At 34.1% G+C, this 115343-nt stretch carries 94 protein-coding genes and 2 tRNA genes (1 of these 96 running past the window's edge); 45 read left to right on the forward strand and 51 right to left on the reverse strand.

Translation table 11 applies throughout. The annotated features are described in order from the left end of the window. The 6 genes from ACFFGL_RS12605 to ACFFGL_RS12630 form a co-directional block, all read right to left on the reverse strand. The coding region (locus tag ACFFGL_RS12605) for a hypothetical protein (protein WP_378928555.1) at positions 1–2099 on the reverse strand (2099 nt) is incomplete at its 3' end. Between the two features lie 170 nt (positions 2100–2269). Further along, the gene (locus ACFFGL_RS12610) at positions 2270–4174 is read right to left on the reverse strand and encodes an OmpA family protein (protein ID WP_309730081.1); all 1905 of its coding nucleotides are present in this window, start codon (positions 4172–4174) and stop codon (positions 2270–2272) included. A gap of 18 nt (positions 4175–4192) precedes the next feature. Next, entirely contained in the window at positions 4193–5098 is a 906-nt protein-coding gene (locus ACFFGL_RS12615; RefSeq protein ID WP_309730079.1) for a PorP/SprF family type IX secretion system membrane protein, read from the reverse strand. Positions 5099–5201: 103 nt separating this feature from the next. Then, on the reverse strand, positions 5202–7961 hold the full coding sequence (locus tag ACFFGL_RS12620) for a T9SS type B sorting domain-containing protein (RefSeq protein WP_309730075.1): 2760 nt from the start codon (positions 7959–7961) through the stop codon (positions 5202–5204). Between the two features lie 68 nt (positions 7962–8029). Continuing rightward, positions 8030–12256 carry an Ig-like domain-containing protein gene (locus ACFFGL_RS12625; protein ID WP_309730072.1) on the reverse strand — a complete coding sequence of 1409 codons (4227 nt, stop codon included), beginning with the start codon at positions 12254–12256 and terminating at the stop codon, positions 8030–8032. A 67-nt stretch (positions 12257–12323) separates the two neighbouring features. Then, positions 12324–17528 carry an Ig-like domain-containing protein gene (locus tag ACFFGL_RS12630; protein WP_309730069.1) on the reverse strand — a complete coding sequence of 1735 codons (5205 nt, stop codon included), beginning with the start codon at positions 17526–17528 and terminating at the stop codon, positions 12324–12326. A gap of 391 nt (positions 17529–17919) precedes the next feature. Here ACFFGL_RS12630 and metK point away from each other — a divergent pair, with 391 nt between their 5' ends. The 3 genes from metK to ACFFGL_RS12645 all read left to right on the forward strand — a co-directional run bounded on the left by metK (position 17920) and on the right by ACFFGL_RS12645 (position 21902). Then, complete coding sequence (gene metK / locus ACFFGL_RS12635; protein WP_309730066.1) at positions 17920–19176, forward strand: methionine adenosyltransferase; 1257 nt, start codon at positions 17920–17922, stop codon at positions 19174–19176. A 130-nt stretch (positions 19177–19306) separates the two neighbouring features. Next, positions 19307–19948 carry a MarC family protein gene (locus ACFFGL_RS12640; protein WP_309730064.1) on the forward strand — a complete coding sequence of 214 codons (642 nt, stop codon included), beginning with the start codon at positions 19307–19309 and terminating at the stop codon, positions 19946–19948. Positions 19949–20054: 106 nt separating this feature from the next. Next, complete coding sequence (locus ACFFGL_RS12645) at positions 20055–21902, forward strand: hypothetical protein (RefSeq protein WP_309730061.1); 1848 nt, start codon at positions 20055–20057, stop codon at positions 21900–21902. Between the two features lie 44 nt (positions 21903–21946). Here the strand turns inward: ACFFGL_RS12645 and ACFFGL_RS12650 are convergent, their stop codons facing one another. Further along, positions 21947–24073, reverse strand: a complete 2127-nt coding sequence (locus ACFFGL_RS12650) for a Tex family protein (RefSeq protein ID WP_309730095.1) — start codon at positions 24071–24073, stop codon at positions 21947–21949. A 93-nt stretch (positions 24074–24166) separates the two neighbouring features. Between ACFFGL_RS12650 and ACFFGL_RS12655 the strand changes: the two genes are divergently transcribed. The 10 genes from ACFFGL_RS12655 to ACFFGL_RS12700 all read left to right on the forward strand — a co-directional run bounded on the left by ACFFGL_RS12655 (position 24167) and on the right by ACFFGL_RS12700 (position 33224). After that, on the forward strand, positions 24167–25741 hold the full coding sequence (locus tag ACFFGL_RS12655; RefSeq protein WP_309730059.1) for an NAD(P)/FAD-dependent oxidoreductase: 1575 nt from the start codon (positions 24167–24169) through the stop codon (positions 25739–25741). A 148-nt stretch (positions 25742–25889) separates the two neighbouring features. Next, on the forward strand, positions 25890–27254 hold the full coding sequence (locus tag ACFFGL_RS12660) for an acyl-CoA dehydrogenase family protein (protein WP_309730057.1): 1365 nt from the start codon (positions 25890–25892) through the stop codon (positions 27252–27254). Between the two features lie 6 nt (positions 27255–27260). After that, positions 27261–28196 carry a 2-hydroxyacid dehydrogenase gene (locus ACFFGL_RS12665; RefSeq protein ID WP_309730054.1) on the forward strand — a complete coding sequence of 312 codons (936 nt, stop codon included), beginning with the start codon at positions 27261–27263 and terminating at the stop codon, positions 28194–28196. Between the two features lie 56 nt (positions 28197–28252). Next, positions 28253–30013, forward strand: a complete 1761-nt coding sequence (locus tag ACFFGL_RS12670; protein ID WP_309730052.1) for an SLC13 family permease — start codon at positions 28253–28255, stop codon at positions 30011–30013. Positions 30014–30015: 2 nt separating this feature from the next. Further along, positions 30016–30324: a DUF202 domain-containing protein gene (locus ACFFGL_RS12675; RefSeq protein WP_309730050.1), complete on the forward strand. Its 309-nt coding sequence runs from the start codon at positions 30016–30018 to the stop codon at positions 30322–30324. 10 nt (positions 30325–30334) lie between these two features. Next, positions 30335–30661: a DUF6122 family protein gene (locus ACFFGL_RS12680; protein ID WP_309730049.1), complete on the forward strand. Its 327-nt coding sequence runs from the start codon at positions 30335–30337 to the stop codon at positions 30659–30661. A gap of 20 nt (positions 30662–30681) precedes the next feature. Next, the gene (locus tag ACFFGL_RS12685) at positions 30682–31473 is read left to right on the forward strand and encodes a hypothetical protein (RefSeq protein WP_309730046.1); all 792 of its coding nucleotides are present in this window, start codon (positions 30682–30684) and stop codon (positions 31471–31473) included. Between the two features lie 5 nt (positions 31474–31478). Next, entirely contained in the window at positions 31479–32093 is a 615-nt protein-coding gene (locus ACFFGL_RS12690; RefSeq protein ID WP_309730044.1) for a deoxynucleoside kinase, read from the forward strand. A gap of 10 nt (positions 32094–32103) precedes the next feature. Continuing rightward, complete coding sequence (locus tag ACFFGL_RS12695; RefSeq protein WP_309730041.1) at positions 32104–32784, forward strand: sterol desaturase family protein; 681 nt, start codon at positions 32104–32106, stop codon at positions 32782–32784. Between the two features lie 50 nt (positions 32785–32834). Then, entirely contained in the window at positions 32835–33224 is a 390-nt protein-coding gene (locus tag ACFFGL_RS12700) for a hypothetical protein (RefSeq protein ID WP_309730039.1), read from the forward strand. A gap of 46 nt (positions 33225–33270) precedes the next feature. On the opposite strand, the gene ACFFGL_RS12705 is transcribed toward ACFFGL_RS12700, so the two are convergent. From ACFFGL_RS12705 to ACFFGL_RS12720, 4 genes are all read right to left on the reverse strand, one after another. Beyond that, on the reverse strand, positions 33271–35532 hold the full coding sequence (locus ACFFGL_RS12705; RefSeq protein WP_309730036.1) for a sodium-translocating pyrophosphatase: 2262 nt from the start codon (positions 35530–35532) through the stop codon (positions 33271–33273). A gap of 114 nt (positions 35533–35646) precedes the next feature. Continuing rightward, positions 35647–36156 carry an inorganic diphosphatase gene (locus ACFFGL_RS12710; protein ID WP_309730034.1) on the reverse strand — a complete coding sequence of 170 codons (510 nt, stop codon included), beginning with the start codon at positions 36154–36156 and terminating at the stop codon, positions 35647–35649. An 81-nt stretch (positions 36157–36237) separates the two neighbouring features. Further along, positions 36238–38730 (reverse strand): DUF5686 and carboxypeptidase-like regulatory domain-containing protein, encoded by a 2493-nt coding sequence (locus tag ACFFGL_RS12715; RefSeq protein ID WP_309730030.1) that lies wholly within the window; start codon positions 38728–38730, stop codon positions 36238–36240. 64 nt (positions 38731–38794) lie between these two features. Continuing rightward, on the reverse strand, positions 38795–39772 hold the full coding sequence (locus ACFFGL_RS12720) for a pyruvate dehydrogenase complex E1 component subunit beta (RefSeq protein WP_309730027.1): 978 nt from the start codon (positions 39770–39772) through the stop codon (positions 38795–38797). 167 nt (positions 39773–39939) lie between these two features. On the opposite strand from ACFFGL_RS12720, the gene ACFFGL_RS12725 reads away from it, so the two are divergent. From ACFFGL_RS12725 to ACFFGL_RS12740, 4 genes are all read left to right on the forward strand, one after another. Continuing rightward, a complete protein-coding gene (locus ACFFGL_RS12725) occupies positions 39940–40686 on the forward strand; it encodes an electron transfer flavoprotein subunit beta/FixA family protein (protein ID WP_309730026.1) in 747 nt (248 codons plus the stop codon). Between the two features lie 49 nt (positions 40687–40735). Continuing rightward, on the forward strand, positions 40736–41704 hold the full coding sequence (locus ACFFGL_RS12730) for an electron transfer flavoprotein subunit alpha/FixB family protein (RefSeq protein WP_309730023.1): 969 nt from the start codon (positions 40736–40738) through the stop codon (positions 41702–41704). A 110-nt stretch (positions 41705–41814) separates the two neighbouring features. Continuing rightward, complete coding sequence (locus ACFFGL_RS12735; RefSeq protein WP_309730020.1) at positions 41815–42447, forward strand: bifunctional nuclease family protein; 633 nt, start codon at positions 41815–41817, stop codon at positions 42445–42447. Next, complete coding sequence (locus ACFFGL_RS12740; protein ID WP_309730018.1) at positions 42425–44134, forward strand: NupC/NupG family nucleoside CNT transporter; 1710 nt, start codon at positions 42425–42427, stop codon at positions 44132–44134. The genes ACFFGL_RS12735 and ACFFGL_RS12740 overlap by 23 nt, the downstream gene beginning before the upstream one ends. On the opposite strand, the gene ACFFGL_RS12745 is transcribed toward ACFFGL_RS12740, so the two are convergent. The 3 genes from ACFFGL_RS12745 to ACFFGL_RS12755 form a co-directional block, all read right to left on the reverse strand. Then, complete coding sequence (locus ACFFGL_RS12745; RefSeq protein WP_309730015.1) at positions 44131–44649, reverse strand: YceI family protein; 519 nt, start codon at positions 44647–44649, stop codon at positions 44131–44133. The genes ACFFGL_RS12740 and ACFFGL_RS12745 overlap by 4 nt on opposite strands. A gap of 77 nt (positions 44650–44726) precedes the next feature. After that, the gene (locus ACFFGL_RS12750; RefSeq protein WP_309730012.1) at positions 44727–46013 is read right to left on the reverse strand and encodes a hypothetical protein; all 1287 of its coding nucleotides are present in this window, start codon (positions 46011–46013) and stop codon (positions 44727–44729) included. Between the two features lie 24 nt (positions 46014–46037). Beyond that, a complete protein-coding gene (locus tag ACFFGL_RS12755; RefSeq protein ID WP_309730009.1) occupies positions 46038–46586 on the reverse strand; it encodes a YceI family protein in 549 nt (182 codons plus the stop codon). A gap of 258 nt (positions 46587–46844) precedes the next feature. Between ACFFGL_RS12755 and ACFFGL_RS12760 the strand changes: the two genes are divergently transcribed. From ACFFGL_RS12760 to egtD, 4 genes are all read left to right on the forward strand, one after another. Beyond that, the gene (locus ACFFGL_RS12760) at positions 46845–47669 is read left to right on the forward strand and encodes a thymidylate synthase (protein ID WP_309730006.1); all 825 of its coding nucleotides are present in this window, start codon (positions 46845–46847) and stop codon (positions 47667–47669) included. A 12-nt stretch (positions 47670–47681) separates the two neighbouring features. Further along, positions 47682–48086, forward strand: coding sequence for an energy transducer TonB (locus ACFFGL_RS12765; RefSeq protein ID WP_309730003.1), 405 nt, complete (start codon positions 47682–47684; stop codon positions 48084–48086). Between the two features lie 95 nt (positions 48087–48181). After that, positions 48182–49348: an ergothioneine biosynthesis protein EgtB gene (egtB, locus tag ACFFGL_RS12770; protein ID WP_309730000.1), complete on the forward strand. Its 1167-nt coding sequence runs from the start codon at positions 48182–48184 to the stop codon at positions 49346–49348. Positions 49349–49361: 13 nt separating this feature from the next. Further along, positions 49362–50327: an L-histidine N(alpha)-methyltransferase gene (gene egtD / locus ACFFGL_RS12775; protein WP_309729997.1), complete on the forward strand. Its 966-nt coding sequence runs from the start codon at positions 49362–49364 to the stop codon at positions 50325–50327. Positions 50328–50330: 3 nt separating this feature from the next. Here egtD and ACFFGL_RS12780 read toward each other — a convergent pair whose 3' ends face one another. Next, positions 50331–51410, reverse strand: coding sequence for an aminotransferase class V-fold PLP-dependent enzyme (locus ACFFGL_RS12780; RefSeq protein WP_309729994.1), 1080 nt, complete (start codon positions 51408–51410; stop codon positions 50331–50333). 62 nt (positions 51411–51472) lie between these two features. Between ACFFGL_RS12780 and ACFFGL_RS12785 the strand changes: the two genes are divergently transcribed. The 6 genes from ACFFGL_RS12785 (at position 51473) to ACFFGL_RS12810 (ending at position 57186) form a co-directional block, all read left to right on the forward strand. Further along, positions 51473–51910 carry a 2TM domain-containing protein gene (locus ACFFGL_RS12785; protein WP_309729991.1) on the forward strand — a complete coding sequence of 146 codons (438 nt, stop codon included), beginning with the start codon at positions 51473–51475 and terminating at the stop codon, positions 51908–51910. A 6-nt stretch (positions 51911–51916) separates the two neighbouring features. Continuing rightward, positions 51917–52402 carry a dihydrofolate reductase gene (locus ACFFGL_RS12790; RefSeq protein WP_309729988.1) on the forward strand — a complete coding sequence of 162 codons (486 nt, stop codon included), beginning with the start codon at positions 51917–51919 and terminating at the stop codon, positions 52400–52402. Between the two features lie 26 nt (positions 52403–52428). Then, on the forward strand, positions 52429–53256 hold the full coding sequence (locus ACFFGL_RS12795) for a fructosamine kinase family protein (RefSeq protein ID WP_378928593.1): 828 nt from the start codon (positions 52429–52431) through the stop codon (positions 53254–53256). Between the two features lie 87 nt (positions 53257–53343). Beyond that, a complete protein-coding gene (locus tag ACFFGL_RS12800) occupies positions 53344–53844 on the forward strand; it encodes a pyridoxamine 5'-phosphate oxidase family protein (protein ID WP_309729985.1) in 501 nt (166 codons plus the stop codon). Positions 53845–53932: 88 nt separating this feature from the next. Beyond that, positions 53933–54814: an ACP S-malonyltransferase gene (gene fabD / locus ACFFGL_RS12805; protein WP_309729983.1), complete on the forward strand. Its 882-nt coding sequence runs from the start codon at positions 53933–53935 to the stop codon at positions 54812–54814. Positions 54815–54825: 11 nt separating this feature from the next. Continuing rightward, the gene (locus ACFFGL_RS12810) at positions 54826–57186 is read left to right on the forward strand and encodes a hypothetical protein (RefSeq protein ID WP_309729980.1); all 2361 of its coding nucleotides are present in this window, start codon (positions 54826–54828) and stop codon (positions 57184–57186) included. 20 nt (positions 57187–57206) lie between these two features. Here ACFFGL_RS12810 and ACFFGL_RS12815 read toward each other — a convergent pair whose 3' ends face one another. Beyond that, complete coding sequence (locus ACFFGL_RS12815) at positions 57207–58334, reverse strand: DegT/DnrJ/EryC1/StrS family aminotransferase (RefSeq protein WP_309729977.1); 1128 nt, start codon at positions 58332–58334, stop codon at positions 57207–57209. Between the two features lie 94 nt (positions 58335–58428). Between ACFFGL_RS12815 and ACFFGL_RS12820 the strand changes: the two genes are divergently transcribed. The 4 genes from ACFFGL_RS12820 to ACFFGL_RS12835 all read left to right on the forward strand — a co-directional run bounded on the left by ACFFGL_RS12820 (position 58429) and on the right by ACFFGL_RS12835 (position 60693). Next, positions 58429–59667: a 3-deoxy-D-manno-octulosonic acid transferase gene (locus tag ACFFGL_RS12820; protein WP_309729976.1), complete on the forward strand. Its 1239-nt coding sequence runs from the start codon at positions 58429–58431 to the stop codon at positions 59665–59667. Positions 59668–59774: 107 nt separating this feature from the next. Then, the gene (locus tag ACFFGL_RS12825) at positions 59775–60002 is read left to right on the forward strand and encodes a hypothetical protein (protein ID WP_309729973.1); all 228 of its coding nucleotides are present in this window, start codon (positions 59775–59777) and stop codon (positions 60000–60002) included. A 33-nt stretch (positions 60003–60035) separates the two neighbouring features. Further along, complete coding sequence (locus ACFFGL_RS12830; RefSeq protein ID WP_309729972.1) at positions 60036–60287, forward strand: hypothetical protein; 252 nt, start codon at positions 60036–60038, stop codon at positions 60285–60287. Positions 60288–60411: 124 nt separating this feature from the next. Beyond that, positions 60412–60693: a hypothetical protein gene (locus ACFFGL_RS12835; RefSeq protein ID WP_309729970.1), complete on the forward strand. Its 282-nt coding sequence runs from the start codon at positions 60412–60414 to the stop codon at positions 60691–60693. Positions 60694–60728: 35 nt separating this feature from the next. On the opposite strand, the gene ACFFGL_RS12840 is transcribed toward ACFFGL_RS12835, so the two are convergent. Further along, positions 60729–61166 (reverse strand): exosortase F system-associated membrane protein, encoded by a 438-nt coding sequence (locus tag ACFFGL_RS12840; protein ID WP_309729967.1) that lies wholly within the window; start codon positions 61164–61166, stop codon positions 60729–60731. Next, complete coding sequence (gene xrtF, locus ACFFGL_RS12845; protein ID WP_309729965.1) at positions 61159–61707, reverse strand: exosortase family protein XrtF; 549 nt, start codon at positions 61705–61707, stop codon at positions 61159–61161. The genes ACFFGL_RS12840 and xrtF overlap by 8 nt, the downstream gene beginning before the upstream one ends. Positions 61708–61787: 80 nt before the next feature. Here xrtF and ACFFGL_RS12850 point away from each other — a divergent pair, with 80 nt between their 5' ends. Next, positions 61788–62246 (forward strand): GAF domain-containing protein, encoded by a 459-nt coding sequence (locus tag ACFFGL_RS12850; protein WP_309729962.1) that lies wholly within the window; start codon positions 61788–61790, stop codon positions 62244–62246. On the opposite strand, the gene hemW is transcribed toward ACFFGL_RS12850, so the two are convergent. Beyond that, positions 62243–63367 carry a radical SAM family heme chaperone HemW gene (gene hemW / locus ACFFGL_RS12855; protein WP_309729958.1) on the reverse strand — a complete coding sequence of 375 codons (1125 nt, stop codon included), beginning with the start codon at positions 63365–63367 and terminating at the stop codon, positions 62243–62245. The two genes, ACFFGL_RS12850 and hemW, sit on opposite strands and share 4 nt — an antisense overlap. After that, the gene (locus tag ACFFGL_RS12860; protein WP_309729956.1) at positions 63367–64617 is read right to left on the reverse strand and encodes a glycosyltransferase; all 1251 of its coding nucleotides are present in this window, start codon (positions 64615–64617) and stop codon (positions 63367–63369) included. The genes hemW and ACFFGL_RS12860 overlap by 1 nt, the downstream gene beginning before the upstream one ends. A 78-nt stretch (positions 64618–64695) precedes the next feature. Here ACFFGL_RS12860 and ACFFGL_RS12865 point away from each other — a divergent pair, with 78 nt between their 5' ends. Together ACFFGL_RS12865 and ACFFGL_RS12870 are read left to right on the forward strand one after the other, a co-directional pair. Beyond that, positions 64696–65256: a sigma-70 family RNA polymerase sigma factor gene (locus ACFFGL_RS12865; protein ID WP_309729953.1), complete on the forward strand. Its 561-nt coding sequence runs from the start codon at positions 64696–64698 to the stop codon at positions 65254–65256. Positions 65257–65260: 4 nt separating this feature from the next. After that, entirely contained in the window at positions 65261–65533 is a 273-nt protein-coding gene (locus tag ACFFGL_RS12870; protein ID WP_309729951.1) for a hypothetical protein, read from the forward strand. On the opposite strand, the gene ACFFGL_RS12875 is transcribed toward ACFFGL_RS12870, so the two are convergent. Continuing rightward, a complete protein-coding gene (locus ACFFGL_RS12875; protein ID WP_309729948.1) occupies positions 65518–66342 on the reverse strand; it encodes a UbiA prenyltransferase family protein in 825 nt (274 codons plus the stop codon). The genes ACFFGL_RS12870 and ACFFGL_RS12875 overlap by 16 nt on opposite strands. A gap of 136 nt (positions 66343–66478) precedes the next feature. On the opposite strand from ACFFGL_RS12875, the gene gcvP reads away from it, so the two are divergent. The 4 genes from gcvP to ACFFGL_RS12895 all read left to right on the forward strand — a co-directional run bounded on the left by gcvP (position 66479) and on the right by ACFFGL_RS12895 (position 71970). Beyond that, positions 66479–69328 carry an aminomethyl-transferring glycine dehydrogenase gene (gcvP, locus tag ACFFGL_RS12880; protein WP_309729945.1) on the forward strand — a complete coding sequence of 950 codons (2850 nt, stop codon included), beginning with the start codon at positions 66479–66481 and terminating at the stop codon, positions 69326–69328. A gap of 202 nt (positions 69329–69530) precedes the next feature. Further along, positions 69531–70592, forward strand: coding sequence for a 3-oxoacyl-ACP synthase III family protein (locus ACFFGL_RS12885; protein WP_309729943.1), 1062 nt, complete (start codon positions 69531–69533; stop codon positions 70590–70592). 2 nt (positions 70593–70594) lie between these two features. Further along, on the forward strand, positions 70595–71119 hold the full coding sequence (locus ACFFGL_RS12890; RefSeq protein WP_309729940.1) for a methyltransferase domain-containing protein: 525 nt from the start codon (positions 70595–70597) through the stop codon (positions 71117–71119). Positions 71120–71121: 2 nt separating this feature from the next. Beyond that, complete coding sequence (locus tag ACFFGL_RS12895; RefSeq protein WP_309729937.1) at positions 71122–71970, forward strand: glycosyltransferase; 849 nt, start codon at positions 71122–71124, stop codon at positions 71968–71970. Here the strand turns inward: ACFFGL_RS12895 and pafA are convergent. Beyond that, entirely contained in the window at positions 71967–73652 is a 1686-nt protein-coding gene (pafA, locus tag ACFFGL_RS12900) for an alkaline phosphatase PafA (protein ID WP_309729934.1), read from the reverse strand. The two genes, ACFFGL_RS12895 and pafA, sit on opposite strands and share 4 nt — an antisense overlap. Before the next feature lie 118 nt (positions 73653–73770). Here pafA and ACFFGL_RS12905 point away from each other — a divergent pair, with 118 nt between their 5' ends. Then, positions 73771–74508 (forward strand): MlaE family ABC transporter permease, encoded by a 738-nt coding sequence (locus ACFFGL_RS12905; RefSeq protein ID WP_309729932.1) that lies wholly within the window; start codon positions 73771–73773, stop codon positions 74506–74508. Further along, positions 74508–75272, forward strand: a complete 765-nt coding sequence (locus ACFFGL_RS12910; RefSeq protein WP_309729930.1) for an ABC transporter ATP-binding protein — start codon at positions 74508–74510, stop codon at positions 75270–75272. Before ACFFGL_RS12905 ends, ACFFGL_RS12910 begins: the two co-directional genes overlap by 1 nt. Before the next feature lies 1 nt (position 75273). On the opposite strand, the gene ACFFGL_RS12915 is transcribed toward ACFFGL_RS12910, so the two are convergent. From ACFFGL_RS12915 to porU, 10 genes are all read right to left on the reverse strand, one after another. Continuing rightward, a complete protein-coding gene (locus ACFFGL_RS12915; protein WP_309729928.1) occupies positions 75274–76704 on the reverse strand; it encodes a DUF389 domain-containing protein in 1431 nt (476 codons plus the stop codon). A gap of 2 nt (positions 76705–76706) precedes the next feature. Then, positions 76707–77786, reverse strand: coding sequence for a mannose-1-phosphate guanylyltransferase (locus tag ACFFGL_RS12920; RefSeq protein ID WP_309730088.1), 1080 nt, complete (start codon positions 77784–77786; stop codon positions 76707–76709). Positions 77787–77798: 12 nt separating this feature from the next. Continuing rightward, positions 77799–78395 carry a SprT-like domain-containing protein gene (locus ACFFGL_RS12925; protein WP_309729925.1) on the reverse strand — a complete coding sequence of 199 codons (597 nt, stop codon included), beginning with the start codon at positions 78393–78395 and terminating at the stop codon, positions 77799–77801. 3 nt (positions 78396–78398) lie between these two features. Further along, positions 78399–79082, reverse strand: a complete 684-nt coding sequence (locus ACFFGL_RS12930; RefSeq protein ID WP_309729923.1) for an SDR family NAD(P)-dependent oxidoreductase — start codon at positions 79080–79082, stop codon at positions 78399–78401. Between the two features lie 3 nt (positions 79083–79085). Then, entirely contained in the window at positions 79086–80033 is a 948-nt protein-coding gene (locus ACFFGL_RS12935; RefSeq protein ID WP_309729920.1) for a M20/M25/M40 family metallo-hydrolase, read from the reverse strand. Between the two features lie 81 nt (positions 80034–80114). Further along, entirely contained in the window at positions 80115–81833 is a 1719-nt protein-coding gene (locus tag ACFFGL_RS12940; protein ID WP_309729917.1) for a pyruvate dehydrogenase complex dihydrolipoamide acetyltransferase, read from the reverse strand. Positions 81834–81839: 6 nt separating this feature from the next. Continuing rightward, on the reverse strand, positions 81840–82838 hold the full coding sequence (gene pdhA / locus ACFFGL_RS12945) for a pyruvate dehydrogenase (acetyl-transferring) E1 component subunit alpha (RefSeq protein ID WP_309729914.1): 999 nt from the start codon (positions 82836–82838) through the stop codon (positions 81840–81842). A 97-nt stretch (positions 82839–82935) separates the two neighbouring features. Next, on the reverse strand, positions 82936–83418 hold the full coding sequence (locus tag ACFFGL_RS12950; protein ID WP_309729911.1) for a cytidine deaminase: 483 nt from the start codon (positions 83416–83418) through the stop codon (positions 82936–82938). Between the two features lie 86 nt (positions 83419–83504). Continuing rightward, positions 83505–84668 (reverse strand): type IX secretion system outer membrane channel protein PorV, encoded by a 1164-nt coding sequence (porV, locus tag ACFFGL_RS12955; RefSeq protein ID WP_309729908.1) that lies wholly within the window; start codon positions 84666–84668, stop codon positions 83505–83507. 41 nt (positions 84669–84709) lie between these two features. Continuing rightward, positions 84710–88540 (reverse strand): type IX secretion system sortase PorU, encoded by a 3831-nt coding sequence (gene porU / locus ACFFGL_RS12960; RefSeq protein WP_309729906.1) that lies wholly within the window; start codon positions 88538–88540, stop codon positions 84710–84712. 209 nt (positions 88541–88749) lie between these two features. On the opposite strand from porU, the gene gldJ reads away from it, so the two are divergent. Together gldJ and ACFFGL_RS12970 are read left to right on the forward strand one after the other, a co-directional pair. Further along, a complete protein-coding gene (gene gldJ / locus ACFFGL_RS12965) occupies positions 88750–90417 on the forward strand; it encodes a gliding motility lipoprotein GldJ (protein ID WP_309729903.1) in 1668 nt (555 codons plus the stop codon). Positions 90418–90487: 70 nt separating this feature from the next. Beyond that, complete coding sequence (locus ACFFGL_RS12970) at positions 90488–91768, forward strand: UDP-N-acetylmuramoyl-tripeptide--D-alanyl-D-alanine ligase (protein ID WP_309729901.1); 1281 nt, start codon at positions 90488–90490, stop codon at positions 91766–91768. Between the two features lie 2 nt (positions 91769–91770). Here ACFFGL_RS12970 and ACFFGL_RS12975 read toward each other — a convergent pair. From ACFFGL_RS12975 to ACFFGL_RS13015, 9 genes are all read right to left on the reverse strand, one after another. Next, a tRNA-Val gene (locus ACFFGL_RS12975) sits at positions 91771–91845 on the reverse strand. Positions 91846–91900: 55 nt separating this feature from the next. Beyond that, positions 91901–91975 (reverse strand) — tRNA-Val (locus tag ACFFGL_RS12980). Positions 91976–92043: 68 nt separating this feature from the next. Next, positions 92044–93264 (reverse strand): bifunctional folylpolyglutamate synthase/dihydrofolate synthase, encoded by a 1221-nt coding sequence (locus ACFFGL_RS12985; RefSeq protein ID WP_309729898.1) that lies wholly within the window; start codon positions 93262–93264, stop codon positions 92044–92046. Between the two features lie 7 nt (positions 93265–93271). Further along, positions 93272–94138 (reverse strand): energy transducer TonB, encoded by an 867-nt coding sequence (locus ACFFGL_RS12990; RefSeq protein WP_309729895.1) that lies wholly within the window; start codon positions 94136–94138, stop codon positions 93272–93274. Between the two features lie 12 nt (positions 94139–94150). Continuing rightward, complete coding sequence (locus tag ACFFGL_RS12995) at positions 94151–94543, reverse strand: ExbD/TolR family protein (protein WP_309729892.1); 393 nt, start codon at positions 94541–94543, stop codon at positions 94151–94153. A 1-nt stretch (position 94544) separates the two neighbouring features. Next, a complete protein-coding gene (locus ACFFGL_RS13000) occupies positions 94545–95246 on the reverse strand; it encodes a MotA/TolQ/ExbB proton channel family protein (protein ID WP_309729890.1) in 702 nt (233 codons plus the stop codon). A gap of 83 nt (positions 95247–95329) precedes the next feature. Next, positions 95330–96799, reverse strand: coding sequence for a sodium/proton antiporter NhaB (nhaB, locus tag ACFFGL_RS13005; RefSeq protein ID WP_309729888.1), 1470 nt, complete (start codon positions 96797–96799; stop codon positions 95330–95332). A gap of 39 nt (positions 96800–96838) precedes the next feature. Then, on the reverse strand, positions 96839–98065 hold the full coding sequence (locus tag ACFFGL_RS13010) for a Glu/Leu/Phe/Val dehydrogenase dimerization domain-containing protein (RefSeq protein ID WP_309729887.1): 1227 nt from the start codon (positions 98063–98065) through the stop codon (positions 96839–96841). An 88-nt stretch (positions 98066–98153) separates the two neighbouring features. After that, on the reverse strand, positions 98154–99287 hold the full coding sequence (locus ACFFGL_RS13015; RefSeq protein ID WP_309729884.1) for an anhydro-N-acetylmuramic acid kinase: 1134 nt from the start codon (positions 99285–99287) through the stop codon (positions 98154–98156). A gap of 29 nt (positions 99288–99316) precedes the next feature. Between ACFFGL_RS13015 and ACFFGL_RS13020 the strand changes: the two genes are divergently transcribed. Further along, entirely contained in the window at positions 99317–100459 is a 1143-nt protein-coding gene (locus ACFFGL_RS13020) for an acyl-CoA dehydrogenase (RefSeq protein ID WP_309729882.1), read from the forward strand. A 62-nt stretch (positions 100460–100521) separates the two neighbouring features. Here ACFFGL_RS13020 and ACFFGL_RS13025 read toward each other — a convergent pair whose 3' ends face one another. The 8 genes from ACFFGL_RS13025 to ACFFGL_RS13060 form a co-directional block, all read right to left on the reverse strand. Then, on the reverse strand, positions 100522–100728 hold the full coding sequence (locus ACFFGL_RS13025; RefSeq protein WP_378928583.1) for a PID-CTERM protein-sorting domain-containing protein: 207 nt from the start codon (positions 100726–100728) through the stop codon (positions 100522–100524). A gap of 9 nt (positions 100729–100737) precedes the next feature. Beyond that, a complete protein-coding gene (locus tag ACFFGL_RS13030) occupies positions 100738–103959 on the reverse strand; it encodes a T9SS type A sorting domain-containing protein (protein ID WP_309729878.1) in 3222 nt (1073 codons plus the stop codon). A 235-nt stretch (positions 103960–104194) separates the two neighbouring features. After that, a complete protein-coding gene (locus tag ACFFGL_RS13035; RefSeq protein WP_309729877.1) occupies positions 104195–104395 on the reverse strand; it encodes a hypothetical protein in 201 nt (66 codons plus the stop codon). Between the two features lie 7 nt (positions 104396–104402). Further along, positions 104403–107432 carry a T9SS type A sorting domain-containing protein gene (locus ACFFGL_RS13040; RefSeq protein WP_309729875.1) on the reverse strand — a complete coding sequence of 1010 codons (3030 nt, stop codon included), beginning with the start codon at positions 107430–107432 and terminating at the stop codon, positions 104403–104405. 297 nt (positions 107433–107729) lie between these two features. Continuing rightward, positions 107730–109112: a T9SS type B sorting domain-containing protein gene (locus tag ACFFGL_RS13045; protein ID WP_309729872.1), complete on the reverse strand. Its 1383-nt coding sequence runs from the start codon at positions 109110–109112 to the stop codon at positions 107730–107732. 53 nt (positions 109113–109165) lie between these two features. After that, the gene (locus ACFFGL_RS13050) at positions 109166–110224 is read right to left on the reverse strand and encodes a hypothetical protein (protein WP_309729869.1); all 1059 of its coding nucleotides are present in this window, start codon (positions 110222–110224) and stop codon (positions 109166–109168) included. A gap of 22 nt (positions 110225–110246) precedes the next feature. Continuing rightward, positions 110247–111143: a hypothetical protein gene (locus ACFFGL_RS13055; RefSeq protein ID WP_309729867.1), complete on the reverse strand. Its 897-nt coding sequence runs from the start codon at positions 111141–111143 to the stop codon at positions 110247–110249. Between the two features lie 520 nt (positions 111144–111663). Beyond that, a complete protein-coding gene (locus ACFFGL_RS13060; protein WP_309729864.1) occupies positions 111664–112533 on the reverse strand; it encodes an acyl-CoA dehydrogenase family protein in 870 nt (289 codons plus the stop codon). A 632-nt stretch (positions 112534–113165) separates the two neighbouring features. Between ACFFGL_RS13060 and ACFFGL_RS13065 the strand changes: the two genes are divergently transcribed. Continuing rightward, entirely contained in the window at positions 113166–113348 is a 183-nt protein-coding gene (locus ACFFGL_RS13065; protein ID WP_309729861.1) for a hypothetical protein, read from the forward strand. A gap of 35 nt (positions 113349–113383) precedes the next feature. Beyond that, positions 113384–114328 (forward strand): S8/S53 family peptidase, encoded by a 945-nt coding sequence (locus ACFFGL_RS13070; protein ID WP_309729860.1) that lies wholly within the window; start codon positions 113384–113386, stop codon positions 114326–114328. Between the two features lie 82 nt (positions 114329–114410). On the opposite strand, the gene ACFFGL_RS13075 is transcribed toward ACFFGL_RS13070, so the two are convergent. Next, the gene (locus ACFFGL_RS13075) at positions 114411–114875 is read right to left on the reverse strand and encodes an RNA methyltransferase (protein ID WP_309729857.1); all 465 of its coding nucleotides are present in this window, start codon (positions 114873–114875) and stop codon (positions 114411–114413) included. Further along, positions 114865–115343, reverse strand: partial view of a GreA/GreB family elongation factor gene (locus ACFFGL_RS13080; protein WP_309729854.1) — the 3' portion only. It continues 22 nt past the right edge of the window; only the last 479 of its 501 coding nucleotides appear in the window; the start codon falls outside the window, past its right edge — the gene reads right to left on this strand; the stop codon is at positions 114865–114867. Before ACFFGL_RS13080 ends, ACFFGL_RS13075 begins: the two co-directional genes overlap by 11 nt.

Here is a 115343-nt window from a genome sequence, read left to right on the forward strand (position 1 = left end):
TAAGAAATAGGATTTGGATTACCTCCTGCATTACATTCCGGTGGAAATGGTGTTGGACAACCCGCAACAGGGCAGAATTTAAAACCGTTACTTTGAGCTTGAACATAATAGTTATAAGGAGTTCCACAGTTCATCGTGAATTCTAATTCCCCCTCAATGGTAAATTCTCCATAAGGATTAGAAATATCACTTTGGTTGATCGTGATACAAAACTCTCCAGGACTAGGCTGGGTAAAGGTACTGGCAGAATAAACAACCGTACCATTGGAAACCACGTCAATCGTAATATCCGTTACCGGAGCATCGCCTCCGTTTGGGTTTCCGGTTGGGGCGCTATACGTTCCGCAAATCTCTATTGGGAAAGTCACATTGTTTGCTGCCAAAGCTGGCGCACAATTAGGATCTACAGGCTCACTAAATAAAGAGCACGTCTCATAATCCCCACTTGGTTGGTCGATCGGGTTTACCGCCATATAACCAAAAGCGGAATCTGAACAGACATTAGGACCGTCATCGCCAATATATAAATTATCAAAATAACCCACGCCCCAGTGACCTCCTTGGTCACAATCCGTAACCGTAATTTCTACTTTTGAGGCCTGACCTTGCAACTCAATAGTATTTAATTTAACGCAAGACCAATCGGAAACTAAGGTCGTATTATAACCGGTGGTTCCTGGAACTTGAGTAAAAATACAGTCTTCAGGATCTGACACTATACACCGTGACTGAACTAAAGCTCCAGTTTCATCAAATAATTTAATTGTTAAAGAAGGCTGAGAAGCAAAATCATGATTAGGGGGGTTATTAAACATTAATAAAAAATCAAAAGTCAAGACCTCTCCTGCAATAAATTCTTTTACTAATGTAGTACCTGTCCAATCACTAACTTGACCACTTGGACCTCCTGGGTTTGCAATGTCGTACTGGTTAAGCCTTATAGCATTATCACTACAACCAAAAGGACTAGTTCTAGAACGAATTGTATTATAGGGAGAACTTGCAAGTTCTGATATAAATCCTTGACCCGTCAATGAGACATCAGAATATTGATCGTCATTTACTCCTATACTTGTATATAAATTCCCCGGTGTAGTGTAATCAAAACTAATATTACAAGAGGTAACAGAGTTATAGTCTTCACTATGAAATTCATAATCATCAACACCTTCAATACCTGGATTTTCAACACAAGCACATTCATTTTCAGTCATTGTAACCGGAAGAAGTGCACTTTCACATCCATTTATTTCTTGGGAGATATAGTAAACATCCCCATCGGCTAGCGTTACACTACTAGGATTATTTATCGGCATTGTTCCTGCCGCATCACTATACCACTGTGGATTACTACCACATATAACAATATCTCCTAAATCATCACCAGGGTTAGAAAAACCTGCGGCTTGCCACGTGGCTTGTGTACAAAAATCTTGTGTAAGTTCCACTTCAGGGCTTGGTGTAGCGTATTCAATATCCACAGGAAACACTTGGGAACAACCGGCAATTCCTAAATCTACATAATAAGTTTGCCCTCCTTGAATCTGAGTGGTTCCGGGTATTGAAGTTGTACCTGTATCATCACTATACCAATTTAAGTTTCCTGAGCTATTATAGTTTAACAAAGGAATGTCATTTAACGCTGTTACATCTCCTCTACAGAAATCATCATAGGTAAATCCTCCAGTAACTATTGTTAACTGGCCATTGGAAGTTATACAACCCGCAGACCCAGGAATTGTATAGTTATAAGTATACGTATCATGTATATTTGCACCCGAGGTAGGATGCGGATTAGAAGGGTTACTATGTGAATTGCCATTGAAGTAAACATTACCAGTAGGATTATTCCCATTGTTAGGAAGTGGAAAGTTCTGATTGGCACTTACATATAAAAATATATTGGGAGACCACTTTACAAAAGTTATAGGGCTCCCGCTAGAATTTTCAAAGATAATTTCAAAATCCGTAGTTGGGTCAATTATATATACATTATTAGTAGGGTCCGAACACAGGGTTGGACCAGTACTTACAGTACACTGTCCGCGAACTACATTTGACACCACTGCTAGCATCAATAATAGGATAATTCTTTTCATAGTAATATTATTTATTAAAAAGTATATTCTCTATTGGTAAAACAAGAAAGTAAGCTAAATCCCCCTCTCTATTAAAAGATTCTGTAAAAATAAATTTAATATCCTAACTTCCAAAAAAAAGGTATAAGTTTAAAACTTATACCTTTAACTTTTTTAAAAAAATATAGCTTTTATCTATTCACAATTTTAAATACAGATCGTCTATTCTCTTGAAACTCCTCTTCGCTGCAATTATCACAATCAACTTTAGGTTTTGATTCTCCGAAAGCTTCCCACGTAAGGCGAGATTTATCGATTCCCTGAGACACGATATAATCTACAGTGCTTTTAGCACGACGTTCTGATAATTGTTGGTTATAAGAAGCTGAACCACGCTTATCGGTATGGGCTTCAACTTTGATTTCCATCTCAGGATGTTTCTTCATAACTCCAACAACTTTATCTAATTCTAATGCTGCTTGAGGGCGGATAGTAGCTTTATCGAAATCGAACTTTATAGGGTTTAAGACTATTTCATCTTCAACTATAATAGGTTCTATTGGCATTAATTCAATAACAATTTCAACCTTATCTTTTTGACCAGCTTCAATCATTTTAGAATTACTTTCATAATCTTCTGCATTGGCTTGAAGGGTATAAGCTTTTTCTGCCAGTAGTTGTTTAAAGCTAGTGTTCCCTTGAGAATCAGTCATTTTTTTACCTAACTGTGTTTGTTGATCATCATAGTTGATCACTTCAGCATTTGAAATTGGGGCCCCAGTTTCAGCATCGATAACTTTAACTATAATATCTATCATTTCAATTGGTACCAATTGTTCCACTCTATAAATATTATCATTCGCTACATTCTCTTCTACTCCGCCTCTATTTGAACTTACATAGCCCATTTTAGTTTGCGGATTGAATGTAAAAGCAAAATCATCGCCTGTACTACTTACCGGTTGACCAATGTTTTTTACTTCTGCGAAAGAACTCCCGTTTTGTTTAGCATAAAAAACATCTAAACCTCCTATTCCTAATTGACCATCACTTGAGAAATAAAGCGTCCCTTCTTCATCTATATAAGGAAAACTCTCTCTTCCTTCAGTGTTAATTTGTGGACCTAAATTTTGGGGCTCTCCAAAAGTACCATCATCATTAATAGAAACCTTGTAAATATCTGATTGACCAAAACCTCCTGGCATATCGCTAGAAAAATATAAAGTCTTCCCATCTTTACTTAATGCTGGGTGAGCTGTAGAATATTCTGAATCATTAAAGCTTACCGATTGGAGGTCGTCCCATTTATCTTCTACCAATGATGCTCTGTAAATCTTTAATTGGTTAACTCCATTGGAAGCCTTCTCATAGTCTCCATCTAAATAATCATTCCTGCTGAAATACATGGTTTGACCATCAGGGCTGATACATACCGTACCTTCATTAAATTTTGTATTCACTTCTCCTTTGATCAATTCAGGATCTCCATACTCTTCTCCATTGATTTCTGAAACATACACATCTAGAGTAGGTTGCCCATTCCAGCCATAATTTCTTCTCGATTTATTTCTAGCGGAAACAAAATAAAGTTTATTATCTTTCTCATAGCCACCAAAATCAATCATACTCGAATTGATTTCTAAAGCTTCAACAGCAAATCTTTCTTTACTGTTCAAGAGGTCATTCATATAATTTTTATTTCTCTTAAAAGCTTTAGCGCGTTGATCTTGAGGTGATACTTGAACAAAATTTTGCATTGCCTCATTTGATTTATCGTATTTTTTATTTGCTTTTAACATTTGAGCATAACGATAATAAGCTTCCCCTTCAACCTCTTCAGCCATATCGATATATAAGGCATAATACATTTCGGCTTCTTTGGTATTATAAAGGTTATAATAAGAATCTGCCAATCTGTGATATACATAAGGAGTGGCATCGCCATCTTCTACGATATCTTTATAGTCATCGACAGCCTCAATAAACTCAAGTCTATCAAAATGTTTATCGGCTTTCTTTGTATCATCGTTTTGTGCTGAGCTTACAAAACTAACAGCAGTAAATAAAAGTGCGACTAAGTAATATTTTTTTTTCATAATGTGTTTCTCTTTGATTTAGAAATAACGTGGTGAACGGTAAGTTTTCTTGGTAAAGAATACATCAAACAGCACAAATGCTTCATACGATGGCTCTTCTATATCAGTTAGGGTGTGGTCATATGCAAATCCAATTTGCATCCAATCGGTAGCTCTTACACTTACCAGACCGCTTACTGCATCTTCTAAACGGTAAGAAGCTCCAATTTCAAAACGCTCATAGAATAAAAAGTTAGCATTTACATCGAACGATAATGGAGATTCAAAAGAAGCTTTCACTAAGGTTGAAGGTTTAAATTTCAAATTTTCACTCACTTGAAACACATAACCCGCAGTTGCAAAATAATGCTGTTCTTCTGTACCAAATTCACGACCATCTATATCTAGGTGTTTTGAGTTTAAGAAATTAGGAACCGAAACTCCTATGTAATAGTTATCTGTGTAGTACAAAAATCCTGCTCCAATATTAAGGTAAGTATTGTTAACATTTGAATCAAAGGCTACATCGTTTTGTTGTTGTAAATCTAATCCTATAAGACCTACATCGTGAAAGGTTGCCCCGGCCTTTAAACCAAAGGCTAAACGGTGCTCTCCTCCTAAATTTAAGGTATAAGAAAAATCACCATACACATTTGTTTCTTTAACCGGTCCAGCCTCATCGGATATTGCTGATAATCCTAAACCGGTTTTATCACCTACGGGTGAATGTGCCGAGAAAGTAAAGGTACGTGGAGCGCCTTCAAATCCAGACCATTGGTCCCGATAGAGAAGACCAACTTCCAAATGTTCTTTTGATCCCGCATAAGCCGGATTTACCACATTCATATTGTACATATACTGCGTGTATTGTGGATCTTGTTGTGCAGAGCTTGAAAAGGAAATTAACAAGAATAAAAATCCTAGCGTAAAATAAATTTTTTTCATTTGTTAGCTTTTTAATTTTGGTTAAAAGGTAAGTTTTAATCATAAAAATCCGCACTATGAAAATGAAAAAATTTAAAATTTCATAGTGCGGTTTAATTATAATTTAATTCACCTCTCTATTAACATAAATCCAACCTTTTATGTTGTTTTCAAATACTGGATCATTTTGGTCTAATTGGATTACATAATAATATGTTCCCGTTGGTAAGTCATTACCATCTTGATCTTGACCACACCAAGAATTTACATAATCAGTTTCTTCATATATGATTCTTCCATAACGATTGAATAAAGTTAATTTAGCAATTCCTGATCGATCATTTAAGAATGTTAAATCTAAACAATCATTAAAACCGTCTAAATTACCAGGTGAAATTCCCTGCGTTATTACACAGTTTTCATTTGCGTAATTAGAAACATTAATTTCATCTACACCAATACAGTCTGGAGTGCCAATTTCATTAACTTCAACCGTATAATCACCAGGTTGATTTACCTCGATAATTTGTGTAGATTTATTGATTGGAGTTCCGTCTTTTTTCCAGTTAAATTCTAAATCAGATGTATCGTCATAGTTTTGAATAGTAGCGGACAAAGTAACATCTTGCCCTTTACAAATGATTAGGTCTTCCCCAACTTCAACCTCAGGTTGCTTATTTAATATTACTGTTACTGCAGTAGTTTGTATACAATTTTTATACATAACATCGACAAAATAATTACCTTCTTGAGTAACTTCAATCTCTTTTGTAGTTTGTCCTGTACTCCATAGATAAGTAACTTCAGACATATCCATAGGTTTCTTACTATTATCAATAACTTCAACCTCTAAATCCGCTCTTGCATTCGTTCCACAAATTTCAACAATATTATCATCACTAACTTTTGCTTGATAATCCACCGCGAGTACTTCAACAGTTTTTGTAACAGAGCAATTTTGCTCTTCAACCGTCACCTCATATATACCAGGCTGTGTAGCTTCATAATAACTTCCTGAAAAAGCTAATATTTGATTATTCCTTTTCCAGGTATATGTAACGTCTGTTAGTTCATTCACATTATCTGGAGTGGCCACAATAGGCACATTAAATGTATTAGAATTACAAGAAGCTAACTCTGAAGGAATATTAACATCTGGATCTTTATATACATTTACATCAATCTGAATAATATAATAACAGCTAGTAGCGGTTCCTTGTGGCGTCCAATCTAATCTAGCGTAAACTATCTGATTAAATGGAGTACTATTATTATATATATCTGGATCACTTATTACATTTTGCTCTAAAACAGCATCATCTTCGGTTTCATAATAAGTAACATCTACATCGGCTGGAGTCCATTGCGTACCTCTAATTTGAGCAGCAGTTTGTGTTAAATCAAAAGTACCAATTCCTGTACCAGTATCATCACAAGTTGACAATGGAGCTACACAACCTGCCGTAGGACAAATATCTACGTTGGCTCTATCTGAAATCACAATTCCATAAGGCACACCACAGTCTAAAGTAAAATTAACTTCGGTAGAAATTTCTAATGGTCCGTATGCATCTTGAATATTAATATCGCTTTCATTAATGGTAAAGCAGAATTGATCACCATTAATTGTTGGGTTACCTACTGTACCAACTAAATTTCCATTTTTAGTGATATCTAAGGTTAAATCTTGTATAGAAGCAGGATTACTATTACTTACCGGCTCTTTTACAGATCCACAAACTTCAATAGGGAAAGGTACAGCAGCATCAATATCTGCGCCACAGCTTTGGGCATTACCTTGCACATCTACAACACAATCTAATGAACTCTCACTCGCCTCTACACTTTCCATGGCTAAGTATCCAAAACCAGGATCTTGACAAGAAGCATCCGCATTGTCTCCAACAAACATATTATCTACATATAAATAACCTTGGTGTACTTGTAAATCGCAATCTGAAGTTGTAATTACCATTCTTGCTTTTTCTCCTATAACATCTAAAGTATTAATTTTAATACAAGACCATTCAGAATAAAGAAATGCTCCAGAAGTCTCTATTAAAATACAATCTGAAGGTTGAGAAATCACGCAACGTTGTGCAAACAGATCTCCATTTTGATCATATAGAGCAATATTAACATATGGTTGGCTTTCTGGATCATGATCAGGATCATTAAGAACAAATGCATAATCAAAAGAAATAACTTCACCTGCAACAAATTCTTTCTCCATATGAGAAGTATCTAAACCAGAAGTAGGATCATTAATTCTTAAAGCATATTGTGAGTTAGGAGTATTCGGGTTAACTCGATTAATAGGTGCATTAGGATCCGGACCAGGAGTAACTAAAGTTGCAACGCTATTATTTGCCGTGGCATCTACCGCACTCATTGCAACAGATGTTAAACCAGCAGTAGACCCGTTACAGGTTTTATGGCCATCATCTACATCTTGGTTATAGAACGTGTAGTCATCACCAGAAGGTTGCCCGTCTATCGTTTCAAAATCAGGGTTTTTCAAACAACCACATTCCCTATCTGTCACGTTAATAGTGAGTGGTGCACTCTCAACTCCTGAAACTGTTTGAGTAACTTCATAAGTTTCTCCATCTACTAGTGTATAAGAACTAGGGTTTGAAATAACATTTCCACTAGAATCATAAAATGTTAAATTTTCACCTTGAATATATAATTCTTCAAAGGTATCACCAGGTTTGGTGAATCCCCCGTTCATCCAACTTGTAGCTGAACAAAAATATTGATCTGCATTACCCGTGGGAGCAGGAGGAGTTTGTGCCTGTAGCAACAAACTATTCATCATAAAAAATAAGCCTAAGAACCCAATTTTTTTGATATTGTTTTTACAAAGTAATTTTTTTGTCATAATAATAAATTTATTTTATATAAAAATAGTTCTTTCTTGGGTTAAAACCCAAGAAAGAACTTAACAATCTACTCTTTTACAATTCGCACAACTGTTTTTTGACTTTCCAATTGAACTGATGCAAAGTAAACACCAGAAGCTAATCCAGTTAAGGATATAGTAGCTCTATTTGATCCAATATTCTCATTCATTACTTTCTGCCCTGACAAATTATAAACATCAATTGACTTTATAACATTAGTGTTTTCAAAATGAACTTTGTCTTTCGTAGGGTTTGGATAGTATGATAAAGAAATATTTTCATGTAAATCAGCACTAAGTTGTCGAGTATCAAACCCTAAGGTTGACTCTTCACTTTCAACTGGAATGTTTGGATCACATAACGAATATATTTTTGCAGTTAAATCTGCATTAACAGGAAGATTATTTACAACCTTAAAGTTAGTTCCTTGAGGAACGGTTGATGAATGTACAATATTATTATTGTCATTATCATTTGTCACCTGCAAGATATAATCTTGAACACTCCCAACAACTGTTGGCTCGTCCCATTCAATTACTACACTTGCTGAAGTACCATCTGAAGATGGTTCTTTATTTATCAATTCCAGATTTGTCGGTTGTGGACAATCTAGTTCAACTTCGATTTCAAGATAATCACTTTCACAATCATTTATTGTTTGAGTAACATAATAGGTTGTACCCTGTTCTAACAAGTAATTTACCGTCACTGGCACATACTCTCCTGCTTGATTTTGAATATAAAAATTCAAATCAGTTCCGGTTACATCTAAGTCTCCAGTAGTATCACCTGTAGTATATGTTTGAGTAGTAGAACTAGTGGTTGGTAAATCTGTAAAACTTACCGTGATATCTATATCAGTAGTAACATCTGGACAAGTTGTAAAGTCTAACGTTGCCGTATATGTGTATTGTCCATCATTTGATTGTGTAAAATACACTTGATTTGTAGGTGAACCATCATAAGGAATTGTAGCCTGATCATCAAAATATAAATCGTTTGTAGGAGACCAAGAAACAAAACCGTCTGCAAAGTCACGTTTAAACACGACATTATCGATTGCTAACCACCAACCCCAAGAGCCATTAAAATTAAAAGCGATCATAACACCAGATTTACCAGCATATTCGTCTAAATCTACCGTACGTGATTGGAAATTCTCAGGATCAAATTCTCCTGGAATATTATTATCTACAACCTCCCAAGTAGCTCCCTGATCTTCCGAAACAAGAACGTCAAAATAAGTAACATTATTTGTACTATACGATGAAGTTGTATAATCCTTGAATAGGTAGTCAAACGAAAGTTCTGCACTAGCTACACCGACTAAGTTGAAAGATGGCGATATTAAAGAATTATCTAAAACTCCTCCGGAGCCCAATTTATCAGCTATACTAATATAATAGTCCGAATCATCTGGACTACTTATATTTTCTAAAGCATAACCATTTGGCGAAAATGGCGAATTAACAATTTGCCAACCAGTCGCAGCAGCATTTCCTATTGGACTTGTACTATTATTTTGAGTGGTCCAACCGTTTGATCCATTATTAAAATCGTAAATCTCAGACCCAGCTGTTAATCGTACAATTTCATCAGAGCAAACTTGGGCAGAAGTAGGAATCACTCCTAAATCTTCTACTCCATTTGCAGTAATATCAATGGTAGCACTTGTACTACAAGTAGTATTAGGATTGTACGCTTCTACTGTAAAAGTTGTATTTCCTAAAATAGTTGGTGTAATTGTAGCACCAGTATCAGTATTACTTCCGCTAGAATCGTTCCAGGTCCAAGTATATTGATAATCTGGATCAGTACTAGTTGCTGTTAAATCTGTTGTTCCATTAACACAAACAATTCTGTCTGTTGCACTTACGCTAATAGGTTCAATATCATAAACTGTTGCAACTACTTCTTCTCTTGGAGAAGTTTCACACAATACAGTTGAACCTTTAATATCCCAATTATAGAAATAATAATAACTACTATTGGTAGCTCCCGTTGAAGTTGCTCCGCTTGTTATACTAGCTGAAGGTCCTAAAGGATAAGGGAAAGTAGCATTAGCACTAGGCGTATACAGCAGCGACGGCCCTGATGATTTATAAATATAATAATCATCATTACCAGGAAGCTCTCTATTAATTGTTAAAGTAGTTAAAGTAGGATCAGCAGTTGTTCCTGCATTTACAGACCTTGAAATAGTTTCGCTATAGGTCCCAGATTGATTTTTAATTTCAATAATAATGTTTCCACTGCCAGCAGAATACACGTCTACAGTATTAATAATAATGGTTTCTTCTGCATTAATATAAAGTCCATTATTTGCGTTTGAAGTAGAACCAGTAACTGGACCAGGATTAGCCTGCCCAGTAATAGTACCGAGACCCAAGAAAACTTCTGTAGCCCAATAAGAAGTAGTTTGAGATAGATCTGGAGTTGTAAACGTATCTCCTACTCCAACAATCTCTCCTCCAGAAGCAGAATCAAACCAATAAACTTCCGAACTATCATCATATTGACTAGGATTTTTAGTTATTGAAAGTGTAAGTTGCCCATTTTCACAAACACTATCTCCTTGAGCTCCGCTAACCCCTCCTAAATCAGTATCACAACTAATCTCGTTAAATGTAACTGTTAAGTAATCACTTTCACAGTTTCCAACATTTTGAGTTACGTGATATACATCTTGATCAGTTATGATCTCAGAGGTCGGATCTACAATAGGGTTATTAAAGTCAGGCATTCCATTATTATCGGGATACCATTGTAGGAATATTGATGGACCAGAATGAGGATCAGTCACAATACCATTGCTAAATCCTGTGAAATCTTCTAAAGTTTGACCGGCCACAAAAGGTATTGTAGAACTTCCTAATGGCGGACCATAAGTCGAACAATCAAAGCCGTTTATATCTAACTGATAATTTGTATTGATAGGATTACCTGATGAATCTGTAGTAGCTATAACTATGTATATAGTTTCACCTGCATCCACAAAAACACTATTTAAAGATAAGTCTGCACCATTTTGAGTTTCTGCACCATCTGTACAAACATTCTCAATATCACTACAATCATCATATACAAAAACTCCAGTATTCACGCCCGTTGCCAGGTTTGTAAGATCTATAGATAAAATATCATCTGTTGGAGAGGTGTACTCGTAAACCACTTCAAAACCATCTAATAATGGAGAAGTAGAATTACAATTACTCCCAGGAGTGTCACTATAATCATCAGAACCAAACCTATTCATCTGATCCAAGTCAGTATAAGGCAAAGTTTGCACATCTTTTGCTACACTACAATATGAACCAATTGCAATTGTTTGAAATTGCAATGCATCTGAATCACTTTGCCAAGCACTTTTATCATTAGGACCACAAACTGCTCTAACATAAATCGTGTATTGTTGACCATCATCAAGACCTGTAAGTGTGTAGTTAACTTCACCTGTATTTGGATCTGGAGTTCCAGTTACAGTAATTAAACCAGTACCGCCACCTGGTGAACCTCCAAAAGGATAACAAAAAGGGTTTCGGTTTGGATCACTAGGCCCATTACCAGGATTACCTGAAGAGGTACAAGCTATAATTTCCCATTCAGTAGCATTTGGGTTATTCAAATCTATCCAAGTAATATCTGCTTCGTCAAAAGAGATGCTTGATTCATCAACAGTAATTTTAACAGGTTGAATACATCCTACTTGTTCAATTGCCGCGAAATTATCAACGAAAACCAATAAATCCCCACTTAAATTTGTGGCTGTAAATCGCCAAGTAAATGTATCTGTAGAAGTTAAATTTGATGACGGAATTGTAAATGAATTAGTTGAGCAATCACTTGTAGGTAAATCGTTTTGATCTATTGTATCATAATTAACCCAAGTAGTTCCTCCGTCTAACGAATATTCTAATTCAATATTGACTACATTTCCCGATATTAAATTTCCATTTGAAGCATCAACCACTTTGTACTGAAAAGAAATGTCTAAATCATTCCCGCCTTGTACATTTTGTGTTGGCGAGGTTACAAATGTATTATTTCCACCATTTAAGGGAGCGCTAATAGATTGACTACCAACACAAGCATCTGTCTGCGTAAAAGTAAACTCAGGGATACTGGTCGTCCAATCATTTAATGTACCTACTGACGTAGATTCATCACCGCTCTCAAAATCTTCGTAAATCAACACCTGTGCATTGAGGCTATTCAAAGCAAAACAGCAAATAACAAACGCAAACAGGCTTTTGAAAGTAATTTTTTTATTCATTATATATTAAGTTTAATTAGATGTAAAATAATGAGCAATAGGAAAAGCTCCTATTGCTCATTATAATTTATTCTTTGATAATTTTTACTATCGTAGAATTTTCTTCTACAGTTATTTTAGCAAAATAAGTTCCCGAAGCCAATCTAGACATATCTATTTTAGTTTTCGAGTTATTAGGCTTACTCTCTAAAACTTTCTGCCCTTGTAAATTAAATATTACAACACCATCGATTGGCTTATTATTAGCAATATTTAAGTTTACTTCCACAGGGTTAGGATAGTATTCTAATCCATTAAATAAAGGATTATTAACATCAAGAACTCTATGAACAGTAATAGGAAGTTTTTCACTTTCACACATACCCGGTGGGGTCTGTGTTACATAGTAAGTCTCCTGATCTTTTAAAATAACTTGCGAAGGATCATTTACTTCATTAAATATGAGCCCATCAGTACTGGTATACCATCTTAAATTATACCCTTGAACTACTAAATCAAAAATAGAGTCACCTTGACCAAAAGATTGATTGGTAGCACCGGTAGGCATATCAGCTGTTTCTTTAACACTTACAGTAATAGCTAATCGAGTTTCGCTCTCACAAGCATCTACTGTTTGAGAAACATAATATGTAGCACCATCCTCAATTTCTTGATTAAGAGCTAAAGGAGTAGCTATAGTTTCAGATTCATACCAAGTAATATCACTACCTGTTACTTGTATGTCACCCAACGTAGCTCCTGAACAGAAATCTTGATTTACCGCAGTAGTAGAAGGAGGCGCGGTTGGCTGATCGTTTACAGTAACTACCACTTCTTCTCTATCACTTTCACAGAGTACAGTAGCGCCTATAACGGTTACTTTATAATCATGTACCTCTCCAAATGAACTATTAGAAGTGCAAGCATCTATAGGTAAAGAAGAATAATTATCAAAAACACGCATAACTGTTGTATTACCAATAGCACTTTGGGGAATAGATATTGAACCGATAGTAGGGTTTGCACCACTAGGTGACTGATAGAGCAATTCTGTCGTATCGTCAAAACTTCCATCTTTATTAAAATCAATCCAAATCTTCACTCGCTGACTACTGAAATTATGAGTTATATTAAAATTATAAGTTTGACCAGATATCAGAGTAGCCGTCAAATTAGAATCTCCAGTATAATCTGCATAACCACCAGAAGTACAACCTGTCCCTATATGTGATATTAAATCATTACCTGAGGAATTCTGAAGAATAAAATCATCAATATCATCCCCTACACCACAATCACTCCCAAAACCACTTGGAGAGCAATAACTTGGCAAAGGCCCCGAATCTCCACTACTTTCACTTAAAAATACTTCTGCAACCCAAAAACTAGTCGTACTTGATACGGATGGAGAGAAGTTTTCACCTACACTAATAGGGTTTGGAGCTGTCTGAGAACTAAACCAATAAATTTCGCTTCCAGATCCAGACGATGTAGCACTTAAATCTACTTGTCCTCCAGGAGCACAAATTATTTGATCTTCCGACCCACTTACTGAAAGCTGAGTACAATCAAATTCTACTGCTGTTACAGCTACAGCATCTGTTTCACAACCTAGAATTGTCTGAGTTACATAATACGTGGTACCATCGACTAATGTTTCGGTGGTAGGGTCTGTAATCTCATTTGTTAAGGCAGCGTCGCTATACCAGGTATATTCCGTTGCATGCACATTTGTATTTACGCTTATATCAGATAAAACGCCTCCGGCAACAAAATCATAGGATGATACAACATCTACTAATGGAGCATTAGCACAATCGAACCCAAAAATATCTAAGGTATAATTTGTTGCGCCATTATCAGAAGAAATTACAATATAAATAGTTTCTCCTGCTGTCATATAATAGTCCGATATATTAATATTGAAAGGTGTATCTTCATTAGTTCCGCCTTCAATACAACTAGTACCAATATCTCCACAACTTGAATAAATAAACATCCCTGTATTTGGGTTTGTTATATTGCTTAATTCAATCTGAAGAATATCGTCATTTGTAGGATCTGCTGTATATTCATAAATTACTTCATTACCATCAAGATAACCCTCACCAGGACAATCTGAACCTGGATCACCTTGGAAATTATTTCCGTAAAGCGAAGTAGAGTCATTAGTATTATAGTCTAAGTCTGTATAATCTACTAAAACATCTCCACTTTGATTAACTGTTGCTACAACTTCCGTACGCGGAGTTGATTCACAAGTATACTCCCCTTCTATTACATTCCAATTATAAAAATAATAATAATAGTAATCATATGTAGTGAATGTACTAAAAGAAGCTGTTAACTCCCCTACATTACCAAGTTGGTAAGGATAATTCACATAACTATTTCCAAAATCATACTCATATTTTAAATCAGGGTTATCAGCTGCTGCTAATCTGTAAGTTCCTGCACTTGGTATTTCAAAGTTTAGATTTAAAGTAACCGGTATAGGAGAACTGTCGCTACCACCACTTGGCATTGTGAAATCTGCAGTATTGATAACGGCCCCAGAATCATTTAAAAGTTCAACAGTCAGATTACCACCAGCATCACTTGTAGAAAAAACCTCTACACTTGAAAGTACAAATTTCTTGTCTGCAGTAAACTCTATACCATAATTGTTACTTGAACTTCCAAAACCATAAGTCCAGTCATTTAAGCCATTAGCTTGACTCAAATTATAATTCTGATAAAAAACCTCTGTTACCCAATAAGATGTAGTATTTGTTAGAACAGGTGTATCAAAAGTATTACCCACACCTACTAAATTACCGTCCGTGGCCGCATCATACCAGTATATATCACTCCCTGTACCACTCGCTGTTGCCGTTAAGGTCATCTCTCCTTTACAAGAAACACTATCGCCTGTCGAATTTGTAATCGCTAATGAAGTACAATCAATCTCGCTAACTGTAATAGCCACAGGAGCACTCTCACAACCTTCATAAGACTGTGTTACGTAATAAGTAACACCATCAACCAAAGGATCAGTCGTATTAACAACTGTAGTAGCAGCAGCATCAGAATAGTAATTCAATGTAGCTCCAGGTCGATTAGTATCAACAACTAAATCTCCAATTTCGTCTCCCGTTACAAAATCTTGTGGCGAATCTGCATCCGGAGCCGCTAAGTTGGAACATGAAAATGGAATAATATCTAAGGTGTAATCATAGGTTGGTATTAACCAACTAGAAACCACAATATAATATTCTTCACCTGCAGTCATTTGGAAATCTCTAATACCAAAATCATCATCACTTGGTCCAGCTACAGCTCCTGCCAAACAAGTCACCCCCACATCTGCACAACTTCCATATACAAAAACAGCAGCATAAAAGTCATTTAAATTTGACATTAATATATCTACCACCTCTGTATCTGTAGCGGTATATTGATATACTACATTATTACCATTTAAGTAATTTTCTGTAGTACCACAACTTGTACCCGGTGCTCCAGAGAATGGGTCTCCATAATTTGCTGTATCATCACTTGTATTATAAGGCAATGTACTTATTGCCACATCACCTGTTGTAGAAACGGTAGCTTGGACCTCAACTCTTGAAGACTCACATAAAACTCCTCCACCTACTGCACCTTGAGTAGCTGTTACTTCTGCAGCAGTTAAAGCTCTATTGTACCATCTAAATTCATCCATCAAACCATCTAAACCTGTACTAGAAGAGTACCCTCCAACTTTAAAACCAGTCCCTGTAACATTCGGAGTAGAAGGTATTGTTTGCTGATCAGTTTGAACCCCGTCAACATAAGCGGTGTACGTTCCTGCTGAAGCATCATAAACAACGTGCATCATATGCGGATTAGAATCAGCACCACCTGTCATCTCTAAATCAACAAGACCACCATCTCTAATTAACCAGTTGTCAGTACCAGCAACTCCATTTGTAAAGCAACGGAAACTACTTGCATCAATATCACCAAATATATAAGACAAAGCTGTATTGCTATCTGGCACACCACTAGTCCAAAACGCAATAGTGAAGTCTCCATCAATCGTTGTATTCCAACCAGTATCAACATAGTTTGACGCAGAAGACCCCGCTGAACCTTGTAAAGCAGTACCAGAAAGACCAGCACCCCCTACATTTAATCCAATTAAAGTTGCAGGATTAGAACCTACTGGGTTTAAAGCGTGATTAGTAATTGTACTACCATTATCAAATTTATAATGAATTAACTCAGGAGTATTACCTCCACCTGATCCACCTTGAAGGACTTCAGAAGCCCAGTAAGATGTAGTAGAAGTCAACTCAGGAGTAGTAAATGTACTTCCTATCCCTACTAAATTTCCACCAGAAGGAGCGTCGTACCAATAAACTTCATCACCATTACCCGAAGGCGTGACCTCTAATGTAGCACTACCCTTACAAACAATATCTCCATCTACAGGGTTTGTAACACCTAAATTAGCAAAAGAACAATCAATCGTAGTTTCAAAAGAAATAGGACCAACCCAACCACTAGTACCGGTAACACCGCAATCTGCTTGAATATACAACTCATAATCAGTATCCGGAGTTAAATTATTAATGGTAGCAGGGTTTGTAGTCACATTTACCGTCGTTCCAGTTCCTTGCGCAAAGCCTGGCGCACCATATTCTATAGTCCAAGAAGAAGGCGGCATAGGATTTACATCTGTCCAACTCACTTCAACTGTGGTTGAGGTCTCACTACCCACTTGAACATTTTGAACATCAGAACAAGCTGGAGCTGACTGATAATTCACAGTAATTGTCCAAGTACCATTATCAACCTTATTATAAAAAGTATTACAACCATCATTAGGAGCAGTATCACCAAAAGTTCTCCAAGCTCTCATTTCAAAAATAAGATCAGCTCCTGCTAAATAATACCCATTAGCGATATTTAAATTTCTGTTATAAGAAATAGTACCAGAACCAAAACCTGAGCCTGCAGCTACAGAAGATTCTAACACACCATCATTTTGAAAATAAATTTGAGACATCTGATCGGATGTCCAACCATCATTTTGAGCAGTCATATCATATTGCACATCAATACTGGTAACTTCCCAAACCGAACCTCCAGTCGAAGGCAACGTAACAGTTAAAGGCGTAACCGGACCATTGCAAGATGAATCATACATGTCGAATGCAGTCGGGATATCCCCAGAATTATATGTCTGTGATACTGTCTGAGCGTTAGAAACACCCATCCAGCAACAAACTGCAATTAAAAATAGATAAACAGAGTAATTTTTCATCATACCATATTTAAGTTTTAGAATAGTTTAATAATATGTTCATTAATCTTCAAATGTAACTTTTTTATAGAAACTTAACAAATATTTTAATTTATAATTTAATAACATAAAACAATATTCCTTATCAAATTGTAATTATTATAACATCTTCATCAAAAAATTATTTTATAAATAAGAATTGAATTTAAATCGATATTTCACGTTTTATATTAATATTAATTCTAATATTAAAAACTCGTTAAAACAAAATTTAATACAATAGATTTTTCATAAGTTTGTGATCAAATTAATTCAGGGAAAGATTTGACTGATTGCAACCCTTAAAAATGCTAAAGCAGAAATTATTCTACTTTACTTAGCTCAATCAGCTTAGCTTTTTCTTAAAAATTTAAAAATGCCATACTTATTTACTTCAGAGAGTGTTTCAGAAGGACACCCCGATAAAATTGCAGATCAAATTAGTGATACCTTATTAGATAATTTTTTAGCTTTTGATAAAGAGTCTAAAGTAGCTTGTGAAACTTTAGTAACTACCGGTCAAGTTGTACTGGCGGGAGAAGTCAGATCTAACACATATTTAGATGTTCAACAAATTGCGCGTGATGTGATTAATGATATTGGCTACACTAAAGGAATTTACCAATTTAGCGGTGATTCTTGTGGGGTGATTTCATTAATTCACGAACAATCACCCGATATTAATCAAGGAGTTGATCGAAAAGAAAAGAAAGAGCAAGGAGCAGGAGACCAAGGAATGATGTTTGGCTATGCAACAAAGGAAACCGAAAATTACATGCCGCTTGCTTTAGATATTTCTCACCGCATGTTAATTGAACTTGCAAAACTGCGCCGAAAAGGAAAAGAAATTAATTATCTCCGTCCAGATTCTAAAAGCCAAGTAACTATTGAATATAGCGATGATAACACGCCGCAACGAATTGTAGCAATTGTACTTTCTACGCAGCATGACGATTTCGATAAGGATGATGAAAAAATGCTGAAAAAAATTAAAGAGGATATTATTTCAATTCTTATCCCACTGGTAAAAAAGCAATTACCTAAATATGTCCAAGAATTATTTAATGATGATATTATCTATCATATTAATCCTACCGGAAAATTTGTAATCGGAGGTCCTCATGGCGACGCCGGTTTAACCGGAAGAAAAATTATTGTAGATACTTACGGCGGAAAAGGTGCTCACGGCGGTGGAGCTTTCTCAGGAAAAGACCCAAGTAAAGTTGACCGCTCTGCAGCTTACGCTTCTAGACATATTGCAAAAAATTTAGTTGCGGCCGGTGTAGCCGACGAGATTTTAGTTCAAGTTTCTTATGCTATTGGTGTTGCTGAACCAACTTCGATTGCTGTTGACACCTATAATTCTTCTAATGTAGAAATGAGTAATGGAGAAATTGCCGAGAAAGTAAAAGAAATTTTTGATATGCGACCTGCTGCAATTGAAGAGCGTTTAAAATTAAGAAATCCTATTTATCGAGAAACTGCTGCCTACGGACATATGGGAAAAACCCCGCGAACGGTAACTAAAATATTCGAGAGTCCTTATTCAGGAAAAATCACCAAAGAAGTTGAATTATTCACTTGGGAAAAATTGGATTACGTAGATAAAATTAAAGAAGCCTTTAATTTATAATAATCTTAAAAATTATATCTAAAATCCTTAACTTAATTGTTAAGGATTTTTTTGCTTAAAATTTAGTGATTTTTCCTTTTTTCCTTCCCGAAAAAATTCCGTAATTGCGCCGCTTTAAAATTAAGCTGCTATGAACGAATTACTTGGATTTGGGCTACTTGCATTCACCTCTTTCTTCACATTGATAAATCCGTTAGGAACAATGCCCATTTTTATGACAATGACCAAAGATCTAAATACTAATGATCGTACGCATACCGCAAAAAAAGCAAGTATTGTCGCGTGTATAACGATTATTGCATTTGCGTTTTCAGGTCAGCTGTTATTTAATTTTTTTGGCATTTCAGTAGACAGTTTTCGTGTAGTTGGTGGTGTTATTTTCTTTCTTATGGGAATGGATATGCTTCAGGCAAGATTAGCAAGTATAAAAGTACAAGAAGATAAAGTTCGCACGTATATAAATGACATTTCCATAACGCCGTTAGCCATTCCTATGATTTGCGGTCCGGGAGCATTAACCAATGCAATTGTATTAATGCAAGATGCAGAAAGTGTAGAAAAAAAAGCAGTTTTAATTGGTACTATTTTTATAGTAATGTTTCTCACTTATATAATTCTTTACAGTTCTTCAAGAATTATAAAATTATTAGGTGAAACTGGTAATAACGTAATGATGCGCTTAATGGGACTAATTGTAATGGTAATTGCCGTTGAATTCTTTTTTAGTGGATTAAAACCTATTTTACAAGATATTTTTCCCGTAGTAACATAACGGATAAAAAGTTAAAAGGTAGGGTTTTTTTAAAGTTAATTGTTATAATATTGAGAATCTATTTATATTCTCGCACTAACATTCCAATAACTTAAAAAACTCTATTATGAAATCAATTACAAAACTATCGTTGTTTCTAATTTTTAGCCTTTTTCTCTTTTCTTGTGAAAGTGACCCATTTGAAGATCAAATTAATGAACAGCAAAATGAACCCGAAAATCCAACGAATCCAGCAGATAAGGAATTTGAAAAAAACTTTGGAATTGAAGTCAATAGAGATTTTTTAGGTAAAATTATCAACAAAAATAAAAATCCGCTTTCGGGAGTAGAAATAAAAATTGGCGACAAAACTACCCAAACAAATGCTGAAGGTATTTTTATAATTAAAAACGCTACTGTTTTTGAAGAATTCGCTTACATAAAAGCTTCAAAAATTGGATTTATAAAAGGTTCACGAAGTATAATTCCAACTTCTGGAACAAACAAGGTTGAAATTATGTTACTTGAAGAAAATGTAATTCAAACTATTTCTTCTGGTAATGAAGCAACTATAAGCTTACCAAATAACGCTTCAGTAAAACTACCTGGAGATTATATTGATGAAAATAAAAACGCTTATACTGGAGATGTCCAAGTAATTATGCATCATTTAGACCCAAGCAATGATAATATGAACTTGCAAATGCCTGGCATGCTTTATGCTGCAGATGAAAATAATGAAGAGCAAATCCTCGAATCTTACGGAATGTTAGCTATTGAATTACGAGGTGACGAAGGGCAAGATTTAAATTTAGCTGAAGGAACAACGGCAGAAATTACTATCCCACTTGCTTCAGAATTATTGCAAAGCGCACCAAATTCTATCCCGCTGTGGTATTTCGATGAAACAACCGGCTATTGGAAAGAAGAAGGACAAGCCACTTTACAAGGAAACAGTTATGTTGGTGAAGTAGCTCACTTTTCATTTTGGAATTGTGATGTAAACTTCCCTTCTGTTAATATCTGTATTAACTTAGTCGATAATAATGGAAATCCTATTGCTAATGCATCTGTAAACTTAACGCATAATAATTCATCATATCCTTACCCTACAAGTTCAGGGGCTACCGACGCAAATGGAAATGTATGTGGGTTAATTCCCTCAAACGAAACTTTAACGTTAGAGGTATATAAATATGATATGTGCATTACTAAAGCTTTGTATATCGGAACAATAGGTCCATACAATAGTGATTCTAATGAAACAGTTGTTATTAATACAAGTAATAACCCATCAATCATAAATCAAACGATTAGCGGTACGATAAAAGATTGTAATGGGAATCTCGTCACCAATGGATTCGTAAAACTGAATTATAGGAATCATAGTTATTATGACTTAGTTAATAATGGGTCTTATCAAATTAATATGCTTAGTTGTTCAGTAAATCAAAATTTCTCTATTGAAGGTTTTGATTATACTTCCTCACAAATCACAGGAGAAATTAATTATACATTTACTCCCCCTCTTACAAGTTTGGGAACACTTACAACTTGCAACTCAAATCAAGAATTTATTCAATATGACATTGATAGTGGAGCAGAATCATTTTTCGCCCTTACTGATATAGATGCTACTTTCGATACTTTCAATCAAGCTTTCAATGGTCCTTTTATAGGTATGTCAGCTTGCCATTCTCAAAATTGCTTCTATTTAATAGGGGTTCTTAATTCAACTCAATATACCGGAACTTATGATAATTATGACTTGAATACGCCAGGCGATACTGGATTTAGTTTTACTCAGGAATGGGCTTACAAAGTAGATCTTTCAAGTACAAATATTACTTTTAACCTAAGTAAACTTGGGAACGTTGGCGACTATATAGATATAAATTTCTCAGGAACTTACAATGATCCACAAGGAAACCCACACACCATCACTGGCGTAATTCACGTCCTAAGAGATCAATAAAATTTAATTGAATTCAGAAAAAATCCTCGCCTTTTGCGAGGATTTTATTTTTTATACAACTTTAACTGAATACGTTTACGCGGAATATCTACCGACAAAACCTCTACTATAATTTGCTGTTGAAGATGAATATGTGCATTTACATCACTTACAAATTCATCGGCTAAATTAGAAACATGAATCAATCCACTTTCTTTAATTCCGATATCTACAAAACAACCGAAATTGGTAATGTTATTTACAATGCCAGGTAATAATTGACCTTCATGTAAATCTTCAATCGTTCTAATATTTTGGTTGAAGGTGAAAACTTTCGTTTCTTCACGAATATCGAGACCGGGTTTTTCCAATTCCGTAATAATATCTTTTAAAGTGGGGAAGCCAATTATTGAAGTACAGTATTTTTGAAGGTCTATTTTTTGAAGCAAGATTTTATTACCGATTAATTCCGATATTGTTTTCTTTTCATCCCTTGCAATCTTTTCAACAACCAAATATTGCTCGGGATGAACTGCCGAATCGTCTAAGGGATTTTCAGCATTTTTTATCCGTAAAAAACCCGCACTTTGCTGAAATGCTTTTCCCCCTAACCGAGTAACTTTTTTAATTTCATTTCTATTTTTAAAAGCTCCGTTTTTTTTACGATAATCTAAAATATTTTCAGCCAGCTTCTCTCCTATTCCAGAAACATAACTCAATAACGATTTACTCGCTGTGTTTATATTTACACCAACCGCATTTACACAACTTTCTACAACACGATCTAATTCATTTTTCAATTTTGTTTGATCTACATCGTGCTGATATTGACCGACTCCGATTGATTTTGCATCAATTTTCACCAATTCTGCCAACGGATCTTGCAAACGCCGACCAATTGAAACCGAACCACGAACTGTTGCATCATAATTCGGAAATTCTTCTCGCGCTATCGACGAAGCCGAATAAATAGAAGCACCGGCTTCACTCACTACAAAAACCTGTAAATCATTTTTAAAACGAATTCTTCTAATTAATTTTTCTGTTTCCCGTGATGCCGTTCCATTTCCAATAGCAATAGCATCAATTTTATAAGCTTCAGTGAGTGTACTTATTTTTTTAATCGCTCCTTTTTGATCGTTCTTTGGCGCATGCGGATAAATAGTTTCGTTATGAAGCAATTCGCCCTTTTCATTTAAACAAACTATTTTACAACCTGTTCTAAAACCAGGATCAATTGCTAATACACGTTTTTCTCCTAATGGTGAACCCAGCAACAATTGCTTCAAATTTTTAGCAAAAACCGAAATCGCAGCATCATCGGCTTTTTCTTTTGCATTTTGCAAAGCTTCTTTACTTAAGGAAGGTAACAATAGACGCTTATATGAATCTTTTATCGCAAGCTGAATTTCTTCCGAAGTTTCACTATTATTTTTTATAATTTTTTGGGCAATTTTTTCCAGAATTCGCTCCTCATCTAATAAAATTTTAACTTTAATAAAACCTTCATTTTCGGCACGCTGAATCGCTAAAAAACGATGCGAAGGTATTTTCGATAAACTTTCTTCCCATTTAAAATAATCTTGAAATTTTTGTGCTTTTTCTTCTCTTTTTTTTGTTTTAACCACCTTGGTTTTCAATACAGCGAATCGTTCAAGCTGAAAACGAATATAATTTCGAATATCAATACGTTCGGCAATCCATTCCGCGATAATATGGCGCGCCCCTTCTAAGGCTTCTTCCATAGAATTTATGCTTTTTGAAATATAACGTTTCGCTACGGAATTTAATTCAACTGCATTTTGTGCCATGATAATTTTCGCAAGCGGTTCTAAACCTTGCTCTCGCGCTGAATCGGCTTTTGTTTTACGCTTTTTCTTAAAGGGCAAATACAAATCTTCCAAAACCGTTAATTCCTGAGTATTCTGAATACTTTTAGCTAAATCTTCAGTGAGAACTTCTTGTTCTTTTAAGCTTTTTAAAATGCTTTCTTTCCGCTTTTCTAAGGCTTCAAAATTGGTTTTCGCTTTAATAATTTGTTCAAGTTGTACTTCATCTAAATTTCCGGTACGTTCTTTTCGATAACGCGCCATAAAAGGAATGGTACAATCTTCAGAAATTAATTGAAGGGTGTTTTGAATAGATTTTTGGGCCAAGCCAGTTTGGGCCTGTATAAAAGAAATATTTTGCATTCCGCTAAGATAAAAATTATGAGGTTTAGGTTTCTGCGTAAGCTTAATAATTTTTAATTGAGAATAAATCATTTCAATTATCTTTGCTCCATTATGAGCCAGCTAATACAAATTTCTATTTTACCCGAGCAAAAAGAAGATCACGCTTTTATTTTAAAATGCGGACTGCAAAAAGCGAAGTTGAAATCTTCAGAAATTAAGGATTGGCGTATTAGAAAACGCTCTATTGATGCCCGCCAAAAACAAATAAAACTCAACCTACAATTAGAGTTTTGGCTGCAAGGAGAAAATAAGAAAGAAATTCCGCCATTTATTCCAAAAAATGTTCATTCAGCAGAAAAAATCGCGATTATTGGTGCTGGTCCCGCAGGCTTGTATGCCGCATTAAGAGCTATTGAAGCCGGACTAAAACCCGTTATTTTTGAACGCGGAAAAGATGTGCGTTCTCGCCGTAGAGATTTGGCAAAAATAAATAAAGAACACGTTGTAAATCCAGAATCTAATTATTGTTTTGGTGAAGGTGGCGCGGGTACGTATAGCGATGGCAAACTATACACCCGTTCAAAAAAACGCGGAAATGTGCTAAAAGCAATTGAATGGTTTGTTCATTTTGGTGCAGATCCAGATATTTTAGTAGATGCGCATCCACATATTGGAACTAATAAACTTCCGAAAATTATCACCTCCATGCGTGAAGCTATCATTGAATTTGGTGGCGAGGTTCATTTTAATAGTAAACTTACAGATTTAAAGCTAGAAAATCAACAAATAAAATCGATTAAAATCAACGATAAAGATTGGTTCAATTTTACCGATGTGGTTTTGGCTACAGGACATTCTGCTCGTGATATATTTTATCTTTTACATCATAAAAAAATTAAGATTGAAGCAAAACCTTTTGCCTTAGGAGTAAGAGTTGAACATCAGCAAGAATTAATAAATTCTATTCAATATCACGGTGATGATAATAACCCTTATTTACCACCTGCTTCTTACAGTTTGGTAGAACAAGTGGAAGGTTTGGGTGTGTATTCGTTTTGCATGTGTCCTGGCGGAATTATTGCGCCGTGCGCTACCAATCAAGAAGAAGTGGTTACAAACGGCTGGAGTCCCAGCAAACGAAATAATCCTTATGCTAACTCGGGTATTGTGGTGAGCATTTCCCCAGAAGATTTACCTAATTACAAAAAGGATAATCCTTTTGTTTGTTTAGAATTTCAACAAGAGGTGGAACAAGCTTGTTGGGAAGCTGCAGGAAAAACCCAACAAGTCCCCGCTCAACGAATGATAGATTTTGTAGAAGGAAAAGTATCTAAAGATTTTCCGAAAACTTCTTATCAACCGGGAATTGTTTCGGTAGATCTCAATCAAATTTTACCCGAATTAATTTCACGTCGTTTGGAAAAAGCTTTTGTGGCTTTTGGTAAAAAAATGAAAGGCTATTATACTAATGAAGCTGTACTTCACGCCCCAGAAAGTAGAACTTCATCGCCTATTCTCATTCCTAGAAATACAGAAACTTTAGAACATATCGAAATTAAAGGTTTATATCCGTGCGGAGAAGGCGCAGGGTATGCCGGCGGAATTATTTCAGCGGCAATAGACGGAATTAATTGTGTAGATAAAATTGTAGAAAAAATAGCTTCGTCTTCACAAAATCCTTCTTAATTTCCCTAAAATACTCCTAAGATTTTCTTCATTCACTAAAAACAAGCAACAAAGAATTTATATCTCCACACCTCATTTCTTCGGAATTATTTAACACTTCACTGCTGTTTTAATTTTTACTTTTAAATTGAATTTTAAAACCTAGCGCATGTCTTTATTCGGAAAAATAAAAAACACCATCGATTTACTAAAAGGAGTCGATTTAGATCAATTGGCAAAAATCAATGAAAAAATTGACCTTAAAAAGACGATGGATACGTTAGGGAAATTAGACGATCGTCAGTTAAAAGGAATGATGAAAATGCTGAATCACCAAGGCAAAAAAGGCCAGCATAAATTACCACCAATCGATGGCGATTTCTATAACTTAGATTTAAAATTAACTGAAGAACAGCGCGAACTCCAAATGAAAGTGCGCAATTTTATGGAAGATGAAGTTCGTCCGCTGGTAAACGATTGTTGGAACAAAGCAAAATTCCCTTTCGAAATTATTCCGAAATTCGCTGAACTCAATATAACCGGCGTTCCTTATGAAGGCTACGGTTGCCCAAATCTTCCGTTTTTAATGGAAGGAATTATAGCCCAAGAAATTGCTCGCGTAGATGTTTCAATTTCAACATTTTTTGGCGTTCATAGCGGTTTGGCAATGGGTTCTATTTACCTCTGCGGAAGCGAGGAACAAAAGCAGGAATGGCTTCCGAAGATGCAAAAATTAGAAAAAATCGGAGCTTTTGGTTTAACCGAACCCAATGTGGGTTCTGCCGTTTCTCAAGGAATGGAAACCACTTGTAAATTCGACGGCGAAAATTGGATTCTTAACGGACAGAAAAAATGGATTGGAAACGCCACTTTTGCTGATGTGATCGTCATTTGGGCAAAAGATGAAGATAGTGGTCACGTAAAAGGTTTTTTAGTTCGGAAAGAAAATCCGGGCTTTAAAGCTGAAAAAATGGAAGATAAAATGGCGTTGCGAATCGTGCAAAATGCGATTATCACCTTAACCGATTGCAAAGTTCCGGAAAGTGATCGTTTGCAAAACGCAAATTCATTTAAAGATACCGCAAAAGTTTTAAAAATGACGCGTGCTGGCGTTGCTTGGCAAGCGGTTGGTTGCGCAAGAGGAGCTTACGAAAGTGCTTTAAAATATACCAAAAAAAGAGAACAATTTGGCAAACCAATTGCTTCCTATCAATTAGTACAAAATCATTTAGTTGAAATGGTTTCTAACTTAACCGCGATGCAAACCATGGTTTTTAGACTTTCAGAAATGCAAGATAACGGCATTTTAACCGATGAACATGCTTCATTAGCAAAAGTTTTTTGTAGTATGCGAACTCGTGATATCGTAAGTAGAGCGCGAGAAGTTATGGGTGGTAACGGAATTTTACTGGAACATGACGTAGCGCGTTTTGTAGCCGATGCGGAAGCGATTTACAGTTACGAAGGAACAAAAGAAATAAATTCACTCATCGTAGGAAGAGCAATTACAGGCTACAGCGCCTTTGTAAGTTAAAAGATAATGCAGAAAAAAATAGTAATTATAAGTCCGGGGCGAGATTGTACGCCTTGGATTAACGCTTTAAAAAAAGAAGAACCTAACTTAACCGTAGAAGTTTATCCTGAAGACACCAATCGAGCGGAAACTGATTTTATTCTTACGTGGAATCCACCGAAGAATGTTTTTGAAAACTATCCGAATGTAAAAGTAATTGCATCCATGGGAGCTGGAATTCGGCATATTTTAAAAGAAAACAAAACTCCAGAACAGGCTGAAATTACTAAAATGGACGATCCTTTGTTGAAAGAAGATATGAGCTATTTTGTATTGACAATAGCTTTAAATTTTCTGCGGAATATTCCACTTTATTTTCAGCAACAAAATGATGAAATTTGGGAAAGAAAAGCTTACAAAAGACCCGAAGATATTAGTGTAGGAATTATGGGTTTTGGCAATATTGGCATAAAAGTAGGCGAATTATTAGTAAAAAATAAGTTTAAGGTTCGCGGTTGGTCAAAATCAAAAAAATCACATCAGCATATTGAGACATTTGCCGGCGATAAAGAGTTAAATGAATTTTTAAAAGAAAGCAATATTTTGGTTTGTTTACTTCCGTTAACCAATGAAACCGAAGAAATTCTTTCCAAAAAAATATTTCAGCAATTACCTAAAGGAGCTTATTTAATAAACGTAGGTCGCGGACCGCATTTAGTTGAGGAAGATTTAAAAAATGCGTTGGAAAGAGAGCAACTTTCAGGCGCGGCGCTGGATGTTTTTCAAGAAGAACCTTTACCAAAAGAGCATTGGTTTTGGAATCATAAAAAAATTCAGCTTACGCCTCATACGGCAAGTGTAACAGATCCTGAATCGATTAGCAGCCAAGTGATTGAAAACTTAAATCGATTAAAAAAAGGAAAAAAATTATTGCATACCGTTTCTTTAGAAAAAGGGTATTAAGTTTCACATAAAAGTTTATTTTTACTTGCAAAGCCATTAAAAGGCTCTATTAAAAAATGTATTTATACATCACTTTTGCTGTTATAGCGGTTGGAATTTTCTTATTCGTAAAAGATTATTTTACGATCGATACTACTTCCATTTTAATTATGTCGCTGTTTATTGTTTCTGGCGTTTTAAATCCTGAGGAAGGTTTTGCCGGCTTTAATCATCCAGCAACCATTACGTTGGGTTGTATGTTTGTGATTAGCGCTGCGATTTTTAAAACGGGATTAATCGACGGTTTAAGTAGCAAAATTATTAGGATTGCGAAAATAAATTACGTTTTTGCGCTCATGGTTTTTTGTTTTACCGCTGCACTTTTTTCAGCATTTATAAACGATACGGCGGTGGTCGCGATATTAATTCCGATGGCTTTGGTGGTTTGTCGAGAAACCGATATTCCGCCTTCACGCTTACTTATTCCTATTTCATTTTCGGCTTTATTTGGCGGAACCTGTACGTTAATTGGAACTTCTACAAATATTTTGGTAAGTAGTTACGCTAAAAAAATTGGAGCGGAAGCTTTTGGAATGTTCGAATTTTCGCTAGCCGCACTTTGTATTTCGGTAATCGGGTTGACTTATATTTTTATTGTTGCTCCTATTTTACTTCCGAAGCGACACGGAAAAGAACATTTTCTGAAAAAGGAAGCGGAAGATTATATGGCGGAAATTGAAATTTTACCTGACAACCCAGATATTGATAAACCGCTTACAAAAAGTAAGTTAATACAAGATTTTCAAGCTCAAATTTTAACCATTAAACGTAGACATTGGCGTGTTTATGAAATTAATGAAGAAACCGTTTTACGTGAAAATGATGTAATTAAAATCTTGATCGATCCGCGGAAACTTGCAAAATTAAAAGAACTAAAAACCTATTCTTTTACCGGGGCTGAGGCTTCTTTAGACGATCATAACGAGAAAAAAGTTTATGAGGTAATGATTCCGTACGGATCGTATTTAGCGGGAAGATCATTAAAGCAAATCAATTTTAGAAACACGTATTACTCATCGGTTTTAGCGATTCGACATCGAAAAGAAACCATTACTAAAAACGTGTCGAATGTATCTTTAAAAGAGGGCGATATGTTACTTTTATTCGCTTCAGAAAAAAGTTTACAAATGCTTACGTCAGAAAAACTGATTGTAACGTTATCTGAATATCAAGAGCGAAAATTAAATTTAAAGAAAGCAATTCCAGCTTTACTTATTTTAGTTGGTGTAATTCTTTCGGCCGCTTTAAATTTAACTTCTATTTTAATAAGCGCCTTGGTTGGAGCTTTGCTAATTGTAACCACTACCATTTTAAAACCAAAAGAAGCTTACGAAGCGATTGAATGGAAAGTGATTTTTATGGTTGCCGGCGTTTTATCGATGGGAAAAGCCCTTGAAAAAACCGGCGGTTCTGAGTTAATTTCAGACTTCATTTTTAATAGTATTGGCGGTTTAGACCCGAGAATAACTTTAAGTTTATTATTTTTATTTACCTTTTTATCGACAAATGTTTTATCGAGTAAAGCGGCAGCAGTTTTAATGACGCCAATTGTAATTAGCTTAGCTGAAGTTATGCAAGTTGACCCGAAACCGTTTTTAATTGCGGTAATGTTTGCCTGTTCGTTAACTTTTATGACACCGGTAAGTTACCCTACAAATACGATGGTTTATGCGCCGGGAAATTATAAATTTAATGATTATTTGAAGATTGGAACGCCATTGAATTTTATTGTTTGGATAGCTGCTTCGTTTATAATTCCAATATTTTTTCCGTTTTAATTATGAAAAAAGTAAAACTTCACAATCCGTTTAAACCGCAAGTAATTAACGAAAAAAAATTACGAGAACATCTCGCTCTAGAGCGTACAAAATTAGCGAACGAACGTACGCTTTTAGCTTATATTCGTGCTTCGCTTTATCTTCTTGTGGGAGGAATTGCGCTTTTGCAAATTAAAGAATACCCGCGTTTGCATTGGATTGGTTATTCTTCATTAGTAATTTGTGTTTTGTTTATGATTATTGGAATTTGGCGTTATATTTTACTGGAGCGAAAATTAAAAAACCTACTTTTACCCGATGAAAAAGAGTAGTTTTTTTTAAATGCTTCAACCCTTTGTTCATTACGGCTTTCATTTTTTTGCGATTGCAATTATTGCGTATTTTTATGATAAAAAGAACTGGAAAAAATATTGGTTAATTCTACTAGCGACAATGCTCATAGATGTAGATCATCTTTGGGCAACTCTTATTTTTGAACTTAACCGTTGCAGTATTAATTTTCATTTTCTTCATACCTATTACGCTTGGCTTATCTACGTATTCGGTGCAATTTTTATTCGGCATCGTATTGTAAAACTTATTTTTATCGGGTTGAGTTTTCATTTGCTTACGGATGCGCTTGATTGCCTTTGGAATAATTATGGCTAATAATTTTGTATCTTTCAATTATGAAAATATTATTTTTTACAATTTTTTGTTGGCTATTTATTAGTGAAACTCACGCGCAAGAAGTTGCTACTTCTCTAGTTGAAAAAATTCCATTTAATAAAGAACAATTTGTTGGAGTAGATAAATTCAACAATCAATATTCCATAAACAAGAATATTTTTTTTAAGCTTGATAAACAAACAAACAAGAACTATCAATTTTCTGATATTCAGCTTGGTAAAATATTTTCAGTAGATATTATTAATCCGTTGAAAATCACACTTTTTTACCGCGATATGAATACCGTGGTAATTTTGGATAATCGCTTAAATGAAATTAGAAGAATTAATTTTAATACCATTTCAGAATTTAGAAATGTAGGTTTTGCCACTACAGCAAACGACCGAAGTTTGTGGATTTTTAACCTAGATTTACAACAACTGGAATTATTCGATTATAATAGAAACGTAGTCTTATCTCATACGCAACCAATTTCGAATCAGATTTTGGGGCAACGGAGTAATTTCAATTTTTGTTGGTTATTAAATGAAAAAAAACTTCAATTTTATAATTCTTACGGAAGTTTAATTTCAGAATATAAAAATGATGGTATTCAAGCATTTATAGAAGACAATGGTTCAGTTATCATACTGAAAAATAACAAATTAAGCATTTTACCAAAAAATTCAACAGAATTTAAACCGCTTTCAATTTCTGAAAATGCCGTTAAAGATTTTTATTTGAATAATGAAAACCTGTACCTTTACAGCGGTGAATTTATTTATCATTACCAACTCACTCTGCCAAAATAAAACTTATGCATGTAGCCATCGCCGGAAATATTGGAGCCGGAAAAACAACGTTGACTAAATTACTGGCCAAACATTATAATTGGGAACCACAGTATGAAGATGTACTTGAAAATCCCTATTTAGAAGATTTTTACAATCAGATGGAGCGATGGTCTTTCAACCTGCAAATTTATTTTTTAAATAGCAGATTTCGGCAAATTTTAGAGATTAGAGAAAGCGGAAAATCGATAATTCAGGATAGAACAATTTATGAAGATGCTTATATTTTCGCTCCTAATTTACACGCGATGGGTTTAATGACAAATCGTGATTTTGAGAATTATAAGTCACTTTTCGATTTGATGGAAAGCGTTACCAAAGGACCTGATTTATTAATTTATTTACGAAGCAGTATTCCTAATTTGGTTTCTCAAATTCAAAAACGTGGCAGAGACTATGAAAATTCGATATCTATCGATTATTTAAGTCGCTTAAATGAGCGTTACGAAGCTTGGGTTCACGATTATAAAAAAGGCAACTTGTTGGTAATTGATGTAGATAACATTAATTTTGTCGAAGAAAAAGAAGATTTAGGAAATATCATTAATAAAATTGACGCCGAATTACACGGCTTATTTTAAGATAAAAGCTATGGAATCAACAAAACTGAAACGTCCAAAACATAAAGGATCTCCAAAATTATTTAACAACCCTATTCTTGAAAAATTAACGCACACGCATATTTCTTTACCGCTAATTATTTTTTCGGTAATTTCTGCAGCGCTTATTTACTACGGGATTATCGAAAAAGGATTTGAAGCTCCTGCAATGGTACTTTTATTTTTTGCCGGCTTATTTTTTTTTACGTTTATTGAATACGTAATGCACCGCTATTTGTATCATATTCCGGCGACTTCAGAACGCAAAAAGAAAATTTCTTACACAATGCACGGCGTTCATCACGATTACCCGAAAGATAAATCTAGATTGGCAATGCCACCACTTTTAAGCCTAATAATCGCTACCGTTTTATTCATTATTTATCGTGTATTTCTAGGCGATTATGTATTTGGATTTCTCGCAGGATTTTTAATTGGTTATGCAGCATATTTAGCAGTTCACTATTCTGTTCATGCTTTTAAAGTGCCTAATAATTTCATGAAGATTTTATGGCATCACCACAGCATTCACCATTACCGAGAACCCGACAGAGCATTTGGAGTTTCTTCGCCACTATGGGATCAAATTTTTAGAACCATGCCAAGAAAAGACCCAATGAAAGCTCGAAAAAAACAAGAAACAAATGTTTATATAGATCCTGAAAAAGCTTAATTTATTCTTCGGAAAAACATTAATAACTCTATACAGTTAAAGAAAATTTCATGCGTTTAACAAACAGTTATCTAATTCTTATTTTTTCATTTTTTCTGATATTTACAAGCTGTAATTCTTCAGATAAAAAATTACCAGAACCTACATTTGTTCATTCTCAAGAAGAATTTCAGAAAGAGATAAAAGCAGATAGTATGGCAACTTGGGTAAAAATGAAGAGTTTAGATGAAACTTCTGAAGAAGAAAATATTCGCACTTTAGGAATTGAACTTTATTTTTCTGAAAGTCAAGAAAATTTTGATTTTCAAATGGAATATTTTAAAAATCACGTTCACGATGAAATAAAAAATTTGGATGAATATGATTTTTTAGAGGTAAATTACTACAACAATGGAGAATTAACGGTTAAAGAAACAGAACAACTGTCAGTATTATTATAAAAAACCTCGTATTTCTACGAGGTTTTTTTGATATTCAAAAAAAAATTTATTTCTTATTAATATCTGAAAAACTAAGCTTCTTATTCTTTTCATCTACAGATTGCATTTTTAGTTCTTTTTCAACTTTTTTAATACCTATTTCATTTACCTTATCTTCATTGTGATTTCCAATAATCGGAGCAATTACCAATCCCACCAAACAAGTCAATTTAATTAGAATATTCATAGAAGGTCCAGAAGTATCTTTAAAAGGATCTCCTACAGTATCGCCGGTTACAGCAGCTTTATGTGCCTCACTTCCTTTATAAGTCATTTTTCCATCAATTTCTACACCGGCTTCGAACGATTTTTTCGCATTATCCCAAGCGCCACCCGCATTATTTTGAAAAATCGCCCACATTACACCAGAAACACAAACACCCGCCATATAACCTCCTAAAGGTTCTGCACCAAAAATTAAACCTACGATTATTGGAGAAATAATCGTGATTAATCCAGGCAAAATCATTTCACGTAAAGCAGCTTTTGTAGAAATATCTACACATTTTGCATATTCCGGTGTTGCGGTTCCTTCCATAATTCCGGGAATTTCTTTAAACTGTCGTCGAACTTCTTTTACCATTTCCATCGCAGCTTTCCCCACCGATTCCATCGCTAACGCGGAAAATATAACCGGAATCATTCCTCCTACAAATAAAGCAGCTAGTACATCAGCTTTAAAAATATTAATCCCATCAATTCCTGTAAAAGTTACATACGCTGCAAATAAAGCTAAAGCGGTTAAAGCGGCAGAAGCAATCGCAAAACCTTTCCCAACTGCTGCGGTCGTATTTCCTACGGAATCTAAAATATCGGTCCGTTCTCTTACTTCTTCGGGCATTTCGCTCATTTCTGCTACGCCACCCGCATTATCGGCAATTGGACCAAAAGCATCGATAGCTAATTGCATTGCCGTAGTTGCCATCATTGCTGATGCTGCTAACGCTACGCCATAAAATCCTGCTAATTCATACGAACCATAAATAGCTGCTGCAAATAATAAAACCGATAAAAAAGTAGATTTCATCCCAACAGCTAAACCCGCTATAATATTGGTTGCCGCTCCGGTTGAACTATTCTTTACAATATTAAGAACTGGTTTTTTTCCTAAACTTGTATAATGTGCGGTTACTACAGAAATTAACGCGCCAACTGCTAAGCCAATTACGGCTGCCCAAAACACATTTATGGAAGGAATTATTTTTGTTCCTTCACCAAAAAAGTTCATTTTAATATTTTCAGGAAGCATCCAGTCAATTAAAAACCAAGTAACTACTAACGTTAATAGAATTGCTACCCAATTTCCACGATCTAGTGCAGCTTGCACTTTGCTTTCTTTTGCTGAGTTATTAGAGATACTCACTAAGAAAGTTCCTAATATAGAAGCTAAAATTCCAACTCCTGCAATTACTAGCGGAAGTAAAATAGGTCCCATATTATTGAAATTATCTACAAATGGCGATTCTAACGACATATCTCGAATTACATAGTTACCAAGTACCATTGCCGCTAAAACGGTTGCTACATAGCTTCCAAATAAGTCAGCACCCATTCCGGCAACGTCTCCTACATTATCACCTACATTATCTGCAATGGTCGCTGGATTTCGTGGATCGTCCTCTGGAATTCCGGCTTCTACTTTCCCTACCAAATCTGCACCAACATCGGCAGCTTTCGTATAAATTCCACCACCTACTCTAGCGAATAAAGCAATTGATTCAGCACCAAGCGAAAACCCGGCTAAAGTTTCTAAAACTACCGTCATATCACTATAAAAAGTAGTGGAACCTGAAATAAATTGATTGATAAAAAAGAGAGATAATAAGCTTAATCCTAAAACTGCTAAACCTGCAACTCCTAGTCCCATAACGGTTCCGCCACTAAAAGAAACTTTTAAAGCTTTTGGTAAACTTGTTCTTGCCGCTTCTGCCGTTCTCGCGTTCGATTCCGTAGCAATTCGCATCCCGATATTTCCTGCTAAGGCTGAAAAAATTGCTCCAATAATAAATGCTGGAATAATCATCCAACTGGTGGTTTCTACGGCCAGTGAAATTCCGTATAAAGCAATAGATGCTAAAATTACAAATACTACAAGTAAACGATATTCAGCATTTAAAAAAGCTAAGGCTCCTTCTTTTATACTTTTTGAAATGGATTGCATTCGAGCGTTACCGGAAGGTTGCTTTTTCACCCAATTTGCTTTAATGATCATAAAGATAATTCCTACAACTGCTAAGATGATAGGAAGAAAAATAATATTTGATTCCATGTGCTAAGATGATTAATGTTTTGTTAAATCTAACGCATAAAAATCAAAATTCCATAAAAAAAGCAACACTTTTTAAAGGTGTTGCTTGTATATTAACAAATAAGTTAATAATAACTATTCGATACTTACTTCTTCTTTAGGGACATCACTATCTTTAAATCGCTTTACGCATTGATTTACGATATCTTTTGCTTCTGAAGCATCTCCCCAACCGCCAACATCTACTTTTTTCTCTTCAAGATCTTTATAAACTTGAAAGAAATGTTCGATTTCTTTAATTAAATGCGGGTTTAAACCTTTTAAATCGTCTACTTTATTAGCAATTGGATCGCTTACCGGTACACAAATTATTTTCTCATCTGGACCTTTCTCATCTGCCATATGAAAAACTCCAATAGGTTTTACCTCAATTACACATCCCGGAAAAGTAGGTTCCGTAACTAATACTAAAACATCTAACGGATCTCCGTCTAATGCTAAAGTTTCCGGTACAAATCCGTAATCTGCAGGATACATCATCGATGAAAAAATCATACGATCGTAACGTATTTTCTTCAGTTTAAAATCATACTCATATTTGTTCCGGCTTCCTTTCGGGATTTCAATTAAAACATCAAATGTCATTTCTCTAAATTACGTTAGTATTTAATTCTAAAAATTCAAGGGTGCAAATTTAAGAAATGTAAAGGGTTAAACCCTACTTTTTTAGAAATAAAATCCGAAAGCTCCGGTAACTCCAAATGATCGTGCATCTGGATTATCAAAATAATTTCCGCGGAAATGAAAATCGATTCTGAAAACTTTAAAAATATTACCAACACCAACGCTCCAAGACCAATATGGCTCGCGGCTTGGCGCCATTAAAACAGGATTAGAAGTTGAAGCATTTAACAACTGACTTTCTTCTGAAATATCACCAACTACACCACGAATTGCCACTATTTCACGTAAGTTTAAGTCTCTCAATCCTGGAATTCGAGAGAAAAATCTTCCATTAAAATTGTGTTCCAGATGCAAACTTGTGTAAGAATCGGTTACAAATTCGTAGAAATTAAGCAATGGAAAAGTTCCGAAAATAGAAAATAACGTTTGATTTCCCGGTACAACATTTAATAAACCTAATGGAACGGCTCCAAATGTTTTCCCGGCCTCAAAAGTGGAAGTAAGTACACCTAAACCGCCAACTTGCCAAGGTTGTCTATAGAAAAACTGAATTCGTTCATATTCAAAATCGCTATTAATAACATCTTTTAAGCCTACGGAATAGTTTAAAAATAATTGTGCAAAATCGCCATCATTTATGACAATTCTATCAACGCCATAACCGGTAGTTTTTCTTCCGGGCGAAAAACTAAGAATTGTAGATATTTCAGTTTGCTTTATTTGTGAAGCTGTTTTTGTACGTGCTTCATTGGTATAATAGGCTAAACTAAATTGATTAGAAGCCGCTTCTAAAGTTCGATAAGAACCGCCGACTCGTATATTAAAATTTTTAAAAGGTTCAAGTTCTAGGGCAAAAGTTGATAAATTTATGTTGGTTAAACTGGTATTTGAACCTACGGTAACCAAAGCTGAAGACGCCAAGGATCTTCCTAAAACATCATTTGTATTTGTTAAACTCGCACCTAATTGTTCTACATCTCTACGGTTTCCGCCGGTTATAATTAACCTGCTTTTACGGTCTAAAAGCCATTTTCCGGCAATTCCGTATTTAAATTTATTGTCTTTAAATCCGTAAGCGGTATAGCCTTCAATTCGCCACGGATCATTTCGAGTAAAATACGTTCTTCCCCCCGCGCGAAAACGAATTCCTTCGACATCGTTATAACCAAAGGTTGAGAAAATCGGACCAAAATCGAACCCGTCAAATTCTACATAACCGGAAGCTAAAATAGTTCCAATATTATATAAACGTTTAAACGCAGGAACTGTTTTTAACGTGTCGAGCATGTCGTAAACTTGCCGCTCGTCTTCATTTAATTTTTCAATTCTATTTTGCTCCCAAAATTCTTCATCACGGTTATAAACCTGTTCTTGATAAGGATTTCCTTTTGTATTAAAAAATGCTTTTCCTTTCTTGATATCGAAATTATAATCATCGTATAAAGTTGTTCTTTTTCCGTAAACTCCGCGAGATTCTTCTTTTTTATTCAGCGCAAAATCTGACATAAAATGGTCTCTTGTAATAAGGAAAATAGAATCGTTTAATACTTTATATTCTTGTTCAATATAAATTTCTTTTACCCAGTTAATGTTAGCACTTTTGGTGACTTGCATATTAATTTTCTTGATCGCCCAAGTGGTATCATTCACCCAAAAATCTCCTTTAAAAGTGAGTTCATTTTTTCTTCTGGGGTAATACACAATTTTATAGCACCATTTATTATCTACGTAAGCAGTATCTGCTAAGACGTAATTGTAAACGTTTATTCCAGTAGTTGATAGTGGACTTACAAAGCTTTTATCGAAAAATTTCAGGTAATTATCGTAAATATTATATTCGGCGTATAAATCTTTTACAAAAGCGATTAACGTCTGATTATTACTGAAACCTGAATTTTTGTTTCCGAGGAGAATTTCTTTTTCTTCATTTAAATTATTATCTCCATACACTCTTGAAATTGCTTCATTTATGAAAATAGGTAGATACGTTTTTCCAGTAACTTCGTTAGTGTCGGTTTGTTCGAAAATAAATTCCATTCCGTTGAAAACCCGACTATTTATGAGTGCACTATCAATAGTATTGAGATCGAATTCTTGTTTTTCGTATTTTTTATATTGATACTGAGCGAATTTTTTAACGCCGTTATCGCGTCGATTTTCCCAGATTTTCTTCAGAATATCTATCGCCGGGTTATTTTTTTTGGAAGTTTTACCTTGGTAAATTACAACCTCGTCTAATGCGCTCGCTTCTTCTTCTAAAGTAATTTTTAAATCGTAATTAACATCACTTTTTAGTGGAATAGTTTTGCTTTTAAACCCTACAAAAGAAATGCTTAACGAATCATAAGAATTGGAAGATTGTAAATAAAAACTACCGTCGTCATTGGTAATAGTACCTTCTGAAGAATTTTTAAAAAGTACGTTTGCAAACGGAACAGGATCGCCTTTTTCGTCTATAACTAGTCCGCCTGCTTTAGTTTGAGCAAAAACAGCGTAACTGCAAAATAAGAAGCAATAGAGTAAAAGGTTTTTCATAGTAATTTTTAGCAAAAAAAACTTCATCAGTTAAGATGAAGTTTTCAAATATAAGTGTATACTTTTAGATATACATCACTTTTTTTACTGCTTTTATAACATCTTCACTATTTGGCAACCATTCCTTCAATAATACAGGAGAATATGGCGCTGGTGTATCGGCAGTATTAATTTTTATAATTGGCGCATCTAGATAATCAAACGCCTGCTCTTGCACTTGATAAGTGATTTCTGTAGAAATATTACCAAAAGGCCAAGCTTCTTCTAAGATTACCAAACGATTTGTTTTTTTAACCGATTCAATAATAGTTTCGTGATCCATCGGACGAATTGTACGTAAATCGATAATTTCACAAGAAATATCATCTTCAGCTAACTTTTCCGCAGCCTTATAAGCTTCTTTAATAATTTTACCGAAAGAGACAATTGTTACATCTTCACCTTCTCTCTTAATATCTGCTTTCCCGATAGGAATTGTATATTCTTCTTCTGGAACTTCACCTTTATCGCCATACATTTGTTCACTTTCCATAAAAATAACAGGATCGTCATCGCGAATAGCAGATTTCAGCAAACCTTTTGCATCATAAGGATTTGAAGGCACAATTACTTTTAAACCAGGACAGTTCGCATACCAATTTTCAAAAGCTTGCGAGTGCGTTGCTCCAAGTTGACCTGCAGAAGCTGTTGGACCTCTAAAAACAATTGGACAATTAAATTGACCACCAGACATTTGTCTTATTTTGGCTGCATTATTTATAATTTGATCTATGGCAACTAATGAGAAATTAAACGTCATAAATTCTACAATAGGTCTCGTTCCTGTCATTGTAGAACCTATTCCTATTCCGCTAAATCCTGCTTCAGAAATCGGGGTGTCAATCACACGATTTGGTCCAAATTCATCTAACATTCCTTTTGATGCTTTGTAAGCACCATTATATTCAGCTACTTCTTCTCCCATTAAATACACAGCTTCATCACTGCGCATTTCCTCACTCATCGCTTCGCAAACTGCTTCTCTAAATTGAATTGTCTTCATGGTAATATTTTGAGCTCTAAGTTTTTTACAAAGCACAAAAGTAAGCAAACAACAATCGAAATACTAAATGTTTTCCACAAAAAAAATATTATGCTTGCATAGTATTTTTTTTATAATTTCCTTATATTCGCAGCACAGAGTATTTTAACTAACGAAAAAGAAATAAAATGAAAATATTAGTTTGTATAAGCCACGTGCCCGATACAACTTCAAAAATTAATTTTACTGAAGGAGATAGTCAATTCGACAAGAACGGGGTACAATTTGTAATAAATCCAAACGATGAGTTTGGTCTTACCCGCGCAATGTGGTTTAAAGAAAAGCAAGGTGCTTCTGTAGATGTTGTAACCGTTGGTGAAGCAGATGTAGAACCTACGCTTAGAAAAGCGCTAGCAATTGGCGCAGACAACGCAATTCGTGTGAACACACCGGCAACCGATGGTTTTCAAGTAGCGAAAGAATTAGCAAAAGTTGTTGAAGATGGAAAATACGATTTAATTATCGCCGGAAGAGAATCTATCGATTATAATGGCGGGATGGTACCTGGAATGTTAGCGAAATTGATAAAGGCAAACTTTATTAACACGTGCGTAGGATTAGAAATTGAGGGCGACAAAGCAACTGCAACTCGTGAAATAGATGGCGGTAAAGAAACATTAAGCGCAAATCTTCCCTTAGTAATTGGAGGACAAAAAGGATTGGTAGAAGAAAGTGATCTAAAAATTCCTAATATGCGTGGAATAATGATGGCTAGAAAAAAACCATTAAATGTGGTAGATCCTGTTAACGCTGAAGCAAAAACAGAAGCAGTAAAATTTGCTAAACCAGATCCAAAAGGTGAGGTGAAATTAGTAGATGCCGATAATTTAGATGAGTTAATCGATTTGCTTCATAACGACGCAAAAGCGATTTAAAAAAGGTTTAGTAGTTATTATTTTAAACCATTAATCAAAAAAAGGAAATATGTCAGTTTTAGTATATACAGAATCAGAAAACGGAAAATTTAAAAAAGCTGCTTTTGAAGCCGCTTCTTACGCAAAAGGAATTGCCGACAAATTAGGAAGCTCGGTAACCGCAGTAAGTATAAATGCAGAAAATACAGCTGAATTAGGAAAATACGGCGTATCAAAAGTATTAGAAGTGAGCAACGATAAACTTAGCAAATTTAATGCAGATGCGTATGCCGATGTAATTACCCAAGCTGCAAAAAATGAAGACGCTAAAGTAGTTATACTTAGTCAAACAGCGAACGATAAATATTTAGCACCATTATTAGCTGTAAATTTAGAAGCGGGTTATGCTCCAAATGTAGTAGCATTACCAGAAAGTACAGAGCCATTTCAAGTAAAAAGAAATGCGTTTACCAATAAAGCTTTCAACCTTACAACGATTTCTAGCGATGTGAAAATTGTAGGACTTGCTAAAAATGCTTTCGGAGTAAAAGAAAATGAAGGTGAAGCTAGCGTAGAATCTTTTGAACCTAGTTTAGATGAAAGTGATTTTTCAGTAAATGTAGAATCAGTAGATAAAGCAACTAATAAAATAACCATTGCCGATGCTGAAATTGTAGTTTCTGGCGGTCGCGGACTAAAAGGTCCAGAAAACTGGGGAATGATTGAAGAACTCGCTGAAGTTTTAGGTGCTGCAACGGCGTGCTCTAAACCTGTAAGTGATATGGGTTGGAGACCACATAGCGAACACGTTGGCCAAACTGGAAAACCGGTAGCGGCAAATCTTTACATCGCAGTAGGAATTTCAGGAGCTATTCAGCATTTAGCAGGTATTAACGCTTCAAAAAACAAAGTTGTAATTAATAACGATCCTGAAGCACCATTCTTTAAAGCTGCAGATTACGGTGTTGTGGGAGACGCTTTTGAAGTTGTTCCTAAACTCATTGAAAAATTAAAAGAATTTAAGGCGAATAACGCATAATTTTTATAAATTGTGCCCCTGAAAAAAATTTTTAAAAGGGCGGTCTAAATATGAAAAGATCTTCAATTTAGACTGCTTTTTTATTTAATTTATTTTGATTAATTTGTAGTATGAGTTTAGTGCGTCTTACCATAAAAGGAATATCTTATAGCCAAACACAAAATGGCGCTTATGCCCTATTATTAAGTGAAGTTGACGGAAAACGCCAACTTCCCATTGTAATTGGCGCTTTTGAAGCACAATCTATAGCTATCGCTTTAGAAAAAGACATTCGCCCACCGCGACCACTAACCCACGATTTATTCAAAAATTTTTCAGATCGGTTTGCAATAAATGTCAAACAAGTGATTATTCACAAACTTGTAGATGGTGTATTTTATTCCAGCTTAATTTGCGAACGTGATAAAATTGAAGAAATTATTGACGCGAGAACTAGTGACGCAATTGCTTTAGCATTACGTTTTAACGCTCCTATTTTCACCTATAAAAATATTTTAGATAAAGCCGGCGTTCATTTAAAAACTTCACCTTCAAAAGAAGAAGAAAAAGAAGCGCAGAAAACGGAGCTTATCATTCAAGATGCACTTAAAAGCGATCAAAAAGATAATCCAACCGATACAAGCGAAAGCCCTCTTAAAAAGAAATCGCTTTCAGAATTGAAAAAAGCTTTAGAAGAAGCGGTTAAAAAAGAAGATTATGAAGAAGCGGCTAAAATAAGAGATGAAATTTCTAAACGTGAATAGTTACAAACGCTACTTAATTTTCGCCTTCCTTTTTCTACTCGGATTTTCAAATTCTTTTGGACAATCTATAGAAAATGAATGGCAATTTACCATTGCTATAGACACTTTACAAAGAGATTCGACTTCGCTTAAAACTCCCGAAAAACTAACATTAAAAGAAGGTCGCTTCACCTTTAGCAAAGAAAATAAAAACGCTGAAGGCGATTATATAAAGCAAAATAATTTATTGCTGTTTTTTTATGATCAACCCTATGATAGCATTCAAAAATTTCAAATTCAAAAACTGACTGATTCCACCTTAGTTTTAACAGAAAACAGTAAAAAATACACCTTACTTCCTACTGAAAAAATTACGGTCGTAAGCAAAAATAAAATTATTAAAAGTCAAGGATTCACTTTTACCAGCTTTTGGCGAGGCGTTTTAGGAATGTTCACTTTATTAGTGATTGCATTTTTATTCAGCAGTAATCGTAAAGCTATTAATTGGAAAACCGTCGGAATTGGTTTAGGACTTCAACTCTTACTAGCATTCGGCGTTTTAAAAGTAGATTGGGTAAAAAGCGTATTTGAATTTGTAGGAAGTATTTTTGTAAAGATTCTTGAATTTACCGCTGCAGGAAGTGAATTTTTATTAGGCGGATTAATGGACACGTCTAGCTTTGGTTACATTTTCTTATTTCAAGTATTACCAACCATTATTTTCTTTTCTGCCTTAACCTCGATTCTTTTTTACTACGGAATTATACAAGTAGTCGTAAGAGGTTTTGCTTTTGTACTAACAAAATTACTAGGAATTTCAGGAGCGGAAAGTTTAAACGTGGCCGGAAATATTTTCTTGGGACAAACCGAAGCACCTTTAATGATTAAAGCTTACTTAGAACGAATGACACGTTCTGAAATTTTACTGGTGATGATTGGCGGAATGGCGACCGTGGCCGGAGGTGTTTTAGCGGCATATATTGGCTTTTTGGGCGGTGACGATCCGGTAGCGCGTTTAGAATTTGCAAAACACTTATTAGCTGCATCAGTAATGGCAGCGCCAGGAGCGATTGTAATTTCTAAAATGCTCTATCCACAACAAGAAAAAGTAAATACCGATGTAGAAGTTTCTTCAGAAAAAATAGGGTCTAATGTACTTGACGCCATTGCCATTGGTACCACCGAAGGTTTAAAATTAGCTGCCAACGTTGGAGCGATGCTATTGGTTTTTGTGGCTTTAATTGCCATGGTGAATTATGGTTTTGGTAAAGTAGGACAATGGACGCACTTAAACTCTTTTTTAGCGGAAAACAGCCCTTATCAATCCTTTTCTATTGAAGCGGTATTAGGAACGATTTTCGCTCCGCTGATGTGGCTCATTGGCGTAGCAGAAGAAGACATGATGTTAATGGGGCAATTACTCGGAATCAAATTAGCAGCCAGTGAATTTGTAGGTTATATCCAGTTAGCTGAATTAAAAAATCCGGCAACAGCCTTGAGTTTAACCTATGAGAAATCGATTATTATGGCAACTTACATGCTTTGTGGCTTTGCCAATTTTGCTTCAATTGGGATTCAACTGGGAGGTATTGGTTCCTTAGCTCCGGGACAACGTAAAAACTTATCTGAATTCGGTATTAAAGCGGTTATCGGAGGAACATTAGCTTCGTTACTTTCCGCAACCATTGCCGGGATGATTATTGGTTAATTCAATACAAATTCTTCTGGGATTCTGAATTCGATATCCACTACAGGTTTTACTTTAACCAAGCCTAAAGCTTTTACGGGCGGTTCAATATGGTAATCGGTCAGGTCGAGTTCTTGACTTCCGGTAAAATAAAAACTTTGGCTATCGTAAGTTTCACCTAATTGAAGCTGATACACTTTTTCAACTTCTTTAATGGTTATTTTGATGTCTGCGGAAATAATACTGTTACTTTCCACATAATCGATAATTTCAATGGAAATATTCGGGTATTTTTCAGCTTCAAACAATTCAATTAAATCTTTCTCAATCACCCGCTTAGGACAAGAAAAACTAGCTACCGGAAGCTTTAATACTTTTTGATTTGTATTGAATTCTTTACAAACAAAACTCTCTTCATCGCAAGAACAAGTAAATTTATTTACATTGGTTTGAACTTCTATTCTTACTGTTCCACTTTGCGCATATACTTGCGCTATCATAAAAAAGAATACCAACTTGAAAATTAACTTTACCATAGCCATCTATTTTAAACCGAAAACAGTACGAAAATGTTTTTTCGTACTGTTTTCTTGGAGTTGTGATTGAAAGTTAATTAAAATGAGATCACGGCTTCAACCATTGCTCCATCAAATTTTCCTTCATTATAAATACTTGCAGCACCAAAATCATTATAATTTTGAATTACATATTCTGCTTTCAAAAGAATATTTCTTGTCATAAACCACCCTGCTGCTAATTGGAATCTATCGATGGTCACATCTTCCCCTGAAATATCTTCCGCATCGACTAAGTTATATCGTCCGCCTACATAAACATTCTCATCAGCTCCGAATCTATAAATAAGCTCTCCTGCATATTGCATAGCGGTTCTATCATCACTTTCATAAGAAGCTTTACCTTTGGCCATCTCTACAGTTCCAAAGAATTCTAATCCACCATATTTTACAAATGGGTTAATCATTACTGCAGTGATGTTATTCATTAATTTCGGATCGTAACGACCAGCTCTAAAGTCATCTCCTTCACTTTCTAGCGCTTGCATTACACCATAATAACGTGAACCTGCTCTATCTGCACTATACAAATAAGAATGAGGAACATAGCCGGTATTGTATAAAGACCCGGTTAATCTTAAACGTAGATCATCATTTACTTGTTTGTCGTACCCTAATTTTGCCAAGAATGAAGCACCTCCGGTTTTCCCTGTTTCATCTTCTTCTACAGATTGGTTCAATTTACCATTCGTAAAACCTACCATTCCTATAAATCCATTTCTTCTATAGTAAACCTCTGCACCTACCTCGGTAGTGAAAGCGTCCATAATCAAGTTTCCAACAAATGGGTTATAAAGAGCTTGGGCATTATCAGATCTTCTAAAGTGTGCATCACCATAATTGTTTTCCATATGCCCAACTTTGATGGTAGTATATTGCATCAAACCTTCTAAAAAGCCTTCTTTGATAAATTCTAATTTATCAATTTGCAAATACCCTCCTTTTACATAAGGTTCGTGGTGGTGACGAGAAGACAAGTAAGTACGTAAGTGCATTCTTACCCCATCGTAAAGAGCCACATCTAAATCCATATTAGCGGTAGCTAAGTTAAAGTTGCTACCGGCTTCCTTAATTTCATATCCTGGCAATCCGGCATTTTCGTTCTCGATTTCCTGATATTGCAGGGCAAAAGATCCTCCTACCCTAACATCTACACCGTTAAACGTGTTGGTTGTGTCCTTAGGAGATTCAAAAACATTTATCCCACGTTTATCGGGATACCTAAAGTTATCTAAATTACGGTCAAAGTTAATTTGTTGAGCGTGTACTTGTGTAGCCATTAATGCTACCAATACGATTCCTAAAAATTTGGCTAGTGTTCTCATTTTAATCTATTTTAAATTGTTTTTTTATTTACTTAGTTGAATGTTGTAATGAATAGCAACCTCATCTCCTGTTTTAATGGTACCAAAAACTGCAGTAGGCGGATCGATATTAAAATCTGTTAGCTTAAGTTCTTTTTCTCCTGAAAGAAAGATTTTACCATCTTCATAACTAATTTTCACTTTTGTAACCACTTCTTTTTCTGTGCCAGCCATTTTCATTTTTCCTGAAAAGATTGCAGAATATTCGCTAATAATTTCTGCTGTACCTTGATAAGAAATAATAGGAAAATCTTCTTCTTTTAGAGCTTCGTATGTTTTTTTATTCATACTCGATTTTCCACTTTCTAGAGATTTAACTTTAAATTGAAAATTGAAATCTTCGATACTTGCCAACCGATTATTTTCTATTTTAGCATTTATACCTCCTTTAAAAGATTTTACAACACATTCCCAATCGTGCAAAGTTGAAGTTCCTGTAACGCTTAATTTAGAATTTGAAACGTCCGCTTTATATTCTTGAGCTGAAACAGACTGAAGAAAAAAGCTGAGGATAATTAAAGTTAAAGTTCTCATCGGTAATTGTTTTTTTAAATTCTAGCACAAAATTACCTTCAAGTCTCTTTTTAAATTATGATAAATATCATATCGAAGAAAAAGATAGAAATGTGCATAACTTTTAAAAAGATATTTATCTAATTAACAGGAATATTTTATAGTTTTATCTGCGTTAGGGATTGAGCGATTTGTTGAAGCTCTTTTGAGATTTCTGCATCAGCAGGAAGTGAAAAAAGCGACTCGCGAAAGCCCGCCCGAACGCACAAAATAATATTCATGAAGCAATACCACGATTTAATTAAGCACGTTTTAGAACACGGAAATGAAAAAGGAGACCGCACCGGAACGGGTACAAAAAGTGTGTTTGGCTACCAAATGCGATTTGATTTAAGTGAAGGATTTCCGTTAGTGACGACCAAAAAAATTCATTTAAAATCGATTATTCATGAATTATTATGGTTTTTAAAAGGTGAAACAAATATTGAATATTTAACGGAAAACGGCGTTAAAATTTGGAATGAATGGGCCGATAAGAACGGCGATTTAGGACCAATTTACGGGAAGCAATGGCGAAATTGGAACGGCGACGAAATTGATCAGATTAAAGAACTTATTGAAACGTTGAAGAAAAATCCAAATAGCCGCCGAATGCTTGTTTCTGCTTGGAACCCGAGCGTTTTACCGGATACTTCAAAATCGTTTAGCGAAAATGTAGCGAATGGAAAAGCAGCTTTACCGCCGTGTCACGCATTTTTTCAGTTTTATGTTGCCGACGGAAAATTATCGTGTCAACTTTACCAACGAAGCGCCGATATTTTTTTAGGCGTTCCGTTTAATATTGCTTCCTATGCGCTTTTAACAATGATGATCGCACAGGTTTGTGGTTATGAAGCTGGTGATTTTGTGCATACTTTTGGAGATGCGCACATTTACAGCAATCATTTAGAGCAAGTTGAATTGCAACTTTCACGCACACCGCGTGAATTGCCAACAATGAAAATTAACCCGGAAGTTAAAAATATTTTTGATTTCACTTTTAATGATTTCACCTTAGAAAATTACAATCCGCATCCGCATATAAAAGGTGCTGTAGCGGTATAAAATTTAAAGCTTATGAAAAGAATTGTCATTTTATTATTGGTTTGTTTTACTACAATTACAGGATTTTCTCAAGAGATAAAAGGCAATTCGGTAAGCGGAAAAGAAATTGCGCCAACTTGGCCGGGTTGTGAGAATAATGATGCAAAAGATGTTTGCTTTAAACAAATGTTAGCAAAACATATTCAGCAAAATTTTAAATACCCAGCAGATTATACTAAGGAAGATAAAGGCTCTAAAATTATTGTAGAGTTTATCATCAATAAGGAAGGAAAAGCGGAAATTAAAAATGTTTCTGAAGGAAGAAAATCGTTACAAGAAGCCGCTAAAAAAACTATTCTAAACATTCCAGAAATGAAAGCGGGTTCACTTAACGGAAAACCAAAAGCAATTAGCTATAAAATTCCATTTACTTTTTAGAAAATCCATTTCGCTTTAACAAAGCTTAAAGAAGTTCGTATTTAAAAAATCGTAACTTTGATAGAGAGCGCTTCTAAGAAAAAGCTCTTTTTGTTATGATTACAACAACTACACATTTGGAACTTTTTTCAGCGACCCGAAAAAAAACGGAAGAATTTTGCATGCCTTTGGCGACCGAAGATTACGTGGTTCAGCCTGTAGAATTTGTTTCACCTCCAAAATGGCATTTGGGTCATACTACTTGGTTTTTTGAAGAATTTGTACTGAAAAATAATAAGCCGAATTACAGTTTATTTGATGAGCAATTTGCTTACGTTTTTAATAGCTATTACGAAAGTGTAGGCGAAAAGGTTATTCGCACAAACCGCGGAAATTTATCGCGCCCTACTGTTGAAAAAATTTATGCTTACAGAGAATATGTAACGCGAGAAATGGTAGATTTTCTAAAAAATAATACAATTTCTGACGAACTAAATGCGGTAATTGAAATTGGTATTCATCATGAAAAACAACACCAAGAACTATTACTAACCGATATAAAATATATTTTAGGAAATAATCCGTTATTGCCAGCATATCACGAAAATTTTCAGGAAGATTTAATTGAAGATATTCCACAGAAATGGATTCATACCGAAGAAGGCGTTTATGAAATCGGCGCAGAAAAAGATGGAGAATTTCATTATGATAATGAATTTGGGCAACATAAAGTTTACGCCAATGAGTTTTTCATTTCCAATAAATTAGTCACCAATCAAGAATATATCGATTTTATGGAAGCTGGCGGTTATGAAAATGTATTGCTTTGGCATGCCGAAGCTTGGGATTGGATTAACACTGAAAAAATTAAAGCACCACAATATTGGTATAAATTAAATAATGAATGGCATAGCTATAAACTAAATGGTTTTGAAAAAATAAACCCAAATGCAGCCTTAACTCATATTTCGTATTACGAAGCTTTCGCTTTTGCACAATGGAAAAATTTGCGTTTACCCACCGAATTTGAATGGGAAATCGCTCAAGAAAAATTCAACTGGGGCAAACGCTGGGAATGGACAGAAAGTGCCTATCTTCCCTACCCTAATTATAAAAAAGCTGAAGGCGCGTTGGGCGAATACAACGGCAAATTCATGGTAAATCAAAAAGTTTTACGAGGCGGATCTATTGCCACGGCAAACCATCATACCAAACCAACTTATAGAAATTTCTTTCATCCTAATTTGCGTTGGCAATTCAACGGAATTCGATTAGCAAAATAACCCGAAACGAAGAATGAAAAACGAGCAACTCACTTACACCTCTGAATTCGCTTCAGAAGTACAAGAAGGTCTTACCTCTTTTCCAAAATTTTTATCCTCAAAGTTTATATACGATGAAAAAGGCGACGTGCTTTTTCAGAAAATTATGGACTTGCCGGAATATTATTTAACCAATTGCGAGTATTCTATTTTAGAAAAACATACCGATGCAATTGCAGATCAATTTAATAGCGAAAACGGATTCGATTTAATTGAATTAGGCGCCGGAGATGGAAAAAAAACAAAAATCTTATTGCGTCATTTAGTGGCAAAAAAATACGATTTCAACTATTTGCCAATCGATATTAGCGGACATATTTTAGAAAAATTAGAAGCAGCCCTAAAAGAAGAAATGCCGGATTTAAAGGTAAATATTCAGCAAGGAATGTATTTTAAAGTGCTCGGCAAATTAGCTGAATACAACACGCGAAAAAAAATTATAATCGTTCTCGGTTCAAATATTGGTAATTTAAATCACGAAGAAGCGATCGATTTTTTAAAAAATATTCAGTTGGCGATGTCTAAAGACGATATGCTCTTTATGGGATTCGATCAGAAAAAAGATCCGCAAATTATTTTAGACGCCTACAATGACAAAACCGGCGTGACTGCTGCATTCAATAAAAATATTTTACACCGAATAAATCAGGAATTAGGTGCAAATTTTAAACCCGATAATTTTAAACATTGGGAAACGTATAATCCGGAAACCGGAACGGCGAAAAGTTTCTTGGTAAGTTTAGAAGAACAAAAAGTAACAATACCTGAACTAAAATTAGAAGTCAATTTTAAAAAATGGGAAAGCATTCATACCGAAATTTCTCAAAAATATGATGATGAAGTTGTAGAATGGTTAGCCGATAAAGCCGGATTAAAAGTGAAAGAATTTTTTAGCGACGATAAAAAATTCTATAAGAATTACGTGTTTCAGAAAAAATAAAATTCAAAATCTTTTCAGAATATCGATGAGTTTTTCAAGATCTTCAGCAGTATTGTAGTAATGAAAACTTATACGAATTCCTTCGCCACGTTGTGAACAAATAATATTATGATCTAATAAATGCTGAAAAAGTTTTTCGTCACCTTTTATATTAAAAATAGTTGAATGATTTTTTCGAGATTTCACCACATTGCTTAATAAATTAAGTTCTGCAAAAGCATTTTTTGCAAGCTCGCTTAGTTTTTTTAACTGTTCTTCAATAGTTGAAATCCCTAGAGATTCAATTAAATCGATAGCCGATAAAATAGAACCAATTGCTGAAGTGTCGAGATGTCCGGGTTCAAATTTGCCGATAAATGCGTTCTCTTCTTGTTTGTATTTTCCGATATTAGAACCAAAACCTTTTGTTTTCGGATAAATTTTGTTTGGTACATTTTCATGAAAAAGAAAAAAAGCGTGACCAAAACCTGCGTTCATCCATTTATAAGCGCTCGCTCCCAACACATCAATCCCTAAGTCTTTAAAATTTATTTTTTCAGTTCCGCAAAATTGTGTTCCGTCGGCAATTATAATTAAAGCTGGAAAATCTTTTTTTAGCTGCTTAAGAAATGATTGTGACAATTTAATTCCGGAAATATATTGTACAATGCTAAAAGCAAAAACATCGGGTTTATTTTCTTTAATCGCATTGTAAATATTTTCTTCTAGATTTTGGGATATTTCAGCATAACAAATAGGGAAATTTCGACTTTCGACCGCTAAATTTATTGACGGATAATCTTCTTTTATCAACAAAAATTTGGTTTCTTTTTCTAAACCTTCCAACAAAATATTAAAACCGAATGAAAAATTAGGAACTAGAGCAATTTTATTCGCTTCCGCGGAAAAAAATCCAGCCAGACGCTCTCTAACTTCTGCCATTAAATTCGATTTTTTATCACGAAACAAACTTCCTAAGGTCAATAATTCTAAGTTTTGATCTTGTAGATATTCAAACACTTTTTCAGAAAGTAATCCTGTAGCTGCCGTATTTAAATAGGTTGAATGTGAGGTTACCGGAAATTGTTTTCTTAAATTCTTCATAAGCGGGTAAAATATTGATTCAAAAAAGTTAAATTTGGAAGAGATACTAAGGTACAATGAATATGTTTTCAACTACAAAAAAATCAGGAAAAATCGATCCTGAACAACGCGAACTTATTGAAAACGCGCAACGAAGAATTCGGCAGAAAAAAAGATTAACCACACATTTTGTCGCTTTTTTAGCAGGTTCTATACTTTTTATTGTGTTGAATCTCGTCTTAAAATTCGGAGAAAATTTTAGACCCTTTAAAACCGATTGGTTTGTTTGGGCAATTTTACTTTGGTTCTTTTTCTTTTTAATTCACGCAATAAATGTATTGCTAGTCAATAAATTAATGGGTAAAGATTGGGAAGAAAAGCAATTGAATAGATTGGTGAAAATTCAACAGGAAAAAATTGAAAAACTTCAACAACAAGTTGAAAGAGAACATCCGCTTCCTAATAAAAATGAACCGACGAGAAAAATTGAACCAAAAGACGATAATTCTACCAAATTTTAAAAAGCCATGCTTACCATAATTGCCGCTGCGGCAGAAAATAATGCGTTAGGAAAAGACAACGATTTGGTTTGGCATTTGCCCGACGATTTTAAACGTTTCAAAAAATTAACTACCGGTCATCATATTATTATGGGGCGAAAAACATTTGAATCTTTTCCAAAATTATTACCCAATAGAACCCACGTAATTATTACACGAAAAAAAGATTATGCACCAGAAGGCTGCGTGGTTGTACATAATTTAGAAGATGCGATTAAAATTGCAAAAAATGACGAACAACCGTTTATAATTGGCGGTGGAGAAATTTATAAACTCGCACTCGATTATGCTGAAAAAATTGAATTAACCCGCGTTCATGCAAATTTTGAAGCCGATACTTTTTTTCCTGAAATCGATACCAAAAAATGGAATAAAACAGATGAAGTTTTTCATGAAAAAGATGAAAGACACAATTATTCATTTACCTATATAACCTATCTAAAAAATCAGTAATTATTCTACAAAATCTTTTAGCACAAATAACCGAAAAAGAAAATTTAGGGAATTTTCTAAGCGCTAAACCCTTAACCGGTGGCGATATTAATGAGGTTTTTTATGTAAAAACCAATCAACGAGAATTTGTCGTAAAATTAAATAAAGCCAAAAAGTTTCCTGAAATGTTTAAAAAGGAAACCAAAGGTTTAGCATTATTAGCTTCCGCGGAAGCCTTAAAAATTCCGGAGGTTATTTGTTTCGGCGAAATTGATGACCATTCCTATTTACTTTTAGAATATCTGGAAACCGGCGCAAAATCGGCTACATTTTGGGAAGATTTTGCTAAAGGTTTAGCCAAACTGCACAAGAAAACGCAATCTACTTTTGGTTTAGAAATCGATAATTATATAGGAAGTTTACCGCAATTCAATAAAACTTCTACTTCTTCTTTAGTTAAATTTTATATTGAAAAAAGATTGCAGCCGCAATTTAATTTAGCAGAAGAAAACGGCTTTAATTTTAAAACTTCTTCTTTTTATAAAAACATTCAACAAGAAATCCCTGAAGAAGCTCCGGCTTTAATTCATGGTGATTTATGGAACGGGAATTATTTTGTTTCTTCAGAAGGAAATCCGTGTTTAATTGATCCCGCGGTAAGTTTTGCTCCGCGAGAAATGGATATTGCGATGATGAAATTATTCGGTGGTTTTTCAGAAAAACTTTTTGAATGTTATCACGAAATTTTCCCGCTACAACCCTATTGGAAAAAAAGAATTGAATTGTGGCAATTGTATTATTTATTGGTTCATCTGAATTTATTTGGAAGTGGATATTACAATTCGGTCGCTTCAATTGTAAAAAAATATCAATAATTCACACTTCTTAACAAAACACCGATTTATTTTAATACTCTCTTGACGCATTTTGGTCAGTAATCGCATTACCTTTAAAATAAAAAAATGAATACTAAACAATTGAATGATCAAAAAGCTGTTGAAAAATTAAAAGAATTAGCCGACGATATCGGAACAGGAATGTTAGCGACAGCACTTACTAAAAAGCCACTATCTGCGGTACCAATGACTCATAAAACCATAGATAAAGATGGAAGTATTTGGTTTTTGAGTCCTGGAGATAGCGACCACAATAAAGATATTGCGAAAGATAAAGATGCGCAATTACTTTATTCGCAACCATCAGATAAAAAATTCATGAGTATTTTTGGGGAAGCAAAAATTGTGGTAGATAAAGATATTCTTGAAAAACTTTATTCAGATATTTCTAACAATTGGTTCGATGGCGTAGACGACCCGAATTTAACCGCCATAAAATTTACCCCAAAAGAGGCTTATTTTTGGGACACCAAAACCAATAAATTTGTCACTTTAATAAAATTAGGCTTTTCAGCTTTATCTGGGAAAGAAACAGACATTGGTGAAAAAGGAAAATTAAATTTATAAGCAACCTGTATTTCGCTTTAAAGACCCAACGGCTTGTTTAAGCTATTGGGTCTTTTTTATTACATTTGTTTAACAAAAAATTATATTTATGAAAGCATACGTTTTTCCCGGACAAGGAGCACAATATCCAAAAATGGGATTAGATTTATACGAAAAATATCCAGAAGCCCAAGATTTATTCAACCAAGCAAATAAAATATTAGGCTTTAATATTACCGATATTATGTTTGAAGGTTCTGCTGAAGACCTAAAAAAAACTAACGTTACCCAACCTGCAGTTTTTATTCATTCTACGATTATGAATGAGGTTTTAGCAAACAATGAAAAACCAGATATGGTTGCAGGACATTCGTTAGGAGAATTTTCTGCTTTAGTAGCCAATAAAACCTTGAGTTTTGAAGACGCTTTAAAATTAGTATCCAAAAGAGCTGAAGCAATGCAAAAAGCTTGTGAATTACAACCTTCTACCATGGCGGCAGTTTTAGGCTTAGAAGACGAATTAGTAGAATCTGTTTGCGCCGAAATTGATGGAGTTGTAGTTGCGGCAAATTATAATTGCCCTGGACAATTAGTAATTTCCGGTGAAATAGCTGCAATTGAAAAAGCTTGCGAAGAATTAAAAAACCGCGGTGCAAAACGTGCGTTAGTTTTACCGGTTGGCGGTGCTTTTCATTCACCTTTAATGGAACCGGCGAGAGAAGAATTAGCAAAAGCGATTGAGGAAACAAATTTTAACACGCCAATTTGCCCAATATATCAAAACGTTAGTACATTTGCGGTTACGAATCCTTCAGAAATAAAAGAAAATCTTATTTTTCAACTTACTTCACCTGTAAAGTGGACGCAGAGTGTACAAAATATGATTAATGATGGAGCAACTTCATTTACTGAAATTGGCCCGGGAAAAGTTCTACAAGGATTGGTAAAGAAAATCGATCGGAAAATGGTGACTTCGGCACCGGAACTTTAAAATGTATCGTATTGAAATTTAGAAAAATTCTCCTTGTTGTTACTTTATTAGTTGGTTTCACCGGATTAGCTCAGAAAGAGAAACCTTCTTTAAAAATCAAACAGAAATATCAAGAATATTTTAGCCTCGACAGGGAGGCTTTTTTTCTTCATTTAAATAAAAACGTTTTTATTCCCGGCGAAGATATTTGGTTTTCCGCTTACGCGTTTAACCCGAAAAGAAATACACCAAATTTTGAAACCACCAACCTTTATGTAAAATTGTTAGATGAGAATTTAAAGCCTTATTCTACTAAAACCATTTTCATAAATAAAGGAAAAGGATCGGGTTATTTTAAGCTAGATACTTTACCTGCAGGATCGTATAGATTGGTGGCGCATACCAATTACATGAAAAACTTCAGCGAAGATTATTACTATAATGCTGAATTTACCATTCTTCAAAAAGATTCAGTAGAGATAAAATATGAGAGTGATAAAGATGTTAAGTACGATCTTCAATTACTGCCCGAAGGCGGACATTTAATCGCGAATACAAAAAATAATATTGGTGTAAAATTAATTAATGAGCAAGGAAATGGAATTGAATTTTCTGAAGCAAAAGTTTATGATGAAAATAAAAATGTAATTACCAGTTTTAAATCGAATAAATTTGGGATCGGTAAATTTCAATTTAACCCGACGTTAGATGGAAATTATCTTGTTGAATTAAACACTTTTTCCGGTGAGAAAATAAAGCGGTATATTGAAAAAGCCGAAGCTATTGGCCTCACAATGGTAACCAATAATTTATTAGAAGATAGACTTATTATAGAGGTAAATACAAACTCAGAAACGCTACGTTCTGTTGAGGGAAAAACTTTCTACTTAGCATTGCATAAAAACGGAATTTTTGAGAGTATTCCTTTTCAGTTTTCAGAAGATCAAACTTCGAAAAATATAAGAATTGGTAAAGAAATTCTTGCCAACGGAATAAATTATTTGACCATTTTCGATGAAGACGAAAAGCCTCTTATAGAGCGAATAGTTTTTAACTACCAAGGTTTAAATGAATTTGACGCTAACGCATATTTATACCGGAACGATATTGATTCTCTAAAAATAAATATGAGTTCTTCAGCGCTAAAATCAGTTGCTCATAATTTAAGTGTTTCGATATTACCTTTAAAAACGAAAGCATACCAACCTAATCATAATATTAAATCTGCATTTTTATTACTTCCTTATACAAAAGGAAAAATTGAAAATGGCGATTATTATTTTAAAAATATCGACAGAAGAACACAATATAACTTAGATCTTTTATTATTAACTCAAGGTTGGAGTAAGTACAAGTGGAATAAAATATTTTCAAATCCACCCCAACTACTTCACGAAAGAGAACAAGGATTTACCTTAGAGGGAAAAATTAATCAATCCTTAGGTGATGATGAAAACCAATTATTAATTTCTTCCGGAGAAAGCGGTTTAATGGAAATTACAGACTTAAATAAAAAAGAATTTAAAGTAGATAATCTCTATATTCAGGATAGTACAGAAATTTCAATAAGTCTTATAAATGCAAAAAAAGAAAACCTCTCGAAACCTAAACTTTACAGAGTTTTAAAACCTCAGCGTAAATACGAATCTTTAAACCTTCCTAATTATATAAAACAAACAAATGTTGATAGTAAGATTTCGAATACAAAAATACCTCAGGAGTTTTTACGTGATATAGAATCTTTAGATAGCGTTTATTTGAAATCTGAATCTAACAAAATTAAAAATCAAGAAAAAGAAATTTTAGCCAATGAAACTTTAATTGATGAAGAGTTATCTAAACGTTATTACTATATTACCGATTTTATTTCAACTCAAGGCTTTAGGGTATATAATAATTTAGCCGAAGTACATATTATTAACAATAGACCATCTAACTTGATTGAAAATCAAAGTCCATTAATATATTTTAATGGCATGCCATTAACTGAATATGGAAGCATTTTAAGCACTCTTAAAACATCAGAAGTAGAATCTATTATTATAAACAAATCAGGATTAGGATATGGAATGAGGGGAAATGCAGGAGTTATAAAAATTAAAACCAAAACTAGTTATGGCACATCAAAAAAAATAGACCAAGCCCAAAGCTTTATCGCAGATGTTGGTTTTGCTCCTGATAAAGAATTTTACACTCCTCGATATGCTTCTTATACAAGTGATATATATGAAAATTATGGCGCTATAGATTGGTTCCCTAATATGCAATTAGAAGACGGTCAAATCAGTTTTAAAATTGAAAATACGATTCAGAAATCTATTCTATTATTTATAGAAGGAATGACTGAAGAAGGCGATTTAATTTCACAAACAATTGAAGTTGAGATTAAGTAATAATCTCAACTTCATTAATTTTAAATAAAATCGTTTATTGTTTGAGTAATATAATTGATTTGCTCTTCTTCCAATTCGGTATGCATCGGTAAGGCAATCACTTCTTTTACAAGTTCATTTGTATTTTTAAAATCTCCTTCGTTATAGCGGTTATCTTTATAGGCTTTTTGAGAATGTAAAGGAATTGGATAATAAATTCCGCAAGGAATATCTTTACTCTGAAGATGCTTCAACAATTCATCTCGTTTTCCATTTAAAATTCGCAAAGAATATTGATGAAAAACATGCGTATCATCATCCCCAACAATTGTTGGAGCTTGAATATTTTTATTCCTCCTTAACTTTTCTGAATATAGTTTTGCAGCATTTCGACGCGCGTTATTATAGGCATCCAAATTTGGTAATTTCGCTCGTAAAACTGCAGCTTGCAAACTATCCAACCTAGAATTTACACCCACTACATCATGATGATAGCGTTCGTACATTCCGTGATTTACAATTCCGCGAATGGTATGGGCTAGTTTTTCATCATTCGTAAATAATGCGCCGCCATCGCCATAACATCCTAAATTTTTGGAAGGGAAAAAGGAAGTGGTCCCGATATGACCTATCGTACCGGTTTTTTTAATGCTTCCGTCTTTAAAATGATAATTCGCACCAATAGCTTGGGCGTTATCTTCGATTACATATAAATTATGTTCATTGGCAATTTCCATTACTCCATCCATATTCGCGCTTTGTCCAAATAAATGTACTGGAACAATCGCTTTAGTTTTTGGAGTAATCGCATTTTTTATTGCAACCGGATCAATATTAAAAGAATCTTTTTCTACATCAACCAAAACCGGTGTTAAACCTAATAACGCAATAACTTCAACAGTTGCAGCAAAAGTGAAATCTACGGTAATTACTTCATCACCAGGTTTTAAACCAAGCCCCATCATTGCAATTTGCAAAGCATCGGTTCCATTAGCACACGGAATTACGTGGTTAACTCCTAAATATTTTTCTAATTCAGATTGAAAATTATGTACTTCGGGTCCGTTAATAAAACTAGTGTTTTCCAGCACTTCCTGAAAAGAATTGTTAACCTGATTTTTTATTCCTTCATATTGCCCTTTCAGGTCAACCATTTGAATCTTTTTCATATCATATTTTATTGAGTTACGAAATTACAAAATATCGTCTCTACCTACAATTCAATTTTATAGAAAGACTTATTTTAGCAAAAATTAGAAAAACGTGCGTCAATTTTATTCTCTTCTAATCGGTTTATTTCAACAAATTTCTCCTCTATTGAAACTGCTGAATCCGAAATTGAAGCTTTTCTTTGAAGGTAGAAAAAATCTTTTTGATAAGCTGAAAAATGACTTTGCTGAAAATTCCGGTTGCATTTGGATTCACGCTGCATCGTTGGGAGAATATGAACAAGCGGTACCGATAATTGAAAAGCTAAAAATTGAATACCCTAATTATAAAATTTTGGTTACTTTTTTTTCTCCTTCAGGTTATGAAGTAAAAAAAAATAATTCGATTGCTGATGTGGTAAGCTATCTTCCATTAGACACTTCAAAAAACGCACAAAAATTTTTAGAAATTGTACAACCCAAAATTGCCATTTTTGTAAAATATGAAGTATGGCCGAATTTTATGCTTCAATCAAAAAAATATAAAATTCCTAGTATTTTAGTTTCAGGCGTGTTTAGGGAAAATCAACTTTTTTTTAAACCTTATGGGAAATTTATGCGTAAGGCTCTTCAGAGTTTTGACCATTTGTTTGTACAAGATAAAAATTCAAAAAAATTATTAATCGAAAATGGTTTTCAGAAGGTAAGTTTAAGCGGCGACACCAGATTCGATCGGGTTACGCAACAACTTAACTATAATAATGAATTAGATTTTTTAGCAGAATTTAAGCAAGATAAAAAATGTATGATCTGCGGAAGTACTTGGCCGGAAGATGAAAAAATTTTGGCAGAATACATTAATTCTACTTCAGAAGACATTAAATTTATAATTGCACCTCATCAGATTCATAAAGATAAAATTCAATCGCTTCAGCAATCCTTAAAAAAACCTTCCATTCTTTATTCTGAAAGAATCAATCAGTCACTTTCCTCCTATCAAGTTTTTATTTTAGACACGATTGGTTTACTCTCAAAAGCCTATTCATACGCTGAAATTGCTTATGTAGGCGGAGCGATGGGAAAAACCGGATTGCATAATATTTTAGAACCTGCAACTTTTGGAATTCCCATTATTATTGGAAAAAACTTCAAAAAATTTCCAGAAGCTAGTCAACTTCAGCAAGAAAAAGGATTATTCAGCATTGCTTCTTATTCAGAATTAAAAAAAATTATAGATGAATTAATTAATAATGAGTCACATAGAATTCAAGCGGGTAAAAATGCGAAAAACTTCATCGTAAAAAGAATTGGCGCAACTGAAAAAATTATGAGCTACATTCGGCAAAAAATATAACAACTCTAATCGCTATAAAATTTTAATAAAAATTTATAAGTTAACATTATTGTACAATTGTTAAATATTATACTTTAGCTCATAATTAAACATTAATAAAAATAGTTATGAAAAAGATTTTTGTTGTAATATTTCTAACATTTATTGCAGCTAACTTCACTTCTTGTAGAGAAGAAACTAAAACAAAAGAAGTGGTTAGAGAAGTTGAAGTGGAAAAAGAAGCGCCTAAGGTAGAAGAAGAAAAAGGCATTCTTGAACGTACAGGAGAAAAAATCGATAACGAAGTTGACAAAGAAGTGAATGAAGAAATCGATAAAATTGGAGACGACAAATAAAATCAAATAAAAAATCTATAAATTATTTTAGTTATGAAAAGATCAATTGTAATGCTCGCTATGCTATTTGCTTTTAGTACAGCATTTACTTCATGCCGAGATCAAGAAAATAAAACCGACGACGTAGAAGAAGCTGCCGAGGATACAGGAAATGATATCGAGGAAGCTGCCGAAGATACCGGAGACGCTATAGAAGATGCTGCCGAAGATACTGGTGACGCAATCGAAGAAGGCGCTAACGAAGTTGAAGAAAACACAGGAATGGGCGGAAACGACGATATCTAATCCATTTCGAGCTATTAAAATAAAGGGTCTTTTTCAACCAGAAAAAGGCTCTTTTATTTTTAATAAAATTTATTAGAAAAAAGAAAAAATAGTACATTTACACACTAACTTTAAACAAACAATTATGAAAAAAATGATTCTTAGCTTTTTTGCACTATCATTATTAGTTGCAACGAGCGCTTGTAGAGAAACTACTGAAGAAAAAACTGAAGAAGCTACTGAAGAAATTGGTGAAGACATCGAAAATGCTGCAGAAAATACTGGCGATGCGATTGAAGAAGGCGTTGAAGAAACCGGAGAAGCTATCGAAAACGGTGCTGAAGAGGTAGAAGAAGCAGCAGATCACGCTGGTGATGAAATGGAAGAAGAAATGCACGAAGATGATCACGATCACGACGCGCATTAATAACTACTCTTTGTAGAAATAAAAAAGCCGGTTTTTTACCGGCTTTTTTTTATGTAATACTGATAATAAAAAGCCGGCAATAATAACAAAATAAATAAAGGCTGAATTAAAAATCGACGTACATAGAACATCAAAAAATAATTTTCTTTACCGAAGTTAAAAATAAGATAACTGAAAAATAGCATAAGTAATGCTCCAATAAAGCAGTAAAAAATTAGAGAAAATTTTATAATTGCTTTCTTCTGAAAAGCAACATACAATACTAGCAGAGAAACTCCACTATTTAATAAATACCGAAAAAATGTATTTAAAATCAGTTTGAAATTTTCCATTTCTGGCGGAGATTGATACTGGTAATTTCCTTTATAAAAAGTAAGTAAAGGATCGTAAAATAAATCTTTTTCAAAAAAACGAATAAGTACCAATAGGAAGAATAAGCAAAATACCAGTACTATTTTAACCCACTTATTCATCTTTCTTAGTTTTTGAAACAATTCTCACCCAAATTATCCATAATAGAAAAACAGTACCATAAATTATAGCAGGAAAAATCGTTCCGTGTAATAATTCCTCATATTCAGGATAATGGTAAATCCCAATTGCTAACCATACAATTCTTAATAAATTAAAAATATAAATCAGAACACTTCCGGCAATTGCAAAAAGAAAAGTTCGTTTAAAATCGGTATGAAAAGCCGCTATAAAAGAAATGAATAATATTAAAACACTTACTGAATTACAACCCTCAATAATTCTTACTAGATATTCATTATTTACAAATAATCGCATAGAAGCTTCCACAGGATGTGGTGAAATCTTACTGGAATAACCAAAAAATTCAATTAAATTTTCTGTTTGTACGGCTACTAAATTGGTAATAAAATCAGGGTAATAATTTTCAAATAAATCCACCTGTAAATACCAATGATATAGGCTCGCCAAAATGAGGTAACTTCCTATGAAAATTCCGAGAAATTTTAAAACCGCTTTATTTTTTTCAAAAATATTTTTCACCTCCTATAAATCTTTCACAAATTTAGATAAATAAGAATTCCTATTCGCAGAATAATAAATACTTTTGCTGAAAAATTAATATGAATTTCGAAGCTTTAAAACCGGAAATAATCAACATACTTTCAGAAAAAGAACTTTCTGTAGATCATCGTTTAAATGAAGTTTGTGCACTTTTAAAAAAAGAAATAACTTATTATAATTGGGTAGGTTTTTATTTTAAAAATGGCGATAAAAAAGAATTAAAACTTCGCGCCTTTGCAGGGGAACCAACCGATCACACAATTATTCCATTTGGAAAAGGAATTTGCGGACAAGTGGCAGAATCTAACCAGAATTTTAGCGTTCCCGATGTTAAAGCGCAAGATAATTATATCGCTTGCAGTATTAATGTAAAAGCCGAAATTGTAATTCCGTTGTTTGTGAATGGCGAAAATATTGGTCAGATTGATATTGATTCTCACACGATCGACCCGTTTACGAAAAAAGATGAAGATTTTTTAGAATTTGTAAATGCTGAAGTTGCTAAAATTCTAAATTAATCCACAAAAAATAAAGAAGCCGCAATTCCATCACTCAAAAATTTTCCTTTTGGGGTGATGGTTATTTTTTTCTCTTCAGATTGTAGTAATTCTTTCTGAAATAAAACTGCCGATTCTTTTAAAAAATATTCAGCGTATTTTTCGCCAAATTCCTGCTGAATTTCTTCAACTGAAACTCCCCAAATGGTGCGCAAACGCGTCATAATATATTCATTATAGCGGTCGGTTTTCGAAAGTTCTTCAGTTTCTAAAGGCAATTTTTCTTGCTGAATAGCTTTTATGTATTTAGAATTATTATTTACATTCCAACTTCGCTTTTTTCCATCGAAACTATGCGCCGAAGGACCAATTCCTAAATAGGATTTTCCCATCCAATACGCCGTATTATTTTGAGAGAAATATCCCGTTTTTCCGAAGTTTGAAAATTCGTAATTTACAAATCCTGTGTTAGTTAACGTAGCGACTAAAATTTCAAAATGTTCTTTTGCCTTTTTCTCGTTTACCGGTTTTATTTTTCCTTTTTCAATGAAAGTTTTTAAAGCAGTATTTGGCTCTACGGTTAACGCATAACTGGAAATATGTGGAACGTTTAATTCTAATGCAATGGCTAAATTTTCTTTCCATTTTTTATTGCTCATTTCGGGGATTCCGTAAATTAAATCGATGGAAATATTATCGAAATATTTCTTAGAAAGTTCAATAGCTTTTAATGCTTCGGTAGAGTTATGTGCGCGATTCATTAAGGTTAAATCGTCTTGAAAAAAAGATTGAACGCCAATACTTAATCGGTTTATTTTTGTAGTTGAAAGTTCTTTTATTTTTTCTTCAGAAAGATCATCTGGATTGGCTTCTAGTGTAATTTCGGCTTCCGAGGAAACTTCAAAATTATTATGAATTGTAGTAAAAATTTGCTGAATTTCTTCCGCCGTTAACAAACTTGGTGTTCCACCACCAAAATAAATAGTTTCAATTGTATTCTGAATTTCATTTTTCCGCAAGATTAATTCGGTACAAATTGCATTTATAAGCGGCGTTTTCTTTTTCAGGGAAGTAGAAAAATGAAAATCGCAATAATGACAAGCTTGTTTACAAAATGGAATATGAATATAAATACCGGCCATTAATCGTTTTTCTGGTTAGCAAGTTTGTTTTTTGCTTCAATCCACAACGCCATATATTTTGTACTTTTTAAGGTGTGATGCATTAACATAGAACCCATAAAATTTTTTGAACGATGCGTTTCTAAATTTTCTTCTAAATACTGAATTTCTTCGAAAAGTAAATTTTTAAAGGTAGCTTTTTGAAAACGATTTTGTAAGATTCTTGTCCCAAATTGTTGCGCTTTGGTCCACCTTTTTTCATTTTTATAAAGCGTAACTGCGGCTTCGGCAATAGTTTTATCGTCATTAGCAATTTCACCATTCCACGGATTTATTCCGCAAATTCCTTCGGCTCCAATGGTGGTCGTTACGCTTGGCGTTCCGTTAATCATCGCTTCAATAAATTTTCCTTTAATTCCAGCACCAAAGCGTAATGGTGCTAACAAAATTCTGGTTTGCTGAAATTTTTCGGCGGCATTATTTACTCTTCCTTCTACTAAAAAACCTTCTTTTTTATTTTCGAGTTGTTTTACTTTTTCTGTTGTATAAGCGCCGTAAATATGAAGTTTCGCTTTTGGTAATTGCTTTTTAACCAACGGCCAAATATTATTTTTTAAATACAGAACGGCATCCCAATTTGGGGCATGTAAAAAATTACCAATGAACATAAAATCATTTCGTTGCTGAAACGTTGGAAATTCGGCAAGTTTATCTTCAGGTTGTTCTTCAACTAAAAAAGGAATGTAGCGTAAAAGCGACGGTTGAATATTAAATTTTTCAATAAGAAGTTGCGTTTCGGCTTCAGAAATAATTAGAGAGAGATCGCAGCGCAAAATACTGGCAATTTCACGACGGGCTTCATCACTGTGCAAATCTGTTTTTTTTAAACTTCTTCCTTGTTTAAAAGCTTCGTAACGTGCTTTTCTGAAAAAATGTAAATCTTCGGTATCTAAAATTCTAATCGCGTTTGGACAATTTTCGGAAACGCGCCAACCAAATTGTTCTTCCATCATAAAACGATCGAACATTACAGCAGTAAAGCTTTCAGCTTTTAAATATTCATCAAACGAGCTATCATTGGTTTTTATTTGTTTTTTTTCAATTCCTAATTCAGCAAGATTTATTGAAAATTCTTGATTACTCGCTGGACTTGCGTAGGTAATTTCCCAATCTTTTTCGCGAAATAAATCGATTAACTGCATCATTCTACTTCCGGCAGCAGAAGATGCCGGCTCAGGCCATAAATATCCTATAATGAGAAGATTTTTCATTTTATGTTTTTTTTCACAATTGCCTAAAACCAAACCTGCCTAATTCTTCGTAATTTTAGAGCAACCAGTTTATTAATTATGACCTCTAGCAAACATCAACTCAATCCTGAAAAATGGGTTGAAAAATATTCTAACTATCTTTTCAATTATACCATTTCAAGGGTAAATGATCGAGAGGTTGCTAAAGATCTTATTTCTGAAACTTTTTTAGCCGGTTTAAAATCGATGAAAAATTTTAAAGGTCAGGCAGCCGAACGTACGTGGTTAATTTCTATATTGAAACGCAAAATTATCGATTATTATAGAAAAATCAATTCAAAAAAGGCACAAGCTGAAATAAAACCGACTTATTTTGAAGAAGATCAAGAAGGTGATTGGCTGGAAGAGCAAGTTTCTAACGAAACTGCAAAAAGCGCCGAAGAAGAATTGATAAATACAGAATTAGGTGTCGCGATTTACGAATGTTTAGGTAAATTAAACGAAAAACAGGCACAGATATTTAAGATGAAAACCATAGATAATATAGATACTGAAGTAATTTGTAATGAGTTTAATATTACATCGTCTAACCTATGGGTAATAATTCATCGAGCACGAACCGCTTTGGCTTCGTGTCTGGAAAAAAACTGGTTGAAATAATTTTATGAATTCGGAAAAAAAACCTTCTTCATCGTGCGAAAAGGCAGGTTGCATCTGCGATAAAGCGCAATATAATGAAGCCCAACTCTGGGAAAAACTTATGCTCAGGTTTCATCTGTTAATTTGTTCGAGATGTAGAAAATATACTGAAAAGAATAAAAAGTTAACCTCTCTCTTAAAAAATGCAGATTTGTATTCGCTTAATGAGCAAGAGGAAAAAGAATTAAAGACGAAATTTTTTAGTCAATTTCAGCAATCTAATTATAACAACCAATAAACTATTACTTCTAAGGCTAACCAAAAAATTGGGATAGCTTCTACCCAAAACGATGAAAAATAACGGTTTTGCTTTTTTGTAGATTTATATATAAATATCCCTACTGCTAAAGCAGTAATTAGCTTTGGTAGAAATTGAATCCACGTTACCGTTTCAATAAAAAATTTTAAAACTACAAAGGATATAAGAAGAATATAACCTATTTTTTTTGAATTTTCGACTCCCAATAATTGTGGTAAAGTTCCTAAATGATCTTCATCATAAATTACATCACGAACTTCAAATGGAATGGTTAAAGCCACTACAAATAAAAAACGCTGAAAAAAGCTAAGTAAAACCGACTGCTCAAAAATAGGATGTTGATTAATTAACGGAATTAAAACCGTAGCTCCAGCCCAAACCAACGCAATAATAAAAATTTTCAGGCTTTTTAAATTCCGTAAATTAGTCTGATTAGGCAAAAATGGAACCGCATAAAAAAACGTAACTATTCCTAAAAGAACCGTTATCCACAAAACCTTTTCAGATTGTAGCGACGCTACATAAAGTAAACCTGCAAAACTAAAAAAAGAAAACACCTGGATTCCACGAAGATTTCCCGTTAAACTTTTATGGTGAAGTTTTGCTAAACCTGCATATTTTACAAAATTATATCCGGTAATTGTACTTAAAAAAATAAATAGCAACACTGTAGAATTCAATTCTATTTGAAATTGCAAAACACTTATAACAGCAAGTGCAGTTACTGAAAACGCTAAGTGAAGACTAGAATTAATATAAAAATTCAGTACTTTTTTCATTACAGACATAGCACAAAAATACAGTTAATTATTTACTGAAAATTACGTGAAAAAAAGTTGCTCTTTTAAACAATTAACTTAACAATTTTTTCCACTTAAATATCGTACTTTTGCAAACCACAAACACAGCATATTAAAAGATTATATGAATACAGATTCTTTTGCGTTACGGCACATTGGTCCCAGACCTGAAAACATTTCAGAAATGCTTCAAGTTATTGGAGTAGATTCACTTGATCAACTCATTTATGAAACACTTCCTGACGGAATAAAACTCGAAAAAGAGCTCGATCTTCCCGAAGCACTTAGTGAGCAAGAATACCTTGAACACATCACTAAACTTGCGGCTAAAAACAAGGTTTTTAAAACCTATATTGGTTTAGGATATCACAATTCTAATACTCCACCTGTAATTCAGCGAAATGTGCTGGAAAACCCAGGTTGGTATACCGCTTACACGCCTTACCAAGCTGAAATTGCTCAAGGTCGTCTGGAAGCATTGTTGAATTTCCAGACCATGATTGTAGATTTAACTGGTTTAGAATTAGCAAACGCTTCTCTTTTAGACGAATCTACCGCAGCGGCTGAGGCGATGAACTTACTTTTTGCCGTAAGAGATCGTAAGCAGAAAAAAAATAAGGTAGTAAAATTCTTCATTTCTGAAGAAGTTCTTCCACAAACTATTGCTGTTTTAGAAACAAGAGCTAATCCTTTAGGAATTGAACTTGTTATCGGCGATCACCAAGAATTTGATTATTCAGAAGACTTTTTTGGAGCTTTATTGCAATATCCTGGAGCTTCAGGAAAAATTTATGATTATGCAGGTTTTGTTCAAAAAGCAAAAGATGCTGGAATTAAAATTGCAGTAGCTGCAGATATTTTAAGTTTAGTAAAACTTCGTGCTCCAGGAGAATTAGGAGTCGATGTAGTTGTAGGAACCACGCAACGTTTCGGAATTCCGTTAGGTTATGGTGGGCCACACGCTGCTTTTTTCGCAACCAAAGAAGAATATAAAAGAAATGTTCCCGGAAGAATTATTGGCGTAACCAAAGATCGCGATGGCAATTTAGCCATGCGAATGGCGCTTCAAACGCGCGAACAACACATAAAAAGAGACCGAGCGACTTCAAACATTTGTACTGCACAAGTTTTATTAGCCGTAATGGCAGGAATGTATGCGGTTTATCACGGACCAAAAGGTTTAGAATACATTGCAAATAAAGTTCACAAATCTACTGTTGCTTTAGCAAACTCACTTGAAGAATTAGGTTTCTATCAATTAAACGAAACTTATTTCGATACGATTCGCGTAAAAGCTGATGTAGAAAAAGTAAAACAAATTGCTGAAGCAAGCGAAATAAATTTCTATTATCCAGATGCTAATACGGTTGCTATTTCGTTAAACGAAACCACTTCGTTAACCGATTTAAATAATATTATCGCGGTTTTTGCTCACGTAGCCGGAAAAGAATCGCATAAAGTAACTACTTTAGAGAAAAGCATTTTAGAAAACATTTCAGTTTCAAGAGATACGCCATTTTTAACGAATGATGTTTTTAATCGTTATCATTCTGAAACAGAATTGATGCGCTACATAAAGAAATTAGAACGCAAAGATTTATCGTTAAATCATTCTATGATTTCGTTAGGATCTTGCACCATGAAACTTAATGCTGCAGCAGAAATGTTGCCGTTAAGTTATCCGCAATGGGGAAATATTCACCCTTTTGTACCGATAAATCAAGCGCAAGGTTATCAAGAAGTTTTAAAACGATTAGAAGATCAATTAACTGAAATTACTGGTTTCGCAGCTACTTCTCTTCAGCCAAATTCTGGAGCGCAGGGAGAATATGCTGGTTTAATGGCAATAAAAGCATACCACGATTCTAAAGGAGATACTCATAGAAATATTTGCTTAATTCCTTCTTCAGCTCACGGCACTAATCCTGCCAGCGCAGTTATGGCGGGAATGAAAGTAGTAGTTACTAAATCTACTGAAAAAGGAAATATAGATGTCGACGATCTTCGTGAAAAAGCGCTAAAACACAAAGATAATTTAGCGGCTTTAATGGTAACGTATCCTTCTACCCACGGCGTTTTCGAATCAGAAATAAAAGATATTACAAAGATAATTCATGAAAATGGCGGAAAAGTTTATATGGATGGCGCTAACATGAATGCTCAAGTGGGGCTAACCAATCCTGGAAAAATTGGAGCCGATGTTTGTCACTTAAATCTACATAAAACTTTCGCTATTCCACACGGTGGTGGCGGACCAGGAGTTGGACCAATTTGTGTAGCTAAAGATTTAGTTCCGTTTTTACCTTCAAACCCAATTATTGAAACAGGCGGAACCTCTCCTATTTCTGCAATTTCTGCAGCGCCTTGGGGTTCATCTTTAGTTTGCTTAATTTCTTACGCTTACATTTCTATGTTAGGCCCAAAAGGATTAAAAAGCGCTACGGAACACGCAATTTTAAATGCAAATTATATAAAGCAACGCTTAAATAATCATTTTAAAACGCTTTACTCCGGTGAACGTGGAAGAGCTGCGCACGAAATGATTTTAGATCTTCGTCCGTTTAAAGAAAAAGGAATTGAAGTAGTAGATATTGCAAAACGCCTTATAGATTATGGTTTTCACTCGCCAACGGTTTCTTTTCCGGTAGCTGGAACAATGATGATTGAACCGACTGAAAGTGAAAGTAAAGCTGAATTAGATCGTTTTTGTGATGCGCTAAATTCAATTAAAGAAGAGATTGATGCTATTGAAGATCAAGAAAATAATCTTCTTAAAAATGCGCCTCACACAATGGAAATGTTAACCATGGATGAATGGAATTTCCCTTATACACGTAAACAAGCAGCTTTTCCATTACCGTATGTTAGTGAAAACAAATTTTGGCCTTCAGTTAAAAGAGTCGATGATGCGTATGGAGACCGAAATTTAATGTGTACGTGCGATCCTATTGAAGAATATATGGATTCCGAATAAATTTTAGAATTTCTTGTTACAAAAAACCCCAAACTTACTTGGGGTTTTTTATTGCTTTATAATTAATAAGCCTACATTTTTAATAAATTAATAATTTAACGGCTTTTAATTATTAGATCAACAAAAGTTAAATAAAAGTGAGGAATTATGGTTAATTTTGTAAATATATTCCTTAGTTTGGGAAAGATTAAGTAAGCAAAAAATGGCTATAAAAATAACAGGTATAGGAAGCTGTATTCCTAAAAACAGCATCAAAAATGCAGATTTTATAAACAGAAAGTTTATGAACCCTGATGGAAGTTCTATTCCCGATTCTAATGAATTAATTATTCGAAAATTTAAAGCCATTACAGGAATTGAGGAGCGCCGTTATGCAGATGAAAATTTAACCGCTTCAGATTTAGCTGCAATTGCTGCTGAAAAAGCTATTGCTGATTCAAAAATAGATCCTGAAACTTTAGATTATATTATTGTTGCACAAAATTTCGGCGATGTAAAATTCAGAAATACACAAAGTGATGCTGTCCCTAGTTTAGCGACACGTGTAAAATATAAACTTCAAATTAAAAATCCTTCTTGTGTAGCTTATGATGTAGTTTTTGGTTGCCCGGGTTGGTTAGAAGGCGTTATTCAAGCGCAAGCTTTTATTAAAGCCGGAATGGCAAAAAAATGTTTAGTGATTGGTGCTGAAACACTTTCTCGTGTGGTTGATATTCACGATCGCGACAGTATGATTTTTAGCGATGGCGCCGGTGCAAGTATTATTGAAGAGGTAGATGAAAAAGACAACGGAATTTTAGCGTTTGAATCGGCTACATATGCAAGGGAAGAAGCGTATTTCTTAACCTTCGAAGGCTCATATAATCAAGATTTAAAAAAGGAAACTCGTTACATAAAAATGAACGGTCGAAAAATTTATAATTTCGCTTTAACGCACGTCCCAACAGCTATGAAAAGTTGCTTAGAAAAAAGTGGAGTTTCAATTGAAAATTTAAAAAAGATTTTTATTCATCAAGCCAACGAAAAAATGGATTTGGCAATCTGTGAACGTTTCTACAAATTATTTAACAAGCCTGTTCCTGAACATATTATGCCAATGAGCATTGCAGAATTAGGAAATAGTTCGGTCGCAACGCTTCCTACGTTGTATGATTTGGTCACCAATAATCAAATTGAAAATCAACATCTTGAAAAAGGTGATGTTATTATTTTTGCAAGTGTTGGCGCAGGGATGAATATTAATGCGCTTGTATATCGGTACTAACTATGTACGAAAATAATTTTCCAAATAAGCGCTACAAAAATACCTTAGAGTTTTTGGAAAAAGTGGCTCCTCCTCCAACTACAATTTTAGACTTAGGTGTAGAAAATCCGTTTACGGAATTTATGAAAAATGCGGGATACGAGGTGAATAATACAATTGGGGAAGATTTAGATCTTGATTTTTCAACTATAAAAAAATCAGATGCTGAAGTTGTTACCGCTTTTGAAATTTTTGAACACTTACTAGCACCATTCAATGTTTTAAGAGAAATAAAAGCCGATAAATTGGTAGCGAGTGTTCCATTAAAATTATGGTTTTCTTCAGCATATAGAAGTAAAACCGATAAATGGGATCGACATTATCACGAGTTTGAAGATTGGCAGTTCGATTGGCTTTTAGAAAAAGCCGGATGGGAAATTAAAGCTCGAAAAAAATGGAGTAATCCCGTAAAAAAAATTGGTATTCGTCCGTTGCTTAGAAAATTTACCCCTCGTTATTATATTGTTTACGCTGAACGAAAAAAATAAGCATGCGTTTCTATATTGTTATTCCCGCTCACAATGAAGAAAAAGTTATTGGCAAAACGCTACAATCGTTAGTTGAACAAAGCCATTTACCTTCTAAAATTTTGGTGGTTAACGATAATTCTTCAGATAAAACTGCTGAAGTTGTTAGTGAATTTGCTAAAAAATATTCATTTGTTTCCTTCATAAATAATAATTCATCACAAGAACATCTTCCCGGCGGAAAAGTTATTTTGGCTTTTCAAGAGGGAGTAAAACAGCTAGATGAAAATTATGATGTGCTTTGTAAGTTTGATGCAGATTTAATTTTCCCTTCAAATTATCTCGAAAAAGTTGCAAGTCATTTTTCAGCAGATAAAAAAACAGGAATGGCTGGTGGTTTTTGCTACATACAATCTGGAGATCATTGGAAACTTGAAAACTTAACCGATAAAGATCATATTCGGGGAGCGTTAAAAGCTTATCGAAAGGATTGTTTTAAGCAAATTGGCGGGTTAAAAGCTTCTATGGGTTGGGACACGGCAGATGAATTGTTGGCAAAGTTTTACGGTTGGAACGTTAGAACTGATGAAAGTTTAAAAGTAAAACATCTTCGTGCTACCGGAGAAACCTATAATAGTTCTTCAAAATACAAGCAAGGTGAAGCTTTTTATAAACTCCGCTATGGTTTCCTCATTACTTTAATTGCTTCTCTTAAATTAGCTTTACTGAAGAAAAAACCTGTTTTAGTAAAAGATTATTTAACTGGATATTTTAAAGCAAAAAAAAACAAGCTTCCTTTTTTAGTAAATGAAAAAGAAGGAAAATGGATTCGAAAATATCGGTGGAACAAAATTAAATCGAAAGTATTTTAGTCTTTTTTCAACACAAAAGGTAACACATTTCCAGTCGCACCGTTTGGAAAAGCGATTTCTAACAAAGCTGAAATGGTTGGTGCAATATCGGTAATTACAGTTTTTTCATAAGTTTCACCGTTTTTTATTCCATTTCCGTAGAAAATTAATGGGGCGTGAGTATCGTAATTTAACGAACTTCCGTGGGTAGAACCTTTTTCAGGATAAATTATATAAGCAGGATCGAAAATAATTACCAGATCGCCGCTTCTTTTTTGATCGAAACCATTTTGAACTAACGAAAATACACCTTCTGTAAAATCATTTTCTTCTAAAGCTGAACGAGTGATTATTTTACTGATATGCGGAAATTCCAATAAAAATTCTTTTAAATCAGTTTCCAGTTGTTTTCTTGAAATATTTTCTTCTTTTACTCTATTGTAATTGAAGAAAAGTTGATTATTGGAAATATTTTCAATTAAATCGGTTACGCCATATTCTTCTCCTAAAAAACTGGTTAATTCTTTTTTCATTTCAGCTACATCAATATAACCGGCAGGAATATTTTTAGATTTTAAATAAGCGGGAACATTTATCGCACCGTGATCTGCGGTTAAAAATAAAGTATAATTTCCTTTTCCAACTTTTTCATCAAGCTCGTTTAAAAGTCTTGCGATATCTTGATCTAAGCGAATATAATTGTCTTGAATTTCTTTTGAATTTACGCCAAAATTATGACCAATATAATCTGGACTTGAATAACTAATCGTTAAAAAATCTGTGTCGTTATCTTCTCCTAATTTTTCTTCATTTAAAGCTGCGATTGCAAAATCTGTAGTTAAGTTATTTCCGAAAGGAGTAGATTTTAAAATATCATAACCGCCATTTTGCTCACTTAATTCTTTTAAATCATAAGGAAATGTTGCGTTTTCTTTTCCTGAAAAACCGAATTCAAAACTGTTTAAATCGCTTCCACTTTCAGTATAATTTTCGATTGGTTTTAAGGTATTCCAGGTTTTTAAATAACGTTCAGCTTTTTTTGAATTATTAAAATCCATCACCCATTTGGGCAAATTTTCAAGGTAAAATGAACTTGTTATAAACTTTCCTTCATCTTTTCCATAGAACCAATAAGCAGCATTTGCGGTATGTCCGGCAGGTAAAATTGCGCCTCGATCTTTAATAGCGATTCCTATTGTTTTTCCGCGGAATTGCGTATGTAATCTATTTTGATCGCTAATGGTAGTAACTTTCATTAGGTGGGGCGACATTTTTCCGGCTAGAGAACTTGTTCCGACAGGGGTTACACTTTCATCTCTCGCGCAATAAACTTCTTCTCCCGTAAATTTATCATACCAATCGTTAGAAATAATTCCGTGAACACTTGGCGTAGTTCCGGTATAAATAGACGTGTGTCCCGGTCCGGTATAAGTAGGAACATAATTGTAATGATTATTTCTGCAGGTAAAGCCTTCGTTTATCAATCGTTTAAATCCATCTTCTTCAAAATCATTCCAAAATCGGGTAAGGTAATCGTAGCGCATTTGGTCCACCACCACACCGACTACAAGTTTTGGTTTTTTATTTTTAACGGAAAGCGTATCTTTTACTGAAGTATTTTTATTTTCTGAAGCTGTTTTTTGAATTGAATTACAATTGGTAAATAAAACAATTAAACTTAGCAGTGCTACAAAATTTTTCATAACTGAATTTTACATTACAACTGCAAAAATATTAAATGTTGTAGCGATTAAAGATTAATTGTAAGTTAAATACTTTGGTAATTATTTTTGCTATTTTAGCTTTACAAAAATTCAGTAAATGAAATACCTTCAGGATATAGGTCAATATTTCATAATGATTAAGAATATATTCAGAAGAATGACCAAAGCTTCTGTTTTACGCCAATTAATTTTTAAGGAAATTGATGATTTAATGATCAACTCTTTAGGAATCGTAATTTTTATATCTTTTTTCATTGGTGGTGTTGTAACTATACAAACGGCACTTAACCTTAACAATCCGCTAATTCCAAAAAGTTTAATTGCATTTACTGCAAGGCAATCTATTATTTTAGAATTTTCACCCACATTTATTTCTATTATTATGGCGGGTAAAGTGGGTTCTTATATTACTTCAAGTATAGGAACAATGCGCGTTACCGAACAAATAGACGCCTTGGAAGTTATGGGAATAAATTCAGCAAACTATTTAATTTTTCCAAAAATAATAGCGATGCTTACGTATCCTTTTATCATCGCTATTTCTATGTTTATGGGCATTTTAGGCGCCTATATGGCAGGAGTTTTAGGTGGTTTTGTGGCTGGCGAACAATTTTTAAGCGGTCTTCAAGAAGATTTTATTTCATTTCATTTGGTTTACGCCTTTATTAAAAGTTTCTTTTTCGCTTTAATTTTAGCGACTATTCCTGCGTATCACGGTTATTATATGAAAGGTGGAGCTTTAGAAGTTGGACAAGCAAGTACGACTTCTTTTGTATGGACGAGCGTTGTTTTAATTATCGTAAATTATATATTAACCCAATTATTGTTAAGCTAATGATTAAAGTAGAAAATTTACATAAAGGGTTTAATGGCGAAGAAATTTTAAAAGGAATTACCACGGAATTTCATCAAGGAAAAACCAATTTAATTATCGGTCAATCCGGATCTGGGAAAACCGTATTTCTAAAATGTTTACTTGGTCTTTTTACACCTGAACAAGGAACAATTGAATATAATGGAGACGCCTACTCTACTTTAACGCAAGAACAGCAAAGAGAACTTCGGAAGGAAATGGGAATGGTTTTTCAGGGAAGCGCTCTATTCGATTCGATGACAGTGGCCGAAAACGTGATGTTTCCCTTACGGATGTTTACCAATCAGAAAAAAAAGGTAATGATGGATCGCGTTGATGAAGTTTTAGAACGCGTAGATCTTCAACCCGCAAAAGCAAAATACCCAGCAGAAATTAGTGGCGGAATGCAAAAACGTGTTGCCATAGCGCGTGCGATTGTAAATAAACCAAAATATTTATTTTGTGATGAACCAAACTCTGGTTTAGATCCAAGATCAGCTATAATGATCGATAATTTAATTCAAGAAATTACTCGAGAAAACGATATTACTACGGTTATTAACACGCACGATATGAACTCGGTACTCGAAATTGGGGAAAATATAGTATTTCTTCAAAAAGGAGTTCTGGCGTGGCAAGGAAACCACACACAAATTTTTAAAACCGATAATGAAGCGGTAACCGATTTTGTGTATTCTTCAGATTTATTTAAAAAAGTAAGAGACGCGCAATTAAAAGGACTTTAATTTAGTTCAAGCTTTTTACAATTAACGTATCCAATTTTAATTTATACGCTAACCATTCTTTAAGTTTCAGTTCATTTTTCACTTTATCCGCTTTTGATATTTCTTTTTTCCAGCGAAGATCAAATTCAGGAATCGTATCGATTGTATTGAAATTTGAAACCAATTTATCAGCATAGCTAAAACTCTCTAACCCTTCATAATTTATTTTGGCTTCTTTCGAAATATTGGCAAACGGAATTTGTTGTTGTTCATACTTTGAGAGTTTTGAAAGTTCACTTTCTAAATATGAAATACGCTCATCTTTATTCATTAAACTAATTGAATCGCGTCGTTTAAACTCTCGCATATATTGAAGTTGATCAAAAGATTCTGTATTTTCATTCTGAAGAATAATTAAAGAAGCGTTTTTTAAATAACCGTAGCGTTTCATCTTTTCACGCCATAATCCAATTACTGAATTCGGAATTTCTTTTCCCATAAATGAAACTTCAATTTTAGGATCGTTTCCGGAATTATATTCTGCTACTGTTGCATTTTTCTGAAGAAAAGATTCATTGTAAACCATAAGTTCCTCATCAACAAACTTTTTTGCATCTTGTTTAAAATAAGATTCTTGAAGCATATTATAAAATAAATATACACTCGGAATCATCACAATAATCGCAATAATTGAAGCGACTTGCGCAATACGTTTTCTTCGTTTGGAATTCGCATATTTTACCAACGGAAAACCTAACAGTTTCGCTACCAAAAAAGTTGACAAAGCTATAAAAGTTGCATTAATGGAAAATAAATATAAGGCTCCACCAGCATCTGAAAAATTACCTTCAGCCAAACCATAACCAACCGTACAAAGCGGCGGCATTAAAGCGGTAGCAATTGCAACACCAAAAATAACACTAGCGATTGTCCCTTTTTTTGTCTTCGCAACAATTAACGCTAAACCACCAAAAATTGCTACCAACACATCTAAAACGGTAGGGTAAGTTCTTGCTTCAAGTTCGGCATTACTTCCTGTTAAGGGCGAAATCGTAAAATATAAAAAGGCTGTGAGCACACTTAAGCCAACCATTACGCCTAAGTTAATAAGTGATCTTCGTAAGGTATCAATATCATTAATTGCAACGGAAAGCCCTATACCAACAATTGGCCCCATTAAAGGTGAAATAAGCATCGCACCAATAATTACAGCGGTACTACTTACATTTAACCCGATGGATGCTACAAAAATTGAAAAAATTAAAATCCACGCGTTATGACCTTTAAACGGAATATCTTTTTTAACCGCCTCAATGGTAGAATCGCGGTCGGTATCGCTACGAATATCGAGTAATTCAGAAAGAAAACTCTTTAAACTTTTAGCTGTCCCTTTTAAATCTTTCGATAATTTTTGATTTACCGCTTCTTGCTTTTCGTCTTCAGATGTAGCCATTTTTATCCTAGTTCTTCTCCGAACTTTGCTTGAATTATTTCTCTAATTTTTTTTATTTCTTGTTCTTTCTCTTTAGGAAAGATAAGTAAAACATCTTTATTTTCAACAACAATAAAATCTTTTAATCCATCTATTGCCACGACTTTATCTTTCTGGGTGCGAATGATATTCCCTGAAGCATTTTCTAAATAAAGTTTCGCATTAATTACTACATTATCATTCTCATCGTGTGGTAATTCTTTATGTAATGAACCCCAAGAACCTAAATCATTCCAATCGAAATCGGCGGGTAACACACAAACGTTTTCAGCTTTTTCCATAATTCCGTAGTCAATGGAAACATTTTCAGCTTTTGCGTAATTTTCTTCTAAAAACGCTTGTTCCTTTTCGGTGTTTAATTTCTCTATTCCTTCAACAAAAAGTTGATACATTTCTGGCATGAATTCTTCAAAAGCTTTGGTAATCGCTTTTACACTCCAAATAAAAATACCGGCGTTCCAAGCGTAATTCCCTTCAGCTAAAAAAGATTTTGCCGTAGCGTAATCGGGTTTTTCGGTAAACTTCAGAACTTTTTTTACTGCTGAAATCTTTTCATCTTTATATTGAATATAGCCGTAACCGGTGTTCGGAAAAGTTGGTTTTATCCCTAAAGTCATTAATAATTCTTCACGTTGACAAGCATCATAAGCGGTTTGTAAATTTCTGGTAAACGCGTCTTCATCTTCAATCCAATGATCACTTGGGGCAACCACCATTAACGCATCAGAATTTTCTTTTTGAATTTTTAAAGCCGCCAATAAAATACACGGTGCGGTATTTCGCATTGCCGGTTCTAAAACGATTTGGTTTTGCGTGATCTTTGGCAATTGTTCTTTTACCAAATCTTCATACAAACTATTGGTAAGCACTAAAATATTTTCTTCAGGAACTATTTTTTTTAAACGGCTGTACGTTTTTTGAATAAGCGTTTGCCCGCTTCCGAGCATATCATGAAATTGCTTCGGAAAAGATTTTTTACTCACCGGCCAAAATCGTGAACCAACTCCACCAGCCATAATAACCGCATAATAATTACTGTTCATCATTCCTTATTTTTAAACTTTTACCAATTCAACTTCTGCGTTTGGTTGAAAAATATAAACTTTTCCGCTAGAAATCTCGACGCATTCGTAGCGTTTTATTCTTTTTTTTCCTTTTCTAAAAACTTTTCCGTTATAGATCCTAAACGTGCTACCCGTAGGAATTTCAAATATATAGTTTTTATTATTCTGCGGATCGAATTCTTTTAACGCAACCGATAATCTAGCATCGGTATCGCTACTTGCTTTCGGATTTTTAAAATGTGTGGCAATTAATGGAAGTAATCTCGACGGAAAAATCGATGGATTTATAAACGGAAGCATTAATTGCTGAAACGTATATTTCCATTCTTTTCCGTGTGGTTTTATATAACGACCATATTTTTTGAAGGCTAAAAAGTGAGCGATTTCGTGAATTAATGTAATTAGAAATCGATACGGATTTAAATTAGCATTTACCGTAATTTGAGGCGCTCCATTTATTTCTCGATAATCACCGTGACGCGTTTTGCGTTCATTTACGATTTTTAAATGAATATTATATGCTGCAATTAATTGAAACGTAGGATCTACAGCACGTTCAGGTATGTAATTTGAAAGAATTTCTTTCATTAATTAGGGTGTAGAATTAGAAACTTGCAGTAATTTCCCGTTATACAATTCATGTCCGTTTAAAGAAAAATCCGCAATATATTTCGCCATTTTTTCTGCTGAAACCGGCGCTTGATATCCCGGAAATGCTTCTTCTAACATTTCAGTTTGTACCGCTCCCAAAGCGAAAACATTAAACGACGGACCGCTTTCTTTGTATTCTTCGGCTAAAACTTCGGTTAACGTAATTACTGCGCCTTTACTTGAACTATATGCTGATAATCCCGGGAATTTCAAACTTCCTTGAACGCCACCCATACTACTAATGGTAAGTACGTGGCTTTTTTTATGCATAAACGGAATTAGTAATTTCGTAAGTTCAAAAACGCCAAAAACATTCGTTTTATAGACTTCTTCAAATTCAGCTGAGGTAATTTTAGTGAAAGGTTTATTTACTAATTTTCCGGCATTATTAATAAGTACGTCAACTTTTTCCCATTTTTCGGCAATAAAAGTTTTTACTTGTTGAAGATCGCTTTTATTATTAATATCAAAAGAAAATGGGGTTACATTCTTTAAATTAAGTGATTTTATAGGTTTTTCATTTCGTGATAAAGCTAGAATTTGATGACCTTGTTCTGAAAGAATTTTCACCAACTCAAAACCAATTCCTCTACTCGTTCCTGTGACAATAATATTTTTCTTCATAAATTATTGTTTCGTATTTAACTGAATTTCTTTTGTAGCTGTATTTGCAATCGCTTCGATACCCGGAATTATTTTAGCAAGCAGATTTTGCATGTGTTCATAATTCATTAATTCGGCTTCATCATCGACGTGATGATAATATTCATAATTTGAAAAATCGAACGTGCATAAGGTTTGCGCAGGAATATTCAATTCTTCGTAAAATGGATAATTATCGCTTCGTTTAAATAATTGAAATTCTTTTGCCTTCGCAAAAAAACCAAAAACCTCAGCATCTGCATATTCATTAAACTTTTTAGCAAAATTAGATTCCTTGAAACCGGTTAAATAAGCTTCATAAGATTGATCGACTAACGGAACGCCAATCATTTCAAAATTCAACATTGTGTAAATATCTACCTTTTCTTTTTTCAAGCGTTTTGCTAAATGTTTAGAACCGATTAAGCCTTCTTCTTCCGCAGAAAATAAAACAAACAAAATACTCCTTTTAGTTTCTTTATTTGCAAAATACTTTGCTAATGCTATAATTGAAGCTGTTCCCGCAGCGTTATCGTTTGCACCATTCGCAATAGAATCGCCAGCTACGGTTTGTTCTTCATTTACAATTCCGATATGATCGTAATGAGCGCCAAGAATAATAAATTCATCTTTTAATTTTGGATCATTTCCTTCTTTTAAAGCGATTAAATTATAACCAGTTTCACCTTTATACTGAAAAGAATCGCGATAAGTTTCATAAAATGGTTGTACATTATGTGTGCTAAAAATAGATTCAATATACTGCGCAGCTTCTTCTATCCCTTCGGTACCGAACTTTCTTCCGGCTAAATCATCTGAAGCTAAATAGTGTAAAGTTTCTTTTAGAGAATTTTCAGCAATTTCATCTGGAATTACTTGCGAATAATTTACCCAAGAAATTAAAAGGAAAGACAGAATAAGTATATTTTTCATTGATCAAGATTTTCGTTCAGGTTTAAAGATAAAAAAATCCCGCTTTTACACGGGATTTTTCACTATATAATATTGATAATCTTAGGCTAACATAGTAACCGGATTTTCGATATATTTCTTAAACGTTTCTAAGAATTTTGCACCAGTCGCACCATCTACCGTTCTGTGATCGCAAGCAAGCGTAACCTTCATTGTATGGCCAACTTTTATTTCGCCATTTTTAACTACCGGCTTTTCTACAATCGCACCAACCGATAAAATAGCTGAATTTGGCTGATTAATAATGCTGGTAAATTCTTCAATACCAAACATTCCTAAATTTGAAACTGTAAATGTACTACCTTCCATATCTTTAGGCTGTAATTTTTTGTTTCTTGCTTTTCCGGCTAGATCTTTTACGTTTGAATTGATGGTCATCATCGACATCTGATCGGTAAATCGTAATACTGGAACCACTAACCCTTCTTCTACCGCAACAGCAACACCCACGTGAATATGTTTTGCAATTTTGGTAGCATCGCCAGTCCATTGGGAATTAACCTGCGGATGTTTACGCAACGCCATTGCCGAAGCTTTAATTACCATATCATTATACGAAACTTTCGTGTCTGGCATTTCATTGATTTGCGCGCGCGATTTCATCGCGTTTTCCATATCTAACTCAATCGTTAAATAATAATGGGGCGCGTTAAATTTAGATTCTGAAAGTCGTTTGGCAATTGTTTTTCGCATTTGCGAATTTTTAACCTCTTCAAAACTTTCTTCACCTGCAGGAACGTAAGGTTGCGCAGCAGATTCTTCCGATTTTGCTGCTTTCTTTTCAGCAGGTTTTTCTGAAGGTTTGTAACTTTCGATATCCTTTTTAACGATTCGTCCGTTTTCACCACTACCTTTAACATCAGCTAAATCAATTCCTTTTTCTTCGGCTATTTTTTTAGCTAAAGGTGAAGCAAAAATACGATCGCCATCACTATCGGTATGTTGTCTATCTCCAGAATCTGAACTTTCGCTTTCTGAAGAAGTTTTATCTTTCGATGCTTTATCTTCTGAAGATTTTTCCTTTTTGTCAGACTTTTTAGATTTCTTGGAAGAACCACCAGATTTTAATTGATCTAAAAATTTAGAAACATCGGTTCCTTCCGGACCAATAATTGCTAAAACTGAATCTACCGGAGCGCTTTCACCTTCATCGATTCCGATGTGGAGTAAGGTTCCTTCATAGAAAGATTCGAATTCCATGGTGGCTTTATCGGTTTCGATTTCAGCTAAAATTTCACCTTCTTCTACGCTATCGCCTTCTTTTTTCAACCATTGTGCAACGGTACCTTCTTCCATGGTATCAGAAAGTCGTGGCATTTTTACCACTTCTACATCCTCTGGAATTTCACCATCTGCATCTTCGTCACTTTCTTCTTCATCATTTTCATCTGAAGAATCATCTTTTTCTTTTGAAGATTTTTTATCGTCCTTATCCTTTTTATTTTTATCTTCATCTTCAGCATCGTTATCCTTTTTATCAGATTTTCCTTCAGCTTCTTTTATGAGGTCTGAAATATCTTCATCTTCTTCACCAATAATTGCCAACAAAGCATCAACCGGAGCACCATCGCCTTCTTCAACACCAATATAAAGTAAAGTGCCGTCATAGAAAGACTCAAACTCCATGGTTGCTTTATCGGTTTCTATTTCAGCTAAAATATCGCCTTCTTCGACTTTATCGCCTTTTTGTTTTAACCATTTTGCCACAACACCTTCTTCCATCGTGTCGCTTAAACGAGGCATATTTATAACTTCAGCCATAATTTTTTATAGTTTATGTGATAAAAACGGATAGTCTTCTTGCTCGTAAACCACATCGTACATTACGCTGGTTTCAGGGAAATCTGATTCATCTGCAAATTTCTCGCATTCTTTTACGCGATCTTTTACACCTTTATCAATTTTCTTGATTTCATCTTCAGAAGCCCAACTATTTTCTTGTATTTTTTCTAGAACTTGAGAAATAGGATCGATTTTCTGGTATTCTTTTACCTCATCTTTAGTTCTATATTTTTGTGCATCACTCATAGAATGACCGCGATAACGATAGGTTTTCATTTCTAAAAATGTTGGTCCGTTACCCGAACGTGCTCTATCGATCGCTTCATCTAAAGCTTCTGCAACTTTAGCAGGATTCATAGCATCTACAGGTCCGCAAGGCATTTCATAACCTAAACCAAGTTTCCAGATATCTTCGTGGTTTGCGGTTCTTTTTACGGAAGTTCCCATAGCATAACCGTTATTTTCTACACAGAAAACTACCGGCAATTGCCACGTCATCGCTAAGTTTAATGTTTCATGAAGTGTTCCTTGTCGAGCAGCTCCATCACCTAAAAAAGTCAAGGTTACATTGTCTCGCTTAAAGTATTTATCACCAAAAGCGATTCCGGCACCTAATGGAATTTGCCCACCGACAATTCCGTGACCTCCGTAAAAACGATGCTCTTTCGAAAAAATGTGCATAGAACCTCCTAAACCTTGAGAAGTTCCTGTTTTCTTTCCGTAAAGTTCTGCCATTACTTTTTTAGGATCAACGCCCATACCAATGGGTTGCACGTGATTTCGGTAAGCGGTAATCATTCTATCTTTTTCAAGATCCATCGCGTGTAACGCTCCGGCTAGAATGGCTTCTTGACCATTGTATAAATGGAGAAATCCTCTTACTTTTTGCTGAATATAAACTTGCGCTAATTTGTCTTCAAACTTGCGCCAGAACAACATATCTTCGTACCACTTAAGGTATGTTTCTTTGGTTATCTTTTTCATGAAATTATTTTTTATGCCGCTCACGAATTAAAGCGGAAAACAAAAATAAGATAATATGCGTTAAAGGAAAAACTCTTTAAGCTTTAATCGGAAAATTTTACAGAAAGCTGCTATCGAATGCCAACGGAAGTATATTTACAAGAGAATTTGATTTATAAATTTTTCCGCTTTCTCCCATAAAATATATCGCAATAGGCGATTTTTGCTTGTATTCATATTCAGCAATGGCTTGTCTGCACGAACCGCAAGGCGGAGTTGGCTCTGTAATTTCTTTTTGAAGTGATTTTACAGAAATTGCCATCGAAAGAATTTTTTGCTTCGGAAATTTGGAACCTGCATAAAAAATAGCGGTTCGTTCTGCGCATAAACCTGAAGGATAGGCTGCGTTTTCTTGATTACTTCCGGTAATTATTTCTCCATTTTCTAATTGGATAGCTGCGCCGACAAAGAAATTGGAATATGGCGCGTAAGCATTATCTCTTGCTTTAAATGATTCTTCCATCAGTTTTTTAGCATCTGTGGGAAGTTCATTTAAATTTTCAAAAACTTGGAGCTTGGTTTGAAGATTTAATTCTTTCATCTTTCTAAAATACGTATTCACTTTAAAACAAAAAAGTACCGGATAGAAATTCGGTACTTTTTATATTCTAAAATCTTTAATAAGATTTAATATTCTCTATATTTTTCTCCGAAGTTAAATGACAAACTAAATCGTAAACTTCCTTCTAATGGATTGGTTACTGATTTTGCGGTAGAGAAAAGATAAGAAACATCTATTCGTGTAATTGAATATTTAAAACCAGCACCTAAGGTTAAGAATTTTCTAAATCCTTTTACATCACTTTCATTAAAATATCCTAAACGAAATGCAAAACTATCTTCGTACCAATATTCTGCTCCTAAAGCCCACGTAATTTCTTTTAATTCTTCACTGAAACCATTTGGCGCATCACTCCAAGAAGAAAGCATTGCTCCAAAAGAACTTTCATTATAATAATCGTCTTCTCTATTGATTACACCATCATTATTCGAATCGCTTGGTGTAGGAACTAATAATTTATTAAATTCAGCATAGGTTCCGATAGTATTTGACGCATCTAAGATGAAATCGAAACCGGCTCCAGCTTTAAAATTTGTTGGAATAAAACTTTCTTGACCGGCATCATCATACTTAATTTTTGGGCCGATGTTTGAAATATTAATTCCACCTCTCCAGCGCCCGTTAAAATTATCATACGCAATTTCTTCACTTTGATAAAATGCTGAAATATCTACGCCAAATGAGTTTGCTGCAGAAGCATCTGCATTACTGGTTTGCAATCTTAAATCTGACCGAATGTAACGCCCTGTTACTGCCATTGAAATTTGTTCTCCTAAACGTAACGCGTAGGTTAAATCAAAAGAAACTTGGTTAGGCTTTAAAATTAAGGCTTCTTGCTCGGCGGTTTGGCGCGATTCAATTTCACCTAAATTAAAATAACGTAAACTTGCAGCAAATGCGCTACGTTCATTTATTCGGTTATAATAATTTACTTGGCCTACGTTTATATCATTTACCAATTCACGTAAATAAGGAACATAGGAAATTCCTACACCTTGTTGATCTTCTACAAATGCATATTTTGCGGGATTCCATTGTTGCGAATAGGTATCTGCTGAAGTTGCCACACCCATATCTGCCATTCCCGATGCTCTCGCGTCTCCTGAAATTAATAAAAACGGAACTGCGGTTGTTGGAACTCTATCAGATTCTGTGATCTCGTCTTGAGCTTTTGCTTGTGAACTTAAAAGAATGGAAAATCCTACAAGTAAAAAAGTTATTTTTTTCATATCTTATTTTAATGTTTGGCAAATATATAGTTTTCTATTTATTAGAGAATAACGAGCTTTTCAAATTTCTCTACTTTCTTATTTGTTAAGGTTGATTTTACTGTTAATTTATAAACATAAACTCCTTTCCCGATTCGATCTCCAAAATCATCTCGACCATCCCAAGTAATATCTCGCGATAGAAAGCCGTCAGTATTAATGACTTGATTTTTAGTCCACACAACTTTTCCGGTTACAGTGAAAACTTGCACTTGAACTTCTAATGGCTCAAAAGGTCGATTATGATTAAACCAAAATTCTGTATACGTGGTAAATGGATTTGGATAATTCAATACCCTATTGATTTTTAACTCGTCATCACCAGTTACCATAAATTGTATCTCCGCTGTACTTGAATTATTATAAACATCCCAAGCTTTAAAAGTTAAGGTATGTAAACCTTCATCCAAATCGCGCAATTTATAATTTACGCTTCCTTTTGTATAATCATCGACTTCTGTCTCATAATAATCGTTTACTACAAATGGATCGGTTTCGTCTCCATCTAAAATTGCGACTAAATCATGACCAATTCCGCTTGCGGTATTAATTCCATTTTCATCGGCTAATTTTGCCAATAAAAATGGCGAACTATTGGTAATTCCGCCGGAAACAAAATTTTCATCATTCATGTATAGTTGTATCTCTGGACCTTTGTTATCTTCCGGTGCATTTTCATTTATTCCACCGACAAGAATAGAAGTATTATACCCTTTATTATCTTGTAACAATTGATTACGCTGAGAATAAAAACTTACGCGACCCTCCCCGACAGGAATTTTAATATCTTTTGGAACTACAAATTCAAATTCGAATTCACCGTTGGTAACCGAAGCTTGGCCTCGGAAAATACTTTCTCCTAACGTGGTAAAATCAAAAACACCACTACCATCATTATTTAATGTACTTCTATCGATACGTTTATCAAAAATTACACTTGATAGTATTCCGTTATAATTTGTGACTCTAGATCCATTAGCATAAACTAATTCTCCTCTCATTTTAATTTTACTTAAAGCTTTTAAAGTATCGACTTGCGGAGAAGAAATAGGAATATCATTAATATGAGTTAAATTAATTTCTGGATCTGGCAAAGCTAATTTCATAGCTGGATCACCGAAATAAAAAATGGTTCTTCTATCGGGATCTGTGAGATCATTTTTGGCTAAGCGAACTGCTTCTGCAATAGTTACTTCTTGATTATCATATTGAAATAGATAAGGAGCTAATTTGAAATTATAATCAGCGCCGGTACTGACGAAAATTTTTCTCACAGTTGAAACCATAGCAACCGAACCGCCATTATTGTTCAGTAAATTATATTCACCTGGTGAAAGTCGTAAAGGATTATCAAAAATTGTAAAATCACACGTTATGGTAACAAACAAATTATATCGATTTTCATTTTGCCAGTTTTCAATACTCTCAATAGTAACTAGACGTTCTGCCGCTAGGCCGTTTTCTCCTCCATGCCCAAAATAATTAACTACACACGCTCCAACCTCTACCGCTTGATTAATTGCTTCGTTTGCTTCAGGATAGCGGAAACCGCCAGAAGAAGATACCTGCTGGTAAGAATCACTATGAATTTTCTTTACATTTATAAAAGGTTGATTTTCTGAAATATCATCTCCCAACTCGTCAAGTTTAACCTGCAGGTCAAAATCATCTCCACCATTTCCTCTTTTATCGGCATCATCAGAAATTAAAACAAAATTATTTCGCCAACTTCCGTAGGAAACTTTACTCTCATAATCGAAAATCTTATCAACTAATATTTTAGCCGTTTGTGGTGAATCTGCAAGGATTCTTCCCACCGCAATATCTAATTTTCCGCCGAAAATACTAGCACCTTCGTTGGCATCCATTAATCCATAAAAATCATCTGAAGGAGTTGTACTTGGGCTTGTACTAAAACTATCTAAACTTTCAAAAACTGGTACAATATTATTGTTATTCTGCAAACGGTTTTTATAATCTACCGATCCGTCTCCAAATAAACAGACATATTTTATTCTATTAGTTGAAGAAGAAGCGTTATCATAAATGTATTTGATGAAATTTCGAATAGCACCAATATCCTGCTTTCCGGAGTTAAATTCAGTATAAATATCTTTCGTTAAAACGACCTTTACATTTAAATCATCTTTCTCTCTTCTATACTGTGCTAAACGATTTGCTTGCTGCAACAATAATTCTGAAGTGACAATTACATAATCTACATCTTGAAATTGGCCTTGATTATTTTCAAAAACAGTTCCTTTTAAATTTATATTATCGACTTGAGCATTTGCTTCTTTTAAAGGTGTATAAAAATTAGATGAGGGAATTGCTATATAATTTCTCCGTTCACCTAAAGTAGATTTGAAGCTGAAATTCGATTGATTTTGTGTATTTTCAATGTAATAGACATTATAAAGATCGGTAATATCCCAAACTTCTTGAATTGAAGAAGCATTTTGAATAACGTATTCTCCAATTCCTGAAGTTGTAGCAGCGTCTTCCCAAGTAAATTCTAATTGGGAATTTGTCGCGCGAAGTTCTCGTTTCGCTTTTACGTTTATATAATCCACATAAGCCAAACTTGCAGGATTTCCCCCATTATTATAAGTCAGCTTTACATTTATATTAGAAGAATTTACAATTAACTGATTAGAAATTGTAGAATCGTCAGCAAAATTGTCATCGGTTATGGCACTAAAAGTAGAAGTTCCGAGTTCTTCTCCATTTACAGAAATTTTCATTGAAGTTGAAGCTTCTGAAGCGGAAACTGTATTTATTCTGAATTCAACAGGTTCAGAAGTAATCAAATTTTCAAAAGTAAATTCAAATTCTTTTTCATTTTCGACATCAAATCGATCGCCAAACCATCTTCTGCCGGTTTTCACAATACTATAATCATCTATTTCATGATATTGGTAATCATCGAAAGTTGTAATGGTGGTTGTCGCATTTCCTGTGGGTTGAACAAATGGCGCAATTCTTTTTCCATAGTTTCCATCTGCAGTTATAAAATAATAAGACCGGTTGGCATATAAATTTAGATTGGTTAAATTTTCTTCGCTCCACTCATCATCTACAGCTTTTGCATAAAATAGAATATAATCTTGTGAGTCGAAACTTCCATCGTTTCCACCTACTACACGAATAGAAGTTTCAGGAATATCGTAGTATTCGTTTTCACTATTTTGCAATGGCAGCATATCGCCACCGTGACCATGAATTTTTAATCTTCTCGGATCAATAGAAGAAACATTCATTCCCAAACTACTTAAAAAGCTTCGGGATAATTTATAAACGCCTGATTTTTCAACATAAAAACGAAACCATTCTCCGTTTGCTAAAACTGAATTGGTTACAGAAGGAGTCGAAAAGGTTACATTTCCATCACGTGCCACTCCTTTTGTATATTGAATTGAAAAGGAAGTAATTTTCTTAAAAACACCATTTTGCTTTACTATAGGACTTAATTCAAATTGAAAGTATGAAACTTCTCTTGCCTTAGAGGCAAACATTTTGAAGTTTGGAGTTGAAGGTATACGCGATTTATCTAAATTATTTAACTTTGAAGCAGAAATTACTTCATAAGAAATATTCGTCAATTCTGAAGAAATTATATTTCCAGCTTCTTTCCATTGATTGGTGTAAGAAATCGTTTGTTCGGCTTCATTATAATTAAAAAATTGATTACCAAACCCCGGAACAAGTTTACGTCCTTCTTCAGGCGAAGTTGAAACATCTTTTTCTTCATTCCAGCTTATGGAAAATTGCTTTTGCTGCGCGTTTAATGTAAAAAAGAAACCTAAAAAAAATATGGTGTAAAGAAACTTCATCGCTAGAAATAACGTTAATTAAATAATTGTATTATATTTAGACCCACAAAATTAATTTATTTAGTAGATATAAATACTAATCTGAAAGAATTAACGTTATACAAAAGAGAACGCAATAATATTAAATGCTAAAATAATAAAACAAACTTGTTAATTTAGCGTTAATTGTTATATTGCAAACCCAAAATTTTACAAACTTAAATTGTATTATGAGAATCAATACCGCTCTTAAATCATTTTTTGCTGTTGCTGTTTTAGGCTTTGTCGCCTGCAACAACTCAAGAGACTACAAAGACAATTCCCGAGCTACCGGATGGGATTTAACCGGAAAAGATGGTATGATGAAATACCAAACAGATTATGAGGGCCAAAAAACAGGTCCCGGTCTTGTCTTCATCGAAGGCGGAACGTTTACTATGGGTCGTGTTCAAGACGATGTAATGCACGATTGGAATAACACGCCTACCCAACAACACGTTCAATCCTTTTATATGGATGAAACTGAAGTTACCAACCGTATGTATTTACAATACTTAGATTGGTTAAAATTAACGTTCCCTCCTACTGAGGAAAAATATAAAAATATTTATGTTGGAGCACTTCCCGATACATTAGTATGGAGAAACCGCTTAGGATATAATGAAACGATGACGAATAACTATTTACGTCACCCGGCTTATCAGAATTATCCTGTGGTAGGTGTAAACTGGATTCAAGCAACTGAATTCAGTAAATGGAGAACTAACCGTGTAAACCAATTATTATTAGAGCAAGAAGAGTATACTGCTGAAGGAGCCAGATTCCAAACAGATGCAAATTCTACTTTTGATACTGAAACTTATATAAATGCACCTACTAAAACTTATGGTGGCAACGATTCTTTAATCCGTGGAAGAAATTCAGATAGATTAACTCAAGTAGTGAAAGAAGACACTATACATAAATACGTACAACGTAAAGATGGTGTTCTTTTACCTGAATACCGTTTACCAACAGAAGCTGAGTGGGAGTACGCAGCTTTAGGAATGTCTAGTGTAAGAGAATACAATCAATATAGAGGAAGAAAAAAATACCCTTGGGATGGGCAATACACTCGTTCCGGAAGTAGAAAAACAAGCGGAGATCAATTAGCTAACTTTAAACAAGGTGATGGTGATTACGGTGGTATTGCAGGATGGAGTGATGATGGTGCAGACATTACTGCGGAAATAAAATCTTACGCTCCAAATGATTACGGTTTATATGATATGGCCGGAAACGTTTCTGAATGGGTAGCTGATGTTTACAGACCTATCGTAGATGATGAATTTAATGACTTTAACTATTATCGAGGAAATGTTTATACAAAAAATTCAATTGGTCAAGATGGAACTGTTGAAGTATTAACTCCAGATAATATTGCTTACGATACGTTAAGTAATGGAAGTATTGTTGCTCGAGGTTTACCTGGCGAAATTAAAAAAGAACCTGTTACTAGAGAAGATACTTATTTAAGAACTCAATTTACAGAAAGTGATAATAGAGATTTCCGTGATGGAGACAAAGCTTCAGGAAGATATTATCGAGAACAAGGAGATATTGAAGATGAATCAAAACGCATGTACAATTCTCCAAAACATCGAGTATCGGTAATGCAAGATTCAACTGGAAACTCTTCATTAGATAGACAATATGACACTTCTTCAGAAAGAACTACGCTTATTGACAACGAAGTTAGAGTATATAAAGGAGGTTCTTGGAGAGACAGAGCATATTGGTTAGATCCTGCTCAACGTCGTTACTTCCCACAAGATATGGCAACAGATGATATTGGTTTCAGAAATGCAATGTCTAGAGTTGGTTCTAAATCTCAAAAAGGAAAAAGAGCTAGAGATTAAAAACAATATAATTTAAAGTTTACAAAAGCCCTTTAATTAATCTTAAAGGGCTTTTTTATATAAATAGATTATGAAAATATCAGAATTACACAAACTATTTTTAGCTAGCAGCGGAATAAGTACTGATACCCGTAAAATAAAAGAAAAAAGCATTTTTTTCGCCTTGAAAGGAGAGAATTTCAACGGTAATACCTTCGCTAAAGAAGCGCTAAAATTAGGTGCAAATTATGCTATAGTTGATGAAAAAATTAACATTGAAAATAAAAAGATTATATCCGTTGAAAACGTATTGTCATCACTTCAGCAGCTAGCCACCTATCACCGTAACTACTTAAAATTACCTATTATTGCGATAACGGGTAGCAACGGAAAAACAACCACAAAAGAATTAATTCATCGTGTATTATCTCAAAAATTTAATGCAAAAGCTACAGTCGGAAATTTAAACAATCATATTGGCGTTCCGCTTACGCTTTTAAGTTTTGATAGTTCTACTGAAATAGGAATTGTGGAAATGGGCGCAAACCATCAAAAAGAAATTGAAAAACTGACCGAAATTGCGTTACCTGATTATGGCTATATCACGAATTTTGGAAAAGCTCATTTAGAAGGTTTCGGCGGTGTTGCAGGTGTAATTAAAGGAAAAAGCGAACTATACAAACATCTACAAAAGCACGACAAAAAAATTTTTATAAATGCTGATGATGAGTTACAACTAGAATTAACAGAAAATTCAAACACAATATCCTTCAGTGAACACAAAAAAGCAGATTATACCATTAAAACGCTTTCGAGTTCTCCCACTGTCATTGTTGAGTCCGAAAATACAACAATTAAAAGTAACCTTATAGGAAACTATAATACTAAAAATATTGCTATCGCTATTGCTATCGGTTCGTATTTTGAGATTGAAATAAACCGAATTAAAGCTGCTATTGAAAGTTATCTTCCCGATAATAATCGATCACAGATTATTGAAAAAAACAACAATAAAATTATACTTGACGCATACAATGCTAATCCTACAAGTATGGCTGCAGCACTAGAAAGTTTCAAACTAATAGATGCAAACCGAAAAATTGTGATTCTGGGCGATATGTTTGAAATCGGAAAAACTTCAAAAGAAGAACATCAAATTATAATTGATAAATTAAAAGAATATAATTTTGACGAAGCTTTTGTGTTAGGAAAAGACTTTAAGAAAACTGAAATAAATTCCGATAAAATTCAAGCTTTTCAAACTTTTGAAGAATTCAAGGATTACTTCAAAAAGGAGTCTGTTAAAAAAAGTACTATACTTATTAAGGGTTCAAGAGGAATGAAATTAGAACGTGTCTTAGAACTTCTTTAAAGTGGGTCATACTGGATTCGAACCAGTGACTTCTACCCTGTCAAGGTAACACTCTGAACCAACTGAGTTAATGACCCAAAATAAAAATCAAAGATAAAAAAATCCGAAGTAAAATTACTTCGGATTTTTTAGTGGGCGCGAAGGGATTCGAACCCCTGACCCCTTGGGTGTAAACCAAGTGCTCTGAACCAACTGAGCTACGCGCCCTTATTGCTGTAATGCGGATGCAAATATAAACCATTTTTACATTTCACAAAGTATTTTTTTAAAAAAAATTAAATTATTTCTGCCACTGTAAATGTACTTCCGCCAATAAAAATTAAATCATCTAAAGTAGCTGCTTCATTTGCAGCTAAATAGGCTCTTTCAACAGAATTATAAGTTTCGCCAAACAAATTATATTTTTCTGCGGAGTTTTGTAAAAGTAACGCATCCATTCCTCTAGGAATTGAAGGTTTACAAAAATAATATTTCGCTTCTTTGGGAAATAGGGGTAAAATGAGTGATAAATCTTTATCATTCACTACTCCTAAAACAATATGTAATTTTTTAAAATCTTCTTCTAACAACTGACGGATGACACATCGTAAACCTTCAGCATTATGAGCTGTATCACAAATTACTTTAGGGTTTAGTGATAAAGTTTCCCATCGCCCTTTTAAATTTGTATTGCTTTTTGTTTTAGCAATTCCCGCTTTTATATTACTTTCATCAATACTCCAACCCAGAGAGCGTAAAATTTCAAGACTGGCAATTACCGTTTTTTTGTTATGTTCTTGGTAATTTCCTTTTAAATCTGAAGGATAAGCTGCCCAAATATTCATTTCATTAGCGAAAGAAATACAAGAGCCAGTTTCTTGAGCTTTTTCTTCAAAAACTAAGCGAGTATTCTTAGCACTTTCTCCGATTACGACCGGAATTCCCTTTTTTATGATTCCCGCTTTTTCGCTGGCAATTTCTTCTAGTGTATTTCCTAAAAATTGTGTGTGATCTAAACCAATATTTGTAATTACAGAAAGTTCTGGCGTAATAATATTGGTTGAATCTAATCTTCCGCCCAAACCAACTTCAATTATTGCTACATCGATGTTTTCTTCCGCAAAATACTGAAACGCCATTGCAACTGTCATTTCAAAAAAAGAAGGCCGTAAATCTTGTAAAAATTCACTATTTTCTTCTATAAAATTCACTACAAATTCTTCAGAAACATCTTTACCATTAATTTTTATACGCTCTCTAAAATCTTTTAAATGAGGTGAAGTATATAAACCCACACGATAGCCACATTCTTGTAAAACAGAAGCCAACATATGACTGGTTGAACCTTTTCCATTTGTTCCTGCTACGTGAATGCTCTTAAATTTTTTATGCGGAAATCCTAAATGTTTTGAAAGAGCTAAACTATTTGTTAAGTCTTTTTTAAAAGCAGTTTTCCCTTGTTTCTGATACATAGGCAACTGCTGGAACATCCAGTCTAAAGTTTCTTTATAATTCATGGAAATATTAATCGGAAAGTTTGAACTCGTAAACAATAGTCCCTACCTGTTTTACAGGCGCATCTGCATCACTATTAAATTTAGTGGCTAAAGCTGCACGACGAGCTGGTTCTAATAAACAAGAAGCAGTATTGGTAGTGCCTTTAACACCGGCTACAGCATTTACAACTTTGCCTTGTTGGTTAACTTCTATTTTCACCACTACGACACCGGACTCGTTACAATCTTGAACAAATTTTTCTTTATTTAATGCTTTTCTACCTCCTAAACGATAATTTCCGTCGCCATCAAGACCTTTTCCTTGACCATAATAAGAAGAAGCATCGGGATCGCCATTGGGATCTCCTTTATCTCCAGCTTGATTATCATTTCCTTCACCTCCATTTTCTTGACCATCTTTTTTAGGTCCGTTTAAAATGCTATTCATTGCATCTGAAGTGGATTTATCTGGTTTAGGATCTGGTTTCTTTACTTCTTTCGGTTTTTCTTTAACCGGTTCAGTTTTTTCTTCAGCAGGCTTTTCTTCTTTTTTAGGTTTATCAGTAGGAGTTGGTTTGGTTTCTTTTTTCTTATCTTTTATTACCGGTGCATCTTCTGTATCTTGAGAAATCACCTCTTCATTTACTTCTGGTTCACTTTGCGGTGTTGAAGTTGACTGAGAAGTACTTTGTTGCGGTGCAGATTTTACAGGTTCTGTAGGTTGCTCTGTACCTGAACCTACTTCTGATGTTCCGAAATTTACGGCAATTCCATTTTCCGGTGGTGGATCCAAATAGGTTAAACCAAAGAAAAACAACAAAATAAGCAACAGCGTATTGATGATTACCGTAATAATCAGCGATTTTTTCTCATGTTTGGTTTCAAACAACGCCATATAACTTTTTATTTATTGCGGCTTAACCGCCAACACTATTTTATACTCATTCCTTTTTGCGATATCCATTACATTTACCGCATCTTGAATAGGCACGCTTTCTTCAGCTCTTAAAATAATCGTAGGCTCTTCCACTCCTCGTAAACGCTTCTGCAATTCTAATTCCAAATTATTTTTTGAAATTCTTTCATCATTTATATAAACTTCTAACTCTTTAGTAATACTCACCGCCAAATTTTGCTTATTGGTAGTTTTCCCTTTGGCTTTAGGTAAAATAAGATCTAAAGCTTCGGGCGTGATTACCGGAGAAGTTAACATAAAAAACACCAATAACAGAAACACAATATCTGTCATGGAAGACATGCTAAATTCGGGACTTACTTTATTTCTTCCTCTTAAATTCATATTAAGCCGGTTCGTTTAATAAGTCTAAGAAATCTACTGCTGTAGCTTCCATTTGGTGCACAACTTTATCGGTTTTTACAACCAAATGATTATAACCGATATAAGCAATAATTCCTACAATTAAACCTGCAACTGTTGTGGTCATCGCGGTGTAAATTCCTTGTGCCAAAGAACCCATTTCTGCCTGACCGCTACTTGTTGCTAATTCATGAAAAGCCAAAACCATACCAATTACAGTTCCTAAAAACCCAATCATTGGTGCTGCTCCGGCAATTGTTGCTAGAATACTTACGTTTTTTTCTAATTTATAAACTTCGAGTCTTCCTGCATTTTCGATAGCGGTATTAATATCTTCTAGCGGACTTCCGATTCTGGAAATTCCTTTTTCAGTTAAACGAGCAACCGGAGAATTCTCTTGCGCGCATCTAATTTTTGCAGCTTCAATATTTCCGGTAGCAACATTATCTTTTATCTGAGCCATAAAATTAGGATCAGATTTTGAAGCTGCTTTTATGGCAAAAAGACGTTCAAAATAAATATACATTGCTACCACTAGCAATACAAAAAGAATAGCAATGATAATTGTTCCGCCAATACCACCACTAAAAATTAATTCAAAAAAAGAAAGCGTTTTTTCTTCGGGTACTTGTTCTGCCGCATCTTGAGCTTGGTTGGCAGCTTCTTGCATAAATATTGCTAGCATAAATCTATTCGTTTAATTTTGATAACGTTTAATCTACTAAATAATTATAATTTAAGATATAAAGCTAAGTTATTTCCAGTTGACTACAAAAAAAACACGACTCCTAAATAACCAATTAAGGCTAATACAATGGTATAAGGTAGTGCCATTTTCACCATTTTAAAATAAGATAAATTTATAAGTGGTGCTAAAGAAGAAGTTAATAAAAATAAAAAAGCAGCTTGTCCGTTTGGCGTTGCAACACTTGGTAAATTAGTACCTGAATTTATCGCTATTGCTAATTTTTCAAATTGTGCTTGTGTTATATTTCCATTTTGAAATGCATTTTGCACTTCTCCTATATAAACAGTTGCCACAAAAACATTATCGCTAATCATGGAAAGTAAGCCATTTGCCACATAAAATACTGAAGGTTGATCTGACGGATCTAAAGTAAGCGCCCAATCGATTATAGGATGAAAAAGATGCTGTTCATGAATCATTGCTACAATTACAAAGAACACCACAATTAATCCGGTAAAAGGTAAAGCTTCTTCAAAGGCTTTTCCTAAGCTATGCTCATCTGTGATTCCCATAAAGGCAGTTTGCACCACAATTAAACCTAAACCAATAAATCCGACAGGCGCGATATGAAGTGCTAAACCGGCAATTAATAATATAGCAGCTATACTTTGTACTACTAAGCCATATTTTTCAGATGAAGTTCGTTTTTCATCCATTTCATCGGTATAATTTTCTATAATCGTACGTGCTACTTTTGGAAGTTTTTGCCCAAATCCAAACCAACCGGTCGTTTCCAATAAAATGGTGGTAAGTAAACCAGCTAACAAAACAGGAAGTGTAATAGGAGCCATTTTTACAAAAAACTCAACAAAATCCCATCCCATTTTTTCTCCTATCAATAAATTCTGTGGTTCTCCAACAAGCGTACAAACGCCTCCCAGTGCAGTACCTACAACGCCATGCATCATTAAGCTTCTTAAAAAACTTCTGAATTTCTCTAAGGTTTCACCGCTTAATTCTTTCCTATCTAGAATTCCGCTTTCGTTATAATCTGTATCGGCAGATTGAATTTTATGATAAACACCATAAAAGCCAACGGATACACTAATTAAAACCGCAGTTACCGTTAAAGCATCGAGAAAAGCGGAAAGAACTGCCGAAAGTAATACGAATAATAACGATAACACCAGTTTAGATTTTATTTTAGTAAACACTTTACTGAAAATAAACATCAATAAAGGTTTCATAAAATAAATTCCCGCAACCATAAACATGAGCAGAAAAATGACTTCGAAATTTTGAATAACTTCATTTTTAGCCTTTTCTGGAGAAGTTAAATTCAAAACTAAAATTTCTACAGCCAACAAACCACCCGATTGCAATGGGTAACATTTTAGGGCCATGGCTAAGGTGAAAATAAATTCTGCTATAAAAAGCCAAGCTGTTATGGTTGACCCGAGAACGTAAAATGAAAGAACATTAAATGCTAAAAAGAAAACGATAGCATATTTAAACCACTTGGGACTATTGCCCAAAAAATTTTTTAACATGGGTTAGAATTAAAAAAGAGTTACTGTTTCTGTGTTACATTAAACAAGTTGTTTTAAAGCGATTTCAAAAGCAGTTTTACTAATGTTCGTTTTAGAACTGTTATTATCGAATGTATTTTTTATTGCATTTTTAATGGTCATGGAAGTATCATTAAAAATTGACTCGTCTGTCATTTGTACGCGACGTTCCATAAAATAAGCGAAAACTCTTGCCATTCCACAGTTTGAAATGAAATCTGGAATTAAACTTACACGCTGATCGGTAAACTCCATAATCTCTCCAAAGAAAATCTCTTTATCTGCAAATGGCACATTCGCTCCGCAAGAAATTACTTCTAACCCATTATCGATCATCGTTGAAATTTGCTCTTTAGTCACTAATCGTGAAGCGGCACACGGTGCAAATATTTCAGCTTTTATATTCCATATTTTTTCATTGATTTCTTCAAAAGGAATCATGTTATCGGCTGCAAGTGTATTTCCTTTTTTATTTAAGAAAAGTTCTTTTATTTCTTCAAAAGAGAAACCATCTTCATTTATTAATCCTCCAGCTCTATCGATAATTCCCACAACTTTAGCTCCCATTTGCGCTAAATAATAAGCTGCTGCAGAACCTACATTTCCAAAACCTTGTACTACGGCGCGTTTACCTTTAACATCACCACCATAAATTTCGTAATAATGACGAACCGCTTCAGCCACGCCATAACCGGTAATCATATCGGCTACGGTATATTTTCGCGTTACATCTGGAGAATATTCTGAATTTTCTAAAACTTTAATTACCCCGTGACGAAGTTGACCGATTCTGTTAATTTTATCGGCTTCGCTTGGCTTAAAATGACCGGAAAAAACCCCTTCTTGCGGATGCCAAACGCCACAATTTTCAGTAATAGGAATTACTTCGTGAATTTCATCCACATTTAAATCGCCTCCGGTTCCATAATAATTTTTCAATAATGGTGAAACCGCTTTGTACCAACGTTCTAAAACTCCCTTTTTTCGTGGATCGTTTGGGTCGAAATTAATTCCAGATTTCGCTCCGCCAATTGCCGGACCTGAAACGGTAAATTTTACTTCCATGGTTTTCGCCAACGATAGTACTTCATTCATATCTAAACCTTTGCGCATTCTGGTTCCGCCACCGGCAGCACCGCCACGCAATGAGTTTATAACCGTCCAGCCTTCCGCTTCGGTTTCAGAATCTTTCCAGTTGAATACAATTTCGGGTTGTTTATTTTCGTATAGTTTAAGTAGATCTTTCACAAGTATTGAATTTTTAGGGTATTTTAATTTTTGCTGCACAAATATACATAAACACATTGTTGTGAAACAGGTTAGCGTTTAGAAATTTTTAAGGATTAAATATTTTTCCTGAACTGTGATTTTTTGAAGCTCCCGTCACACTTTTTAACACATTTATTTCATTTTCTATTTTTAAAACCCCAAGCAACCCAAAAACGAGCGCTTCTTTATATTCGATTAGTTTTGAATCTGGAATGATAATTTTAGCGTCTGTATATTGCTGAATACGTTCAATTAAAAATGTATTGTACGCTCCGCCACCAGTTATGAGTACTTGTGTTGAAGCCTTGTTTTCTATAATTGAAGAAATTTGAATTGCACAATGTTCAGTAAAGGTTGCAATAATATTTTTTTCAGAAAGCTTACTTTTTTCTAATAATGGAAAAATAACGGACTTCACCCATTCTATTCCCAAGGATTTTGGCGGTTTTTGATGATAAAAATCAAGCTCATTTAATTGCTGAAGTAAAATTTTATCTACTGAATTTTTTCGAGCCATTTCTCCGTTTTCATCAAACTTTTTACCTAATTTTTCAGCATAAAAATTTAGAACCGTATTCACCGGACAAATATCAAAAGCGATTCGCTCTTTGTTTTTTTCAAAAGAAATATTAGCAAAACCGCCAAGATTAATGCAATAATCGAATTCTTTAAATAATAATTGGTCGCCAATTGGAACTAAAGGCGCTCCTTGTCCGCCAAATTCAACATCTTGTACTCTAAAATCGCACACTACTTTTCGATTAATTAATTTTGCAAGCTGCGGTAAATTTCCGATTTGATAAGTTAACTTTTTTTCAGGTTGATGTAAAATTGTATGTCCGTGAGAAGCAATAAGGGTACTTTCAGCAAGCTTATTTTTTTGGATGAAATTATTAATAACCTCAGCTAAATATACCGTATATTTTTCATCTAAGGTTTTTAATTCCGCTTTAGTTTTTTCAACCGCATTTTTTAAATAATTCACCCATTTTTCAGGATATGAAATTGTTTCAACTTCTTTCAACTTATATTTCCAGGTATTATTTTCTCTAATAAAATGAATATGCGCTAAATCAATTCCATCTAACGATGTACCCGACATCACTCCTATTACTGAATAATTTAAATTTCCCATATTCGTAAAAATACCTAATAATCGTTGAAAATTTACGCGTTTAAAAGTATATTTGTAGCCTTTCATTTAAAAACATCTTAATAAATAGAAGCACAATGGATTTTAAGCTTACAGAAGAGCACTTAATGATACGAGATGCCGCGAGAGATTTTGCAAAAAATGAACTTCTTCCCGGTGTAATAGAAAGAGATTCTAAACAACTTTTCCCAACTGAACAAGTGAAGAAGATGGGAGAATTAGGTTTTTTAGGAATGATGGTTTCACCCGAATATGGCGGAGGCGGTATGGATACCGTTTCTTATGTATTGGCAATGGAAGAACTTTCTAAAATAGATGCTTCTTGTTCTGTAATTGTTTCTGTTAACAACTCATTAGTTTGCTGGGGAATTGAAACGTTTGGAACTGAAGAGCAAAAGAAAAAATATTTAACCAAATTAGCTACCGGTGAATCTATCGGCGCATTTTGTTTAAGCGAACCAGAAGCAGGAAGTGACGCGACTTCGCAAAAAACTACTGCTATCGATAAAGGCGATCATTACGTTCTTAACGGAACCAAAAACTGGATTACCAACGGGGGAAGTGCCGATTATTATTTGGTAATTGCACAAACCGATCGTGAAAAGAAACATAAAGGAATTAACGCCTTTATTGTTGAAAAAGGTTGGGATGGTTTTGAAGTTGGTCCCAAAGAAGATAAATTAGGAATTAGAGGAAGCGACACGCATACCTTAAATTTTAATGACGTAAAAGTACCAAAAGAGAATAGAATTGGAGACGATGGTTTCGGTTTTAAATTCGCTATGAAAACACTTTCAGGCGGAAGAATTGGGATTGCTGCGCAAGCTTTAGGGATTGCAAGTGGCGCTTATGAATTGGCGCGCGATTATTCAAAAATTAGAAAAGCTTTTGGAACTGAAATTTGCAACCACCAAGCAATCGCATTTAAATTAGCTGATATGTATACTGAAATTGAAGCTTCAAGACATTTAGTAATGAAAGCGGCTTGGGATAAAGACCAAAAGAAAAATTATGATCTTTCAGGGGCAATGGCAAAATTATACGCTTCTAAAACGGCAATGAATGCGACTGTAGAAGCGGTACAAATTCACGGTGGAAATGGTTACGTAAAAGAATACCACGTAGAACGTTTAATGCGTGATGCTAAAATTACTCAGATTTACGAGGGAACTTCTGAAATTCAGAAAATTGTAATTTCAAGAAGTATCTTAAAAGACTAGTTTTTAATAGATTGATTATAAAAAAAGCCTCTCATTCGAGAGGCTTTTTTGTTTTATTAAAATTAGATATTACTCTTTCTTTTTAATTTTTTAGCGCCATAAAATGCGCCGGCTACAAGTGCCAAACCAACAAACCCATCTATAGGAGCTGCTGAAGTACCTTCATCATCTACATTATCATCAAAACCTGGTAGTTGAGCAAATATTGGAGTACTAAAAAGCAGTACTATTAAAACGATTACGATATTAATTTTTTCCTTTTTCATCATCTTTCCTTTTTATTTTACAATTAATTTTTTGGTCCAGCTACCATTTTCATTTTCTACTTGAAGAATAAATAAACCGCTAGATAAGTTTAAATCGTTCAATAGTAATTTTGAAGTCCCATTAGATTTTGTGGTTGAATACACCAATTGCCCTAATTGATTGTAAATTTTTATAGTGTTTTCAACACCGCTTAACTTTTCAGAATCAATAAACAGTTCATTATTTTCTACTGGGTTAGGATAAACTGCTATACTTGAAGTTTGCAATTCTTTTATACCAAGAGCGTTTTCTTTAAAATGAATTTCAAATCTATCACTAGCAATACTATTTTCGCTTGTTTCATTTATAGTAAATAAAACTTCAGTTTGGCGAGCATTTGCAAGTTCGTATTCCTTATTTGTAAACTTATCAACTAAATAAGGTGTTAACTCTTCAAAATTTTGAACATTAACTTTAAATCTATAATTCTCACTTCGATACTGATTTCCGAAAAGCGGAATAATAGTTTCAGTTGAAGGAAGCGATCTATATTCTAAACTTAAATAGTTTCCGTCTTGAACAACTGCTAAATTTTCATCTAGATTTCCCATTTTAGGAGCATCGTTTGCTAAAATCGCATCAGAATCATTTTCAGAAAAATTAATGGTGACGTTATCACTCTTTTGGAAGTTAGTGGTAATATTTTCTTCCGAATATAAATCAATAGAAATAGTAGCTTTATTGCTTACACTAAAAACGGTATTCGCTGTAGAAGCACTCGCTACTTTATCACTTTCTTGAAAAAGAATAGAAGCATTTCCATCATTCAATGTTCTTACAAAAACTGCTTGACCAGGTTGTAAATAAGCTGCCGGATTAGACGATAAATCTATGGTTTCATAAGCTCCGCGTATTGCCAAGTTAGCATTCCAAACATAATAATTATTATCATTGATGTTGGTTGAATTGTTTAATACACTAGAAAAATCGACCACCGCTTGATAAGGGTTTCCTATGAAATTATAATCCCCTGCGTCGGTTCCTAAACCTGATAGAACTTTATTTCCACTAACTAAAGTACCACGAGTTCTAATTTTAGTAGTGGTTGGTGTAGTTTCATTATCGGTTACATCTACAGAGCGATCGCCACGAACCATTAATCTGAAAGCTTCACCAGCAGAGACGAACGTGTTATCTGTATTTGGAATAGAACTCCAAGATTGATTTTCGTTATCATAAGTGAATAATGAAGGATTTCCTGACGGTGTCGCATCGAAACCATTAGCACCACTTACGGAACCAGTAATATGTGTTCCATAACCCGGTACGGGGTTTGCTGTATTGGTCTCGGCTCCCTCTTGCCAGTTTTCTAAAATACTTTCTGAAGAATTTACTGAACTTGAAATAAATCTAAAAGCTCGTCGTGCACTAAAAAATCGTTCTACGGTAACTTGACCGGTAATAGTTCCATTACTTAAATTGCCAACTGTTCCTGTTTGCTCTGCAGAGCTTCCAAAAGTTAGATTATTATTCGTATTTAATCCTCCTGAGATAATAGAGAGATTTCCTGAAAGTTTTGTAGGACCTGCTAAGGTTACATCCCCATCCATTTTTACATCATTTATCACTCCACTCAATTGATTGGTAAGTGTAGAAGGATTTGCGATAATTTCAATATCATCTAACGCAAATTCATCACGAGCTCCGGTAGCGGTTGAAGACTTATCTTTAAAAGACCAAACTAAATAATAAACCCCATTCGCCGGAATTGATATATTTTCAATATCCGTTTTAAAATAATTTCCTTTCCAAGTAGGGTTACTATCTGCTGTAGTTGGTGTACTGTAATTTAAATTACTAAGTTGTACCAAATTTTGCTCAGTTGTTCCGTAAGAAAAATCAATTTCTGTAGAACGAGCTTGATCATTAAACGCAAATAATTTATAAGCAACAGCTAATGAATTAATAGCAACTCCAGAAATATTTTGAATTCGTAAAATAATTTTTCCATCTGAGAATACTGAACCTCCAGGTTGAACACCAAAGGCATTATTATTGCTAGCTACCGTAAACGCATAAAAACCTTGATCGGTAACGTTTCCTGCAGATTGTCCTTTTCTATAACGTGGAAAAGCAGAAGATGAAGTATAATCGCCTCCAAAAGTAACGTTCTGTGGATTTCCTGTAGGATAAACTTTAAAAGCATCACTATCTAATTGACCCGCAGCAGGAGTACTTTTTAAACCTAAACCTTGATATTTTGAATTATTTACATTCGCTACCGTTTCATCAAAATTTATAAAATATCTACTATCTACTGTATTGATTGCTAAACCTGAAGGATTATCCGGTAACACTCCATAAGAATATAAATTACTTGTAGTCGTTTGACCTGTATTATCTACTGCCACTACACGATAATAAACCATTGTGTTTTCTTGCTGAGCAGGAATTGGGTCAACGGTTTTAAATTTTTGCCCAGAGGTAGGATTCATTGCTATGTCGTTAGACAGAGAATTACTTGCATACCCCCATTTTAAGGTGACCGATGGTAAATCGTCTACATCTACTATTGTAGCAGTTACGTGGACAGGACTTACAGAAGTTACCATGTTTGCAGAAGGATTTTGTGTTACGCTTTCAATGAAAGGTGGATTATTACTACCATCCCCTATAGTTTGTATAGTATTTACATTCCCAAAAGTTTGCGTAGAAAATGAAGGAATAGTTGAATAAGGTGACCATTCGAAATCATCATAAGATTCTCCAGTTCCATATAGTTCTAGTGTGCTTGTACCGGGAGTAGAATTAGATTCACTCACCCCAATATCTTCAGAAGTTAGACCAGAAGCTGTTCCATTGTTTGAGGTGATTGTTCCGCCGTAACTCAAAAACTGACCGGTAATTAAGTTTCCTTGATAAGAAATAGCTATTCCTCCTAAATTTTCGATTGTAGGAGGATACCAATAATAAATTGTAAAGGCATTGATACTTTCCCCTTCTTGGAAATTATTAATAGTTTCAGAATTGTAGACATTTCCATTAGCATCGTACAATTCAATTAAATAATCTGAAAGCGTACCAGGATTCTCTATAACAATTTCAATTGCTTGATTAATGTCTGCTCCAGAATTCTGATAATGCAATTCATTAAGCCATGCATTTGTTTGGCCAAAAAGACTCGTAGTCCCTACTAAAAGCAAAAATATAAAGCTGATTTTTGCTTTTACATTGTTGTGTAAAACTTTTTTCATAATGCAATTTTTTTTTGTAACAGTTTTACTTTTAAGAAATTAAAAGTTCCCCTAACTGTTTTTTTTGATGAAAGTAAGGGGTATGTTCTTAATGAAAAAACGTTTTTACACTTGTTAGTTAATCCCTAATTTTTATACGACAACCAGCAAAATGTTAACGGAATTATATAAATTTCTTCCTAAATCAAAAAAGCTCAACTTTTCAGTTGAGCTTTTCATTATTGGAATTCTCTAATTATTTTTTACCCTTCATTTTTTTTACTCCCATATAAACTCCGGCAGCTAAGGCGACACCTATAAAACCATCGATAGGCGCAGCCGGTGTTTCGTCATCTACGTCATCCATAAAACTTGGTAAATTCTGAGCCTCTATATGAATTGTGAATAGCAAAATAACTACTGCTATTATATATTGAATTATTTTTAAATTTTTCATGCCTTTGTTATTCTACGATTAATTTTTTTGAACTTAACTTTTCTGCTGAATGTATTCTTACAATATAAACCCCTCTCTCAAGATTTAAATTTTGAAGTTGGATTTTTTGGTGTTGACCTGACACCTTTTCTTCCTGAAGAAAAACTTGTTCACCAAGCATATTATAAATACCTACCTCAACATTTTCGCCATTAGTTAAGGAAGTCTGAATAGTTAGATTTCCTTCTTTAAATGGATTGGGGTATAAACTAATTTTTGATTGATTAAAATCTGGATTTGATAGGGTTTTATTTCTGAAATGAATTGAAAAACGATTAGTTTTCACACTTTCTTCAATTGAAGAATCTACATTGAAATTTATGGTATTAAGACCTTCAGCTAAAGTTGTTTCAGTTTTAAGGTAATTGTCATATAAAACTGCTTGCTGATTTTCAAAATAAGGAACCTCAACCTTTAAATTATAATTATTGAATCTATAGTTGTTATTATAAAAAGCTAGTGAATCATTCGCTGTTGGAAGATTTCTTCTTTCAATACTTAAAATTTTTGAACCGTTTACTAAGGCAATATTCTCATCTAAATTTCCAATTTTAGAAGCATCTTTTTCATTATAAGAATTTGAATAATTTTCGCTGAATAAAACCATAAAGCTATCAGTTAACAATTCTTCCGCATTCGTTAAAGCAACTAATTGAACCGTTAATGTTAAATCTTCATCTTCACTAAAAACTGAGGTAAGATTATCGAATACTTTATGACTTTCTTCAAAAACAAGCTCAGGATTTGCACCTCCGGTTGGAGCTACAAAAAATGCTTGATTAGGCTCCAGATACTCATTTGCTGCTGAGCCATCAGAATTTGTTCCGGCAGGCAAAGCCACAGTAACATATCCACCTCGAGTTCCTTTATTAGGATCCCAAACATAATATTCGTTGGTATCTATATTTGTACTCGCGCTAAGAACACTATTCATATTTACAACCGATTGATAAGGATTCCCTACAAAATTAAATTCATTTACATCATCGGTTAAATTTGAAAATATTTGCGTGCCAGTCACTAAATTTCCGGTTGTTTTTAATCTAGTATCTGTAGGAGTTGCATCATTATCTGTTACATTTATAGCTCTACTTCCTCTTATCATTAATCGGTAAGGCTCTCCGGCAGTTAATGAATTAGAATCGGTATTCGATACCGCAGCCCAAGTTTGCGTTGTATTATTAAAGGTAAATAAAGAAGGGCTGCCCGACGGTGTAGCATCAAAACCATTTGCCCCAGTGGTAGAACCTGTTATATGAGTACCAAAACCATCATTAGAATTTTCGTTATCACTCGGAAAGTTCGTTCCTGTATTATGCTGATTTTCTTGCCAATTCTCATTAATTGAAGAAGAAGTTGTTACTGAACTCGAAATAAATCTAAATGCTCTTTTTGCAGGAATAAATCTTTCTACAGTAACATTGGGAATACTGGAGGAAGTGTTAATTGGACCTAAAGTACCTGTGTTTTGAATAGAAGTACTTTTAAAAATTAAATCTCCATTATTTGTAATATCGCCATCTGCAGTAAGATTAGCTGAAATTTCCAACGTAGCTCCTGTATTAATCGTAATATTATTCACTTTAAGATTTTGATCGATTTCTACACTTCCTGAAATCACCTCAATATTATCGTTACTAGTCGCATTACCTACTGGATTTGCAGGAGACCACGAGCCGTTATAGGTATAGGTAATATTAGGAATAGTTATACTTAAGTCTCTAAAGCGTGTAGAAGCTCCTCCTCCAGTCATTTCAAATTTGATCTTTCCGTTAGATGTATTGTAAGATGATAAATCAATCGTTTCTGTAAAAGTAGTATAGCTTCCGGGCACTGAAAAAGTATTTAAATCTATATAACTTACTCCTCCATCATCAGAAATAGAAATAGTAATTTCTTGACCAGAACTACCACCGAAATCTTCAAGATCAAAGGATACTTCTAGATTAGTATAGTTTGTGAAATCTATAGTTGGTGTAATTATATTACCGCCTGGACTAAAACGAATATATCCTCCAGCAGCAGCTTCAAATGTGGTATTATTAAACTCAAAACCAAAGCCAGTAGCTTCATCCCAATCGGTTTGATCTCGTAAACCATTCGTATATGGAAGATTAAATTCTTCAATAACCGTACCTTCAAGATTTATACTGATATTACTTGCCGATCCGCCAGAAACTATAACGGTGGCATTATAGTCTCCAATAGCTAAACCTGCAATTAATCTAGCATAAATAGTCGTAGACGAACCGTCATAATTATTTAAGGTAATTGAATTTGAATAACCACTAGATTGCTGTGTAGATATTTCAAAATCTGAATTAGCTGGAAGTGTTAAAGTTACATTTGAATTATCTAGATTTTGTCCTGTTACCTCAAAAGAATCTGGCGTAGAAGGACCTTCATTCTCTATGTAATTTAAACCTGAAACACTTGCCGGAACTCCAAATAATTCTGGCTCGTTGGAGGTAGTTTCTAATTTATATAATAGCAAATTATTCCCAAATGAAGATGAATAACACGCAAATCTTGGTGAACCAGTGTTATACCGTAAAACCCTACCCGCTGTTCCTAAGTTTTCTACAGAAAATACTGTATTTGAATAAGTAAAAGACCATCGTTCTGCATCTGAACCAACAAAAGAACTTTCAGATGAACTATTTCCCGAACCTGAATAAGAAACATATACACCTATTTCTTCATTATAAATAGTTCTTCCACTTCCATCTGTTTCAATTTTCCAAACTATAGCTTCATCTGGATTTATTATACTTCCAGAATTCGGACTAACAGCTGTATTTTCAAAATATGAACCCGAATTAACATTGTTCATCGCAAAGTTATTATCCTCATCTACGATGACATAATAACCATCAGTTAATTCCGCCAAATTAGTTATCTCTTCAAATTCTCCTAGACCATTATATTGAGACCAACATAAGGTAGAAAAAATGAAACATAGTAAAAATAAGAAATTCTTAAATAATCGTGTTTTCATGCAAATTAGGTTTTAAAAGATTGAACACAAATTTAGAAATAGAGCTTAGACCCAGCTTTTACAAAGCATTAAGGCTCTATTATGAATGTGTAAAAAATCTGTTGGTTGTTTCAAATCTACAGATTTTCTTTTAAAACCCAAATAATATACTGATAACAAAGAGTTTATAAAATTACAAAACCTTCTATAAGCCCTATGAACAGTAATATAACGGTATTAAATAAGTTTACTTAATTTTTTCCTTATAATTACATTATTTTAAATTTATTCTCACAACTTATTATATATTGTAGGAAATTATCTTTTTAAGGTAAAATGCGATCTAAATTCACGGGGTTGACCGTTATTACGATCTTTATATTCAACTAAAAACCAATAATCATTCGCCGGCATTTGTTTTCCATGATAAGTTCCATCCCAACCTGCTTGACTTGGTTTTATAGATTTTAATAATTTACCATAGCGATCGAAGATATGAATTACCGCACTTCTATCTGAACGAAGACTTGTGATATTCCAAGTATCATTATATCCATCTTGATTAGGTGTAAAAAATTTAGGATAATTAATAATAGTAACCTCGATTACTAATGATTTACAACCACCTTCACTTATGATTTCTATAGGATAAGTTCCAGGCAACGCATCTATATCATTAAATATATTACTACTTTGAAACGGACCGCCATTAAAGCTGTATTGGTAGTTTCCAGAACCAAATACATCTACCTTTACGGTTTGTCTATCATCAAAATCAAGGGAGACTGAAGCTGTTGCTTTTGTTGGAATAGCTGCTTCTATCACTTCCGCATTTATTAGTTCCGAGGTACAACCCGTATCTATATTTTTAACTTGAACACTATAATTACCTGTTTTAAGAACAGATAGTTCTGGTTGATTGGTTACCGTTAAAACTTCACCTTCTTTATACCAAGTAAAACTATAATTTCCGTCATCGGTTTGAGCGAATAAAGTTGCCGGCGAGTTAACTTCACCTGTTTTTTCATCTATACATAAAGAAGCATCTTCTAAACTCACTACTGGTAAAGGATTAATGAAAATTGTTTTTTCTACGGAATATTCACAAATTCCAATATTAAAATTATAAAGTAATGTGATTTTTCCTTCTTTTTCCGCAGTAAGCAAGCCTTGATCATCGATACTAGCATTACCTCCTTGTTTAATTATTGTCCAAGTGCCGTTAAGTTGCGTATGAGAATACAACGCGGTTTCACCTTCACACAACATATCTGGACCTTGAATAGGATCAAATTGAGGTCCAACATCTAAAGAAACTTCTAAAAACCTTGGATCTCCTGTACAGCCAGTAAGCAAGTTTTTTTCAAGTACTTTAAGTGTATAAATTCCGCTTGGAGAATCTTGCCATTCAATTTCAATTTTATTTCCGCTTGAAGTTAAAACAAATATTTCTCCCGAAAACTGTGGCTCTAAAACACTCCAATTATAAATTGAATTATCTGAACCATTACCATTATTCTCATTTACATCTACACTATAAACAACAGGTTTTTTTTGCTGACAAGGATTAAGGTCTTGTCGAGGAACTTGCTGTTGTGCAAACATTCCTAATGAGAACAATATGAGCATACCGCTCAACCCACAGCTTTTTAGAGCTGAAGTTGAAAGGTTTCTTGCGATATGCTTTATTATACTGTTCACGGTCAAAAATTGAATTTTAAATTAAACTTGTTCTCTGTTTTCTTTTCTAGTTATTAATTGTAATTGATAGGTGAAGTCTGTGGCGCTGCAGGTGCTGAATTAATTGTAGCACTTACTGTATTAGACTCACATCCACTAGAAGTATCTTTTACAACTACATCATAAGTTCCTGGAGCTACATCTGTAAAGAGTGGATTTGTTTGGTAAGTATTTCCACCATCGATACTATATTCCAAACCACTACTTCCCGTTGGAGCCGTAATTTCTATACTTCCTGTGGTCTCTCCACATTCTGGTTGAAATTCAGCTACGGTTGGATCTGCAGGAGCTGCAGGTGCCGGATCTATGGTTACATTTATAACACCAGACTCACAACCATCTGCATTTTTCACAATTACATCATAATCACCTGCTGGTAAATCATTATATGTCGTAGCTGAACTGTAATTATTCCCTCCATCTATACTATATTCTAAACCACTTCCCGTTGGAGCAGTAATCTCTATAGTTCCGCCAGCATCTCCACAGTTAGGTTGAGTAACAGACACTGTAGCATCTGCTGGAGCCGCAGGTGCTGGATCAATGATTACATTAGTTGATTCTGATATACATCCTGCTGCATTTCTAGCAATAACCTGATAAGTTCCAGGCGTTAAATTATTAAAGGTAGTCGCGGTTTGATAGTTATTTCCTCCATCTATACTATATTCTAAACCACTTCCAACTGGCGAGGTTACTTCAAAACTTCCTGTTTGAGTTGTACAAGTAGGCTGAGTAATTGTTACTACTGGAGCAGTTGGTGTTTCATTTATAGTAACTGTAATTTGTACTGGATCTCCTTCACAACCACCAGCTCCCATTTCGGTAACTTGAAGTGTGTAGGTGCCAACAGGGGTATTTGCCCAGTCAATTTCTATTTCATTGGTATCATTTCCAGTAATTGTGCCTGCAAAACCACCTTCTAAAACCTCCCATTCATACGTAGAACCCGAAGTTTGTGTTACATCATATTGCTCAACATCACCTCCACAAATTTCTTGTTGTGCAAAGGCCACAGAGCAAAATAAGATCAAAATTGCTGTAATGAGCGGAGTGAATAATTTCTTTTTCATAATATTTATTTTTAGCTTTTTTTTAATTATTATATTGTATCGTTATCGGTTGAGGTTTGGGGTAAACTTTTAGAGTTATTGGACCTAATATGTAGGTACAACCTCCAGAAGTTACTTCACATATATATTTATTACCATCAAAAATTAAGGGAGTATTCTGTATAGAAAATGCTGGTGTATCAACACCCAAATAATTACCTGCATTAGTTAATGGCACATAAGCTCCATTATCAAGCACCTTCCATTGGTATGTCTCAGATTCTTGAGACATCAATAATTCAATTGAATATGCATAAAAAGTGGCGAACTTATTTTCACAAGTGACATTATCAACTGGCATGAAACTTACTTCCGGGCAAGGATTTGAAGCACTTCCGTAAAGTGTGAAATCATCTAAACTATAAGTACCATTTCCATTACCGTTTACATCAATTTCTATATTTACCGTTCCACTTAAATTATTCATAGGATTAGTAAGAGTAAACGGCCCAACAAAATCTCCTACTTGAGTTGTATTCCCGGTTCCAACTTGAAAATTATTTACTCTAACTGTCCAAGACATATTAGCCATTTCTTTTTTACCCCAGAAATTAAGACCACTAATGCTTATAGTTTGTCCAGCCGCTATAGTTAATGTAAGCGTATATTTAGAACCTCCGTTTATACTCAAACCTAAGGCGTTACCTGTATCCCCTGTTTCTTGAGAAAAATTAAAATTGTACCCGTCATTAGACCAAACAGCAGAAGTAATATTTGAATGCATTGTAGGATTTCCACTATACTGGGTTACATTTAATGGAGTTGCTTCAAAAGAATTTTTGTATATTTCTTGTTGAGCATTCAACATTAAAGTTTGAAGTAAAACGAAAAATAATATGTTATAATTTAGTTTCAAATTCAAATTATCGATTAAGTGCATTATTTGTTCGATAAAACTACAAATAAGTTACATATACTCCAAATTTTTAGATAAAATGTTAATTAAATTAACGTTACGTCAGTATTAACAAGCCTTTTGAAAGCATGATTATGTTAAAATTGAGTTGTTTTTGACTCATTTTTAATCAGTTAAACGGGTTTTTTAACCGTTAAAACGTCAAATTTACTGTTAAAGTAATCTTAAAGTTGAAAATTTAAGAAAATAAATGCTCCTTTTTCTCGTTTTAAAATGTTACCGATTTAACATTCAGAAAACGATTAATAGGATTGAAAAATCATGTGCTGATATGCAGTTAGAAGGTTTTGATATGTTTTTTGAAGAGGGTGTGTTTTTTGTAAAACACTCATTCCTAGTTTCGGAAAGATTTCGTCACAAGATTTTTTGCAGAATTTAGCAAGTTGAAGTCCATTTTCTTCAATAAGATCGGTATCAACTTCTTTAACAAGATTAAATTCTTCTACAGCTAGCGAAAGGTTTTGTTCATACTTCTCTTGTACTATTAAATTTGTTCATACTTCTCTTGTACTATTAAAAGTGTTTGCTTAAAATTCTCACACGCACCTTTTATAAATAAATACCGTTTTGATTGGTATTCTTGCCAAGTAGATTGTCTTTCTATTAATAATTCTTCAACCTGATTCCAAAAACACTTGCTAATTCCTTTTACTACGGGAACGAAACATATCATCGCGAAACCTAAAAAAGAAATTTTACTGAGCGAATAGCTGTTCTCTTGAATCACTTGCTGTAAACTAAAAAAATGATTTTCAGTAACTTCTATATTATTAGCTATAATAGTATGACTACAGGTAAACGGTAATCCAATCATATTCCAATCTCTCCAAATTTCAACTTGTTCTTTGGGAAGTATTACCGCAGTTAATTGATTATCTTTAGTAGTGGTGGCTGTAAATAAGGACGCTTGTTCTGCTCCGCTACAAAAAGACCATTTCCCATTAATTGTGTACTTTTCATCTTTTTTTATAGCTTCTCCGTCAGGTTTTCCGCTTCCGGCAACCAGCGCATTTTCAGAAGAAAAATAATGATCTGCTATTTCATGCGGAAGGAAATCAATAAAATATGCGCCACCAACGCCAATTGCTAATAACCAACCCCAATTTCCATCTAAATAAGAAGCATTTTCAATCCATTTTGAAGCAGATAAAAAATCTAACGCTAAACCATTATACTTTTCACTTACAAACATTTTAAATAATTTATGCTTGTAATGATGAGATAATGCGGTTTCTGATAATTTACCGAGTGGAAGAATATTTTCAGATTCAAAAAATAATTTAAAATCGTGATGGTTATTTTTTAACCAAGATTCATCTGATTTTTTTATTGCTGAAATCGCTTCTTCCCACATATTATTTTTGAAACGAAGATATTATACTTCTTATTTTATTAAAATGAATTCTACTAGAATTACAGAAAAAGGAAAAAATTGAACTTTTTAATTAACCATATCGTTATAAATAATTAATTTTATGTCCTTTACCTATACATTTTTGCATGAAAAATTTTCTTTTATCTATCGCATTTATTCTATTTAGCACTATTATTGGTTTAGCGCAAACTTCAGAAAGTATCTATATTGGTTTTTCTGAGGAAGTAAATTTTCAATAGAATTCTAGTTATAAAGAACAATTACTTTCAGTTAATGGAACTTTTCAAGAATTATTTCACGATTATAATTTTACAGTAGAAAACGCAATTCAGTTAGATGAAGAACAATTTCGCTATTTAAAAAGTCAAGCAGAAAAGAAAAATAAATCAACAGAAAGTGTAGCACGACTTCAACGAATTTTAAAAATCAGTTTTTCTGAAATCTCTTCAGATAAATTAAAACATCTTCAAAAATCACTTATCGAATTCCCAGAAATTCGATACGTAGAAATAAAAGAAAAAAATCTTGTTAAACCACCTGCCGATATTCCGCCAGCCACACCAAATTACGAGTCACTTCAAAATTATTTAGGACCAAATCCTGGCGTAAATATGAATTATGCCTTTAGTATGGGATTGAGCGGTAGCGGAATTAAACTGAAAGATGTAGAATATGGTATAAATATTTTTCACGAAGAGTTAAATGAAGGAAAAGTAGCAATTGCTAAAAATTTCGATGTTCATCCATCGGTTTCAGAAGATTTTCTGAAAACGGAACCGCCGCTATTGGAGTAGTTATTGCAGATAGAGGAACTTATGGAACAACTGGAATGGCTTACGGAACAGAGGAAGCAATTTTATATCCTGAATATTCCCTACAATATGGCTATAATAGAGCTGAAGCAGTAACTGCAGCAATAAATAATAGTGTTGAAGGAGTTGTAATTATGTATGAAATACAAACCGGTGGCGCAGAACCGGGAAATGAAGATTATGTTCCTGCAGAATATACAAATATAATTTGGGATCTTACAAAAGCCGCAACAGATGCGGGAATTGTTATTGTAGCTGCCGCGGGTAATGGCGCTCAAAATCTTGACAGCTCAATTTATTTAAACTATATGAACAGAGGTGACAGCGGTGCAATTATTGTTGGCGCGGGTTCTCCCGACACTTCACATTCAAAATTACAATTTAGTACGTTTGGTAGCCGCGTTGATGTTCAAGCTTGGCGTTACAACGTATATACTACGGGTTATGGAGATCAAGCAATGGTGGGAAATGATTTTAACCAAAATTATACCGCGTTTTCAGGTACAAGTTCGGCTACTCCAATTGTTACTTCTTGTGTAATTGTTTTGCAATCGTATTATCATCAATTAACAGGAAAGTACCTTAGCGGAATAGAACTTCGGAATATTTTAAAAACTACCGGGATTCCACAAGGAGATTTTTCAGGAAATATTGGTCCGTTCCCAAATATGCCCAATGCGATTTCTTATATTAATGACAACTTAGCAACAAATAATTATATTGAAGAAGCAAAACTTCTTCTTTTTCCTAATCCATTTGAAGATAAAATTACAATTCGATTACCTAAATCGATTTCAGGAGAAAAAATAATTAAATTGTATGATGTAAAAGGAAGACAAATTTTAACTTCAACTATGAATTCTTACACAAAAACAATCGCTACCGATAATTTAGCAAACGGAGTTTATTTTCTACACGTTCATACTTCAGATAAAATATTCACAAAAAAAATTGTGAAATAAGGTATTCAGCAAAAACAAAAATATTTTTTGAAGTAAATTTTTCAGCTTGAAAAACCGAAATATTTAAATTTTGAGAAAGGAATTAATAAATAACCGGACCTTTTAAATTTCTATCGTACATTACAATACTTCCGGCAACAGAAACATTTATGCTCAATGGTGTAGAGAATTTTACCAACTTATGAGATTTTTCTTTTGCTGCGGAAGACAATCCGTGATCTTCTGCGCCTAAAAGATAAACGGCGCGGCGTGGATGATCGAACTTTTCTAGCGATTCTGCTTCTTCACAAAGTTCAACCCCAATTAACATAGCGCCTTTAGGAAGATGATCATAAAAATCTTCGAACGTGTTATAATGAAAATATGGAATTGCGCCAACAGCTTTATGCGTATCTGAAGCTTGTTTTTCGTAACGATTGCCAATGGTGAAAATAAAATTTGCTCCAAAATTTTGAGCAGATCGCCATAAAACCCCTAAGTTTTCGGGCGTTTTTCCATTCTGAATTCCAATTCCGAAAAAGCCTTGTTCTAAATTATCAATCGTCATAATTTATAGAAATAATTTCGATATTTCTTTCCTCTTCACCTAATTTAAAATTTGTTTGCTCTCCTTCTTTTTTACCGGTAATCGCTTTAGCTATAGGGGCAACAAATGCAATTCTTTTCTTTTTCACATCAGCTTCATCTACCCCAACTATTTTAAATTCTTGAGATTTGCCATTTATCTTAAGTGTAACCGTTGCGCCAAACCTAACTTCATCTTTTGGTTGGTCTTTTGCATAAATAATTCTTGCTGAAGAAATTCGCTCATTTAATAAAGCTATTTTTCCATCGATTACAGCTACTGCTCTTCTTCTTTCGGTTTCATTTTCGTGGCTAACCGATTTACGTTCGGCTTCTAATTCTATTTTTTCTTCTTCTAAATCTTGATAACCTCTTTCGGTAACGTAATTGGTGACTCCGGCAGGTAATGCGGCGCGTGGTGGAATTATCGGTTTTTCTTCCTGGTCTTCTT

This window comes from Mesonia maritima (genome assembly GCF_042433895.1).
Classification (GTDB): Bacteria; Bacteroidota; Bacteroidia; order Flavobacteriales; family Flavobacteriaceae; genus Mesonia; species Mesonia maritima.

Excerpts from the sequence above, each read along its gene's own strand:
- ACFFGL_RS12610 (WP_309730081.1), bottom strand. The coding sequence starts at position 4,174 with ATGAAAAAAAAATATTACTTAGTCGCACTTTTATTTACTGCTGTTAGT.
- ACFFGL_RS12615 (WP_309730079.1), bottom strand. The coding sequence starts at position 5,098 with ATGAAAAAAATTTATTTTACGCTAGGATTTTTATTCTTGTTAATTTCC.
- ACFFGL_RS12620 (WP_309730075.1), bottom strand. The coding sequence starts at position 7,961 with ATGACAAAAAAATTACTTTGTAAAAACAATATCAAAAAAATTGGGTTC.
- ACFFGL_RS12625 (WP_309730072.1), bottom strand. The coding sequence starts at position 12,256 with ATGAATAAAAAAATTACTTTCAAAAGCCTGTTTGCGTTTGTTATTTGC.
- ACFFGL_RS12630 (WP_309730069.1), bottom strand. The coding sequence starts at position 17,528 with ATGATGAAAAATTACTCTGTTTATCTATTTTTAATTGCAGTTTGTTGC.
- metK (WP_309730066.1), top strand. The coding sequence starts at position 17,920 with ATGCCATACTTATTTACTTCAGAGAGTGTTTCAGAAGGACACCCCGAT.
- ACFFGL_RS12640 (WP_309730064.1), top strand. The coding sequence starts at position 19,307 with ATGAACGAATTACTTGGATTTGGGCTACTTGCATTCACCTCTTTCTTC.
- ACFFGL_RS12645 (WP_309730061.1), top strand. The coding sequence starts at position 20,055 with ATGAAATCAATTACAAAACTATCGTTGTTTCTAATTTTTAGCCTTTTT.
- ACFFGL_RS12650 (WP_309730095.1), bottom strand. The coding sequence starts at position 24,073 with ATGCAAAATATTTCTTTTATACAGGCCCAAACTGGCTTGGCCCAAAAA.
- ACFFGL_RS12655 (WP_309730059.1), top strand. The coding sequence starts at position 24,167 with ATGAGCCAGCTAATACAAATTTCTATTTTACCCGAGCAAAAAGAAGAT.
- ACFFGL_RS12660 (WP_309730057.1), top strand. The coding sequence starts at position 25,890 with ATGTCTTTATTCGGAAAAATAAAAAACACCATCGATTTACTAAAAGGA.
- ACFFGL_RS12665 (WP_309730054.1), top strand. The coding sequence starts at position 27,261 with ATGCAGAAAAAAATAGTAATTATAAGTCCGGGGCGAGATTGTACGCCT.
- ACFFGL_RS12670 (WP_309730052.1), top strand. The coding sequence starts at position 28,253 with ATGTATTTATACATCACTTTTGCTGTTATAGCGGTTGGAATTTTCTTA.
- ACFFGL_RS12675 (WP_309730050.1), top strand. The coding sequence starts at position 30,016 with ATGAAAAAAGTAAAACTTCACAATCCGTTTAAACCGCAAGTAATTAAC.
- ACFFGL_RS12680 (WP_309730049.1), top strand. The coding sequence starts at position 30,335 with ATGCTTCAACCCTTTGTTCATTACGGCTTTCATTTTTTTGCGATTGCA.
- ACFFGL_RS12685 (WP_309730046.1), top strand. The coding sequence starts at position 30,682 with ATGAAAATATTATTTTTTACAATTTTTTGTTGGCTATTTATTAGTGAA.
- ACFFGL_RS12690 (WP_309730044.1), top strand. The coding sequence starts at position 31,479 with ATGCATGTAGCCATCGCCGGAAATATTGGAGCCGGAAAAACAACGTTG.
- ACFFGL_RS12695 (WP_309730041.1), top strand. The coding sequence starts at position 32,104 with ATGGAATCAACAAAACTGAAACGTCCAAAACATAAAGGATCTCCAAAA.
- ACFFGL_RS12700 (WP_309730039.1), top strand. The coding sequence starts at position 32,835 with ATGCGTTTAACAAACAGTTATCTAATTCTTATTTTTTCATTTTTTCTG.
- ACFFGL_RS12705 (WP_309730036.1), bottom strand. The coding sequence starts at position 35,532 with ATGGAATCAAATATTATTTTTCTTCCTATCATCTTAGCAGTTGTAGGA.
- ACFFGL_RS12710 (WP_309730034.1), bottom strand. The coding sequence starts at position 36,156 with ATGACATTTGATGTTTTAATTGAAATCCCGAAAGGAAGCCGGAACAAA.
- ACFFGL_RS12715 (WP_309730030.1), bottom strand. The coding sequence starts at position 38,730 with ATGAAAAACCTTTTACTCTATTGCTTCTTATTTTGCAGTTACGCTGTT.
- ACFFGL_RS12720 (WP_309730027.1), bottom strand. The coding sequence starts at position 39,772 with ATGAAGACAATTCAATTTAGAGAAGCAGTTTGCGAAGCGATGAGTGAG.
- ACFFGL_RS12725 (WP_309730026.1), top strand. The coding sequence starts at position 39,940 with ATGAAAATATTAGTTTGTATAAGCCACGTGCCCGATACAACTTCAAAA.
- ACFFGL_RS12730 (WP_309730023.1), top strand. The coding sequence starts at position 40,736 with ATGTCAGTTTTAGTATATACAGAATCAGAAAACGGAAAATTTAAAAAA.
- ACFFGL_RS12735 (WP_309730020.1), top strand. The coding sequence starts at position 41,815 with ATGAGTTTAGTGCGTCTTACCATAAAAGGAATATCTTATAGCCAAACA.
- ACFFGL_RS12740 (WP_309730018.1), top strand. The coding sequence starts at position 42,425 with ATGAAATTTCTAAACGTGAATAGTTACAAACGCTACTTAATTTTCGCC.
- ACFFGL_RS12745 (WP_309730015.1), bottom strand. The coding sequence starts at position 44,649 with ATGGTAAAGTTAATTTTCAAGTTGGTATTCTTTTTTATGATAGCGCAA.
- ACFFGL_RS12750 (WP_309730012.1), bottom strand. The coding sequence starts at position 46,013 with ATGAGAACACTAGCCAAATTTTTAGGAATCGTATTGGTAGCATTAATG.
- ACFFGL_RS12755 (WP_309730009.1), bottom strand. The coding sequence starts at position 46,586 with ATGAGAACTTTAACTTTAATTATCCTCAGCTTTTTTCTTCAGTCTGTT.
- ACFFGL_RS12760 (WP_309730006.1), top strand. The coding sequence starts at position 46,845 with ATGAAGCAATACCACGATTTAATTAAGCACGTTTTAGAACACGGAAAT.
- ACFFGL_RS12765 (WP_309730003.1), top strand. The coding sequence starts at position 47,682 with ATGAAAAGAATTGTCATTTTATTATTGGTTTGTTTTACTACAATTACA.
- egtB (WP_309730000.1), top strand. The coding sequence starts at position 48,182 with ATGATTACAACAACTACACATTTGGAACTTTTTTCAGCGACCCGAAAA.
- egtD (WP_309729997.1), top strand. The coding sequence starts at position 49,362 with ATGAAAAACGAGCAACTCACTTACACCTCTGAATTCGCTTCAGAAGTA.
- ACFFGL_RS12780 (WP_309729994.1), bottom strand. The coding sequence starts at position 51,410 with ATGAAGAATTTAAGAAAACAATTTCCGGTAACCTCACATTCAACCTAT.
- ACFFGL_RS12785 (WP_309729991.1), top strand. The coding sequence starts at position 51,473 with ATGTTTTCAACTACAAAAAAATCAGGAAAAATCGATCCTGAACAACGC.
- ACFFGL_RS12790 (WP_309729988.1), top strand. The coding sequence starts at position 51,917 with ATGCTTACCATAATTGCCGCTGCGGCAGAAAATAATGCGTTAGGAAAA.
- ACFFGL_RS12800 (WP_309729985.1), top strand. The coding sequence starts at position 53,344 with ATGAATACTAAACAATTGAATGATCAAAAAGCTGTTGAAAAATTAAAA.
- fabD (WP_309729983.1), top strand. The coding sequence starts at position 53,933 with ATGAAAGCATACGTTTTTCCCGGACAAGGAGCACAATATCCAAAAATG.
- ACFFGL_RS12815 (WP_309729977.1), bottom strand. The coding sequence starts at position 58,334 with ATGAAAAAGATTCAAATGGTTGACCTGAAAGGGCAATATGAAGGAATA.
- ACFFGL_RS12825 (WP_309729973.1), top strand. The coding sequence starts at position 59,775 with ATGAAAAAGATTTTTGTTGTAATATTTCTAACATTTATTGCAGCTAAC.
- ACFFGL_RS12830 (WP_309729972.1), top strand. The coding sequence starts at position 60,036 with ATGAAAAGATCAATTGTAATGCTCGCTATGCTATTTGCTTTTAGTACA.
- ACFFGL_RS12835 (WP_309729970.1), top strand. The coding sequence starts at position 60,412 with ATGAAAAAAATGATTCTTAGCTTTTTTGCACTATCATTATTAGTTGCA.
- ACFFGL_RS12840 (WP_309729967.1), bottom strand. The coding sequence starts at position 61,166 with ATGAATAAGTGGGTTAAAATAGTACTGGTATTTTGCTTATTCTTCCTA.
- ACFFGL_RS12850 (WP_309729962.1), top strand. The coding sequence starts at position 61,788 with ATGAATTTCGAAGCTTTAAAACCGGAAATAATCAACATACTTTCAGAA.
- hemW (WP_309729958.1), bottom strand. The coding sequence starts at position 63,367 with ATGGCCGGTATTTATATTCATATTCCATTTTGTAAACAAGCTTGTCAT.
- ACFFGL_RS12860 (WP_309729956.1), bottom strand. The coding sequence starts at position 64,617 with ATGAAAAATCTTCTCATTATAGGATATTTATGGCCTGAGCCGGCATCT.
- ACFFGL_RS12865 (WP_309729953.1), top strand. The coding sequence starts at position 64,696 with ATGACCTCTAGCAAACATCAACTCAATCCTGAAAAATGGGTTGAAAAA.
- ACFFGL_RS12870 (WP_309729951.1), top strand. The coding sequence starts at position 65,261 with ATGAATTCGGAAAAAAAACCTTCTTCATCGTGCGAAAAGGCAGGTTGC.
- ACFFGL_RS12875 (WP_309729948.1), bottom strand. The coding sequence starts at position 66,342 with ATGTCTGTAATGAAAAAAGTACTGAATTTTTATATTAATTCTAGTCTT.
- gcvP (WP_309729945.1), top strand. The coding sequence starts at position 66,479 with ATGAATACAGATTCTTTTGCGTTACGGCACATTGGTCCCAGACCTGAA.
- ACFFGL_RS12885 (WP_309729943.1), top strand. The coding sequence starts at position 69,531 with ATGGCTATAAAAATAACAGGTATAGGAAGCTGTATTCCTAAAAACAGC.
- ACFFGL_RS12890 (WP_309729940.1), top strand. The coding sequence starts at position 70,595 with ATGTACGAAAATAATTTTCCAAATAAGCGCTACAAAAATACCTTAGAG.
- ACFFGL_RS12895 (WP_309729937.1), top strand. The coding sequence starts at position 71,122 with ATGCGTTTCTATATTGTTATTCCCGCTCACAATGAAGAAAAAGTTATT.
- pafA (WP_309729934.1), bottom strand. The coding sequence starts at position 73,652 with ATGAAAAATTTTGTAGCACTGCTAAGTTTAATTGTTTTATTTACCAAT.
- ACFFGL_RS12905 (WP_309729932.1), top strand. The coding sequence starts at position 73,771 with ATGAAATACCTTCAGGATATAGGTCAATATTTCATAATGATTAAGAAT.
- ACFFGL_RS12910 (WP_309729930.1), top strand. The coding sequence starts at position 74,508 with ATGATTAAAGTAGAAAATTTACATAAAGGGTTTAATGGCGAAGAAATT.
- ACFFGL_RS12915 (WP_309729928.1), bottom strand. The coding sequence starts at position 76,704 with ATGGCTACATCTGAAGACGAAAAGCAAGAAGCGGTAAATCAAAAATTA.
- ACFFGL_RS12920 (WP_309730088.1), bottom strand. The coding sequence starts at position 77,786 with ATGAACAGTAATTATTATGCGGTTATTATGGCTGGTGGAGTTGGTTCA.
- ACFFGL_RS12925 (WP_309729925.1), bottom strand. The coding sequence starts at position 78,395 with ATGAAAGAAATTCTTTCAAATTACATACCTGAACGTGCTGTAGATCCT.
- ACFFGL_RS12930 (WP_309729923.1), bottom strand. The coding sequence starts at position 79,082 with ATGAAGAAAAATATTATTGTCACAGGAACGAGTAGAGGAATTGGTTTT.
- ACFFGL_RS12935 (WP_309729920.1), bottom strand. The coding sequence starts at position 80,033 with ATGAAAAATATACTTATTCTGTCTTTCCTTTTAATTTCTTGGGTAAAT.
- ACFFGL_RS12940 (WP_309729917.1), bottom strand. The coding sequence starts at position 81,833 with ATGGCTGAAGTTATAAATATGCCTCGTTTAAGCGACACGATGGAAGAA.
- pdhA (WP_309729914.1), bottom strand. The coding sequence starts at position 82,838 with ATGAAAAAGATAACCAAAGAAACATACCTTAAGTGGTACGAAGATATG.
- ACFFGL_RS12950 (WP_309729911.1), bottom strand. The coding sequence starts at position 83,418 with ATGAAAGAATTAAATCTTCAAACCAAGCTCCAAGTTTTTGAAAATTTA.
- porV (WP_309729908.1), bottom strand. The coding sequence starts at position 84,668 with ATGAAAAAAATAACTTTTTTACTTGTAGGATTTTCCATTCTTTTAAGT.
- porU (WP_309729906.1), bottom strand. The coding sequence starts at position 88,540 with ATGAAGTTTCTTTACACCATATTTTTTTTAGGTTTCTTTTTTACATTA.
- gldJ (WP_309729903.1), top strand. The coding sequence starts at position 88,750 with ATGAGAATCAATACCGCTCTTAAATCATTTTTTGCTGTTGCTGTTTTA.
- ACFFGL_RS12970 (WP_309729901.1), top strand. The coding sequence starts at position 90,488 with ATGAAAATATCAGAATTACACAAACTATTTTTAGCTAGCAGCGGAATA.
- ACFFGL_RS12985 (WP_309729898.1), bottom strand. The coding sequence starts at position 93,264 with ATGAATTATAAAGAAACTTTAGACTGGATGTTCCAGCAGTTGCCTATG.
- ACFFGL_RS12990 (WP_309729895.1), bottom strand. The coding sequence starts at position 94,138 with ATGGCGTTGTTTGAAACCAAACATGAGAAAAAATCGCTGATTATTACG.
- ACFFGL_RS12995 (WP_309729892.1), bottom strand. The coding sequence starts at position 94,543 with ATGAATTTAAGAGGAAGAAATAAAGTAAGTCCCGAATTTAGCATGTCT.
- ACFFGL_RS13000 (WP_309729890.1), bottom strand. The coding sequence starts at position 95,246 with ATGCTAGCAATATTTATGCAAGAAGCTGCCAACCAAGCTCAAGATGCG.
- nhaB (WP_309729888.1), bottom strand. The coding sequence starts at position 96,799 with ATGTTAAAAAATTTTTTGGGCAATAGTCCCAAGTGGTTTAAATATGCT.
- ACFFGL_RS13015 (WP_309729884.1), bottom strand. The coding sequence starts at position 99,287 with ATGAAAGGCTACAAATATACTTTTAAACGCGTAAATTTTCAACGATTA.
- ACFFGL_RS13020 (WP_309729882.1), top strand. The coding sequence starts at position 99,317 with ATGGATTTTAAGCTTACAGAAGAGCACTTAATGATACGAGATGCCGCG.
- ACFFGL_RS13025 (WP_378928583.1), bottom strand. The coding sequence starts at position 100,728 with ATGATGAAAAAGGAAAAAATTAATATCGTAATCGTTTTAATAGTACTG.
- ACFFGL_RS13030 (WP_309729878.1), bottom strand. The coding sequence starts at position 103,959 with ATGAAAAAAGTTTTACACAACAATGTAAAAGCAAAAATCAGCTTTATA.
- ACFFGL_RS13035 (WP_309729877.1), bottom strand. The coding sequence starts at position 104,395 with ATGAAAAATTTAAAAATAATTCAATATATAATAGCAGTAGTTATTTTG.
- ACFFGL_RS13040 (WP_309729875.1), bottom strand. The coding sequence starts at position 107,432 with ATGAAAACACGATTATTTAAGAATTTCTTATTTTTACTATGTTTCATT.
- ACFFGL_RS13050 (WP_309729869.1), bottom strand. The coding sequence starts at position 110,224 with ATGAAAAAGAAATTATTCACTCCGCTCATTACAGCAATTTTGATCTTA.
- ACFFGL_RS13055 (WP_309729867.1), bottom strand. The coding sequence starts at position 111,143 with ATGCACTTAATCGATAATTTGAATTTGAAACTAAATTATAACATATTA.
- ACFFGL_RS13060 (WP_309729864.1), bottom strand. The coding sequence starts at position 112,533 with ATGTGGGAAGAAGCGATTTCAGCAATAAAAAAATCAGATGAATCTTGG.
- ACFFGL_RS13065 (WP_309729861.1), top strand. The coding sequence starts at position 113,166 with ATGAATTATGCCTTTAGTATGGGATTGAGCGGTAGCGGAATTAAACTG.
- ACFFGL_RS13070 (WP_309729860.1), top strand. The coding sequence starts at position 113,384 with ATGGCTTACGGAACAGAGGAAGCAATTTTATATCCTGAATATTCCCTA.
- ACFFGL_RS13075 (WP_309729857.1), bottom strand. The coding sequence starts at position 114,875 with ATGACGATTGATAATTTAGAACAAGGCTTTTTCGGAATTGGAATTCAG.